This window comes from Micromonospora sp. CPCC 205539 (genome assembly GCF_036906815.1).
Lineage (GTDB): Bacteria > Actinomycetota > Actinomycetes > Mycobacteriales > Micromonosporaceae > Micromonospora.
This window is the reverse complement of sequence record NZ_JBAKHW010000004.1, coordinates 168038-283380: the sequence shown is the minus strand read 5'-3', so window position 1 is coordinate 283380 and position 115343 is coordinate 168038. Positions and strand designations below refer to the sequence as shown.

Sequence of the window (115343 nt, the reverse complement as noted above, 5' to 3'; positions counted from 1 at the left end):
GCAGCGCCCTGCCCCGCGACGAGGCCGCGCTCTTTCTCGCCCGCCCCGGTCCACTGATCTGGGCGCCCCTCCCGGACGGCGTCGTCCGGCTCGTCGCCGCGGTGGCGACGGCTCCGGCCGAGCCGGATTCGGCCTACCTCCAGGCGCTGCTCGACGAGCGCGGCCCGGAGCGCCGACCCGAACGGATCACGGAGGTGCTCTGGGGCTCCCGGTTCCGGGTGCACCACCGGATCGCCGACACGTTCCGGGCCGGGCCGGTGCTGCTCGCCGGGGACGCCGGGCACGTGCACAGCCCCGCCGGCGGGCAGGGCATGAACCTCGGCATCTGCGACGCCGTGGCCCTCGGCACCACGCTGGCCGACGTGCTCGCCGGCGGCCCGGAGACGCTGCTCGACGACTACACCGCCCGGCAGCGGCCGATGGCCGAGGATGTCCTGAGCTTCACCGCGGGGCTGACCCGACTGGCCACGCTCTCCTCGGCCCGTCGGCCGATCCGCGACGTGCTGCTCCGGCTGCTCGGTGCCGTACCGCCGGCCCGCCGGCAGATCGCACTGCGCCTGTCCGGGCTGTCCCATCGGGAACGAACGCCAGGTTAGGCCGCACCCACGGCAACGGGCAGCGGCTGCAGGGTCCACCATGCCGCGAGCGTGACCAGCGCGAACGTACCCGCCACCGCCACCGCTACCGGCCCCGTGCCGTGCGCCGCGCCGACCAGCCCGGCGAGCGCCGCGCCGACCGGTGCGGTGAGCAGCCCGACCATCCGCTGGGCGGCACTCACCCGGCCGAGCAGCCCGGCCGGCACGTGCTGCTGCCCGTACGACGCCCACAGGCTGTTCCACACCACGGTGCCGGCGGCGAAGACCGCCAGCGCGAGCCCTCCCACCACCGGATGCCGCGCCAGCGCGAAACCGGTCAGCGCGACGGTCTGCGCGGCGAGCACCACGCGCAGCGCCGCCACCGTGCCGAGCCAGGCGGCGAGTCGTCCCGCGCCGAGCGCCCCGGCCACGCCGCCGACGATGGCACCCGCGGCGAACAACCCGTACCCAGCCGGCGGCACCCGCAGCACGTCCAACGCGTAGAGCACCAGCACCGCCATGAGGCCGCTGATCGCCAGATTGCACGCGGCGGCGAGCAGGGTCACCCGCCACAGTGTCCGGTGGCCGCGCAGCCACCGCACCCCCTCGACGATCTCGGCCCACACCGACCCTCGGCGCGCTCCCGGTCCGGACGCCGGCGCAGTGGGGGTCAGGCTCAACACGAGCAGAGCCGCCACGGCGAAGGTCAGGGCGTCGAGGGTGAACGGAAGCGCTGGTGCGACAGCGAAGAGGACACCGGCGGCGGGCGCGCCGAGGAAGCCACCGGCCACCGCGGCACCGGCCTGGAGCCGTCCGTTCGCCCGGGGCAGCGCCGCCGGCGGCACCAGAGCGGGGAGCAGCGCGAACGAGGCGGCGTCGAAGAGGGTGCCCAACGTGGCGAGGAGGAACGCGGCCACCAGCAGCGCCGGGATGCTCGCCTGGTCGAGGGCGACCGCCACGGCCAGGGCCGCCACCACGGCCGCGCGTGACCCGTCCACCAGGGCCATCGTCCGTCGGCGGTCCCAGCGGTCCGCGTACACGCCGCCGAGCAGGCCGAAGAGTAGCGGCGGCAACTGTCCGGCCACGGTGACCGCCGCGATGACCCGAGGGTCGCGGGTCACGGTCGCGGCCAGCAACGCCAGCGCCGGGGTACGCAGCGCGTCGCCGAAGCGGGAGGAGACGGCCGCGGACCAGAGCAGCCGGAAATCCCGGCCAAGTGGGGAGGAGGTCATGCCGGCGACGGTGCGGGTTCGACCGGGTCGAGGGTCAAGCCGGCGGCGAAAGGGGGACGCGCGGATCGGTGATCATCGGTACGGTGAGCGCCGGAATCGGGACCGGGGAGCACTCAGGCGTGGACCACACCTTCCAGGTCGACCTCCGTGGCGTGGTCGACCTGCTCAGTCATCACCTCTACGGCAGTCCGCGGGTCTACGTCCGCGAGCTGTTGCAGAACGCGGTCGACGCGATCACGGCACGCCGGGCGGCGGAGCCGGACGCGCCAGCGCTGGTCCGCATCGACCCACCGGAGCTCACCGGCGACGGCACACTGCGCGTGCACGACACCGGCATCGGCCTGACCGAGGCACAGGTGCACGAGTTGCTGGCCACCATCGGCCGCAGCTCCAAGCGCGACGAGCTGGGCTTCTCCCGGCACGAGTTCCTCGGCCAGTTCGGCATCGGCCTGCTCTCCTGCTTCCTGGTGGCCGACGAGATCCAGGTGCTCACCCGGAACGGCGAGCACCCCACGGTCCGCTGGACCGGGTACGCCGACGGCCGCTACGCGGTGACGGTGGCACCGCCGGAGGCCGCCCGATCCGAGCCGGGCACCACCGTCACGCTGGTGCCCCGCCGCGACGCCGACCAGTGGTTCACCACCCCGACCGTCACCGACCTGGCCCGGATCTTCGGTTCCCTGCTGCCGGTCACCGTCCGGGTCGGCGACGTGACCACCACCACCGGCGAGCCGCCCTGGCCGACCACGGCGGAGGCTCCGGTCGACCGACCGGCACTGATCCGGTACGCCCGGGAGACCCTCGGCTTCGACCCGTTCGACGTGCTGCCGCTGGCCGTGCCCGAGGCCGGGGTGACCGGCGTCGCGTTCATCCTGCCCACCCCGGTGAATCCGGCGGCGCGGGCGGGGCACCGGGTCTACCTCAAGCGGATGCTGCTCACCGAGCACGCCGACGGGCTGCTGCCGGACTGGGCGTTCTTCGCCCACTGCGTGGTGGACGCCACCGAGCTGCGCCCGACCGCCAGCCGGGAGGCGCTCTACGAGGACACCCTGCTGACCGCGACCCGGGAGGCGCTCGGTGACCAGGTACGCGGGTGGCTGGTCCGGCTCGCGCGGCACGACCCACGCCGGCTGGCCGAGTTCCTCCAGGTGCACCACCTCGGCGTGAAGGCGTTGGCGCTGCACGACGACGAGATGCTGCGACTGGTCGACCGGTGGTGGCCGATGGACACCAACGTGGGCACGCTGACCCTCGCCGAGTTCCGCGAGCGCTACGGGGTGCTCCGGTACGCGGCGAGCCTCGACGAGTTCCGCCAGCTCGCGGCGGTGGCCGCCGCGCAGGACCTGGCGCTGGTCAACGCGGGCTACACGTACGACACCGAGCTGATCGAGCGGCTGCCGGCGGTGGACCGCTCGGTGCTGATCGAACGGCTGGAGCCGAGCGACCTCACCACCCGCTTCGAGGGCCTCGACCCGCAGGTGGAGATGGCGTTGCGGCCGTTCCTCACCGCGGCGCAGCGGGCCGTCGAGCGCTCCGGCTGTGAGGTGGTGATCCGGGCGTACGACCCGGTATCGCTGCCCGCGCTCTACCTGGTCAGCCGGTCGGCGGCGTTCAACGACCAGCTCGCGGCCAGCCGGGACCGGGCCGACGAGCTGTGGGGCGGCGTGCTCGACGCACTCGCCGCGACCGCTCCACCGGACCGCCCACAGCTGGTCCTCAACCACCGCAACCCGCTCGTCCGTCGGGTCACCACCCTGAGCGACCCGGAACTGGTCGGGCTCGCCGTCGAGGCGCTGTACGGGCAGGCGTTGCTGCTCGGTCACCATCCGATCCGCGCGGCCGACGCCGCGCTGCTGAACGATTCCTTCCTCGGCCTGCTCGGCCGGGCGGTACCGGGACGGGAGTGAGCATGGCCGACGAGGATCTGTGGCGGGTACTGCGCGGTATCGCCGACATGCCGTACGGGGCCGGTCAGATCGCCGCGCTGGAGCAGTTGCTGCGCCGGGTGGACGCGGCGGACGACCGGCACCTCGCCTTCGTCACCCGGATGCAGGCCACCACCGGTTACGTCTACGGCGGCGAACCGGCGAAGTCCTTTGTCACCTTCTCCTGGTGCCTGGCCGAGTTCGACCGTGACCCGCAGCCCTACCACCAGCGCCACCTGCATCAGCTGCTCTGGCACTTCAAGTACATGGTGTCCGGCCTGCTGAAGTTCCCCGAGGTGCCACTGGACCGCACCTACGCGGTGTTGGACGACATGGAGCGGCGGTACCGGTCCGGCGGGCACAGCCTGCAGACCGTCCACAAGCACCGGTTCCGGGTCGCCGACCACGTGGGCGACGCCGAGGCCGCCGCGCACTGGTACCGGCTCTGGCAGACCACCCCGCGCGACGACCTCTCCGACTGCGCTGGCTGCGACCCCACGAGCCAGGTCGGCTACCTCGCCGACACCGGCCGCGACGCCGAGGCGGTGGAGTTGGCCGAGCCGGTGCTCGCCGGCCGACTCACCTGCACCGAGCAGCCGCAGGCGATCCTCACCGCGCTGCTTCTGCCGTACCTGCGGACCGGGCGTGGCGAGGCGGCGCGGGACGCGCACCGGGAGGCGTACCGCCGGTTGCGGGGCAATCTCGCCGACCTGTGGGACATCGGCGACCACATCGAGTTCTGCACGCTGACCGGCAACGAGGCACGGGCCGTGGAGTTGGTCGAGCGGCACCTGGACTGGCTGGACCGGCCGCCGTCGCCGGCCGCCGCGATGCACTTCGCGGCGACCGCCGCCGCCGCGCTGCGCCAGGCCGGCCGGACCGGCCTGCCGACCGTCTACCGGCGGGCTGCCGAGGGCCGGCCTGCGGGCGAGGTGCCGATGCTGTCGCTCGCCGACGAGCTGGTCGACACCGCGACCGCGCTGGCTGCGCGCTTCGACGCGCGTAACGGCACCGCCCACCAGTCGGAGTGGATCGCCCGACGGCTCGCGGTGCGGCCGACCGGCGAGCACGTGCCGCTCTCCGCCAGCATCCGTCGTCGACCGGCCACCCCGACGGGGTACGAGCCGACCATCCCCCTCGACCAGGGCGCGTCGGCGACCGCCGCCGACCGGGGTGACCGGTCGCGCGCCGATGCCGGCGAGGCGCCCACGGTGACCCTGCCCGCGGACGCCGGCCCGGACGAGCTGCTGGACCTCGCCGAGGAGAGCTGGGGCCGGCACGACCGGGCCACGTTCCGCGCGGCGCTGGCCGCCTGCGACAGCCGGTTCGGAGCCGACGACCTGCCGGCGCGGACGGTCGCGCACCGGCTGGCGTTGCGGGCGGCCGAGCGCGGCGACGAGGACGACATCGAGGGCGCGATCGAGTTGAACCGTGCGGCGCTGGCCCTCTACCAGCAGGAGGCCGAGGAGCTCGCCGCCCAGGTGGTCGCCGGGCGACTCGGTGTGCTGCTGACCAGGACCGACGAGCAGGCCGAGGAGGGGCTGACGCTGGTCCGGGAGGCCGCCGCCGTCCTGGACCGGCGCGGCGACGCCCGGCAGCGGGCCGCCGGGCACGACCGGGTGGCGCTGACGCTGCTCCAGCGGGAACGCTGGGCGGACGCGCTCGCCGCCCTCGATCGGGTGCCGGCCGACGCGGGCGGTGACCCGTACCTGGCGGCCCGCGTCGCGCTGCACCGGGCGCACCTGTTGGAGCAGCTGGACCGGCTCGACGAGGCCCGGACCGCGGCCGACGAGGCGCGCCGGCTCGGCCGGGAGCTGCGCGTCGGCGAGCTGACCACGGCGGCCTGCCTGGCGTACGCCGGGATGGTGGACGATCCGGCCGAGGCGGTGGCCGCCTGCGACGAGGCGCTCCTGGCGGCACCGCCGGACGCCGAGCTGCCGGTCCGGGTCGCCCGGGCCCGGGCGCTGCTCGCCGCCGGCCGGGCCGCCGACGGGGTGGACGACTTCGTCGACGCCGTGACGCTCTGCGTGGAGCGGGGCGCCGAGGGGGACGCCTTCCTGCGCTGGGAGTTGGCGAACGCGTACCGGGTGGTGGGCCGGCTCGCGGAGGCGGCCGAGGTCGCCGAGGAGGCGGTGCTCGGCCTGGACCGGCTGGCCGCACAGGCGGAGGCGGACCGCTGTCGGCACCTGCTGGCCGGCATCTACGTCGGGCTCGGCGAGATCGACCCGGCGCTCGCGCTATTGGAACAGTTGGCCAGCAACCTGGACGGACCGGACAATCTCCCGCACCGCGCGCAGGTGCTGGAGGAGGCCGGCGGGATCCTCTACGACGCCGACCGGGACGCGGTGGCCGGCGAGCGGTTCGCCGCCGCAGCCGAGGCGTACCGGCTCGCCGACCTGCCGCTCGACGAGCTGCGGGCCCGGCGGCGGGAGGCGTACGCCTGGTTCTGGGCCGACGACCGGCCAGCGGCGGTACGTGCCGTCGAGCTGGTCGAGGAGTTGGCGGCGACGCTGACCGGGCATCCGGAGCAGCCGCCGCCGGTGACGTACGAGCTGGCGATGGCCGCCGAGGTGGCGGCGCGGGTGCTGACCGGGGAGGGACGGCCGACCGAGGCGTTGGATCGGCTCGCCGGGGTGCCGGACCGGTTGCGGTCGATCGAGGCGTTCGGTGAGGCCGCACAGGTGGAGATCCTCGCCGGTGAGCTGCTGTTGCGCCTGGACCGGCCGGCCGAGGCGGAACTGCTGCTGCGTCGGGTGCTCGGCGGGCTGCCCGCCGACTCCCGGCCGGTCCGCCAGACGGCCTGGCTGCTCGCCCGTGCGCTCGACCTGCTGGATCGTCCTGCGGACGCCGCCGCATTACGGACCGAACACGACCTCGACCCGGACGACTAAGCGCCCGGTCACCACTGCTCCACTGCGGCCAGTTCGCGGTCTACGCTTGCCCGGTGACGGTGGAGCAGCAGGCGCGGGGTGCGGCGGGAGCGGGTCGGCGCCGGTCCCGCAAGGACGAGATCCTGGAGATCGCGGTCGGTCTGTTCGCCGCCCGCGGCTACCACGGCGTGTCGATGGACGACATCGGCGCGGCTGCGGGCGTCACCGGTCCGGCGCTCTATCACCACTTCGCCGGCAAGGAGGCGATGCTGGCCGCCGCGCTGATCCCGGTCAGCGACGGGCTGCTGGCCGGCGGTCGGGAGCGGTCCGCCGGGCACCCGGACGATCCGCGCGGCGTACTGGAGTCGCTGATCGACTTCCACGTCGAGTTCGCGCTGGCCAACCCGGCGGTGATCGCGCTGCACCTGCACGAATTGGACCGCCTGCCGGACGAGCCGCGTCGCCAGATCCGCCGCCTGCAACGGCTCTACGTCGAGGAGTGGGTGACCGTGCTCACCGCACTGCACCCCGGCATGCCCGCCAGCGAGGCCCGGGTGCTCGCGCACGCCGCGTTCGGCCTGATGAACTCGACGCCGTTCCTCGGCGGCGAGGTGGACCGCCGCCGCCGCGCCGAGCTGCTGCGCGACGCGACCCTGGCCGCGCTGCTCGCCTGAGCCGACTCGTCAGAAGCACGTCGGTCATGATTCCCTGACACCGTCCCACCATCCGGACGCCGGGAGGAAACATGATCGAGTCACTGCTGGTCGCCAACCGAGGCGAGATCGCCCGTCGGATCATCCGCACCGCCAAGCGGCTCGGCATCCGCGCGATCGCGGTGTACTCGGAGGCCGATGCCGACCTGCCGTTCGTCGCGGAGGCGGACGAGGCCGTCCTCATCGGCCCACCGAACCCGGCGCAGAGCTACCGCAACACCGAGGCGATCCTCGCCGCCGCGAAGTCGACCGCCGCGCAGGCCATCCACCCCGGGTACGGCTTCCTGTCGGAGAATGCCGAGTTCGCCCGTACCGTCGAGGCGAGCGGCCTGATCTGGGTCGGACCCGACGCGGGCGCGATCACCGCGATGGGTGACAAGATCAACGCCCGGAACCTGATGGCGGCGGCCGGCGTCCCGGTCGCGCCCGGCACCACCGACCCGGCCGCCGACCTGGACGCGGCGGTGACGGCCGCCGCCGAGATCGGTTACCCGGTGATGGTCAAGGCCGCGGCCGGTGGTGGTGGCATGGGCATGGGCGTCGCCGTCGACGAGGCCGCGCTGCGCACCGAGTACGACAAGGTGCGCGCGTTCGCCGAGCGGATGTTCGGCGACGGCTCGGTGTTGATCGAGCGGTACTTCCCCCGGGTGCGGCACGTCGAGGTGCAGATCCTCGGCCTGGCCGACGGCCGGGTGGTGGCGCTCGGCGAGCGGGAGTGCTCGGTGCAGCGACGTAACCAGAAGCTGGTCGAGGAGTCCCCGTCCCCGGCGGTCTCGCCGGAGCTGCGGGAGCGTCTCCTGGCCGCGGCGGTGCGGGCCGGCGAGGCGGTCGGCTACCGCAACGCGGGCACGGTGGAATGCCTGCTCGACCCCGCCTCCGGTGACTTCTTCTTTCTCGAGATGAACACCCGGCTCCAGGTCGAGCACCCGGTGACCGAGTACGTCTACGGGATCGATCTGGTCGAGGAGCAGCTGCGGGTGGCGTCCGGGCTGGCGCCGACGTTCGACCCGGACGTGTTGGTCCCGCGTGGCCACGCCATCGAGATGCGGATCAACGCGGAGGACCCGAAGCGCTTCCTCCCCGGCCCCGGCGTGATCAGGACCTGGGTGGAGCCGACGGGCGAGGGCGTCCGGGTGGACTCCGGCTACACCGGGGGCAACACGGTCACCCCGTTCTACGACAGTCTGTTGGCCAAGCTGATCATCAGCGGCGCCACCCGCGACGAGGTGCTGGAGCGCGCGCGCATCGCGGTCGCGGCCTTCCAGATCGAGGGCCCGAAGAACAACGTCCCCTTCTTCACCGAGCTGCTGGAGAACGAGGAGTTCCTGAGCGGCGCGTACGACACAGGCATCGTCGGCCGCATGCGCTGACGCGGCCGGGCTACTTCCTCCCGCGATCTTGCATTTGCTGCCTCGACGAAGAGGGCAGTTCACGCATTTCGGCGACCGAAACTGCAAGATCGACGCAGCGCGGCGGCGTTGCGCCGGGGGGAGGGGGGAGGGGGCGGCGGCCCCCTCCTTACGCCAGCACCAGCCGCTACCGTTGTCTCAGCACCGCAGACCCCCAGCACAGCAAGACGTCACAGTGAGGTGACCCCTTATGGCGGACCTGCCAGATTTCGTCTCCATCCGCGAAGTTGGGCCGCGCGACGGGCTCCAGAACGAGGACCCGATCTCGACCGATTCGAAGGTGCGGCTGCTCGACGCGCTCTCCGGCACCGGAGTGCGGCGGATCGAGGCGGTGTCGTTCGTGCATCCGAAGGCGATCCCGCAGATGGCCGACGCGGACGAGGTGTGGCAGCGGGCCGCGAAGGCCGACGGCGTGCGCTACTCGGCCCTCGTGCCCAACACCCGGGGCGCCCAGCGGGCCCTCGCGGCCGGGTTCACCGAGATCGAGGTGGTGGTCTCCGCCAGTGACGCGCACAACCGGAACAACGTCAACCGGTCCATCGACGAGTCGCTGGACGACATCGCCGAGCTGATCGATCTGCTGCACGGTGCCGGCGCCCGAGCCGAGGTGATCGTGGCGACGAGCTTCGGCTGCCCGTACGAGGGGGACATCGACCCGAAGCGGGTGGCCGGCATCGTCGACCGGGTGGTCCGGGACGGCGCAGACCGGGTGGCGTTCGGCGACACCACCGGCATGGGCACCCCGCGTCGGGTCCGCGAGCTGGTGACCGCGGTACGCGACCGCAACGCGCACATCCCGGTGCTGCTGCACTTCCACAACACCCGGGGTACGGCGCTGGCCAATCTGCTGACCGCACTGGAGCTGGGGATCACCGAGTTCGACGCCAGCGTCGGCGGCCTGGGCGGCTGCCCGTACGCGCCGGGCGCCAGCGGCAACCTGGCCACCGAGGAAGCCGTGCACATGCTGCACGACATGGGCATCGACACTGGCATCGACCTCGACGCGCTGATCGAGGCCGCCGAACTGGCCGAGGGGCTGCTCGCCAAGAAGCTTCCGTCCGGCGTGCTGCGCGCCGGTCCCCGTACCCGCCTGACCCGTCGGTAGACGCGCGGGAGGGGCCGGCACCGGCCGGCCCCTCCGACGTACGCGGTCGGTCAGCTCACCGGGGCGAGCGTGGCCGGCCAGCTGTCGCGGAAGATCTGCGCACCGGTGCTGTCCGTGCTGACCCGGGTGCCGGCGAAGAGGTTGGTGACCCGGTTCGCCTCGGCGGTGCTCGGGTACGGGTTGGTGCAGCCGGTGCCGGCGCTACCGCCGGACATCAGGAGCGCGCAGTTCCCGTTGTAGTTGTCCGGAAGGCCGAGGATGTGCCCGATCTCGTGGGTCATGATCCGGAGCGGGCTGTACTGCGCGGCCTGCTGGGTGTCGATGTAGACCCGGCCGTTGCCGAGGCTGGTGCGGACGGCGTACGAACCGCCGCCGGTGATCTGGTAGATCCGGAGGTTGGAGCCGCAGTTCGCGCTGAGGGTCAGGTTCGAGGTGGCGTTGTTCCAGATGGAGGCGGCCTGGTTGGCGGTGCCGGCGTAGGCACCCGCCTGGCTGGTGTTGTAGCAGATGGTCATGGCGGCGGACGCGGGCGAGGGGTTGGCGACCGTGACGCCGAGGGTGGCACCTGCGGTCGCGACCATCGCGACCACGAGTCGACTGAGTCGTGAGGTCATCGCTGACTCCAATCTGAGGGGGGTGCCAGAAGCCTATCCATAGACATCGACCAAATTCAATGTTTAATCCGGGATCGGCTGGTCATCCACCCTCTCGCCTGCCGGACCGGGCCGGCGTCGCCGGACGGCAGCTACTGCGACCACCAGGTCGGCTGACGCGACCAGCGGTGTTGCCGCAGGGACGCCAGCAGGGCCGGGGCCAGTGGCTGCCCGTCGCTCACGGCGATGTTGCGCTCGACGTGCGCGATCCGCCGCATGCCGGGGATGGTGGTGGAGACCCGCGGGTCCGCCAGGATGAAACGCAGCGCCGCCTCCGGCATCGGCATCCCGGGGGGCAGATCCTTGCTCAGGGCCTGCGCCCGGGCGACGCTCGCGGCAAGATTTTCCGGCACGAAGTACGAGTTTCGCCAGTCGCCCTCCGGCCAGGTCGACTCGAGGCTCAACGTGCCGGTCAGGGTCCCCTCGTCGAACGGAACCCGGGCGATGACCGCCACGTCGTGCTCGGCCGCCACCGGAAACAACTCGTCCTCGGGATCCTGGTCGAAGATGTTGTAGATGACCTGGACGGCGTCGATCAGGCCGGTCTTGATCGCCCGTACGCCGTTCCACGCCTCCCAGCGGTTGACCGAGATGCCGATCCCGCCGATCAGGCCCTGGTCCTTCAACCCGGTGAGCGTCCGTTGCCAGCGCGCGTCGTCGGTCCAGGAGTCCTCCCAGACGTGCAACTGCAGCAGGTCGATCGACTCCAGGCCGAGATTGTCGAGGCTCTTGTGGACGTACTCCTCGATGTGGTCGGGCGGGAAGACGTCATCGAGGGTGGACTCACGGGTCGACGGCCAGCGCATGTCCTTCGGTGGCACCTTCGTGGCCACGTACAGCCGGGTGCCCGGGTTGGCCCGCACCAGGTCACCCAGCACCTGCTCGCTGTGCCCGCGCCCGTACACCCAGGCCGTGTCGAAGAGGTTGCAACCCAGGTCGACGGCCCGCTGGAGGGCGGCGAACTTCTCGTCGTCCTCGACACCGGTCCAACCGTGGAGGCCACCGCCGACCCCCCACATGCCGTACGAGATCTCACTGATCTGCCAGTCCAACCGGCCGAACCTGCGGTAGCGCATGGATCACCTTTCTGGTGGCGAGGGGGTGGCGACGACGTCGCCCCAGGTCTGCACCGCCTGTCCGTAATCGGAGCCGGCCACCGCGAACGCGTTCGCGAGTTCGTCGGAGACGCCCGCCGGCGGTCGGACCAGACCCGCCGTCCACCGCGGCTCGGCGCCCCGGGCGCGCTTGGCGCCGTAGGTGCCGGCCCCGAGGTGTACGGCGCTCAGCCCGCGCTCCGCCGCCAGGTCACGGGGGCGGTACATGGTCAGGTTGAAGTACGAGTACGGGGCTGCCAACGCGTCGAACCCGGCGGCGCGGACGTAGACCCCGTCGGGCCACAGGTAGGTGAGGCTGAACCCCACCACCGCATCGCCCGCGTACTCGAGGAGCACATGGCTGTACGCGTCCAGCGCCGGCACCTGGGACGCGAAGTAACGAACCATGTCGGCGTCCGTGTCCGGGCCGCCGTACTTGCGCTGGGTCGCGCCGAGCAGTGGCCCGATCACGTCCACACACTCGGACAACCGGACCGTCTCCACCCGGTCCACGGTGGCGTCGTACCGCCGTCGTTCGCGCCGCCACTCGCGCCGTTGCGCGGCCTCGGCCGCCGCGTCGGACGTCGCGCCTCCCGGCGCCGGCAACACCGCCTCCGCGGAGAGCGGCGCCGGCACCGGACCGCGACCGTTAGGGCGGCTCGCCCGGTCCCAGGCCGCCCGGTAACCGGCGACGTTCTCCGTGGGGGTGTAGAGCAGGGCGACGCTGGCCGCGCCGAGCCGTGCGGCGAGGGCCTCCACCTCGGTGAACAGCGCGGTCAGCACCGCGTCCCGCCCGTCACCGGTGAGGTCGGCGGAGATCGCGACCGCGCCGTGATAGCCGGCCCGTGAGCCCACCAGCAACGCGGGTAGGAATGCCTCGTGCTCCTCGGGCGACAGTGGCCGCCCGAGATTCTCCTCGGCGATGTGGCTCGGGCTGTACGCCAGGTTCATCGACGGCACGCTCGCGCCGCCCCAGAGGTAGGTCGCCACCGCCGCCAGGGCGGTGCCGGAGGAGTCCCGGGCGACCAGGTAGGTCGTGACGAACGACGGGTCGGTCTCGGCCCAGGCCATCCAGGGGTATCCGAGGTAGAAGCCGTCGCCCTCGGCGAGACCGTTCCACACCGCCTCGCCGATCTCGGTGACCGAGCGCAGGGCGGTGACCGACACGTCGCCGCCCATCAGCCGTCCTGGTCGTGGCCGCCGTCGAACAGCTCCAGAGCCACCAGGTCGGCGTATGTCTCCCGCCGCCGGATCAACGTGATCCGGTCGCCATGGATCAGCACCTCGGCGGGCCGCAGCTGGCTGTTGTAGTTGCTGGTCATCGTCATGCCGTAGGCACCGGCCGTGAAGATCGCGAAGTGATCGCCGGCCTTGAGCGCCGGCAACGACCGGGCCCGGGCGAGATAGTCGCTGGACTCGCAGATCGGGCCCACCACGTCGTACGCCGTCAGGCCCTCGAGGCCCGACACGTCTCGCGAGGCCGGTATCGCCTCCGCGGGGGGCTGCACCGGCCACATGAAGTGGTAGCTGTCGTACATGGCCGCGCGGGCGATGTGCGTCATGCCCGCGTCGATGACGACGAGCTGCTGGTCACCGGCCTGCTTGAGGTAGCGGACCGTGCTGAGCAGGATGCCGGCGTTGGCGGCGATGGTGCGGCCCGGCTCGAAGATCACCTGGCCGCCCTGCCGGGCGAACGCGGTGAGCCGGTGCACGATCACCTCGGCGAAGTCGTCCCAGCTCGGGGCGGTGCGGTCGATGTACTCGGCGGGGAAACCGCCGCCGAGGTTGAGGGTCGTGATGCGGTGCCCGGCGTCCTCGAGACGCGCCACGAGGGTGAGCAGGCGGTCCAGGGCGACGGCGTATACCTGCGGGTCGAAGATCGGGCTGCCGAGGTGGATGTGGAAGCCTTCGATGCGCAGCGCCTCGTCGGCCGCCGCGCGTTCGAAGAGTGCACCGGCGCGCTCGATGTCCACGCCGAACTTGCCGCCCCGGGTGCCGGTGGTCGTGCGGGCCGGGGTGCGCTGGTCCGGAGCGACGTCGGGGTTGACCCGGATCGCCAACCGTGGCCGGACGCCCTCCTCGCGGGCGATCCGGGACAGCAGCTCGACCTCGGCCTCGGACTCGACGTTGATGCAACGGATGTTGCGGCGGACGGCCTCCCGAAGCTCGTCGGCGGATTTGCCCACGCCGGCCAGCACCGTCCGCTCGGGGTCGATCCCCGCGACCATCGCGCGGTGCAGTTCACCGCCGCTCACCGCGTCGATGCCGGCGCCCTCGCCGCCGAGCAGCCGGAGCAGGTGCACGTTGCCCAGCGACTTCGCCGAGAAGCAGACCAGCGGGTTGATCGCGTCAAAGGCTTTCGCGAATCGGCGGTAGTGGTCGATCAGGGTGCTCGCCGAGTAGACGTACGTGGGTGTGCCGAACCGTTCTGCTACCGAGGTCAGCGGCACTCCTTCGCACCACAGAGCACCGTCGCGGTAGGTGAACTCATCCATCGAATCCTCATTCAGGAGATCAGCGATCAGGATATCGCTGACTCAACGAAGATCTACCCCTTACCTGTACTCGTACAGGCCGTCTCGTTCGAGGGCGCGGACCCGCTGATAGCCCTCCTCCAAAAGACCCGGATCGTCGGCGACGAGGTAGAGATGGCCGGGTGAGGTGAACAGGTCCACGGTCCGGTGCACCGGGGTGCCGGGCACCAGATCCAGTGCCGACCCGCAGAAGACCGAGGAAATCTCGGCCAGGCGTTCGGCCGCGCCCTCGGCGACCACACCGTCGTACGGCGCGACCAGGCAGACGACCATCATGGCCCGCTGCCGCCGGTAATCGGCGCCGATCCGCTGGGCGAAGCGGTCCGGGACGGTGTACCGCTCGACGGTCAAGGACAGCTGACTCTCCCCGGTCGCCCGCTCAGGACCGGCCGGGGTGACGCCGCCTTCGAGGCGCGCGCCGGACTCGATCAGCACCGGCCCCCGGGCGTCGACGAGCAACTCGGTGTGGGCCGGGCCGGTACGCACACCGAGCGCGTCCAGCACCCCCTCGACGAACGAGCGCAGCAGCTCCTGGACCTCACCCGTCCCGTCGAGCAGGACCTGCCGGTCGTACACCGGCCGGCCGTCGACGAAGAACCGGTCGTCCCGCCAGATCTCGTGGATGTGGTGCCGGCCGTCGAGGCTCACGCTGTTGACGAAGTACTGCTGGCCGACCAACTGCTCCTGCACCAGCAACGAGTCGTTGGGCTGGCCCATGGCGTTCGTCGCGCCGAGCAGCTTCGCTGTCGCGGCCCGGGCCTGCGCCTCGTCGGCGCAGAAGTACACCCCTTCGGAGCCGGCACTGGCCGCGGGCTTGACCACCACCGGCAGCACCCTGTGCGCCGCCAGCCAGTCGTCGAGCTCGTCGACGTCGCGGACCTGCGCGCCGACCGGCACCCGCAGGCCCGCGCGGGCGACCGCGCTCATCATCGCGGGCTTCTCCCGCCGGGGGCGATCCTCCAGGCTCGCGTTGCCCGACAGCCCCAGCTCGACGGCGAGATCATCGGCCAGGTTGACGCCCCACTCACTCCCGGCGATCACCTCGGTGGGCCGCATCGGTGCGAGCAGGTCGGCGACCGTGCGGACGGCCTCCGGGGTGTCGCCCTTCGCCGTCAACACGGTCAGGAAGTCGTCCCGGCGCAGGCCGGCAGCGTACCGATCGTTGATGGTGCCGGTGAGGACCGCGACGGAACGCCAGCCACGTTGGGCGAACGCGGGGGCCAGGCGCGCACCGGTCGAGAACGGGTCGACGATCACGACGACCCTGCCCGGGGCCACCCCCGGCGGGGCCACGACCGTCTCGGTCACGAAGGGTGCCCGGTACGGGCGCAGGTCGAGACCCTGGGCGGGACTGAGCACGTCCAGTCGCATCGGTAGCGGATCCGCCCAGGTGGCCAGCCGATCCGGCGGCCGGGCGTAGCAGAGGCTCAGCGCGGGCTCGCTGAGCCGTCGGGTGCTCAGCACGAGCTCTGCCTCGTCGCACCCGTCGTCGTCGGGATCGAGGTGGTGCAGCGGCACCGGAACGAACCCGAGCCGGCTCTTGAACGTGAGCAGACCCGCCTGGGCGATGTGGCCGTACAGGGTGGGATCGGTGCCGAGGGAGACCCAGGGGATGCCGCGCCGCCGGGTCTCGGCGAACGCCGCCAGGTACAGCGCCCGGCTGATCATCCCGGTGCGGGCCTGCGGCCGGGCGGCCGAGAAGGCCACCCGCATCGCCTCGTCGCGCGGTGCGACGCGGCAGACGACCCCGGCGACCAGACCGTCACCCGATCGGGCCGAGACGAGGAAGAAGTCGGCGAGCCCGGCCTCGGTGGCGGTCACCGCGTGCGCCGCCGGCAGACCGTGCGGCATCGCCGCGATCTGCTGGTCGTAGACGGCGAGGAACTCGGTGAACAACTCCGGACTCAGCCGGTCGTGCACCTGGATCGTCAGCCCGTCGGAGTCGACGTACCGCAGCGCGTCCCGGAAGTTGCGCCGCTCGGCCTTGGAGAGCTCGGCCAGGAAGTCCGCGTCACTGGCCGGGGTGCGGCGCCCCCAGGTCACCCACCGTGGCTTGATCCGGAAGCCCGCCGCCTCCAGGGCCGCCCAGTGCTCGCGCGCCGGGTCGGCCACGACGACGAGGTCCGTGTCGTCTGCTTCGTCCGCCCACCGTCGTGCCAGCGCCTCCTGCGCGGTCACCACCAGTCTGCGCACACCGTAGTAGTCGCTCGCGCCGTCTCCGGACACGCGTCCCCCCGCTGTCTCTGATCCCGCCCGGGCGCTGCCCCACCGGCGGAGTGTCCCCTCACCGTCCGCCGTCAGCACTCGCCAGGGAATCGACGTTGCTCAGCGTAGCCCGCATCGACAAGACGGCCACGAATGCGATCAAGGCGGCCGCCGGAGACAGTAGCCGCGCCTCGGTGTTGCCGAGCCAGCCCAGGACCGCGCCCGCCGCCAGCGTCCCGGCCGCGCTGCCCACGGCCATCATGGTCGCTGCCAGGGCGAACGACTCGTTGATCACCGTCTTCGGCACCAGGCTGCCGAGCAGCCCGAACTCTTCCGAACTGAGCGCCGCCAACGGCAGTCCTGCCAAAAACAGACACACCGCGAGCACCGCGACCGAGCTGGCGAAGACCAGCGGGACCATGCACACGAACCCCACCGCCAGCAGCCCGAGGTAGCGGTTGACCGGCTGTCGGGTGTGCGACCGGGCGCCCCAGACCAGGCCGCCGAGGACGCTGGCGGCCGGCGGCAGGGACAGCAGCGCCACGCCGGTCGCCGCCGCGTCACCATGCGCCGACACGGTCGCGGGCACTGTGACCTCGAGTACGGCGAACGCGGCGGCAGCTCCTCCGGCGGCCACCAGGATCGCCACGACCCCGGGAATCCGCCACGGCCGCCGGTTGTGGCTCGTGTCCTCGGTCGGGGCCGCCTCGGTGTGGTCGGGCTGCCGGCGCATCGTCGAGATCGCCGGTGCGCTGCCGTACAGGAGGGAGCCGACCACGAGCATGCCGCCGGCCAGCAGCGTGGTGGTGAGCGCGCTGAAGACACCGGTCAGCAGGCCGGTCAGGGCCGGCCCGATCACGAAGAAGACCTCGATCAGCACCGCTTCCAGGGCGTTGGCGGTGTTCAACGTCGGCCCCGGTGGGAGGATCAGTGCCCAGGCCGCGCGGACCGTCGAGCCGATCGGCGCCATGGTGAGCGCGACGGGTGCCACCGACGCCACCAGCAGCCACGCCGGGCCCCGGCCCGCGACCACGAACACGGCCAGAGCCACCGAGTGCAGTACCGCCAGCGTCATCAGCACGACCCGCAGCCCGCGCCGGTCGATGAGGCGGCCGTGCAGTGGCCAGGCGACGGCCAATGCCGCCGAGAACACGCCGAGGGCGGTCGCGCCGGCCGTGTAGGAACCGGTCTCGGCGCTGATGTGCAGGAAGATGGCGAGAGGCTCGATGGCCACCGGCAGCCGGGCGAGCATCGCGGGCAACATCACCCGGGGTACGCCGGGCGTACGCCAGAGATCGGCGTAACGCCCGACGGCCTCACCCAGCGACATCAGTCACCAGTTCAGACAACGGGTACGGACTCCTTCTGCGTGGATCCGGGCCGGTAGATGCCGTCGTACTGGTCGATCAGCGAGCCGTTCAACGCCTCGGTGAGACGTAGTCGTTGCTCGAACAGTTCGTAGTACGAGAGATGGTTGGACGGCATGGGTGAGAGGTAGACGCTGATCACTTCCGGCGTCTCCTCGATGTCGAACGATAGTCGATCTGCCTTCTTGCGGAAGTCCGCGGTTCCCGGGAGCAATGTCCGGTTGAAGACATTGAAGTAGTTCGTGGCTTCGGTGCTGGCCTCGTTGAGCCGGGCCTTCAGCTGCAGGCACCGGTCCAGATACATGTCGATCATCGGCAGGTCGTCGTCGTCATGCCCGATCAACATGTTGAACGTCAGGTACCGCACACCCAGGTCCAACATGGACGTGACGATCTGGAGCTGCTCCTGGAACGGTCGCAGCTTGTTGAACTTCTTGGTGGGCTCGTCACCCAGGTACTCCAGGGGGATCTGCACCCGGTAGCAGCCGATCCAGCGGTCACCGCTGGTGTCGTTCCAGAAGAGGGTCTCCATCAGCTCCCGGTCGACCTCGCCCAGGTCGAGGAACTTGCCGAACTCGAGGCCGTTGGCGAACTCCCAGGAGAAGCCCATCTCGCGGGCCATCCGGAAGATCTCCAGGGTGTCCTCCCGCCCGGTGTCGTGCAGCAGGCTCCCTCGTCCGGACCGCTGGATCCGGGACAGGGTGTTGTCCTCCTGGAAGAGGATGTTCGAGATCCCCATCGACTGCAGGTACTCGAAGTGTCGCCGGACCACGTCCGGCTTCATGTAGCGGTAGTGCCCGCGCATCGGGGTGGCGCAGAACGAGCAGGTCCGGTAGCAGCCCCGCGAGGTCTCGAAGCACGTGAACGGCGCCCGTACGGTCGGCGGCGGCTGCCCCTCGCCGGTGTCGTCGTACACCGACAGGTCGTCGATCAGGTCGAGGGCCATCGGCGGCAGATCGGCCAGGTTGAGCTGGGCACCGCCCATGATGACCAGGCCGTCGCCGACCCGCCGGGTCATCACCATCCCCTCGATGGGCTGACCGGTCGCCCGGGACTGGATCAGCTTGGCGAAGGTGAGCTCACCCTCGAGTTGGATCACCACGTCGAAGCCGTTGGCCAGATACCAGTCCGGCCGGGCGGTGACGTCCATCCCGCCACCCACGATCAGCGCATCCGGGTTGACCCGCTTGAGGAACTTGGCGAAGTCGGCCACCACCCGGGCGGAGTTGGTGAAGTTGTTGGAGATCCCGATGATGTCGGCCCCGCGCGCCTCGTCGGCGTACGCCTCGAACGGGCCGCCGTAGCGGTGGCAGTCGATCGTGCGTGGCCCGTACTGGAAGGAGGCGTACAGCTCAGGTTCGCCGACGTCGACCTGGGTGTCGACGATTTTGAACTCCGCGTCGACGCCCCATTCCCGCAGGTAGGCGCGAGCGCCGGCGGCCAGCGTGACGAGAGCGCTCTTGGGGTTGCGGACGCGTACCGGGCTGATCGTGGTGTCCTCGTCGCGGAACGACTGCCCGGGGTACGGGGCGTACAACAGGGTGACGCGCATGGCCGGAACCTCCTCGTCAGCCCGCGTAGATGCCGTCGTAGAGACGGTGCATCTCGCGATCGTTGAGCATGGTCGTCATCTCGAGACGCTTCTGGTAGATGTCCCAGTAGGTGAAGTGCTCGGTGTTGATGGCCGACAGGAAGATCCCGATGACCTCGGGGTTCTCGTCGATGTCGAACTGGAGCAGGGAGTGCAGCGTGGTCCAGTCCCGGGCGCCCGGCAGCAACGACAGGTTGAAGACGTTGAAGTACGGCTTGTACTTGCCCTGCCCGACCGCCGTCAGCTCCTCCTTGAGCCGCAGGCAGTAGTCGGTGAACATGTCGATGCCCTCGCGGTCGTGCTCGGGATAGCCGATGAACAGGTCGTACGTCTGGTGGCCGACACCGTGGTCGGTGAGCATCGTCGCCAGGACGTCCACCTGCTCGTCGAAGCCGAGCAGCTTGGGGAACCGGCGCTTCTTGACGTTCATGTTGTCCAGTGGGATCTGCACCCGGTAGCAGCCGGTCCACTGCCCGTCGACCATCTTGCTGCCGAGCAGGGCGTCCGCGAGTTCGTGGTCGAAGCTGCCGTTCTGCATGAACTTGCCGAACTCGATGCCGTTGGCGAACTCCCAGGCGAAGCCGTAGTCGCGGAACATGTGGAACATCGCGAGCACCTCCTCGCGCCCGGAGTCGTACAGGTAACGGCCGGCGCCGTTCTGCTGGATCCGGGACAGCGGGTTGTCCTCCTGCCAGACGATCGTCTTGATGCCGTACTCCTGGAAGGTCTTGAGGTGTTTCTCGATCGTCGGCAGGCTCATGTAGCGGTAACCACCCCGCGACGGGGCCGTGCAGAACGAGCACCGCCACGCGCAGCCCCGGGACGTCTCCCAGCAGATGAAGCTGCCCTGCACGCCCTCCGGGGGCGGGCCCTCGGCGGTGTCGGTGTAGACCGACAGGTCGGGGATCAGGTCCAGAGCCATTGGCTCGATCGAGTCCATCGGTACGGTCTCGGACGTGTCGACCTTGGTGGGGATCAGCCGGCCGCGCAGGGAGATGTTCGGGATCGTCCCCAGGTCCTGCTTGCGGTTGACGGCATCGATGACCCGCGCGAAGGTCAGCTCACCCTCGCCGCGCACCACCACGTCGGCGCCCCGGGAGAGGTAGTACTGCGGGCGGGCGGTGCAGTCGACCCCACCCACCACGACGAGGGCCTTCGGGTTGACCTGCTTGATGTGCTGCGCGAGGTCGGCGACGATCTGCGCGCTGTTGGTGAAGTTGCAGGTGATGCCGTGCACGTCGGCCGACCGGATCTTCTCGTCGGCCTCCTCGAACGGTGTGCCGTACCGGAAGCAGTCCATGATCCGGGGGCCATAGGGCAGCGACTTGTACTTCACCCGCTGCCCGCCGAGCTGGAGGTCGATGATCTCCACGTCGCAGGAGTAACCGAAGTGCGGTGCGTACGCCCGCAGCCCGGCGGCGATCGTGGTCAGCGCGCTCTTCGGGTTGAGTGGCCGCTCGGTGTTGATGGGCTCGCTCTCGCCCTGGAAGATCTGCGAGGGGAACGGGGCGTAGTAGAGGTTCACCTTCATGGCGTCTCCTGGACCGGTCGGTCGCGGTTCACTGGACTGTCGCGCTGGACAGATACGGACGATCCACCGACAGGGAGACCGCCCTCGTGAGACGGTCGATCATCGTGTCGATCTCCCTGTCCCGGCTCGTGCCCCATTCGAGGCCGAGTTCCCGGGCCATCCGGGCGGCCCGGATGGTGTCGGTGCCGACCAGGGCGTCGTGGAGCACCCCGGTCAGTGCGTCGGTCTCCGCGGCACTGCGGGGCCGAAGAACAGCGAGACAGCGAGCCGTCTCGTCATCGCCGACCACGTCGGCGGCCCGGTCGAGAAACCGGTCGTACGGGACCTCCGGCAGTGCGCCCGCACCGGCGCGCAGTCGGGACAGCAGGTCGATGATGGGCACCGAAGCGGGCGCCACCACGTTCAGCACGGTGCTCGGCGCGACCGGGTGGCGCGGTTCGGTGAGCGCGGCCACCATTCGGGCGACCAGGTCGACCGGTGTCCAGTCGACGTGCAGGCGCGTCGGCGGCCGGACACCGAGTCGTAGGCAGAGTCGCAGGATCATGGTCACCGACGACCGCGGGTTGGCGTGGCCGGTCGAGGAGTGGGCGGCGACCTCCCCGAGCCGGACGACGGCGGCCGGAACACCCTGCTCGGCGGCTGCCCGGATCAGCTGCTCGCCGACCCACTTGGACCGGCTGTAGCCGTCGGGGGGGAGCGTCGACCAGGGCGCCAGGAACGACTCGGCGAGTGGTGTGCCGGGGGCGTCGCGCACCGTGGTCGTCGACAGCGAGATGAGCCGCTTGCGCACGTGGGTGCCGGCGAGATGGATGAGGGTGCGCAGGCCGTGGACGTTCGTGGTCCGCAGCTCGGCGTAGTCGCGGAGGGTGTCGACCCGGCCACCGGCGTCGACGATCGTGCCGACCTGCCGACCGAGCCGTCGCCAGTCGGCAGCGGTCAACCCGAGGTGTGGTCGGTCCAGGTCACCGGCGAGGGCGGACCATCCGAACAGCTCCCCGTAGCCGGCGGCGGCCAGCGCCGACGTCACCCGGCGCCGGGCAGCCTCGTCGTCGGTGGCGCGGACCAGGCAGACGACCGGCCGGTCACTCTGCGCGGCGAGGGCCGCGAGGACGTGCGTGCCGATGAAGCCGGTCGCGCCGACCAGCAGGATCGCGCCCGGGTCGTCGACCCGGCGAACGCGGACCCGGCCCAGGTCACCGAGTCGCAGGTCCCGGGCCAACTCGTTCGGCGCGACGGCGGGCGGTGGCAGGGGTCGACCGCGGCGGACCAACTCCGCCTGCGCCGGTACGGTGGCGGCCCGGATCAGGTCGCGCACGTCGAGCCGTACGCCGAAGGTGCGTTCGAACTCCACCGCGAGGCGGGCCGCGCCGAGCGAGGTCCCCCCGAGGCCGTAGAAGTCGTCGTCGTGCGCGCTGAAGCCAAGGACCCGGCTCCAGATCTGGGTGATCCGCGCCTCGATGCTCTCCGGCGGGTAGACCGCCTCGCTGTCGGCGGCCTTCGGGGCGGCACCGGCCAGTCGGCGGCGGAGTCGTTCCTGGTCGACCTTGCCGTTGGAGAGCAGCGGCAGGGTGGCGAGACGGACGAACCTGCTGGGCACCAGCGCACCGGGCAGGGCCGCCCGCGCGTGGTCGCGCAGCTCGGCCTCGGTGACCCCCCGGTCCGCGGAGTAGAAGCAGACCAGCATCGCCGTGGCGCCGGCCTCGTCGACGACGGCCTTCACCTGTTGTACGCCGGGCAGCGTGGTGAGCGCGTACTCGATCTCGCCGAGGTCCACCCGTACGCCGGCGATCTGGACCTGGGCGTCCCGGCGGCCACTGAACATCAGTAGCCCGTCCTCGCGCACCCAGCCGAAGTCCCCGGTGCGGTAGAGCAGGTCACCGGCTACGTCGTCGTACGGGTTCGGCACGAAGACCTGCCGGGTGCGTTCGGCATCGCCGTGGTAGCCGGCGCCCAGACAGACACCGGCGAGATGGATCTCCCCGATCTCGCCGCGCGGGGTCGGGTCGCCGTGCTCGTCCAGGAGCAGTACGGACGTGTTGGGCAGGGGCAGACCGAGCGGGATGACCTGCCGGTCGTCGTCGCCGACGGCGTGGAACACCGACCCGATCGACGCCTCCGTCGGACCGTAGGTGTTGGTCAGCCGGACCTCGGCGAACATCCGCCGGAACGCCTGCACGGTGTGCGGCTGCGCGGCCTCGCCACCGATGAAGACCTGACGCAGCGAGGCCACCAGGTGCCGTTCCTGGGGTCGGGCCTGCAGACGCTCGACCAGCAGGTCGAAGATGCTCGGTACGAAGTCGGTCATGGTGACTCCGTGCCGGTGGATCTGCGCCAGGGTCGCGTCGAAGTCGAGGATGCCGGTGCGGTCCGGGATGACGACGGTGGCACCGCGGGTCAGCGGCCACAGCAGTTGCCAGATCGACGAGTCGAAGGTGTGCGCCGAGTTCTGCAGGACGACTCCGCCGTCGGCGGCGAACCGTTCCGTCATCGACAGGAAGCGGTTGACCAGACCGTGGTGCAGGTTGACCGCGCACTTCGGCATGCCGGTGGAGCCACTGGTGAAGAACGCGTAGATGGGGTCCGTCGGCCGAGGGCGGACGGCGGCGGGCGGGCGCGACCCCTCCGGGACCGGATCCGTCCGTACGCTGACCACGGGTGCGGCCGGTGCTCCGTCCGGTGGGTGCGATCCGACGACCGCCACCGGGCCGAGGCCGTCGAGCATCCGTACCTGCCGTTGAGCCGGCCAGGCGCGGTCGAACGGGACGAACGCCGCCCCCGTCCGCATGGTGCCGAGCATGGCGACGAGGAGCCCGACGCGGTCGTCGAGCAGGAGCGCGACGAAGTCGCCCCGCCCGGCGCCCACGGCGAGTAGATCGGCGGTGACCGCATCGGCCAGCCGGTCCACATCGGAGTAGGACAGGGTGCCGGTGGGATGGATGATCGCGGTGGCGTCCGGGTGTTGACGGATGGTGTTGTCGATGAGGTCGACGACGGTCTTGTCGACCGGTCGCGGCCGGACAGGCCCTGTGAGAAGAGCGCCGACTTCGGCGGGATCGCGGCCAGCGCGATCCGTCCCGGAGACGGTCAAGGTGTTTCTGAGGACACCACGGAGGCACCTCTCCCGAGCAGTTCTCAACATGCCGTTGCGGTAGTGCCGTCGGCAAGATCGGTAAGTCTCCGTTGACTGCATGGCATCGTAACGACGATCTTCCGCGCCTGTCCATCCATCGATTTCGGTGATTTGACATGACAGGAAAAGGGCATAGAGCTGATATCGGCCCACTTCGAACTATGCCCTGGTGGGAGCCGGTGCAGCCGACCCTTTGGCGGGGTATGGGCAGGTATTTCTGCGCGACCGTGAGCTGCGGTTATGCAGACTTCCACCCCCGCCCCGCGGCACCCGACCGGCGGATCGCACAGTCCTCGCACTCTGCTGATCCGGACAAATCCACTTAGGACTTTTGGATCTAGGTAAGGCGCTGAGAATCAGGTACCGTCCCCCTGTTGCCGCGCTGGTGGCCCGTCATGCGGCGGAAACGAGAGGGATACAACCGTGAATTTTGATAACCCGGTCCGAAAGGCCGGCCTCGTTGTTGCGATCGGTGCCCTCGTTCTGAGCGCGGGCTGCGCCAAGAAGGACGAGAGTCAGGTCCAGGCGAACGGGGTCAAGCTCATCAAGGCGGGCACTTTGACCGTCTGCACCCACCTGCCGTACCCGCCGTTCCAGTCGAAGGACTCCAGCGGCAAGGTGGTCGGCTTCGATGTCGACATCATCGATCTGGTGGCCAAGGACCTGGGCGTCGAGCAGGCGATCGTCGACACGCCGTTCGAGGGGATCAAGTCCGGCCAGGACCTGAACACGGGTAAGTGCGACGCGGCGGCCGCCGGCATGACGATCACCGAGGAGCGGCAGAAGGTGATGAACTTCTCCGACCCCTACTTCGATGCCACGCAGGCGATGTTGGTCAAGACCGGTAAGCCGTACAAGTCGCTCGACGACCTCAAGGGCAAGAAGGTCGCCGTCCAGGCGGCGACCACGGGCCGTGACTACGCCCGCAAGTTCGAGAAGGAAAAGAACCTGCAGCTCGTCGAGTTCGAGGATCTCGCCGCCGAGCAGCAGGCCCTCGCCAACGGCCAGGTGGAGGCCGCCATCAACGACCTGCCGGTCTGGGCCGAGTACATCAAGGAGAACCCGGGCGGGTTCGAGGTCGCGGCCGAGTTCAACACCGGCGAGCAGTACGGCATCTCGGTGAAGAAGGACGGCAACCCCGAACTGCTCAAGAAGATCAACGAAGCGCTGGCCAAGGCCCGGCAGGACGGCACGTACGACAAGCTCTACGAGAAGTGGATCGGCCGCCGGCCGAGCGCGTGAAGCTGCGACGTCGTCAGCGGGAGCGCCTGTCCCTCTGGCTCCAGTACCTGGCCTTCGTCGTCATCATCGTCGCGGTGATCTACGCCGCGGACTGGGACCGGCTTCGTGCCGCGTTCTTCCGCGTCGACATCATCAAGTCGATGTTCCCGACGATCATCACGGTCGCCCTGCGGAACACGATCCTCTACACGCTGGGTGCGTTCGCCTTCGGTCTCGTGCTCGGCACCATCCTCGCGTTGATGCGGCTGTCGCGGGTGGCGCCGTACCGTTGGCTGGCGACGGCGTACATCGAGCTGTTCCGGGGTCTACCCGCGCTGCTGGTGCTCTTCCTCGTGGGGTACGGCATCCCGATCGCCTTTCCGGAGCGGGAGATTCCGGGCGGCGTGTTCGGCTCGATCGCGATCGGTCTCGGGTTGACCGCATCGGCGTACATGGCGGAGACCATCCGGGCCGGCATCCAGGCCGTGCCGAAGGGGCAGTTGGAGGCGGCGCGCACTCTCGGCATGTCGCATTTCACCGCGATGCGCACCATCGTCATCCCGCAGGCGTTCCGGATCGTGATCCCGCCGCTGACGAACGAGCTCATCCTGCTCACCAAGGACTCGTCGCTGGCCTACGTGCTCGGCGTGACGGCGCAGACCATCGAGGTCACCAAGTTCGGTCGGGACATGCTGAACGACCGGGTGAACGCCACGCCGCTGCTCGTGGCCGGCCTCACCTACCTGGCCATCACCCTGCCCCTCTCCCAGGTGGTACGCCGCCTCGAACTCCGCTACGCCAAGGCTCGGTGACCCGTATGACGAGTACCCAACCCCGGCCGGCCGTCGAGATCCGCGACCTGCACAAGTCCTTCGGGCCCCTCGAAGTGCTCAAGGGCATCGACTTCGAGGTCGCGCACGGCGAGGTGGTCTGCGTCATCGGGCCGTCCGGTTCGGGCAAGTCAACGTTGCTGCGGTGCGTCAACCTGCTGGAGGAGCCGACCGCCGGCAAGATCTGGGTGAACGGGGTCGAGATGACCGACCCGGATGTCGAGATCGACGCCGTACGCCGCGGTATCGGCATGGTCTTCCAGTCGTTCAACCTCTTTCCGCACCTGACCGTGCTGGCCAACCTCACCATCGCCCAGCGCCGGGTGCTGGGGCGCGGTCGTGCCGACGCCGAACGCATCGCGCGGGACAATCTGGAGCGGGTCGGCCTGACCGACAAGGCCGGGGCGTTTCCCGCGCAGCTCTCCGGCGGTCAGCAGCAGCGGGCGGCGATCGCCCGATCGCTGTCGATGGAGCCTCGGCTGATGCTCTTCGACGAGCCGACCTCCGCGCTCGATCCGGAGCTGGTCGGTGACGTGCTCACCGTCATGCGCAAGCTGGCCGAGGACGGCATGACGATGATGGTGGTGACCCACGAGATGGCGTTCGCCCGGGACGTCGCCGACCGCGTCGTGTTCATGGACGGCGGCGTGGTGGTGGAGCAGGGGCCGCCGCAGGAGGTGCTCGGCGCACCGAGGCACGAACGGACCCGATCGTTCCTCGCCCGGGTTCTCGATCCCACCCATGTCGCGCAGCTCGGCCAGCCCGACCAGGCACCCTGACCGCCGTCGACCGCCACCCCCGCCGGCCTGCGTCGGTTGGGTCGCCGTAGCACACCCGGATGCGTTAGCCTAACGATCGTTCAGGCTGGTCGGCGTGCTCGCAGGGTGGCCGGCGTGGGGTGGCGGCAATAGGGAGTCGGCGTGACGCTCGACGGTGAGGCGCTGGAGCAGCTGCGCAAGCGGGCCCAGGCCGGCGGTGCGGACAAGTACCACGCGGCGAACGCCGCCAAGGGCAAGCTCTTCGCTCGTGAGCGGGTCGCGCTCCTGGTCGACGAGGGCTCGTTCGTCGAGGACGGGCTCTACGCCAACGCGCTGGCCGAAGGACTGCCCGCCGACGGCGTGGTCACCGGCACCGCCACCATCGACGGCCGGCCGGTCTGCCTGATGGCCAACGACTCGACGGTCAAGGCCGGCAGTTGGGGCGCGCGTACCGTCGAGAAGATCATCCGGATCATCGAGCGGGCGTACTCCACCAGCGTGCCGATGGTCTACCTGGTCGACTCGGCCGGTGCCCGGATCACCGACCAGGTCGACCTCTTCCCCGGCCGACGCGGCGCCGGCAAGATCTTCTGGAACCAGGTCCGCGCCTCGGGCTCGATCCCGCAGGTGTGCGCGCTGTTCGGCCCGAGCGCGGCCGGTGGGGCGTACATCCCGGCGTTCTGTGACGTGGTCGCCATGGTCGACGGCAACGCCAGCATGTATCTCGGTTCCGACCGGATGGTCGAGATGGTCACCGGCGAGAAGACCACCCTGGAGGCGATGGGCGGGGCCAAGGTGCACTGCGCCGAATCCGGCGTCGGGCACTTCCTCTGCCAGACCGAGGCCGACGCGCTCGACGTGGTGCGCCGCTACCTGTCGTACCTGCCGGCGAACTGGACGCAGGCGCCGCCCGCCGCCGAGGCGGTCGCCGCGCCGGCGAAGGTCGATCTGGCCGCGCTGGTGCCGGCGAGCGAGCGGCAGGCGTTCGACATGCGGCGGTACGTCAAGGGCCTGCTCGACGAGGGTTCCTTCTTCGAGATCCAGGCGCTCTGGGCCAAGGAGCTGACCATCGGCTTCGGCCGTCTCGACGGTCAGGTCGTCGGCGTGGTCGGCAACAACTCGATGTTCAAGGGCGGCGTGCTCTTCGTCGACTCGGCCGACAAGGCGACCCGCTTCGTCCAGCTCTGCGACGCGTTCAACGTGCCACTGCTCTTCCTCAGCGACGTACCCGGCTTCATGGTCGGCAGCGTGGTGGAGAAGCAGGGCATCATCCGGCACGGCGCCAAGATGATCACGGCGATCTCCGAGGCGACCGTACCGAAGATCTGTGTGGTCGTCCGCAAGGCGTACGGCGCTGGCCTCTACGCGATGGCCGGCCCCGGGTTCGAGCCGGACGCCACTATCGCGCTGCCCACCGCGAAGATCGCGGTGATGGGCGCCGAGGCGGCGGTGAACGCGGTCTACGCCAACAAGATCGCGGCCATTCCGGACGCGGACGAGCGGGCCGCCTTCGTCGCCGCGAAACGGGCCGAGTACGAGCGGGACATCGACATCGTCCGGCTCGCCAGCGAGCTGGTGATCGACGCCATCGTCGAGCCGCACGAGCTGCGCACCGAGCTGGTCCGCCGGTTCGCCGCCGCGCGTACCAAGGATCGGCAGTTCTCTCGCCGTCGGCACGGCGTCACCCCGGTCTGACCCGGTGGCCGGTCCGACCGGCCGGCCGCCGACCCGAACCGTCCCGGCGTCACGAGCGCCCGGCGGCCCGTCCACACAGGAGGATGAGATGGACTTCCGGCTCACCGACGAGCAAACGGCGCTGCGGGAGAGCGTGCGGGACTTCGCGCGCGAGGTGGTTGCTCCCGTCATCGCCGAGCACTACGAGAAGCACACCTTCCCCTACGAGGTGATCCGGCAGATGGGCAAGATGGGCCTGTTCGGCCTGCCCTTCGCCGAGGAGCACGGCGGGATGGGCGGCGACTACTTCGCGCTCTGCCTCGCGCTGGAGGAGCTGGCCCGCGTCGACTCCAGCGTGGCGATCACCCTGGAGGCGGCGGTCTCGCTCGGCGCGATGCCGATCTACCGCTTCGGCAGCGACGAGCAGAAGGCGACCTGGCTGCCGAAGCTGCTCAGCGGGGAGGCGTTGGCCGGCTTCGGGCTCACCGAGCCGGGCACCGGGTCGGACGCGGCCGGCACCCAGACGCGAGCCGTGCTGGAGGGCGACCAGTGGGTGATCAACGGGTCGAAGGCCTTCATCACCAACTCGGGAACCGACATCACCACCCTGGTCACCGTCACCGCGGTCACCGGCACCAATCCGGACGGCTCCAAGGAGCTGTCGACCATCATCGTGCCCACCGGCACGCCGGGGTTCACCGTGGCGCCGGGTTACTCGAAGGTCGGCTGGACCGCCTCGGACACCCACGAGCTGACCTTCGACAACTGCCGGGTGCCGGCGGCCAACCTGCTCGGCGAGCGAGGCCGAGGTTTCGCCCAGTTCCTGCGCATCCTCGACGAGGGTCGGATCGCCATCGCGGCGCTGGCCGTGGGCCTCGCCCAGGGCTGCGTCGACGAGTCGATCAAATACGCGAAGGAGCGGGAGGCCTTCGGCCGGCCGATCGGCGCCAACCAGGCGATCCAGTTCAAGATCGCCGACATGGAGTTGAAGGCGCACACCGCCCGGCTGGCGTACTACGACGCCGCGGCGCGGATGCTGGCCGGCGAGCCGTTCAAGCGGCAGGCGGCGATCGCCAAGTTGCACGCCAGCACGATCGCGGTGGACAACGCCCGGGAGGCCACCCAGATCCACGGCGGGTACGGCTTCATGAACGAGTACCCGGTGGCGCGGTTCTGGCGAGACTCCAAGATCCTGGAGATCGGCGAGGGCACCAGCGAGGTCCAGCGCATGATCATCGCCCGCGACCTGGGTCTCTGAGGGGGCCGGCGGCCCCACTGCGGCGGGCTCGTGCCGATTTGGCGGGCCGGGACTGTCCGGCTGTCGGAAATCGGCGAGCCGGCGTCGGCAGCCCGACGTTGGGCTGCCGACGGTCGGGGTAGATCCGTACTCTTCCGGGCCATGACTCCGGATCACGGCCGCTCGCGGAGCCCGGCCGGTCGGACCAATCTGCCGCAGTTGCTGCACGCGCACCGGCGTGCCGCCGGCCTGACCCAGACCGAGCTGGCGTCCCGGGCCGGCGTCGGCGTCCGGACGGTCCGCGACCTGGAGCGCGGTCGTTCGGTCCGCCCGCAGCGGACCACGGTCGAGCTGCTCGCCGGTGCGCTGGAGCTGACCGGCGGCGCCCGGGCGGCGTTCCTCGCCGCGGCACGCGGCCCGACCGGCGGTGAGGTAAACCCGGACGACATCCCGGCGGCACTCGCCTCCACCGGCTCCGCCGCACCGACGGCCGAGCGGGCCGATCCGCTGGTCGCCGTCCCGCCGCCGGTCGAGCTGATCGGCCGGGACCGCGATGTCGCCGAGCTGGCCGGGATGCTGACCGAGGAGCGCGGTCCTCGGGTGGTGAGCCTGGTCGGGCTGGCCGGGGTCGGTAAGACGGCGCTGGCGCTGTCCGTGGCGCACGCGGCTGCCGACCATCATCCGGCCGGCGTGGCCGGGGTGCTGGTCGGCGAGGGCTCGGACGGGCCGGATGTGCTGGCGGCTTCGGCGGCCGTGCTCGGCGCGGCCCGGGTGCCGGAACTCGTCGCCCGGTTCGCCGGCCGGCCGGCGCTGCTGGTGATGGACGCGGTGGAGCGCGCCCCCGGCCCGGTGGCCGAGGCGCTGCACCGGCTGACCGGCATGCTGCCCGCACTGCGGGTCCTGGTCACCGGGCGGCACCCGGTCGGGCTGCCCGGCGAGCGGGTCTGGCCGGTCGCGCCACTCGACGTACCGCCGGCGGGCGCCGAGCGGGGCGGGGCTGCGGCGCTCGACTCGTGGCCGGCGGTGGCGCTGTTCACCGCCCGGCTGGCCCAGGTCCGTCGGGAGCCCCCGACCGCGGACGAGCTGCCGGCGTTGGCCGCACTGGTCCGCCGGCTGGGTGGGCTGCCCCTGGCCATCGAGCTGATGGCCGCCCGGGGCCGGATCCTCGACCTCACCGAGCTGCTCGACCGGTACGGCGACCGGGTGCTCGACCTGGCCACCCCTGCCGAATCGGCGGTCCATGGCGGGTGGGACAAGCCGGAGGCCCGTCGCCCGGCTGGCGCGGAGGCCACCTCCCGTGCCACTGGCGCGGCCGCCACCCCGGCAGCGGAGGCGGTCACCCTGCGGGACGCGGTGGCGACCAGTTACCAGCTGCTCGCGTCGGACGAGCGGGCCGCGCTGCGCCGGCTGGCCGTGTTCGGCAACCGCTGGTCGGTGGAGTTGGCCGAGGACCTGCTCGGTGTTGAGGCCGACCGGGACGGCACGGTGGCGATCGACCCCGTTCCGCTGCTCGACCGGTTCGTCGAACTCGGCCTGTTGAGCGTGCGGGGCTCCGGGCCGTTCCGGTTCCGACTCCTCGACGCGGTCCGCGAGTTCGCCAGCGAGCAGGCGGCCGGGAGCGGCGAGCTGGCCCAGATCCGACGCCAGCACGCGGTGGTGATCGCCCGACTGGTGGCGCGGACCGCCAGCGATCTGCTCGGTCCCCGGTTTCCCGACGCGGTGCACCGGCTGGACGAGGTGAGCAGCGACATCAGTTCCGCGCTGGCCCACGCGACAACCGCGGACCCGCTGACCGCGCTCCGCCTGGCGGCCTGCCTGACCCGTTGGTGGCGCTTCCGTGGGCGCGACGTCAGCGGCCGGCAGTGGCTGCGTCGGTTGCTGGCCGATCCCCGGACCGCCGATGCCGAACCCCTGCTGCGCGGCTGGGCCGCTCTCGGGGTGGCCCGGCTGGCCGCCGAGCACGGTGCAGGCGCCGACGAGCTGCCGACCGCGTGGCTCGCGCTGGAGACGTTCCGGCAGGCCGACGACATCGCCGGGGAGCTCGAGGCGCGCATCGTTCTGAACGCGCTGCTGATCGGCGTCGGCCGGCGCGCCGAGGCCCGCGAGCACGCCGAGGCGGTGCTGCGACTGGCCGCCCGTAACGGCCGGATCCGGGACATGGCGGTGGCCCAGAACAGCCTCGCCTGGCACGAGATCCGGGCCGCCGACCTGGCCGCGGCGCACCGCCGGTTGGCTGCGGTGGACCGGCTCGCCGCCGAGTGCGGGGAACAGCGGCTGCGGGTGCTGGCCTGGGCGAACCGAGCCGAGGTCGCCCGTCTCGAGGGCCGGTACGCCGATGCGGTGGACCAGGGGCGACGGATGATGACGGCCCTGTCCGAGCTGGGCGACCCGCGCCATCGTCGGCGGGTGCTCGGGACGGTCGGGCTGGCGCTCGCCCGGGACGGTCGCGGTGACGAGGCGACCGAGGTGCTGACCGAGCTGCGCGCGAGTGCCGTCGAGCTGGCGGTGGCCTCCCCGGTGCGGCCACGGGCGGAGCTGGCTGAGCCGCCGCGACCGCGTTCGGACGGCACGGTGCTGGCCTGGGGCGGCCCGGGGGCGGGGATCTGTGCGTTGATCGAAGGGAACCTGGCGCTGCACCGGGGTGACCGGGAGTTGGCGGCCGAGTGGTTCGCCGCTGCCGCCGAGGCCGGTCAGAGCCGGCGGGACGTGGTGGAGGCACTGGTCGGGTTGGCCGCCAGCACCGGGGACCCGGCCGTTCTGGACCGGCTCGACCGGGCCTGCCAGGAGACCGGCGTCCGCCTGCTGCCGGAGGAGGATGCGCTGCTGTACGCGCTGACCGCAGCCAGGGACGGGCCGGCAGCGGGCTAGGCACGGCGGCCGGCAGCGGGCTAGGCACGGCGGGGCGGCAGCGGGCTAGGCACGGCGGGCCGGCAGCGCGGAGGGCGGGTTGGAAGTGGCGCGGGCGAAGAGCCCCCTTGGTGCTACCCCTCGCTGTCCGCCCGCGCCGTCACCCCCCGGTGAATCCCCGGTGGACGAAGCCTGCCACCGCAGTCGTAGTGGAAGGCCCGTTACAGGCGTTTTGCCCGGGTGGCATGGCCAGTTCTGCCGGTCTTTCTGCCGGTGGTCCCGACTGCTCGGGATCGGCCGTCGGTAACCGGTCGGATGCCGCCGGGGGTTGGGCAGTCAGTCAGGGTTAGGCCGCGTGGTCGTCGGTGGCCTCGTGGCACTCGTCGGTGCTGCCAGCGGTGGCACCGGGGTGCGCGGCGTCGCGTACCCGGCGCAGGCCGTCCAGCAGCGCCGCCAGTGCGGCGGGCTCGAGTTGGCCGGTGAACCACTGCTCGATAATCCGCAGATGCCCCGGTAGCGTCTCGTCCAACCGCTGCATGCCGGCGGTGGTGACGACCGCGTACGAGCTGCGCCGGTCGGTCGGGCAGGCACGACGGGTGAGTAGGCCGTCGCGCTCCATCCGGTCCACCACTCGGGTGACCCCACTGGTGGACAGGGAGGTCTGTGCGGCGAGATCCGTCATCCGCAGTTGGTTGCCCGGCGACCGGGCCAGTCGGGTGAGCACCTCGAACTCGACCGCGGTGAGGCCTTGCTCGTCGAGTTGAGCGGCGAACCGGGCCTGTAGCCCGGCGTGCGCCTCGACGAGCAGGCCCACGGCGGTGATCCGGGGGTCGTCGAACACGTTGGTCACTCGCTCATCCTAACAGTACTTGACACGGGGAATATTGCTATGGCTATAGTTGCCCGAGCAGTCATTGAGATAGTAAACAAATCCCCCTGGAGGACGGCACCATGACCAGCAGCACCGATGCGGCTACCCGCGACTGGGACGGCCTCACCATCCCGGCGCCCGGCACCTACGCGCTGGACGTGGCGCACAAGCGGGTGGGCTTCGTCGCTCGGCACATGATGGTGAGCAAGGTCCGCGGTGAGTTCAAGGAGGCCACGGCCACCATCACCGTCGCCGAGGACCCGCTGCAGTCCTCGGTTGCCGCGACCATCCAGGCCGCCAGCGTCGACACCAACCAGGCCGACCGGGACGGGCACCTGCGCAGCCCCGAGTTCCTGGACGCCGAGAAGTTCCCGACGCTGGAGTTCCGCAGCACCGGGGTCAAGTCCCGTAGCGGCAGCGAGTTCGTGCTCACCGGCGAGCTGACCATCAAGGACGTGACTCGCCCGGTCGAGCTGGAGGTCGAGTTCGAGGGTGTCGGCCGTAGCCCCTTCGGCCAGGACATCTTCGGCTTCTCCGCGAAGACCGAGATCGACCGCGAGGAGTTCGGGCTGACCTGGAACGTCGCCCTGGAGAGCGGCGGCGTGCTGGTCGGCAAGAAGATCAAGATCGAGATCGAGGGCGAAGGCGTTCGCCAGGCCTGATCCTTCCGGATCGTCGATCCGTCCGGGCCCGCGCCGCACGTCGGCGCGGGCCCGGCGTCGTTGCCGCCGCCGCCGACCGTGGGACTTGTCACGAATCGTTCGCGGCACCACGCGATCCAGCCCGGCCGGACGGGGTACAGATGGCGCCACGGACGCGTCCGCCTCGGTCGGTGTCGGATCACCGGCGTGGTTCTCTGGCCCTGGCCAGGTGGGCGCTCTTAACGTGGATGGTTCACAATGCGCACGCCAGGCCGGGTGGATCCGGCCCGCGCCAGCCGCCGGGAGGGCACATGGGCAGGGACGTCTCACAGGGCGCCTTCTCCCGCGAGGACCGCGTCCGCTACCGGCACAAGGTCCGGCGATGTCTGGACGTCTTCGCGCTGATGCTGGACGACTTCGGCTTCGACGCAGACCGGCCGATGACCGGCCTGGAGATCGAACTCAACCTGGTCGACTCGGCCGCTGAGCCGGCGATGCGTAACGAGGAGATCCTCGCCGACATCGCCGATCCGCTCTTCCAGACCGAGTTGGGCCAGTTCAACCTGGAGCTCAACGCCGAGCCCCGGCTGATCGAGGGCACCGGCTTCGCCAACTATGAGCACGATCTGCGCAGCAGTCTCTCCCGGGCCGACGAGCGCGCCGCCAAGTCCGACGCGAGGATCGTCCTGGTCGGTATTCTGCCGACCCTCACCGAGGGGCACCTGGTCGAGGACAACCTCTCCACCAACGAGCGCTACCGGGTGCTCAACGACCAGATCGTCGGCGCTCGGGGCGAGGACATCGAGCTGGACATCCGGGGCGTCGAGGGCTTGCGGACGCACACCGACTCGATCGCTCCCGAGGCCGCCTGCACCAGCCTCCAGTTCCACCTCCAGGTCGCGCCGGACAGCTTCGCCGACTACTGGAACGCGTCCCAGGCCATCGCCGGGGTCCAGGTGGCGATCGGCGCGAACTCTCCCTTCCTGTACGGCCGTCAGCTCTGGGCCGAGACTCGGATCGCCCTGTTCGAGCAGGCCACCGACACCCGCCCGGACGAGCTGAAGGCCCAGGGCGTACGCCCCCGCGTGTGGTTCGGCGAACGCTGGATCACCTCGATCTTCGACCTGTTCGAGGAGAACGTCCGGTACTTCCCGCCGCTGCTGCCGATCTGCGAGGACGAAGACCCGGTGGAGGTGCTGCACGCTGGCGGGGTGCCCCAGCTCGGCGAGCTGCGGCTGCACAACGGCACGGTCTACCGGTGGAACCGGCCGGTCTACGACATCATGAACGGCCGCCCGCATCTGCGGGTGGAGAACCGGGTGCTGCCGGCCGGCCCGACGGTGGTGGACATGCTGGCCAATGCGGCCTTCTACTTCGGACTGGCCCGTGGCCTGGCCGAGGCGGACCGGCCGATCTGGAGTCAGCTCACCTTCAGCTCCGCCGAGGAGAACTTCCACGCCGCCGCCCGACGTGGTCTGGACGCCGTGCTGCACTGGCCCGGCGTCGGTGACGTGCCGGTCACGAAGCTGGTGCTGGAACAGTTGCTGCCCATCGCGGCGTCCGGTCTGGACGGGTTCGGGGTCGCCCCGGCGGAGCGGGACCGGCTGCTCAGCATCATCGAGCAGCGCTGCCGCACCGGCCGCAACGGCGCCGTGTGGCAGACCGAGACGGTCTGGGCGGCCGAGCGGCATCGGGGCATGGACCGGGACGCCGCGCTGCACCACATGGTCCAGCGCTACGCGGAGCTCCAGCGCAGCAACGAGCCGGTGCACACCTGGCCAGTCGACTAACTCCCCACCCGGAGCCGGGGCCGAGTCAGTCGGTGGTCGGGCGACCAGCCTTCCGGGTGGAGCGGCCGCGCCGGTTGCTCGGTGCCGAGTCGTCCGCCGCCACGTCGGTGGCGGGTTGGGCCGGATCCGACAGGTCCGGGTCGGTACGCGGCAGTGGTACCCGGCGGCCGGTCGCCGTGTCACGCACGCGTGGTCCCGCACCGGTCGTCGACGGTGCGGCGTCGGCATCTGCCGTGCCGCGGTCAGGGGTGGACCGGGTTCGGGGGCCGGGAGTCAACGGCTCGACTTCGGCTTCGTCGGTCGGGATCGGCTCGGTGGCCGGGGTCGCGCCGACCCGAGCATCCGGGGCCGGGACGGTCGCGCCGGACCCGGCGGTCCGGTTCCGGTCGGCCCGCTCGGCGAGCAGGGCGACCAGCACCGAGCCACCGATGCCGGCGAGCACCGCGTACGGGGCGATCAGTTGCGTGGACAGCTGCGCGGGGCCCAGCGCCGACCAGCGCGGCACGGTGGTCAGATAGGCGAGTGCCACGAGCAGCGGGCCGGCCGCGCCGGATGCTGCCGCGCCGACCCGGTGCCCGGCCGACCGGGCGCCCCGCCGAGCGGCCAGTGCGCCGATCAGCAGCGCGGGGACGAGCGCCAGCAATGCACCAGGCCAGTAGAGCTGGTCCCCGATCCAGTACCGCGGGTGGTCCGGGTCGAGCTGCCAGGTGCCGAGCTGGGCGCCGGTCAGCCCGCGCCCGACGCGTACCCCATCGATCACCGAGACCACCGCGAGCAGCCAGAGCCACGCGGCCGTCGCGGTCACGTTCACCGCGGCGGTACGTGAACGCAGCGTCCAGACCGCGACGAGGACGCCGATCAGGATGCCCAGCGCCGCGTGCACGGCAGCCACCCGTTGCGGTGCCCCGGTGTCGGTGCCCTGCGCGACCCGCGCGGGCACCGCGACCAGCAGCACGGTGACCAACCCGCCTAGCCCGGCGGCGAGCGCCAGTGCCACCCGCCGCAGCAGGTCCCCACGGTGGTTGGGGGCAGCTTCGGTCACCTGCGCCGCCGACGCTGGCCCGTCCCCTGTCTCGGATTCGCTACCCGGTCCCGGTCCCGGTCCCGGTCCCGGTGCTGGGTCCAGGTCCGGCTGAACGGGAGACGTCACTGCCACTGACGGCGTCGCGGCTCGTTGGTGCAGTCGCTGCGCGCAGACCGCGCCGAGCACTGTCGAGCTGGCCGCCAGCCAGGTCGCCCAGGCGAGGCCGTCCGCCCAGGCGGTGTCCGTGGCGCCGGCATCGGTGGGCGTCCAGGTGATGACGCCGAGCCCGTACCCGAAGCCCAGCTGCGCGGCGCCAGCGCCGGCAGCGACCCCGATCGCCGTCGCGATCGATACTCCCCAGCCCCGTCTGGCCATGCCGGGCAGCGTAACGTCCCGTCGTCGGCGCGGCGAGTCGCGTCGACCCGCCGGGATGGATCGCCGGCGCCACGGGTTGGGCGGCGACCGGTACGGTCGCCGGTGAAGAGGTGGTGGGCGGAATGACGGACACGAACACGGGCGGGCAGGGCTCCGCTGGCGACCGGGCCGACGGCGGCACGAGTCGGGCCAGTGTGGTGCTGGGTGGTGGGCTGGTCGCCGTGCTCCTCGTCGCGATCGGAGCTACCGGTGGTTGGCTGCTGGCCGGCGGGAACGAGACGGACCCGGGGGATCCGCTGGCGGCGGTGACTGCGACCGGCACGCCGTCCGGCGACGCCGCCGCGACCCGACCGAGCACTCCCCGGACCACGGCCTCGGCCCCCCGACCCTCCGGCACTCCGACCAAGGGGACCGGGCTGCGGGTGCCACCGGTGGTTGGCAGCGACTTCGAGCAGGCCCGCGACGCGCTACGTGAGCTGCGGCTGGGCTGGCGCCTGGTCTTCGGCACCGGCGTCGGCCGTACCGTCGAGAACACCTCGCCGCCCGTGGGCGCCGAGGTGGCCCGGGGCACCACCGTGCAGCTTCAGGTGGCTGGTCCGCCGCCCCCCGCCACGGTGCCGGACGTGGTCGGCGACGACTGCGCGGAGGCCGCCGACGACCTGGTCGACGAGGGGTTGTACCCGCGCTACCGCAGTGGAAAGAGCGGAAAGGTCAACCGGCAGGAGCCGCCCAAGGACGGCGCGGCCCGCTGGAACGACGAGGTCAGCATCTGGTGTGGAGCCGCACCACCCAGCCAGCCGGGCACCAACCCCACTCCCTGATACCCGCCCGCCGCTTTCTGGCGACCCGGGTGCCCGGTCGCAAAGGGCACGACGGCGTCCCACGGCCGCCGGCGGATGGCTCGAGCCGGGCGGTTCGGGCCGCTGATCCCCGCCGATGACGGTTCGGGCGGTTAGGTTGGCGGTCGAGGGCCATGGCGCCCGCCCGGTTCGGGAAAGGACGTGCGATGAGCGACGACCGCCAGGAACCGCCCACCGGGGAGCACGACGACGACCGCACCCGTCCAATCCCGCCCGCCGACCGGCCAGAGCCGGCAACGCCACCCGGGCCCGTCACCCCGCCGCGACCGGCCGCGCCGTCCGACGAGACCGCGCCGATCGATCGCGCTGCGCCCGTCGGTCCGGCCGCTTCGCCGTCCGACGAGACCGCGCCGATCGATCGCGCTGCGCCCGTCGGACCGGCCGCATCGCCGTCCGACGAGACCGCGCCGATCGATCGGACCGCGCTGGGCAGACCGCCTGCGCCAGACGAGACCGCGCCGATCGATCGCGCTGCGCCGATCGATCGCGCTGCGCTGACCGGTCCGGCTGCGTCGCCTGACCAGACCATGCCGATCGATCGCACCGCGCTGACGCAGCCCGGCACGCCGGTCGACCGGGCCGCACCCGTGGCGGTGGAGCGGTCGAACCCGGCGCCGTGGTCCGGGCGGGCGGAGGTACGACCGCCACAACCGGCCGACGCCGCCGGGGAGTGGTACGCCGAGGACCAGGGCGGCCGGCGCTGGTGGTTGCCGATCCTCTGGGGCGTGCTCGCGCTGCTGCTCGCCGGCCTGCTCGGGGCTGCCTTCTGGGTGGTGCTCAACGCGCGGGACGACCCGGACGACCCGGAGATCACCCCGTCGCTTCCACCGGCCAGCGCCACCAGCGCCGCGCCGACCAGCGCGGCCCCCACCTCGGCTGCGCCGACCAGCGAGACGCCGAGCAGCCCAGCGGCCACCACGGCACCGCCTGAGGTGCCGGTGCCACCGCTCGCCGGCCTGCCTCAGGCCACCGCCGAGGCGCTGCTGGATCGGATCGGCCTGTCCTACCGGGTCTCGTACCGCCCGTCCGAGTTGCCGCCGGGCACGGTGGTCGGCACCGAGCCGGAGGCTGGCGCGACGGTGCCGGCCGACGGGGAGCTGGTGCTGATCGTCTCTCAGGCGCGGCCATCGACCGGGACCAGCCCGACCGCGCCGAGCCCGACGGTGACGAGCACGCCGTGATCGATGTTCACCACATCCGGCGGCGGGTGCCGACGAGGCCGAGGCCGGCCAGCGAGATGGTGAGGCCGAAGATCCCGGACCAGAACAGTGAGCGGCGGACGTCCGTCGGCGCGTTTGCCGCCGGGCCCGCCTCGACGAGTTCCTGCCGCCCGTCGGCGGACTGACCACCCGCGCCAGCGCCAGCCGCCGGGCTGGTCGGATCGGTCGCTCCGGCGCGGCTGTCCGGAGCGTCGGTGCTGATCCAGCCGGGTTCGTCCGTTGGCGGGTCGGCGTCGATCACGGTGATCTCCGGTGCTGGCACCGGGGCGGTCAGCCGGGTGGACGAGAGTGCCGGGTCGCGGACCAGGACCACGAGTGTGGTCACGGCCCCGAGCAGGGCAAGCATTCCGAATGCGTAGGCGATGCAGGAGCGGTGGCGCCGTGCGGCGGGCTGATTGACCATGACCATCCCAGGCTCAGGGTCCTGGGCGCGCGGATGGAACAGTGCCGGGGTGGGCGTACCAATCCTATGGCGACGGCACGCCCACCGACGGCGGTTCGGCCGGTCAGCCCACCCGTACGGAGGTGCGGGCGACCGGGCGTCGGGCTCGTACGGTGTGCGGGCGGGACTCCGGGGCGGCCTGCACCTGTTGCAGTCCTTCCCGCTGGACGAAGATCGACCTCCGGTTGACCGCGTCCCCCGCCGCGTTCAACTCGTAGCCTTCGAGCCAGAGCCAACCGTCGTAGGTTGGCCAGTCGAGCACCCGGATCACCCGGAACATGATCGGCCTGAGGAATTGGACACTCGCCGCGCGAGTCACGTTCAGTACGTCACCAGAGCGGGGAAGCACATGGGCTCCTGGGGAGGGTCGGCCGGCGCGTCTGCCGGCGGTGACTGATCGGGGGGACGTATCGGCCTGGTGACGGGGTCGTGCCTCGTGAACCGGCGGTGCGGGTGGTGGTGGTCGGGCCGTACCCCGCTGGTGGCGTGCCGCCACCCGACCATCACCCGGCTGCTTCCGGGAACCGCGCCCACCGCCGCAGCCAGGCTGGCTTGCAGCGGCGGGGTCATTACCCCGGAGCAGGTCTCGGTGTCGCTGGCCGGGCCCACGTCGCGTCCACCTTCTCCGGGACGGTGGGGTCACCACTCCGGGGGAGCGGACGGATGCGCTGAGTAACCCGTGCCATACGGACAGAGTGCATCAGCGACGTGCTTCATGCAAGTTGCATGTCGACTTTTGCCGATACGTGAGCGGCTCGCGCAAAGCAGCGCTTGAAGCCATCCGCGTCCGGACGGCACACTGAGGGCGGTTTCGCCCGTCGCGGCCGGCCGATGTCCGGCACCACCCCCTCGCCGCGAACGCTTCGCCGGTCGACGTTCGCGCCCGCGGTGAGCGGCAGCGAACGGCGCGTCGACCGGAGGTAGCCGGGGTGGGGTCGAGGAGTCAGCGGCGAAGACCAGCGAAGGGGTCGGACCGTGAGTGAGCGGCGCAGCCCGACCATTCGGCGGCGGCGGCTCGGGGCCGAGCTGCGTCGTCAGCGGGAGGCTGCCGGGATCACCATCGAGGTCGTCGCCGAGCAGTTGGAGTGTTCGGCCTCGAAGGTCTCCCGGATCGAGACCGGCCACACCACGGCCACCCCGCGCGATGTTCGGGACATGCTGCGGATCTACGGCGTGGTGGGGGCCGAGAGCGACGAGCTCGTGCAGATTGCCCGAGAGGCCCGGCAGAAGGGCTGGTGGCATCCGTACAGCACGGTGCTGGTCGGCGCCTACGTCGGGCTGGAGGCCGCCGCGAGCTCGATCCGGGCGTACGAGCAGCAGGTGGTGCCCGGCCTGCTGGAGACCGAGGAGTACGCCGGCGCGATGATCCGCGCCGCCCGACCGGACTTCACCGCCGATCAAGTACACCAACGGGTGCGTGTCCGTTTGGGCCGTCAGTCGTTGTTGACCCAGGAAGATCCGGTCGATCTGTGGGTGGTGCTCGATGAGGCGGTGGTAAGCCGGCCGGTGGGCGGGGACGAAGTGATGCGTGGCCAGCTCAAGCGGCTGGTCGAGGTGGCCGAATTGCCGAACGTGACGTTGCAGATCCTGCCTTTCGAGGTGGGGGCGCACGCCGGCATGGACGGGACCTTCACGATCCTCAGCTTCCCTGAGCCCGGTGATCCGGATGTTGTGTACGCGGAGAACGCCACGGGTGGGCTCTTCCTCGAGAAGAGCGACGAACTGCAGAAGTACAGCTTCATCTTCGATCACATCCGCGCTGCTGCCATTCGCCCGGAGGAGTCCGTCGCACACATCGCAAAACTGGCAGAGGAGCCGATGTGGAAATGGCGACCAAGGGGTTCCCCGTGGACCTGACACAGGCATCGTGGTTCAAGAGCTCGAAGAGCGGGCCGAACTGCGACAACTGCGTGGAGGTGGCGTACGTGACCGGGGCGGTCGGAGTGCGGGATTCGAAGGACAAGGCCGGTCCGGCCCTGGTCTTCGCCCCTGGCGGCTGGCACGCCTTCGTCGCCGGCACCAGAGGCGGTGTCTTCGGCCCGGCCTGATCGGATGCCCGAGAAGGTCCTCGTCCGGTCTCGACCGGACGGGGGCCTTCCGTGCCGTGCGCGGGGGCGCGAGCTGAGCGACGATGGTCGCCGAGGTTCCGCCGGGAATCCCGTCGCCAGAGCGGGCCCGTCTCGTTGAACCGGTCGGTACGGCTTTCGTCGATGGACAGCCGCACCGTTCCGCAACCGAGCGAGGTAGGCGAGACGGATGACAACGATCGGGTCAGAAAACCTCACGAACGGTCCGAGCAAGCCGGAGCGGTTCGGTGGCAAGTACCGCGGGGCACGTCGGGACACCGTGCTGACCGAGGTGGGCTCGGTCGACCAGGAGTTGAGCACGCGCGAGGGGTCGACGACCGAGTCGGTGGAGGCGCCGCTTTCGCTGCCGTCGCTGGACCCGAACCCGCTGGTCGAGCCGTCCTTCCCGCCGGCCGGCTGGCCGATGGAGCCGACCGAGGCGTCGGCGGATCACCCGTCGCTGGCGGATCATCCCTTGCTGCGCGGTCTGCTGATGGAGCTGCCGCCGAGGGGCAGCGTGCCGCCACCGGGCTGGCTGGACCGCTGGTTCGAGGCGACCCGGGCGATCCTGGAACTCCTATACGTGCAGGGGGCCGACCGCTCGCGCTGACCGTGGCGCGTCCGGCCGGGCCCGCTCGGCGAGCCGATTGTGCCGGAGCGCATGCCGAACGCCGATGGCGATGACCATGAGTGCGCCCACGGTGATCGCCGGGCCGGTGACACCGGGCTCGGCGCCGAGATCCGTGCCGTCCGCCGCGATCAACGCCGGCACCATGGCAAGGGCGGTCACCTGCAGGGGCAGCCCGACGAGCGGATGCGCCGCAGCGGCGCGCAGCCCGTGTGGGGCGGGCGTACCCGGAGCGCTGGCGAACGCGCCGGCGCCGGCCCGCAGCCGGCGGATCCGCCGTACCGAGCAGACCGCCGCCACGAACGCCGGACCGGCGGCAAGGATGAGTCCGGTGGCGGCCTCGTGGACCGGCGCGGTGCCGGAACTGAGCAGCCCACCGGCGAGCACGCCAGCGGTGAGCGTCACCCCGGTCAGGGTGAGGGCCAGCAACCATCCGGTACGCCGACGAAGCGTGCTGGCGTTGCGCAGCCGGGGCAACCGGTCGGCCACGGCGCCGGCGGCCAGCCAGGCGGCGGCGACCGGCAACAGGATGGTGAGCTGACTCTCCATGTCGGAAAGTCTTCCCCGAACCGTGACGCGGCGAATCGGGACCGTCCCCCCGTTCGCCCCGGAACCCGCGCCCGTAGGGGTCACCGTTCCCGCGTTTTGAAAGAATCGACAGGTTTATCTTCCTCACTGCGCTGATCTAGTCTCGGAAAGATCGGCTGTCATGGATCCGAGCGAGACCCGCGTCGGGCGGCTGCCGGTCGGAGGGAGGTAAGAGATGGGTATTGCCCACAGGTCCGTACTTGTCGGGGTGGCCACACTGACCCTGCTGGCCGGTGCCGCACCCGCAATGGCCGCCGAACCGACCGGAACTGTCCGAGCGGCTGGTGGTGACACGGCCGTCGCGGACAGCTACATCGTCGTCTTCAAGGACACCGCGGTCAGCCGGGGCGCGGTCGGCGACAACGCGGACCGACTGGTCGGCCGGCACGGCGGCACGGTGGCCCGCACCTACGGCGCCGCGCTGCGCGGCTTCGAGATCCGAGTCGGTGCCAAGGCCGCCGCACGCATCGCCGCCGACCCGGCGGTGGCGTACGTCGAACAGAACCACACCGTCTCGATCGCCGGCACCCAGACCAATCCGCCATCCTGGGGCCTGGACCGCATCGACCAGCGCAACCTGCCGCTGAACAGCTCCTACACCTACCCGAACACGGCGTCGAACGTCCATGCCTACATCATCGACACGGGCGTGCTGTTCGGGCACAACGACTTCGGTGGGCGGGCCGTCTCCGGCTTCGACGCGGTGGACGGCGGCTCCGCCGACGACTGCAACGGGCACGGCACGCACGTGGCGGGCACGGTCGGCGGCTCGGCGTACGGCGTGGCCAAGGGCGCCCAGATCGTCGGCGTCCGAGTGCTCAACTGCCAGGGCAGCGGCACCAACGCCCAGGTGGTCGCGGGCATCGACTGGGTGACCGCGAACGCGATCAAGCCAGCGGTGGCGAACATGAGCCTCGGCGGTGGCGCCAACAGTTCGATCGACACGGCCGTCGCCAACTCGATCAGTTCGGGTGTCACGTACGCGGTCGCGGCCGGCAACGGCAACGCCCTCGGCGTCCGGCAGAACGCCTGCAACTACTCGCCCGCCCGGGTCGCCTCGGCGATCACGGTGGGCGCGACGCAGAACACCGACGCCGCGGCGAGCTTCTCCAACTTCGGCACCTGCGTCGACATCCTGGCGCCGGGCGTCAACATCACTTCGGCCTGGTACACGAGCGCCAGTGCCACGAACACCATCAGCGGCACCTCGATGGCATCGCCGCACGTCGCCGGCGCCTCGGCGCTGGTGCTCTCCGCGAACCCGTCCTGGAGCCCGCAGCAGGTACGGGACTACCTCGTCACCAACTCCACCCCGAACGTGGTGACCAACGTCGGCACCGGCACCCCGAACCAGCTGCTCTACGTCGTGAACGGCACTCCGCCGGCCAACGACTTCTCGGTATCGGTGTCGCCGACCTCTGGCTCCACCGCCCCGGGTGGTTCGGTCACGGCGACCGTCGGAACGGCCACCACCGCGGGCTCCGCCCAGTCGGTCAGCCTCTCCGCCAGCGGCCTGCCGGCCGGTGCGACCGCATCGTTCAGCCCGTCGACGGTGACCTCGGGCGGCTCGTCCACCCTCACGATCGCCACCTCGGCGAGCACCCCGGCCGGCACGTACCCGGTCACCGTCACCGGCACCGGCACGGCGGGCACCCGCACCGCCACCTACACGCTGACCGTGACCGGGTCGGGCGGCGGCGGCTGCTCCGGTAGCAACGGCACCGACGTCGCGATCCCGGATGCCGGGGCGGCAGTGTCCAGCTCGATCACGATCGCTGGCTGCGGCCGCAACGCCTCGTCGGCCTCGACCGTCGCGGTGAACATCGTGCACACCTACCGCGGTGACCTGGTGATCGACCTGGTCGCTCCGGACGGTTCGTCGTACCGGTTGAAGAACAGCAGCTACTTCGACGGCACCGACAACGTGAACACGACCTACACCACCAACGTCTCCAGTGAGGCGGCGAACGGCACCTGGCGGCTGCAGGTGCGGGACGTCTACTCCGGCGACACCGGTTACATCAACACCTGGACCCTGACCCTCTGAGCTTTCTCGCACGGCCGAGGCCCCACCCGGAACGGCGGGTGGGGCCTCGGTCCGTTCGTCCGTCCACGCCGGACCCCGCTCCCGTGGGAGTCGCCGGTCCCACGTTGTGGAAAACTCTGCATGTTTACCTGCGTCACTGTGCTGATCTACTCTCAGCAAGATCAATGAACGTCGGTCTGAGCGAGCGGTACCCGCCTGGGGCGGCTGCCGGTCGGAGGAGGTAAGAGATGGGTCTTGCCCACAGGTCCGCACTCGTCGGGGTGGCCGCCCTGACCCTGCTGACCGCTGCCACGCCCGCCGTGGCCGCCCCGCCGAGCGGCCACATCCGGGCAGCGGGTGGTGACACGGCCGTCGCGGACAGCTACATCGTCGTCTTCAAGGACACCGCGGTCGGGCGAGCCGCGGTTGGCACCAACGCGAAGCGGCTGGTCGGCCGGCACGGCGGCACGGTGGCCCGCACCTACGGTGCGGCGCTGCGCGGCTTCGAGATCCGGGTCGGCGCCAAGGCCGCCGCGAGGATCGCCGCCGACCCGGCGGTGGCGTACGTCGAGCAGAACCACACCGTCTCGATCGCGGGCACGCAGCCCGGCCCGCCGTCCTGGGGCCTGGACCGGATCGACCAGCGGAATCTGCCGCTGAACAGCTCCTACACCTATCCGAACACGGCGTCGAGCGTTCGCGCGTACGTCATCGACACGGGTGTGCTGTTCGGGCACAACGACTTCGGTGGGCGGGCCGTGTCGGGCTTCGACGCGGTGGACGGCGGCTCCGCTGACGACTGCAACGGGCACGGCACGCACGTGGCGGGCACGGTCGGCGGCTCGTCGTACGGGGTGGCCAAGGCCGTCCGCATCGTCGGCGTCCGGGTGCTGAACTGCCAGGGCAGCGGCACCACCGCTCAGGTGGTGGCCGGCATCGACTGGGTGACCGCGAACGCGGTCAAGCCGGCGGTGGCGAACATGAGCCTCGGTGGAGGTGCGGACAGTTCGATCGACACGGCCGTCACCAACTCGGTCAACTCCGGCATCACGTACGCGGTCGCCGCTGGCAACGGTAACGCCTTCGGCATCCGACAGAACGCCTGCAACTACTCCCCGGCCCGGGTTGCCTCGGCGATCACCGTGGGAGCCACTCAGAACAACGACGCCGCGGCGAGCTTCTCCAACTTCGGCACCTGCGTCGACATCCTGGCGCCGGGCGTCGACATCACCTCGGCGTGGTACACGGGCAACAGTGCGACGAACACCATCAGCGGCACCTCGATGGCGTCGCCGCACGTTGCCGGTTCGGCGGCGCTGGTGCTTCAGGCGAACCCGTCCTGGAGGCCGCAGCAGGTACGGGACTACCTGGTCGGCAACTCCACCCCGAACGTGGCGACCAACGTCGGCACGGGCACCCCGAACCAGCTGCTGCACGTCGTGAGCGACCCTCGCCGGCCAACGGTCAACCGGTACCGGTGCTGCCAGTCCTCGGTGCCACCACCGCCCCGGGTCCGCTGACGGCCGCTGTGATCCTCTGAAAATTGTTCGTACGGCCGAGGCCCCACCCGGAACGTCGGGTGGGGCCTCGGCCGTACGGTTCGGGGTCAGACCGCGAAGGTGGCCGGTCGCTCGGTGGCGGGAGCCGGCGGGCGGGCCTTCCACAGGCCGGTCTTCTGCCCGGCGAGCCGGGTCAGGTAGGCCGGGTTGAGGATCACGTAGCGGCGCCAGAGCCGCTTCGGCTCCAGACCGAGCCGCCAGAACCACTCCAGGCCGGCGCGCTGCATCCACGGCGGGGGCTGGCGCAGCAGCCCGGCGTGGTAGTCGAAGGCCGCGCCGACCGCCATCAGCGGCATGTCGAGCAGCGGTCGCATGGCGTACGTGAAGACCTCCTGGCGCGGGCAGCCGAGCCCGACCAGGACCAGCCGGGCGCCGCTGGCCCGGATCCGGTCGGCGATCTCGGCGTCCTCGCCCGGCTGGACCGCCCGGAACTTGGACGCCTCCACCCCGGCGATCTTCAGCGCCGGGAACATCCGCTCCAGCGCCGGGATCAGCTTGGCCAGCGTCTCGTCGGTCGAGCCGTACAGGTAGACCGGCAGCCCCTCATCGGCGAAGCGGGCAAGCACGTGCAGGGTCAGCGTCGGCCCGTACACCCGGTCGGTCAGACCAGCCCGGTGCAGCAGGTTGAGCGCCCAGCGCACCGGCTGCCCATCCGGGGTGACCACGTCGAAGGAATTGAGCCGGGCGTTGTGCGCCGGGTCGAGCACCCCGGTCATTACGCCGTGCACGGCCAGCGCGGTCAGCGCGAGCGGGCGCCGCTCGTGTGCGGCGGTCACCACCGCGTCGGTCGCACTGGCGTAGTCGGTGGCGTCGACCAGGACGCCGAGCACGTTGCGCTTGGTCTGGGCGGTCATGCCTGCGGCACCCACTTGTCCACGTTGGCCTCGTAGATCTCCCGGAGGATCATCGGCACGTCATAGGTGATCTTCCAGTCCGGGTACTGCTGCTCGAACCGGGCCATGCTGCTGACGTACCACTGGTGGTCACCGGTGCGGTTCTGCTCGACGTAGTTGATCTGTGCCTCGCGGCCGGCGATCTCCTCGGCGATGCGGAACGCCTCGATGTGCGAGGTGTTGGAGTGCCGGCCGCCGCCGAGGTTGTAGACCTCTCCTGAGCGCGGTGCGCGGAAGAACGCCTCGAACGCGGTCAGCACGTCGCGCGAGTGGATCGCGTCGCGGACCATCTTGCCCTTGTAACCGAACAGGTTGTAGGTGCGGCCTTCCATTACACAGCGCATCAGGTACGCCAGGAAGCCGTGCAGTTCGGCGGCGGAGTGCGCCGGGCCCGTCAGAGTGCCACCCCGGAAGCAGGCGGTCTTCATGTCGAAGTAGCGCCCGTACTCCTGGACCATCACGTCCGCGGCGACCTTGGAGGCGCCGAAGACCGAGTGCAGCGAGCCGTCGATCGACATGTCCTCGGTGATGCCCTGGTACCAGCGGTGGTCCTCGGGCAGCTCGTACCGGGTCTCCAGCTCGATCAGCGGCAGGCTGTTGGGCCGGTCGCCATAGACCTTGTTGGTCGAGCAGTGGATGAACGGTGCGTCGATCGCGTACCGGCGGGTGTTCTCCAGGATGTTGAGCGTGCCGCCGGCGTTCACGTCGAAGTCCGTGAGCGGCTCCTTGGCCGCCCAGTCGTGACTCGGCTGCGCAGCGCTGTGGATCACCACGGCGATGTCCGAGCCGTACTTCTTGAACACCTGCTCGAGGCCGTCCCGGTCCCGGATGTCCACGGCGAAGTGGGTGTAGGAGTTACCCAGGTCACGGCCGAGCCGCTCCAGGCTCCACGAGGTGGAACCGTCCTCGCCGAAGAAATAGCGCCGCATGTCGTTATCGATGCCGACGACGTCCAGACCGAGGCCGGCGAAGTGCCGGACCGCCTCGGAGCCAATCAGACCGCCCGACCCGGTCACCAACGCGACACTCACACGCCACTCCTGGTCCATCGGAGGCAGAAACCACCGCAGCATAGCGTGACGCCCGGCCCGCCCCGATATGACGGAAGGGCCCCGCATTCTGCGGAGCCCTCGTCATGGGTGGGGATGGGGGGAGTTGAACCCCCACGCCCTTTCGGGCACACGGACCTGAACCGTGCGCGTCTGCCATTCCGCCACATCCCCGTGGCACAACCCGGAACATTCTAGTCGCCCCGAGCCCACCGTCTCCAGCAGGCCCCGGAGATACTACGCTGTCCCCGACGCTCGCCACGAGCGGTTACCGTTCGTGGCGGACGAAAGACTAGCACGGTAGTTCCGGCCCGACGGAACAGGCCGGTAGCAGGCGGCCGAGCGGCGTGTGAGCTGCGCGCGCGCCGGCCGGATACCATCATGTCCTCGGGACCCGAGGAGGAGCCGGTGAGCGTGCTGCAACGCTTCGAGAAGCGTCTGGAAGGCCTGGTCGAAGGGGCCTTCGCCAAGGTCTTCAAAGGGGTGGTCCACCCCGTGGAGATCCTCAACGCCATGCAGCGGGAGGCCGAGGCGCACAAGGCGATCCTGGCCGGTGGGCGCACGTTGGTGCCCAACCGCTACGTGATCGATCTCTCGCCGTATGACCACAGTCGGCTGGCGCCGTACGCCGCCGCGCTGGCCCAGGAACTGGCCCAGTCGCAGGCGGAGTTCATCGGCGAGCAGGCCTGGACGGTCTACGGCGACGTGATCGTCGAGATCGAGCGAGGCGAGGGCCTGGACACGGGGATGTTCCGGGTCACCGCCGAGGTCTACACCGGTGGCGAGGTCGCCCCGGTGTCGGCGCCCGGCTACGACGCCGGCGCGCCCGCCTACCCGGCGTACGACCAGGGTGGTGGCTACGGGCCGCCGCCGGGGCACGGCGGCAACCGCAATGTCCGGCTGGTGTCCGGCGACGGACGCACCTATCCCCTCCAGATGGGGTCGACGGTGATCGGTCGTGGGGACCAGGCCAACCTGCGCCTGCCCGACGTCGGTATCTCCCGGCGACACGCCCGACTGGACTTTGATGGCGGACAGGTCGTGCTGACCGATCTGGGGTCGACCAACGGCACCATGGTCAACGGCCAGCGGGTCTCCGCCGTCGCCCTCAACCCGGGCGACATGGTCCAGCTCGGCACCACGACCCTGACCTTCCGCGTGGACGGCTGACCCGCCTTGCCGGAACTGGTCATCACCGTCGCCCGGTTCGGGTTCCTGATCCTGCTGTGGATCTTCGTGTTCACGGTGGTCGGCGTGATTCGCCGGGACCTCTTCGCGGGAGCCCGGTCCGGTCGCCTGGTGGCTGCGCCCCGTGCGGTGGGCGCCTCCACGGGGCAACAAGCGGCCAAGCCGGCGAAGGTGAAGCGCGGCCGGGCGGCGCACCAGCTGGTGGTGACCGCCGGTCAGCTGGCCGGCACCCGGATCACTCTCGGTGAAGCGCAGATCACCATTGGTCGGGCCGAGGACTCCACCCTGGTCATCACTGACGACTACGCCTCCGCGCGGCACGCCCGGCTCGTGCCGCGTGACGGGCAGTGGTTCGTCGAGGACCTTGGCTCGACTAACGGCACGTACCTCGATCGCGCTAAGGTCACCGGACCAACCCCCGTCCCCCTCGGCGTGCCGATCCGGATCGGCCGCACTTCCCTCGAATTACGGCCATGACTCTGACCCTGCGCTATGCGGCCCACAGCGACCGCGGTCTGATCCGAGACGGCAATCAAGATTCCGTCTACGCCGGGCCGCGGCTACTCGCCGTCGCCGACGGCATGGGCGGCATGGCCGCCGGTGACGTCGCCAGCAACATCGTCATCGGTGCCATGGCGCCGCTCGACGAGGACGTCCCGGGGGACGCTCTCGTCGACGCGTTGCGTTCGGCCGTGGGCACCGCCAACCAACAACTCCGCGACACCGTGGACGCCAACCCGCAGTTGGAGGGGATGGGCACCACGCTGACGGCGACCCTCTTCACCGGCAGCAAGCTGGGCATGGTCCACATCGGCGACTCGCGGGCCTACCTGTTGCGCAACGGTGAGTTCGCGCAGATCACCAAGGACGACACGTACGTCCAGATGCTCGTCGACGAGGGGCGGATCAGCGCCGAGGAGGCGAGCAGCCACCCGCAACGGTCGCTGCTGACCCGGGCCTTGGACGGCCGGGACATCGACCCCGAGTACTCGGTACGCCAGGTGCTGCCCGGCGACCGGTACCTGATCTGCAGCGACGGCCTCTCGGGCGTGGTCAGCGCCGACACCATCGGCGAGACCCTGCGCGAGTACGTCGACCCGCAGCAGTGCGTCGAACGGCTCGTGCAGCTCGCGCTGCGCGGCGGTGGCCCGGACAACATCACGGTGATCATCGCGGACGCCACCGACCAGGACATCGTCGAGGCGACCCCGATCGTCGGCGGTGCAGCCGCCCGGGACCGGGGCATGGCCACCTCCGCCGACGACTCCACTCCAGCCGCTCGGGCTTCGGCGCTCTCCGCGCCGCGTCCGTCCGTGCCGGAGGAGCCGGCGGCCGCGGACGACGAGCCCGAGCGGCCGAAGCGCCGGCCGGTGCGGGCCGCGGCCATGACGTTGGCCCTGCTCGTGATCATCGGCGGCGGGACCTTCGGCGGGTGGACGTACACCCAGCGGCAGTTCTACGTGGGTGCCACCGAGGACGGGCAGGTCGCCGTCTTCCGCGGCGTCCAGGGTCAGATCGCCGGGATGGACCTCTCCACGGTGCACCGCACCAGCGGCACCCGGTTGGACGACCTCACCGTGGCCGCACAGGACACCGTCAAGGTGGGCATCCGGGCCAAGAGCGAGCCGGACGCCGAGCGGCAACTCGCCGAATTGACCAGCGACACGCCGGCCAACCCCAACCTGAAGCCGGTGTGCCCGACCGACTCCACCCCGGCGGGCGGCACGCCGACACCCACGCCGGTGCCGGGCAGCACGACCCCCGCTCCGAACGGCAGCCCGAGCGCTGGCACGTCGCCGACCCCCAACGGGGTCCTCGCGACCGGTGCGACGGCGACTGCCACCATCGCTGTCGGCCCGACCATCACACCCGACGCCACGCCCTCCGACTCGGCTCCGCCGACGCTCGACCCGGCCGGTTGCCGGTCTCCCGAGTGAGCGTCGGCTGAGATCCCAAGGACTCCACCCGTGACCGCAGCGGCCACATCGGCATCCTCGCCCGCCACCGCGGGCGAGCAGTCCGGCGTACGCCTGGCCCGGTCCCGGCGCAACGCCGAGCTGTCCCTGCTGCTGCTCGCCATGGTGCTGGTGGCCGCGTACGGGGCGACCGTCGAGGCCAACCTGCTGGACACGGTCACCCCGGACTTCTGGATGCCCGCCGCCGCGCTCGGTGCGGTCTTCCTGGGCCTGCACCTGGTCATCAGGTTCCTCGCCCCGTTCGCCGACCCGGCCCTGCTGCCGGCGGTGGCCCTGCTCAACGGCCTCGGGGTGGGCTTCCTGCGCCGGATCGACCTGGGCGACGCCCCTGCTGCCGACCGGGAGAGTCTGGCCATCTTCGCCGGCGACGGTGGTCGCCAGCTGGCCTGGACGCTCGCCGCGGTGATCCTCGCCGCCGCGCTGCTCGCCATCATGCGCGACCACCGTTCGGTGTCCCGGTACGCGTACACCCTGGGTCTGGCCGGCATCGTGCTGGTGATGATCCCGGCGGTGCTGCCAAGCAGCATCTCCGAGAGGAACGGCGCCAAGCTGTGGATCCAGGTCGGCACCTTCTTCTCCATCCAGCCGGGCGAGTTCGCCAAGCTGGCACTGCTGGTCTTCTTCGCCTATTACCTGGTCCGCAAGCGTGAGGTGCTGTCGCTGGCCAGCCGGCGCTTCCTCGGCATCGACTTCCCGCGTGGGCGCGACCTCGGCCCGGTGGTCGGGGTCTGGCTGATCAGCGTCCTGGTGCTCGTCTTCGAGAAGGACCTGGGCACCTCGCTGCTCTACTTCGGCATGTTCGTGGTGACGCTCTACATCGCCACCGAACGGGTCAGCTGGCTGTTGATCGGCCTGGTGCTGTTCTTCGGCGGCGCGTACCTGGCCTACGTCCTCGGCGAGACGGTCGGCGGCCCGTTCGCCAACTTCTACCTGCGCGCCGAGATCTGGCTCGACCCGTTCGCCGACCCGACCGACAAGGGCTACCAGTTGGTCCAGGGGCTGCTCGCGCTCGGCACCGGCGGCCTCTTCGGTGCCGGGCCCGGCGGCGGCCAGCCGGGCATTCTGCCCGAGGTGTCGAACGACTTCATCTTCGCCGGCATCGGTGAGGAGATCGGCCTCTTCGGGCTCTCCGCGCTGCTGGTCGTCTACCTGCTGATCGTCGAGCGAGGGCTGCGTGCGGCGCTCGCGGTGCGGGACTCGTTCGGCAAGCTGCTCGCCGGTGGTCTCGCGTTCACCCTCGGCCTGCAGGTCTTCGTGATCGTCGGCGGGATCAGCAAGCTCATCCCGCTGACCGGTCAGACCACCCCGTTCCTGTCCGCCGGTGGTTCGTCACTGATGGCGAACTGGCTGCTCATCGCGGTTCTGCTGCGGGTCTCCGACGGAGCCCGCCGGCCGGTCACCGGGGGCGGCGGCAGAGCCGCCCGGACCGCCGCCGGCCCGCCCGAGCAGCTGCACGGTGCTCCCACGGAGGTGATCAAGCCGTGAACGCACCCCTGCGCCGTGTCGGCGTCGTCGTCATGGTCCTGTTCGGCCTGCTCTTCGCGAACCTCAACTGGGTCCAGGCGTACAAGGCCGACGAGTACCGCACCAGCGACTACAACGGCCGCGTCCAGGTTGCCGACTACAAGCGCAAGCGCGGCAACATCGAGGCCGGCGGGACGGCGTTGGCCACCAGCAAGGAGACCACCGGCCAGCTGAAGTTCCAGCGCACCTACCCGGGCGGCGCCAAGTACGCCCATGTGCTCGGCTACAAGCCGGTCAACCTGTCCGACACCGGCGTCGAGCGGGTGGAGAACGACTTCCTGGCCGGCACCAGCGACCAGTTGATCGGCGACCGCTTCAAGGACATGTTCACCGGCGACCAGACCGCCGGCGGCAATGTGCTGCTCACCCTGTCGAAGCGCGCCCAGGACACGGCCTACGACCTGCTGCGCACCAACCAGGTGGACGCCAAGAGGGGTGCCGCGATCGCCATCGACCCGCGTACCGGGGCGGTGCAGGCACTGGTCTCCATGCCCAGTTTCGACCCGAACCCGCTGGTCAGCCACGCCACCCGCGAGGCTGCGGCGGCGTATGCCAAGCTCGAGCAGGACCCGGACGGGCCGTTGAAGAACCGCGCGCTCTCCGAGACCCTGCCGCCGGGCTCCACCTTCAAGATCGTGGTGGCCGCGGCGGCGCTGGAGAACGGCATCACCAAGACCACCCAGATCCCGGCCGGCTCCAGCTTCACCCCGCCCACCTCCGGCTCGCCGATCCGCAACGCCGCCCCGTCGATCTGCCCCGAGCCGCAGGTCAGCCTGCTGGAGGCGGTCACCGAGTCGTGCAACACGGGCTTCGCTCAGCTCGGCATACGACTCGGTGCCAACACCCTCAAGGAGAAGGCCCGGCAGTTCGGCTTCGAGCAGGACGACCTCACCGTCGGCCAGCTCGGCGAGGACGGGCTGCCCACGGCGGCCAGCCGCACCGGCAGCATGCAGAACGCCGACGGCACCGACGACCCGGCCGCGCTCGCCCAGTCGTCGATCGGCCAGCGGGACGTCCGGATGACCCCGCTCCAGGGCGCGATGATCGCGGGCTCGGTCGCCAACGGCGGCAGCCAGATGCGGCCGTACCTGGTCCGGCAGCTGCTCGCCCCCGATCGCACCACCAGTTACTACACCGCCAAGCCACGGGAGCTGCGCCAGCCGATCACCGGCCCGGTCGCCAGCGACCTGCGCGACATGATGGTCAGCGTGGTCCAGAAGGGGACCGGTAAGAACGCGGCGATCGGCGGCTACACGGTCGGCGGCAAGACCGGCACCGCGCAGTCCGCACCGGAGCGGCCCGACCACGGCTGGTTCATCGGCTTCGCGTTGGACAAGAACGGCACTCCGGTCTCCGCGGTGTGCGTGGAACTGGAGCAGGCCGGCCCCGGCGGCAGCGCCGAGGCGGCCCGGATCGGCGGTCAGATCATGCGGGCTGCCATCGCCGACCCCGGAGGTCGCTGACATGCTCAGCCCCGGCGTCCAGCTCGGCAACCGCTACCGTCTCGACGAGCGGATCGCGAGCGGTGGCATGGGCGACGTCTGGCGCGGCACCGACCAGGTGCTCGGCCGGACGGTCGCGGTGAAGAGCCTGCTCCCCGCGCTGCTCGACGACCCGGATTTCGGTGAGCGGTTCCGCGGCGAGGCCCGGACGATGGCCACCATCAATCACCCCGGCGTGGTCGACGTCTACGACTTCGGTAACGACCAGCAGATCGCCTTCCTGGTCATGGAGTACGTCGAGGGCGACGCCCTGTCGTCCACACTGAGCCGGGTCGGCCGACTCACCCCGGCCCGGACGATGGCGCTGGTCGCGCAGGCAGCCGACGCTCTGCACGCCGCCCACGAGAAGGGCATCGTGCACCGCGACGTCAAGCCGGGAAACCTGCTGGTCCGTCCCAACGGCACGCTGGTGCTGACCGACTTCGGCATCGCCCGCTCCGACCTGGTCGGTCAGCTCACCGCGGCCGGCTCGGTGCTCGGCACCGCCTCGTACATCTCGCCGGAGCAGGCCACAGGTGGCGTGGCCACACCGGCCTCCGACGTGTACGCGCTCGGCGTGGTCGCCTACCAGTGCCTCGCCGGCCGGCGGCCGTTCGAGGGTGACAACGCCCTCGACATCGCCATGCGGCACGTCCGGGAGACGCCCCGGCCGCTGCCCGCGGACATCCCGCCGCAGGTCCGGGCAGTGGTGGAGCGGGCGCTGGCCAAGGACCCGGCCGCCCGCTGGCCCAGCGCCGCCGCCCTTGCCGGGGTGGCCCGTCAGCTCAAGGCCGCGCTGTCCCAGCAGGCCCGGTCCGGCGGCGGCCAACCCGGTCCCGTCTCGGGGGTGCCCGCCTCGCCGGCCGCCCCAGGCCGGGCCCAGGTGCCGTCGGCCCAACACATGCGCCCGCCCGCTGCTCCGCACCGCCCGCCGGCCGCCGCCGGGCAGCGGCCGACCGCCGTCGCACCGGCACAGCCGATGCGGCCCACCACCGTCGCACCAGCCGTCCCGCAGGCCCGCCCGCCGGTCGCCCCGGCCGGCTACCCGCGCGGCGCCGCAGCGGTGCCGACGGCCCCGAACCGGCAAGAGCACTTTCCGGCGTACGCCCCTCCGGCCGGAGCCTCCGTCGGCCCCCGCCGGTCCCGGCCCGGAATGGTGCTCCTTGCTGTCCTCCTGGCCGTACTGGTCTTGGTCTGCTCCGGCGTGATTTCCTACAACCTGCGGAAGCAGTCAGAGTCCGGTGCAGCCGGCACACTGGCCCCGCGCACGGTGGCGTCCGACGCGCTGCGGCCCGACGGACGCGACGATCCGACCCGGACGTCGTACCGTCGGGAGGTACGGCTCCAGCCGGTTGACGGCGGGACGACGACGAGCGAAGGACGACAGACGCGATGACAGCGCAGGCCCGCCTGCTCGGTGGCAGGTACCAGGTCGGCGAGCTGCTCGGCTACGGCGGCATGGCCGAGGTGCATCGCGGTCGCGACCTTCGTCTGGGTCGGGACGTCGCGATCAAGATGCTCCGCACCGACCTGGCTCGGGACGCGACGTTCCAGATGCGCTTCCGTCGGGAGGCGCAGAACGCGGCCTCGCTCAACCACCCGGCGATCGTGGCGGTCTACGACACCGGCGAGGAGACCGCGCCGACCGGCGAGACCCTGCCGTTCATCGTGATGGAGTTCGTCAACGGGCGGACCCTCAAGGAGGTGCTCGGCGCCGAGGGGCGGTTGCAGCCCCGCCGGGCGCTGGAGATCTGCGCCGACATGTGCGCGGCGCTGGAGTTCAGCCACCGGCACGGCATCATCCACCGGGACATCAAGCCGGGCAACGTCATGCTCACCCAGACCGGCCAGGTCAAGGTGATGGACTTCGGCATCGCCCGGGCACTGGCCAGCGGCGCGACCACCATGACGCAGACCAGCGCGGTGATCGGCACGGCTCAGTACCTTTCGCCGGAGCAGGCCCGCGGTGAGGCGGTGGACGCCCGCTCCGATGTGTACGCCGCCGGCTGCGTGCTCTTCGAGTTGGTCTGTGGGCATCCGCCGTTCGTCGGGGACAGCCCGGTCAGTGTCGCGTACCAGCACGTGCGGGAGGCTCCGCCGACGCCGAGTGACATCAACCCGGACGTCACCCCGGCGGTCGACGCGATCGTGCTCAAGGCGCTGTCGAAGAACCCGCTCAACCGTTACCAGAGCGCCGGCGAGATGCGGGCCGACCTGCTCCGCGCCGCCGCCGGCCGGCCCGTGCTGGCCACTCCGGTGATGCGCGAGGCGGAGACGGTGGCGATGGCGCCGGCCGGTGGCGGGTCGGGTTACCCGGCCGGCTCCACCACGCAGCAGACCCGGCAGGTCCCGGCCCGGGTCGGCGACCCGCGCCGCCGTAAGGCGTCGTCCTTGCTGATCGCCACGTTCAGCGGGGTCGGCGTGCTGGCGGTCATCGCCCTGGTGGCCGCCCTGCTCTGGAGTCAGCAGCAGGACAAGGACCTGAAGTCGGTGCCGACGCTGACCGGCAAGACGCAGGTGGTCGCCTTCTCCGAGATCAGCAATGCCGGCTTCCGCCCGCAGGCTGGTGAACAGGTCTTTGACAGTTCCTGCACCAAGGGCATGGTGGCGAAGCAGGATCCGGCGCCGGGCACCCAGCTGGAGCCGAATCGCACCGTGACCGTCCAGATCTGTGGTGGCAAGCCGGAGAAGCCCATTCCCAGCGACCTCATCGGCTCGAAGTACGAGACGGTCAAGAGTCGGTTGTTGGCCGAGGGCTTCAAGGTCAAGCCCAAGCCGATCGACAGTCCCGAGAGTGCGAACATCGTTCTGGAGGTGTCTCCCTCACCGGGCACCCCGGTGACCGAGGGCACCGAGGTGACGGTCACCTACTCCAGGGGCAACGTCCGTGGTGTGCCGGATGTCCGTGGGTCGACGCAGAGGGCGGCCGAGGATGAGCTGAAGGCGGCCGGCTACAAGTTCGAGATCGTGGAAGGCGATCTTGTACCGGCGGCGGAGGCGGGCAAGGTCACCGACCAGAACCCCAAGCCGAACACCCCGTTGGCCCAGGGAAGGACGGTGAAGATCACCGTCTCCCAGCCAGAGGAGGCCGACCCGACGCCCACCGGGACGGCGTCCCCGACGGGCACACCAACCAGCCCCGGCACCGGTGGTGGGGCCGGTCAGCCATTCCCGCCGCCGCCGTTCCGGCTGCCCGAGGAGTAGGTACGGCGGGCAGGCAGGCCGGCGGCAGGTCAGGCGGTGGCGAAGGCGGCCCGGCGGCGGGCGTCCACCTCGGCGGCCAGCGACGGAGCCCGCTCCAGTGCCTCCGGGTGACCGCAGGCGGCCAGCCAGTTGGCGAGCATCAGGTGGCCGCCCTCGGTGAGCACCGACTCCGGGTGGAACTGCACGCCCTCGATCGGTAGCGTCCGGTGCCGCATCGCCATCACCACGCCGGAGCTCGTCCAGCCGGTGACCTCCAGCTCGTCGGGGAGCGTCTCGGGCAGGACGGCCAGCGAGTGGTAGCGGGTAGCCGTGAACGGGTCGGGCAGCCCGGCGAGCACGCCGACCGAGCCGTGCCGTACCTCGGAGGTCTTGCCGTGCAGCAGCTCGGGGGCGCGGGTCACGGTCGCCCCGAATGCCTCGCCGATCGCCTGGTGGCCGAGGCAGACGCCGAAGATCGGCAGCTCGCCCGCGTACTCCCGGATGACGTCCAGGCAGATGCCGGCGCGGTCGGGGCTGCCGGGACCGGGTGACAGCAGGATGCCGGTGGCACCCACCTTGCCCACGTCGGCGACGTCGATCTCGTCGTTGCGACGGACCTCGCAGTCCACGCCGAGCTGGCCCAGATACTGGACGAGGTTGAAGACGAACGAGTCGTAGTTGTCGATCACCAGAACGCGCATGGTCACCGGCTCGGTGTGGAGGAGGGGGCGGGGTTGTTCTGGTCGGTGTCGTAGGGCAGCTCGTGGTCGTCGCCGGCCGGCGTGTCGCCGGTCACCGAGTCGCCACCGGCCGGCTCGCCGGGAACGCCGGAGTCCTGGGTGACCTGCACGTCGTCGAAGGGCAGCAGCGGCTCGGCCCACGGGAAGGCCACGTACCAGAGCAGGGCCACCGCGGCGGCGGCGAGCAGCACCGATCCGGTCAGCTTGCCGGCCAGGCCGAACGGCAGCTTGCGCCAGATGAACGCGTACATCGGGTCAGCCTCCCAGCTCGGCCGGGCGGCCCGCCGACTTGGGTTGGGTCCGGTCCAGCTCGGCGTGGATGATCAGACGCTGGTAGTTGTCGAACTTCGGGTTGCAGGTGGTCAGGGTCAGCATCCGCTTGGTCGGCTTCTCGTTCGGTTCGCCGGGCACCGCCGCCACGACCTCGACCTGGGTCGGCTTGACGATCCGGGTCTGCGACACCCGGTAGACGTACCAGTCGTCCTTGCTCTCGACCACGATCGGGTCGCCGTCATCCAGCTCGTCCAGCCGCCAGAAGGTGGCCCGGTTGCGGTGGCCGGCGACGGAGAAGTTGCCGACCTGACCGGGCAGCGCGCTGGTCGGGTAGTGACCGGGGGCGTACCGGATGTCGGCCTGGGTGACGCCCTCGACCACGACCCAGTTCTTGTCGAGCTTGGGGATGTAGAGACCCGCGATCGGCTTGCCGTGCACCGGCGGCGACGGCTTGGCGCTCGGGGCGGCCGACGGAACGACCGTCGGATCGCCGGTCGGGCCCCACACCTCGGCCAGTTGACCGCTGAGGTCGTCCTGGTGGGCGTCGACGATGGCCGACTTACCCCAGACCTCGTAGCCGGCGAAGAGCAGCACCACCAGCCCGAACGTGATCAGAACCTCGCCGGTGACCCGGATGCCGCTGCGCACGCGGGAGGCGAGCGACGGCCGGGTGAGCTCCGAGTAGACGCTCTTGTAGCCCTCGCCGGTCTGGTGCGCCCGAAGCTGGACCACCCGCTCACCGCGTCGAGGCCGGGGCGGTTCGCCACTGCCTCCGGTGCTGGCCGGCTCGTCGGGAGTCGGCATGCGGGGGACGGCGCCCATCAACTGCGTGGAGTCGACGGCCGGTGGACGGGCCGCGGCCCCGGTCGGGATCGGCACGGTGGTGGCCGGGTCGGCGGCGCGATCCGGCGCTGCCGGAGGCGCCGAGGAGGTGGCCGGCGGGGCGGCCGGGGAGCCGGTCGCCCACGCTGGATCGGCGCTGATCTTCGGGATCAACGCCGTCGGGGAATCGCCCCCGGGTGCGGTCGAGGTGACGGGGGTCGCCGGCCCAGTCGAAGGGCCGAAAGCCGTCGGCCAGGTCGAGGTGGGGGGAGTCGCCGGCCGGGTCGGAGCGCCTGGAGTCGCAGGCCGCGTCGGGCCGCCGGGAGCTGCCGGCCGAGTCGGGGTGACCGGAGTCGCCGGGCGCGTCGGTGGCCCACCGGGCGAACCCGGTTGGGCCGGAGCGGCTCTCGGTAGGCCCGGGGTGCCGCCCGAACCGCCGGGTCGACCGGGCGCGGTCGCCGGCGGGCCGCTCGGCGTGCTGTTGGACGCTGGCGAGAGGCCGGGCGTGCTGCTCGGCGCCGACGGGCCGCTGGGGGCGCTGGGGGCGCTGGACGCCGACGGGCCGCTGGGCGCCGACGGGGCGCTGAGCGCCGGCGGGCCGTTGGGGGCGCTGGACACCGGCGGGCCGCTGGACATCGGCAGGCGGCTGGGAGCGATACCGGGCGAAGGGCTGGTGGGCGTGGCGCCGGACGTGGAGCTGGCGTCGGGTGCCGAAGGGCGGACGGCGGCGCTGCCGGGCGGAGTCGACCGGACCGAGCCCTGGGTGGGCGCGGTCCGCCCTTGGCCGGGCGCGGCCGGACGCCCGAGGTTGGCGGCAGGAGGACGACCGGGCCCACCATGTGGGGTGCTCCCGGCCGTGGCGGCACCGGGCCAGGGGGGTGGCGCATCGACACTCGGCTGAGCCAGGGTGTGCGGTGAGTCGGGCCGGCTGGCGCTCGGCGGGGCCGGGTGGTTCGTACGCGGGGCGGGGCCGGGCGGCGGAGGAGCCGAGCGCTCGGCCGGGGAGATCCCAGCGGTGGGTGACGGCTCGGGAGTGGCCGGAGGATCCGTCGGCCGGGGCCGGGCGGGTAGCACCGGGTCCGGCCAGTTACTGGTCGGGCCCGGCCGGTTCGATGGCTCGGGCCGATCGATCTTGGGCAGAAACGCCGTCGGTTCGTCGGCCTGGTCCCGGTGTCGGCCGTCGCGCCGGTCGTCCGGGCCGGTCATCGGGGCACCGTAGCCGAGCGCAGGGCGGTCGAGTCCTCGAATGCCGGGACCGTCACCGTGGAGACGGTCTCCTTGTAGCCGAGTTGGTAGTCGTCGACCGCGCCCTTGAACAACCGGACTCCCTCAGAGCTGGCGAGGGCCTGCTGAAGGGCAGCGGGGTCGCCAATTGCTACGATCTTGAACGGTGGGGAGTACACCCTGCCATGAAGCAGCAGGGTGTTACCGACGCAGCGTACCGCGCTGGTCGCGAGCACGCGGACGTTCATGATTGACATGCCCTCCGCCCCGCCGGCCCAGAGCGCATTGACCACCGCCTGCACGTCACCCTGGTGCACCACCAGATCGTCGTTCTTGGCATCGGTGGGGGTCTGGTCGCTGCGGCGCGGTGCGTCGTTGAGCTCCACCGTCACACCGGTGCCGGTCAGCGCGGTGAAACCGGCGGCCTGGAGGCTGCCCTGGGCGCGGTCCTGCTGGGCCTTGATCGGGCCGTCCGAGCCGGCCAACGACGAGGTCCGTTGCTCGACCTCACCGCGCAATGTCGCCGCGCGGCGCTCACTCGCCGCCACCTGCTCGCGGCGGTCCTCGATGAGCTGGTTGAGTTGGGGACGGCGGTCCTCGCGCAGCGCCGTGCCGTTGGCGGTGGTCGCGCTGGTGGTGAAGATCAGACCCGCGGCGACCGCGATCAGGGGCACCCCGATCGACCAGCCCGGCCGACGTTGACGCCCTCGCCGGGGCAGTAGCCCGGCGGCGGCTCGCCGGAGGACCTTCTGCCAGGAGGCGGCGCCGGATGTGTACTCCACCGAGCGTTCCTTCCGCGTGTCGGGGATCGGTCCGCCCGGACCGGCCGGGGCCGGTGATGCGAACAGTCCCGCCTTTTTCGGTCACTCCGTGCACCGGCCTGACCCCATTCGTGGTCTGGGCGGGTCTTCCGGACTACGCTAGCTGTCGAACATTATTGGCCATGGACCGTCGCACCCCGCGCCCGGTTGTCAGGCCGGACGAGGTCGTCACCCCCTCTGGAGAGCGTCGTGCCCAAGTCACAGGTCCGCAAGAAGAAGGTGTACACCCCGCCGACGGACGTCCGTCCGACGACAGGAGCGTCAACGAGCAAGCCTAGCCCGGTGTGGCTGCCGATCAGCGCGGTCGCTCTGATCGTCGCGGGCATCGGTTGGCTGGTCGTCTACTACCTGTCTGAGCAGGAGTATCCGGTCATGTCGTGGGGTTACTGGAACCTCGCGGTGGGCTTCGGTGCGATGGTCGCCTCGTTGGTCCTGCTCTCCCGCTGGCGCTGAGCCGGCCCGGCGCCGTTGCGCCGGTGGATCCACGTCACCCACGGAGCCCCTGCCCGGCAGGACCGGGCGGGGCACCCTATGGTGTCCGCAGGGCGGCGTGGCCTAGTGCGAGAAGACTCACGTTACTGCTGGGTAACCTTGCGCGTAGGCTGCACTGCATGACCGAGCGGAGCGAGGTCATCGACCGACCCGGTCGCAGGTGCGGCAGCGGCGCGATGCTGACTCCGCCCTGACCCGGCCCCCGGTCGCCGAGCCGCTCGACAGGCAGCAGACCGGGAGGCCAACTCGATGGGCAGCGTCCAGATCGTCACCACGATCCTCGCGGCCGCCATCACCGCCGTGGCGGTGTGGCTTGCGGTACGTGCGGTCCTGAAGCTGGTGGCAGTCATCCGGCTCGGCCAGCCCGCGCCCGAGCGGTTCGACGACAAGGCCACCCGGGCGAGAACGATGCTCGTGGAGACCGTCGGCCACACCCGGATGCTCAAGTGGGGTGTGGTTGGCGCGGCGCACTGGTTCGTGATGGTCGGCTTCATCGTGCTGTCGCTGCTGGTGCTCGAAGCGTACTTCGAGGTGGCCACGCCGCGCGGTGGGTTGCCGATCATCGGGCACTGGACGGTCTTCGGCCTGGCCACCGAGATCATCGGCGTGCTGGGCCTCGTGGGCATCCTGGTGCTGATGGCGATCCGGCTGCGAAACCGGCCGAGTCGGCCGGGTGGCCGGTCCCGGTTCACCGGCTCGACGATGTGGCAGGGCTACTTCGTCGAGTGGGTCGTACTGCTGGTCCTGATCTTCGGGTTCGTGATCCGGGGTTTCAAGGTCGCCACCGATCACTTCGAGTACCCGCTCTGGGCCACCCCGGTCAGCCACGCGGTGGGTGCGGTCCTGCCCGACTGGCAGGACGGGGTCAGCGTCGCCGCGGCCATCAAAATCATCATCTCGATGACCTGGCTGATCGTCATCTCGCTGAACGTCACCATGGGCGTCGCGTGGCACCGCTTCCTGGCCTTCTTCAACATCTTCTTCAAGCGTGAGCCGGCCCGGCCGGCGGGCTCCGGCCTCGGCGCGCTCCGCCCGATGACGAGCCAGGGCAAGCCGCTCGACTTCGAGGAGGCCGACCCGGAGAAGGACCAGTTCGGCGTCGCCCAGGTCGAGCAGTTCAGCTGGAAGGGCTTGCTGGATTTCAGCACCTGCACCGAGTGTGGGCGCTGCCAGTCGCAGTGCCCCGCCTGGAACACCGGCAAGCCGCTGTCACCCAAGCTGCTGGTGCTGAGCCTGCGCGATCACGCGTACGCCAAGGCGCCCTACCTGTTGGCCGGCGGTGGCAAGGACCTGACCGGCGAGGAGAAGGCTACCGCCGCGCAGCTCGCCCACCTCGACGTGCTGGCGCTGGCCGAGGCCGACCGACCGCTGATCGGTACGGCGGAAGAGGGCGGCATCATCGACCCGGACGTGCTCTGGTCGTGCACCACCTGCGGTGCCTGCGTCGAGCAGTGCCCGGTGGACATCGAGCACGTGGACCACATCGTCGACATGCGCCGTTACCAGGTGCTGATCGAGTCGAGCTTCCCCTCCGAGGCCGGCGTGATGCTGCGCAACCTGGAGAACAAGGGCAACCCGTGGGGCGCCCCGCCGAACACCCGCGAGGACTGGACCAAGGGGCTCGACTTCGCGGTGCCCCGGGTGGGTGAGGTGGACGACTTCGAGTACCTGTTCTGGGTCGGCTGTGCCGGGGCTTTCGAGGATCGGGCCAAGAAGACCACCCGCGCGGTGGCCACCCTGCTCAACGAGGCCGGCGTCTCCTTCGCCATCCTCGGCGAGGGCGAGACCTGCTCCGGTGACCCGGCGCGACGGATCGGCAACGAGTTCGTCTTCCAGATGCTCGCCCAGCAGAACGTGGAGACGCTGAACGAGGCGTTCGAGGGCCGCGAGAAGGCCAAGCGCAAGATCGTCGCCACCTGCCCGCACTGCTTCAACACCCTGGGCAACGAGTACGGCCAGCTCGGCGGTGAGTTCGAGGTGGTCCACCACACCCAGCTCCTGGCCCACCTGGTGTCCACCGGCAAGCTGACCCCGGTGCAGCCGGTCGACGGCGGCGTCACCTACCACGACCCCTGCTACCTGGGCCGGCACAACCGGGTCTTCGCCCCGCCGCGCGAGGTGCTCGGCGAGGCCATCCAGGGCGAGCTCACCGAGATGCCGCGCAACAGCGAGCGCTCCTTCTGCTGCGGCGCCGGCGGCGCCCGGATGTGGATGGAGGAGAAGATCGGCAAGCGGATCAACGTGGACCGGGTCGAGGAGGCCATGGCCACCGGTGCGCGGACGGTCGCCGTCGGCTGCCCGTTCTGCTCGACGATGCTCAACGACGGGGTGAACGGCAAGGGCGCCGGCGAGCAGGTCGAGGTGATCGACGTGGCCAGCGTGCTGCTCCGCTCGGTCAAGCCCGAGCAGGCGCAGGGCGACAAGGAGGCCGCGCCGGTCGCCGGCTGACCCGCGTACCCCGGGATCGAAGCGGCCGACGGCGGCGGCACCGAGGGGTGCCCCCGCCGTCGTGCAAGAATCCTCGCCGAGGTGAGCGAACATCGACGGCCTGCTCCTGACGACGCTGCTGCCCCTGGTTGGCTTCGTTGCGCTGACCGCCGGCAACGCGTTCTTCGTGGCGGCCGAGTTCGCTCTGGTCACCGTCGACCGCGCCGAGATCGACCGGCGCGCGGCCGCCGGCGACGAGGCCGCCCTGAAGGTCCGCGCCGCCCTGCGTGAGTTGTCCTTCCAGCTCTCCGGGGCGCAGCTCGGGATCACCATCACCGCGCTGCTCACCGGTTACCTGGCTGAGCCGGCCCTGGCTCGGCTCTTCACACCGCTGCTGCGGCCGATGGCCGGGGACGCCACCGAGCGGTTCACCCCGTTCCTGGCGCTGGCCCTGGCCACCCTGCTCTCCATGCTCTTCGGTGAGCTGGTGCCCAAGAACGCGGCGCTGGCCCGGCCGATGCCGGCCGCGCTGGCCACCGCGGGCCCGATGCACCGCTTCTCGCGGACGTTCGGCTGGCTGATCCGAGGGTTGAACGGCTCGGCGAACCGCCTGGTCCGGGCGCTCGGGGTGGAGCCGCAGGAAGAGCTCGCCAGTGCCCGCTCGCCTGAGGAACTGGGTCTGCTGGCGGCCATCTCCGCGCGGGCCGGTGCGCTGCCCACGGAGACGGCGATGCTGCTGCGCCGCACCATCCGGTTCGGTGACAAGCGGGCGGCCGAGGCGATGACGCCGCGGGTGGACGTGGTGGCGCTGCGTGCCACGGCCACCGTGGCCGAGCTGCTCGACCTGTCCCGGCAGACCGGGCGGACCCGCTTCCCGGTGTACGAGGAGACGCTCGATCTGGTCACCGGCGTCGCAGGGGTCCCGGACGCGCTGGGCGTGCCGCTGGCCGCGCGGGCGTCGACAGTGGTCGGCTCGGTAGCCCGTGAGCCCGTCTACGTGCCGGAGAGCCTGGACCTGGACGGCGTACTGGCCGCGCTGAAGGCGGCCGGGGCGGACCTGGCCATCGTGGTCGACGAGTACGGCGGCACGGACGGCGTGGTGACCATCGAGGACCTGGTCGAGGAGCTGGTCGGGGAGATCGCCGACGAGTTCGACCCGGCCACCGTTCCCGACGCCGATCCGGTCGAGCTGACCGTTCCGGGCGGCGAGCGCACGGTGCTGGTCGACGGGGTGCTCCGCTCGGACGAGTTGGCCGAGCAGACCGGTTTCCGGCTGCCCGAGGGGCCGTACGAGACGCTGGCCGGCTTTCTGATGGCCCGGCTCGGGCACATCCCGCTGGCCGGCGAAACCGTCGAGGACGGGGGCTGGGAGTTCACCGTGGTGGAGGTGGAGCGGCACCGGATCGAGCAGGTCCGGGTGCTGCGCCCGGCGGAACCGGACGCTGATGACTGAGCTGTTGGTGACCGTGCTGCTGCTGCTCGGCAACGGCTTCTTCGTGGGTAGCGAGTTCGCGCTCATCGCGTCCCGCCGGACGATGATCGAGCCCCTGGCCGCCGGCTCGAAGCGGGCCCGCTGGGCCTTGTCGGCGATGAACCAGATCCCGTTGATGATCGCCGGCGCCCAGCTCGGTATCACGGTGTGTTCGCTGGGCCTGGGTGCGATCGCCGAACCCGCGTTGGCCCACCTGCTGGAGTCGCCGTTCCACGCGGCCGGTCTGCCCGAGCGGGCGGTGCATCCGGTGGCGTTCGTGCTGGCCCTGGGCGTGGTGGTCTTCCTGCACACGGTGGTCGGCGAAATGGTGCCGAAGAACATCACGTTGGCCGGTCCGGAGGTCTCCGCTCTCTGGCTCGGCCCGGCCATGCTGGGCTTCTGTGTAGCGACCAAGCCGCTGTTGCTGGCGATGAAGTGGGCGGCCCGCCGGGTGCTCGGTCTCTGGCGGATCGAGGCGACCGAGGCGGTCAAGACGGTGTTCACCGCCGAGGAGTTGGCCGGACTGGTCTCCCAGGCGCGTACGGAGGGTCTGCTCGACGCGGAGGAGCACGCCCGGATCACCGGCGCCCTGGCGCTGCACACCCGCACGGCGGCGGACGCGTTGCAGCCGTGGTCGACGGTGGTGACGGTGGCCGAGGACGTCTCACCGGCGTCGCTGGAGGTGCTGGCGACCCGGACCGGTCGTTCGCGGTTCCCGGTGGTCCAGCGGTCGACCCGGCGGGTGCTCGGCTTCGTGCACGTGAAGGACGTGCTCGGGTACTCGGGACAGGGTCGCCGGGCTCCGGTGCCGGCGCAGGTGTACCGGCCGCTGGCGGTCGTGCCACCGGAACGCACGCTGGCCGATCTGCTGCTCGCCATGCGTCGCGAGCGGCGGCACATGGTGCTGGTCAGCGACGGTCGAATTCCGCTCGGCGTCGTGACGCTGGATGACGTATTGACTGCGATCGTTGGTTAACTAATCAATACCCTTTGTGTGCAGGTGGTTGCAGCACAGTAATGGTGACGGTGCTCGCCTTGATTCCTCTCCGACGCTTCCCTAATGTGAGGCACCGACCGTTGTAGGTTCTCTGCCTCGGCCCTTCCCTCACGCGAGGCGCCCGGCGGTCGGTTGCAAAGGAGTCGGTGCCGGTGGCAACCATGCCCCCTCATCGTCACGCCCTGGGACTACCCGCTCGACAAGGCGGTCTGCGCCGGGTTGCTCGTCGTCTGCTCGTCCTGGTCGCCGCCGCGGCCGTCGGTGCCGGCGTGCTCTCCGCGCCGGTGCAGGCTGCGCCCTCGGTCGACGAGATCGAGGCGCAGATCGACAAGCAGTGGGAGCAGTTGGAGCCCACCATCGAGCAGTACAACAAGGTGCGGGCGCAGCTGAAGGTCAACCGGAAGAAATCCGGCGACCTGCAGAAGAAGATCGAGCCCCTGGCGCTGCAGAGCGAGCTGGCGCTGAACCGGGTCGGTGACCTCGCCTCCCGTTACTACATGTCCGGGCCCTCGCAGGACATCGGCGCGCTGCTGGTCAGCGCCAAGCCGGACACGCTCACCGAGCAGCTCACCGTCCTCGATCGGCTGGCCTCTCTGGAGCGCAAGGAGATCGAGGGCGTGCTGGCCGCGCGTGCCAAGTACGACGGCGAGAAGCAGAAGCTGGACACGCTGATCGTCACCCAGACCAGGCAGCAGAACGACCTGGCGGCCAAGAAGAAGCAGATCGACGTCGAGATCAAGCGGCTCGAGGCTTCCCTGCCGAAGACGACGATCAAGACCGAGGGCTGCCCGACCATCAACGGTGTGACCAGCACCGCCGCCCAGAAGGCGATCAAGACCGCCTGCCAGCAGGTCGGCGATCCGTACGTCTGGGGCGCCACCGGTCCGAACTCGTTCGACTGCTCGGGTCTGACCCAGTACGCCTACAAGTCGGCCGGGATCAGCCTCACCCACCACACGGGTGACCAGTGGCACGAGGGCAAGGCCATTGCGCGGGCCGATGCCCGCCCCGGTGACCTGGTCTTCTTCTTCAGCGACCTGCACCATGTCGGCCTGTACCTGGGCAATGGCAAGATGGTGCACGCGCCCCGCGCCGGCAAACCGGTGCAGGTGGCGAGCATCGACAACATGCCGGTCGCCGGGTTCCGCAGACCCGGCTGATCCACCCCCACGCACGACGACGGCCCCCGGTCAGCGACCGGGGGCCGTCGTGGTTCTCAGCGAGGTGCGCCCACCGGGGACGGCAGGAGCTGCACGTCGGCGAGGTCGACGTACATGATCCGGTGGCCGAACTGGATCTGCACATAACGGTTCTGCCCGCGGATCACCGTCCAGTCGCCCGGCGAGGAGCCGTCGAACGTGCTGGCCCGGTAGTACTCGCCGGCGAGCACCGCGCCGACGGCGTACCGCTGCCCGGCGGCCAGGGTGTACTGGAGTGGCGAGATCGTCTGGTAGGGCACGCCTGCCGGGTACGCCGCCTGCTCCGGGTAGGCCCGCCCGTACACGGGGATGGTGGCGCGCCCGGGCTTCGGGGTGGCCACCACGCCCAGGGTCCAGCTCGCCGTCGGCGCGGACGACGGGTTGTGGAACCAGGCCTTCTGCCCGAGGTACCAGATCGCCGTCCAGTCACCCTGCCTCCCGGCGAGGGCGTACGTCTGGCCGGCGGAGGCACGGGCACCGTGATCCGACACGGCCATCGTGTTCGGGGTGCCGTCCGGGCGCAGCGCGATGTCGTTGACCAGAGGAGCATCCGCCGACGGCGCACTACGCAGGATCACCGCGGACGAGCCGCGCGGCGGGCACGGCACTCCAGCGGTGACGCAGCCGGTGAACGCCGGCTGGTTGGTGGCGAAGTCCGGGTCGATCCGGACCAGCCCGGTGGCCGGGGTGCCGGTGTCCAGCCGGGGCGCGTGCAGCAGCTCGAAGTAGTGCGTCCAGTCCCAGTACGGGCCGGTGTCCCAGTGCATCCCGCGGACGTTCGCGGCGATGGTGCCGGGCACGTTGTCGTGACCGATGATGTGCTGACGGTCCAGCGGGACGCCCAACCGCAGCGCCAGGTGTCGCACCAGCTTCGCCGAGGTCCGGTACATCGCCTCCGTGTACCAGGTGCCCTGCGCGGCGAAGCCCTCGTGCTCCAGCCCGACCGCTTTGGAGTTGACGAACCAGTTGCCGGCGTGCCAGGCGACGTCCTTCGTCTTCACGTGCTGGGCAATGTGCCCGTCCACCGAGCGCAGCGTGTAGTGCCAGCTCACGTAGGTGGGGTCCTGGACGAGTTTCAAGGTCGTCGCGTAGCTGCCCTCGGTGTCGTGGATGACGATGTACTCGATCTTCTGCCGGGAGGGCCGGTCGGAGAGGTCGTGGTTGCCGTAGTCCCCGTCGCCGAACGCCGCGTAGGGCGCCGGGATCCACTCGCAGGAGATGGTGGTGGGGCATTCCAGCCCGTCCGGTCGGGCGAGCCGGCGCAGCCCCAGCCGATCCAGCCAGGAACGCTCCGGCTGGACGGCCCGGGGCGGCAGCGTGATCCGCTGACCGTCGTCGGTCACCCGCGACTCGCCGGCCCCGATGGTGGTGAAGACCTCGTCGGCGAAGGCCGCCGCGGCGTCGGCGCTGTCCGCGCCGGCGTAGCGGGCCACCGCGCCGTACCAGGTGGCTGGGTCGGTGCCGGCGCCGACCGGTGCGCCCAACTCCCTCTGGTACGAGGCCAGCAGCGCCGCCCCGCCCCGGATGTTGACGTCGGCGTCGGTGCGTAGCGACTCGGGGGCGGCGCCGGTCAGGGCGGCGGCCGCGTCCACGGTCTGCAACGCGGCGGCAGGCGGTGCGGGATCCTCGGCCGGCCGGGGTGCGAGCGCCACCGCCGAGCGGGAGTCGTCGCCCCGCGGGTCTTCGGTGCCGGCGTCGTGGTGTCCGGTCCCGGGCAGGGCGGTCACGTGCCGGGCGTCGGTCAGGTGCATCGGGCCGTAGCCGGCACCGGTGCTCGGTGTGCCGTCGTTGCTGTCCCAGCGCGACTCCAGGTAGGAGACGCCGAGCAGCACGTCCGTCGGCACGCCGTACTCCGCTGCCGCCGCGACGTACTGCTGCTGACGGTCGGCGGTGGGTGCGGCGGCGGCCGGGCCGGCGGAGAGCGGTACCGCGGTCGCGGCGGCGACCACGGCGGCGGCGAGCAGTGCGCGCCGGCCGGCCGTCAGGTCTGGACCTTGCATCGAACCCCCTATATTCGGCGAGTGCAGGTGAGGTCACCATCGCGCCGTCCGGGAGTCCGCGTCAATACCTTTCCATTTATCGAAGTCTTGAGAAGAAAACCTTCGCGTACGGACGGTGACCCCGCGCAATCGGTACGGAGTGTCACGGCGGCACGGGTTGCGAAGCGGTAACGGGCGTCTCTACTCTGGTCATTTGTCGGCCCGGTAGCAGGTCCGCCCACCCCGGGCGGTAACGGACCGACACCGCCGAGTCGCTTTCGAGCGAACCGGGGACCCAGGTCCCTCGGGGTGAATCCGCATCCACTGCGGTAGGGCGCCCACTTCCCGCCCGAACCCGTCAGCTAACCCGGTAGGCGGTCAGGAAGAAGGAGTACGGAACCCGGTGGCCCACCATGCCCCGCAGCCGTCGTCCGAGTGGTCGGCATCAGCCGGCCCGACGACGACTGTGCCGCGCCCACGCTGGTCCCGATTCACCACCGCCCTCGCCGCACTGGTCGGCGTCGCCGTCGTTCTGACCGGCAGCGCCACGGCGGCCCACGCAGACCCGTCCGTCGCCGAGATCGAGCGCCAGATCGACGCCGACTGGAACAAGCTCGAGCCGATCATCGAACGGCACAACGCCACCCGGACCGACCTGGCCGTCAAGCGCAAGCAGGCCGACGCCCTGGCCGCCCGGATCGCCCCGCTGGAGCGCCAGGTCGACGCTGCGATGGACAAGGTCAGCGCCCTGGCCGTCCGCGCCTACAAGGGTGAGAACGTCTCCACCGTCAACGCCGTGCTCGGCAGCCGCTCGCCCAGCGAGGTGGTCGGGCAGCTCGAGATGCTCGACCGGTTCGCCCACAATCAGCAGCAGGACGTACGCGAGGTCGCCGACCTGCGCGACCAGCTCGCCCAGCAGAAGGCCCCGCTGGACGAGATGGTGGTCCAGCTGACCCGGACCGAGGCCCAGCTCGCGGCGAAGAAAAAGCAGATCAACGAGGAGATCGACCGGCTGCAGAAGCTGCGGCTCAAGGTCTACGGCAATGGCGGCGGCGGCCCGCTGCGCCCCGCGCCGTGCCCGGCCAGCTACCCCGGCGGCGCCGCCGGAGTGGCGGTCAAGTTCGCGTGCGCGCAGATCGGCAAGCCCTACGTGTGGGGCGCCGAAGGCCCCAACTCGTACGACTGCTCGGGGCTCATGCTGGCCGCCTGGAAGAAGGCCGGCGTGTCCCTGCCGCACAACGCCGCCCAGCAGAGCCGGGTGACCAAGAACGTCAGCAAGGGCGACCTTCGGCCCGGTGACCTGGTCTTCTACTACAGCGACATCCACCACGTCGGCATGTACGTCGGCGACGGCTGGGTGGTGCACGCCTCGCAGGCCGGTCAACCGGTCAAGATGAAGAGGGTCGACGACGGCCCGATCCACAGCTACGGCCGTCCAGGCTGATCCACGACAAGCAGAGGGCCCGTCGCGATTCGTCGCGGCGGGCCCTCGTCGTCAGTTCGTCGGGATCAGCGGGTCGGCCAGGTGCGCCAGTGTTGCCAGGCGCGGCTCGGCGTCGGCCCGCGCTGCCCCTGGTAGCGCGACCCGTAGACCACCGAGCCGTACGGGTGCTCGGCCGGCGAGGAGAGCCGGAAGATGCAGAGCTGCCCGATCTTCATACCCGGCCAGAGGGTGATCGGCAGGTTCGCCACGTTGGAGAGCTCCAGCGTCACGTGCCCGGAGAAGCCCGGGTCGATGAAGCCGGCGGTGGAGTGGGTGAGCAGGCCGAGCCGACCCAGGCTCGACTTGCCCTCCAGGCGGCCGGCGAGCTGGTCACCGAGCGAGATCACCTCCAGCGTCGAGGCGAGCACGAACTCCCCCGGGTGCAGCACGAACGGCTCGCCGTCGGGCACCTCGACCGCCGAGGTCAGGTCGTCCTGCTGCATCGCCGGGTCGATGTGGGTGTAGAGATGGTTGTTGAAGACCCGGAAGAGCCGATCCAGCCGTACGTCGATGCTGGAAGGTTGGACCAGGGTGGGCTCGAACGGCTCCAGGCCCAGCGTGCCGGCCTTGATTTCGGAGACCAGGTCACGGTCGGAGAGCAGCATCGGACCACCATAGCCGCGTTGGCCGAAATGGCCGGATCGGGTGGCGGGTGACCAGCGCGTCGAGGTCGCTGCTCGTACATTTGTTCGATAGAATACCGGCATGGCTTCCTGGTCCGATTTCGCCGCCGACGAGCCCCGCCTCGCCGACGGGATCCGCGTTCTCCTCCAGCAGTACGGGCCGGGCTTCGGCTACCTGGCCACGGTCCGCGCCGACGGCGGGCCCCGGGTGCATCCGGTCTCCCCGGTCATCACCGACGAGGGGCTCTTTTGCTTCATCATCGACTCACCGAAGCGCCGTGACCTCGAACGCGACGGCCGTTACGCTCTGCACTCCTTCCTCCCGGAGGACAGCGACGACGAGGCGTACGTGGCCGGGCGCGCCCGGCCGGTGACCGACCCGGCCCGAGTGGCCCGGCTCGCGCAGAGCGTCCGGGCGGCGCCGCAGGTCGATTGGAGGCTGTTCGAGTTCACCGTCGACGTGGCGATGCTGGCCCGCCGCGAGCAGCACGCCACCGGTGTCCCCGGCGGTGCGGCGGGCGGGCCTGCCGTGCAGGTCTGGCTCGACCCGCAGGCTCCGCCCGCGGCGGCCGAGCCGGCAGCCGTCCCCAGGAGCCGCCCAACCCGCCGCAGCCGTGACATCCAGCGCTCGGCTGCCTGACCGCGGCCCTTCGACCCGACGAGCGGGGTGCCTGGGTGCATGGGTTCGGTGACTCAGGTACAGTGGTGCCGCTTGCGGGTGTAGTTCAATGGCAGAACATCAGCTTCCCAAGCTGACAGTGCGGGTTCGATTCCCGTCACCCGCTCCAGGTTGAAGCCCAGGTCAGGACACGTTCCCGAGCTGGGCTTCACTCATTCTTCATCCAGGGCGTTCGGGCACAACGGACGCTCAGGATGACCCCTCCAGCGATGATTCCCAGCCCGAGCACGATATAGATCATCACCAGCATTCGACCCGTCGTCGTTGCTGCCCGATCGTGGAGCCGGTCCGCTCGGAATTGCGCGCGACCGCAGAGGCCAGCTGCTCGAACCCGGCGACCTCGCCGGCCGGCGTCAACCAACTCGCCTCGTTCACCTCGGACAAGGGTGGCGGAGGAATGACGTCGTGTGTCTCGTACAGCGGTTTGATCCTCGGCGGTAGCCGGCGAAATCTGTTGTCCATGCCGGCACAGTCGCAGACGCCGCCAAGGCACCCGCAGGTCAAGCACGGAGGACAAGGTGCCACGGAGACTTGCGGGCAGTCACCACACCGGTTTCTCGGTGACCCAGTGACCGCTCCACGCTGGGACCGCAGCGTCGCGGAGGTCGTTCCGCTTGTCGATGGTGCCTACTGTCGCGGCCATGGGAGCAATCAAGCCATGGCATCTGTTCGTCCTGACGCTCTGCTGCCTCCTGCCAACGGTGGTGGCGATCGTTGGTGGGGTGTGGGCAGTGCGTCGAGGCCGTACCCGTCGGTAATAGATAGTTGATTCGTCCTCCGGGGTTGACGGTCCCATGACGGACAACGTAGGCCACCTATTCGACAGAGCTTGTTTCTGGAGGTGGTGCCGTGTTCACCGAAGCCTTTCCCATCGTGACTACGCCCGACCTGCCACGGCTGATCGCGTTCTATCAGGACGTCCTCGGCTTCGAGCTGATCTACCGATTCCCGGCTGAGGGCGCTCCGGAGTTCGTGGCACTCCGGCTGGGCAACAGCGAATTGGGCCTGGCCGCCGACCCGGAAGCCGGTAGCCAGCCCCTGGCACACCGCTGGGAGCTGTGCGTCTACGCCAATGACTGCGATGCGGCCGTGGAGACCCTGCGGGCGAGTGGCGCATCAGTCACCGAGGAGCCGGCTGACCAGCCCTGGGGTGAGCGGTCCGCCCGGCTCAGGGACCCGGACGGCAACCGGCTGCTGGTGCTCTCCCGTCTGTAGGCGCGGCAGGTGCCCGTGACGGCGGCGAGGGTCGCGACCTGGGCGATAGGGATGGTTCTCTTCACGGATCTCCTTCGGTGGATGGCCGGGTTGGACGCGGCAGCCTCGCCGTCGCCGCCCCGGGCGGCCCTGTGAATGCGGACCGCCCGAGACGTGCCGGAGCGCGCGCCTGCCATCCCCATCGCGGCGCTCCGCCCCAGACCACCGTCTCGCCCCGGGCCTGCAATGCGCTTGCAACGCCCCTGCACGCGACCGCCCATGGTCAGCGGACCTGGCGTACCAGGCTGCCGCCTCCGGCCACGGCGACGTCCTTGCCCCCGGCGGCGGCGCGTGCCTGCTCGACGGCGCTCTCCACGCCGTCGGTGACGTAGGTGAAGCTGGTGCCACCCCCGCGCAGCAGAGGCTCAGGGGCGCGATGGGTGACGACGAAGACCGGCGCGCGGAACGGCGGCTCCTCACCCCAGGGCACCTCGCCGCCGTCGGCCATCCGCCGACCCATCACGTACGCGCCAGCGGCCCCGAACGACTCGGCGACCACCTCCGAGTTGGCGTCCTGCTCCCCGCCGGCGAAGCCCTGCCGCTCGCGCCACGCGAACGCGTCGGTCGCCCAGCGGGTGACCCGGAGGAATCCGGCGCTCTCGGCCGAATCCATCCAGTCGCCGTCGCCGCTGAACCGAGGACCGGCGTCGAACCCGTCCGCCGATACCGACACCTGTGCGGGTGGGCTCGCCCGCTCAGGACTAGAACTTGCGGTCCGTGATCGCCGCCTCGATCCGCAGACCGAGGCCGGTCAGAATGAGGAAGGCGGCGAGGATGTGCGGTTTCAGCCCCTCGTAGCCGGACGTGAGGCTGAGCAGCGTGATGATGAAGCCCGCCACCAGCGAGAGGGTGCCGAACGTTCTCACCATGTCGGTCCGTCGCGCTTGGAGATCCACGGCCGAACGGTAGCGAAGAATCGGCTCTGCTGGTGCCCCCGCGAAGCCTGTCCGTTCCGCTGCGCGAGCTAGCCCACGACCGACCTCTTGAGCAACGTGCCGGCGGGGGCGTAGCCGTGGCGGCGATAGAAGCGCACGGCACCGTCGTTGCGGTGGTGGATGCCCGCCGAGATGCTCGTGACTCCCTGCTCAGCCGCCCACCGATGGGCCGCGTCGAGCAGCGCCGTGCCGACGCCCAGCCCTCGAGCGGTGTCCAGCACCACCGTGTGGATCTGTGCTGACGGCACCGGGCGCACGATCTGGTGTGCCGGCGGGTCGGGTAGTCGCAACACCTCGACCATGCCGACGACCTGGCCAGCATGCTCCGCGACGAGCACCACGTCCCCGCCGAGCTGGCCAGCGTGATCGGCCTGGTCGGTCAACACGGTCGTGAAGTGGTGGACGACCGCGTCGTGTCGCGGCACACGGTAGACGCCGGGATCGAGGGCGATGTGCGCCTGGGCGTTGGCCAGGCGCAATTCCACCAGTGCCGGCAGATCCGCCACGCTCGCCGGTCGCACCATCACATTGATCCGCTGCATCACCGCGATGCTAGGGCCCTCGTCCGGCCCGGTCGATGGCGAGACCGTGCTTCATCCTGGACGCAGTGGCCTGCCTCCCATGCCCCGAACCGCCCCACATCCAGGATCGGGCAGGGCTCCCACTCGCCATGTCGTGACCGAACCTCAGGCACGCCGTCAGCGACCCGTCGAGTGGCGGGCGCGGCGCCGCTAGGCTGGCGATCATGCGGATTGGCATCGTGATCCTGCCGGACCAGCGCTGGGCGGAGTCGCAGCGTCGTTGGCGGCAGGCCGACGAGTGGGGCTTCGACCACGCCTGGACGTACGACCACCTGGGCTGGCGGGACCTGGTGGACGGCCCGTGGTTCGACTCGATGAGCACGCTGACCGCCGCCGCCACGGTGACCTCCCGCATCCGGTTGGGCACGCTGGTGGCGTCGCCGAACTTCCGGCACCCGGCCGCGTTCGCCCGGCAGGTCACCACGGTGGACGACGTCTCCGGTGGCCGACTGCTGCTCGGCCTGGGCGCGGGTGGCATCGGTTTCGACTCGGCGGTGCTGGGTGGCGAGACGCTGCCGCCGCGTCAGCGGGTCGACCGGTTCGCCGAGTTCACCGAGCTGCTGGATCTGATCCTGCGGGAGGACGGCACCACCTGGCGCGGTGACTGGTTCGCCGCGGTGGACGCCCGCAACAATCCCGGCTCCGTGCAGCAGCCCCGGGTGCCGTTCGTGGTGGCGGCCAACGGGCCGCGGTCGATGCGGCTGGTGGCCCGGTTCGGCCAGGGCTGGGTGACCACCGGCACCGGCGACGATGACGACCTGGAGAACTGGTGGGACAGCGTCACCGCGCTGTCCGCGCGGCTGGACCGGACGCTGGATGAGGCCGGCCGTGACCCGGCCACCCTGGACCGCTACCTGTCTCTGGACTCGGCGCCGGTCTTCTCGCTCAGCAGCGCGCAGTTCTTCGCCGACCAGGTCGGCCGGGCCGCGGGCCTCGGCTTCACCGATGTCGTGACGCACTGGCCTCGCGCCAGCAGCTGGTACGCCGGCGACGAGGCCGTCCTGGAAGACGTCGCGACCCGGCTGCTGCCCGAGCTGCGCGGCTGAAACCGCACGGCGAAGGCTGAGGCCGCACGGCGAAGGCTGAGGCCGTACGGCAAGGGCTGAGGCCGCACCGCAGGGGGTCAGGTGCCGAGGTCCCCGCTGGCCACGCCGCCCTCGCCGCCGGAGACCAGCCGCAGGCGTAGGCAGACGATCGGAGTGTCGCCGTCGACCGGGGTGCCGAGCCGCGCCCAGTAGGCCGAGTGGCCGGCGCGCCACTCCTCGATCGAGCGGTCACCCTCGCCCTCGGCGCGGGCGAAGTCCCATGGCACGTCGGCGAAGCGCACCACCTCGACGCCCGTGATCTCCACGACGCCGGCCAACGCGTTGTCGTCGTCGACCAGGACCAGCCGTTCGCCGACCCGCTCCAACTCCTCGCCCTCTTCCGCGTACTCGGCGAGCCGCCCGGCCGTCGCGGTCTTCACTCCGGCCAGCACCAGGGTGTTCAGGGTTGCCCGCAGCTCGCCGGGAGTGCCGAGGGCGAGCGTGCGCAGTTCACCGATCCGAGGCCACATCCTGCCGAGGCTAGGCCAGTGCGGCCCGCGCCGCCGCCGAAAAATATCGGCCCGCCGGAAACGCCCGAGGAGTTCGTTCAGATCAGTTGACCGGCGTAGCCGGCGGCGGCGAGCAGCCGGTCATCGCCGGTGGCCCTGTGGGCGTCGAGCACCGCGTCGGCCAGCTTGACCACGTGCGCGTCGCCGTGGCGGGCAGCCCGGGCGAAGACCTCCGCCGGGGTCGCGGCCGGCACGGTCGGCGGTGCGACCTCGTGCGTCGGGGCGTACACCGAGGTCACGGCCGCCGTCGCGGCCCAGGCCGCGGTGAGGCTCGGCGCCCAGAGCGCCCGATCAAGGGCCGGCAGGGTACGCAGCACCGCGGTCGGTGCGGTGACCGCGTGCACCAGCATGACCGGCTCGGCGTGCCCGAAGCGTAGGTAGTCCAGGCCGGCCCGGTGGACCAGCGAGCCGAGTCCTCGCTCCGCCTCGGCCGGGGTCCGCGCGGGGCGTAGCGCCGCCAGCGCCTGCTCCCATCGGGGTACGCCCGGCAGCCGCCCGAACCGATCCCGGATGCCACCGGACTGGTCGTCGATCCGGGGCACCCCGGCCAGTGCCGTGACCACGTCCACCCCGGCCGGCAGGTCCGCTCCCGTCGGTACGTGCGTGAGGTCGAGGAGCCGTTCGGTGCCGGGGACGGGCTGCCATCGAGCGGCCCAGTAGCCGAGGGCCTGACCCAGTTCGGTGAGCCGCTGCGGGCTCCCGTCGGCCGGTTCGAGTGCCCGTACGGCGTGCCCGACGCGGATCACACCGTGGGTCGCGCCAGCGGCGATGCCCGGCAGCAGCCGGGGCCACCAGACGTTCAGCACGTCCCGCCACGCGTGCTCGCGCAGTTGTCGATCGAAGTACGCCAGCCAGTCACCGGCCCGCTTCGCGTCGCCCAGCGCGGCCCGCCAGTCGTCGATCGGGCGCAGCCCCCGAGGCAGCTCGTCGAGCCGACCGAGGTAGTCGTCGAGCCAGCGGTGCACCCGCTGCTGGTGCCCGTGCCGGGCCAGCGCCTCGACGGCCATGGGGCCGTGGTTGGACAGCCAACCGTGGTATTCGGGCCCGGTGTGGTGCAGTCGTTCGTACGCTTCGTCCAGGATTCCGTCGCTCATCCGTCGATCGTCGGAGGTGAACCGAGGTTGAGGTCAACCCGTCAGGTCCGCTCCGGTCACCAGGCCGGTGATCCGCAGCTCGGTCGCCACCTCGGGCGGGCAGTCGACGGCTATCACCGCGGTACCCAGAACCTCGGCGCCCCGCGCCGCGCAGATGTCGTAGAGGGCGTGGATCTGCGCCCCGGTGCGTACCCAGTCGTCGACGACCAGGACCCGGTCGCCGGGGCCGAGGTGCCGGTCGCGCACGGCCAGGTCGACCTGCCGGCCGCGGTAGTCGAGCGGGCTCCGCGCCCAGGTGAGCGGTCCGGCGGGCAGTCGCCCGTCGCCCGGCTTGTGTGCGGCCACGAAACCGACCCCGAGGGCGGCGGCGGCCAGTGGTCCGAGCAGCAGCCCGGTGACCGCCGGGGCGAGCACCACGGTCGGCCGGGCGGCCCGGTACGGCGCCACCAGGGCCGGCCCGAGCTCGGCCAGCACGGCCGGGTCCCGCCACCAGCCGGAGATGTCGCTGACCAGGTGGCTGGCGCCTGGCCCGGGGTCGATCCACCGGAACAGGGTGGCGAGGCGTTCGCTCAGCTCAGCGGGCATCCGTCCATCCTGCGGCACGCCCGTCCGCCGCAGCGGCGCCTGGGCCGGCCGGCTGACCCGGCCTCGGATGATCGGCTACACGTACCAGTGCAAATACGGGCATACCACAATGATCACGTTGACTTCGGAAGTGCTTCTCTCGTTACGGTCCGATCCGGTTTGTTCAGTCGACGAAAGGACCGGGCCCGTGGTTGGTAGGCATACCCGTACCCGCATCTTCTCCTCTCCGGCGGGCATCGCGGCCGCTGCGGCGGTCGGCGTGGCCATCGCCGTCGGGGGCACCGTGGGCGCCGTGCAGCTGACCTCGGGCTCCGCGCCGTCGCGGCAGGCCGCCATCGAGTTCGTCCCGACGACCGCCCCCACCGACCTCGCCGCCAGCTCTCCGGCCGCCGTTCCGAGCAGCGCCAGCCCTTCGCCGAGCGTGACGGCCAGCCCGTTGCTGAGCCGGTCGCCGCAGGCCGCTTCGCGTAGCAAGGCCCGCACCGCCGCGCCGAAGCCCAAGCCGACCGCGAAGAAGACCACCTCGGGGCCGAAGGTCCTGGACAGCGGGTCGTGCGGCGCCTCCTTCTACTCGGACGGGCAGCAGACCGCCAACGGTGAGGCGTTCAACCCGAACGACCTGACGGCGGCGCACAAGACGCTGCCGTTCAACACCAAGGTCCGGGTGACCAACCCGGCCACCGGTAAGTCGGTCGTGGTGCGGATCAACGACCGCGGCCCGTTCATCGACGGTCGGTGCCTGGACCTGTCCCGCGCCGCGTTCGCCACCATCGCCTCGGTCGACGTGGGCGCGCTCACAGTCAAGTACGAGGTACTCGGCTGAGCGGGGCCAGCCCCGACGAATCGGCCAGATACCCGGACCGGCCGGACAGAACCTCCTCAGACGACGGGCCAGGTTCATTCACCGGTTCACGTGGATCAGGCATGCTGTCCCTCGTACCCACGCGACTCCTCCAGTCGGGCTACCGCCCGCTGAGCCCCGGATCCCGCGCCGGCCTCGGCGCGGCCCTCGTCCTGCTCGCGATCATCTCGGCGGTGGAGCTGGCGGACGGGCGGGTGGCGCACTACGTCGCGCTGATGGTGGCCGCCCCGTTCCTGGCCGCCGCCCTGGCGTCCTGGCGGATGGTGCTGGGAGTGGGTGCCGCGGCGACCCTGCTCGGGGCCGGGTTCGCGCTGGCCGAGCCGGAGATGTCGCTGGTCACCTCGGTCAACGTGGCCGGGATCGCGCTCGCCACCGGGCTGGCGGCGGCCGTGGCGTTCGTGCGGCAGCGGCAGGCCGAGCAGATCGCCGAGCTGTCCAAGCTCGCCGCGGTGGCTCAGCAGGCGGTGCTGCGTCCGCTCGGCCCGCAGGTCGGCACGCTCTCGGTGGCCGGCCGCTACATCTCCTCCACCGCGACGGCCGAGATCGGCGGTGATCTGTACGAGGCGATCGACACGCCCTACGGGGTGCGCATGATCATCGGAGACGTACGTGGCAAGGGCCTGGACGCGGTGCGCCTGGCCAGCATCGTCCTCGGTTCCTACCGCCATGTCGCGTACGAGCGGGCTGACCTGCGCGCCATCGTCGCCGACCTGGACCGCGCGGTGGCCCGCAACGTCGGTGACGAGGACTTCGTGACCGCAGCGCTCGTGGAGGAGCGCGGCGGCACGCTCACCATCGTCAACTGCGGGCATCCGCCACCGCTGCTGCTGCGGCGGGGTGCGGTGATCCCGCTGGAGCCGCCGGCGCCGGCGCCCCCGCTGGGGTTCATGCCGGTGGTCCGCCCCCGGGTCGAGCGCCTGGAGCCTGGCGATCGGCTCCTGTTGTTCACCGACGGCCTCGGCGAGGCCCGACGGGACGGCGAGTTCTTCCCGACCGCCGACCGGGCCTGGCGGCTGCTCGGCCACGGCACGGTAGCGGACGGGCTGGCCTCGCTGGAGACGGCCCTGGTCGAGTGGGTGCACGGCCGGCTCGACGACGACATCGCGCTGGTCCTGATGGAGTACGTGGGCGCGCGGACCGGTGTGACGACGGCCGTGCCGAGCTGGGAGGTCGGCGCGACCGAGAGCTGACCGATCGGGCCCGGCTTTGTTACGGGCGTGTGTGTAATCGCCGTCACTTGCTCGATCGGCTTGTCGGTGCCTACCCGCGAGTAATACAGTCGGGGTTACTGATCGGTAACACCTGTCCGGAAGCGGGGCCAGCGAGCATGACCCACTACAAGAGCAACCTCCGGGACCTCGAGTTCAACCTGTTCGAGGTCTTCGGGGCGGACCGGGCGTTCGGCCAGGAGCCGTACTCGGATCTCGACACCGACACCGCCCGCAGCTTCCTCGCGGAGGTCGACCGCCTCGCCCGTGAGGACCTGGCCGCCAGCTACACGGACAGCGACCGTAACCCGCCGGTCTTCGACCCGGCCACGCACACCGCGCCGCTGCCGGAGTCCTTCAAGAAGTCGTACCAGGCCTTCATGGACTCCGAGTTCTGGCGGCTCGACCTGCCGCCCGCGCTGGGCGGCACCAACGCTCCGCGCGCTCTCTGGTGGGCCCTCGCCGAGTTGGTGCTCGGCTCGAACGCCCCGGTCTGGATGTACGCCTCCGGCCCGTCCTTCGCGCACGTGCTGCACGTCGAGGGCAACGAGCAGCAGCGCAAGTGGGCCAAGCTCTTCATCGACAAGCAGTGGGGCTCCACGATGGTGCTCACCGAGCCGGACGCCGGCTCGGACGTGGGCGCCGGCCGCACCCGGGCCATCCAGCAGCCCGACGGCACGTGGCACATCGAGGGCGTCAAGCGCTTCATCACCTCGGGTGAGCACGACCTGAGCGACAACATCGTGCACTACGTGCTGGCTCGCCCGGTGGGTGTCGAGGGTGTCGGCGGTGCCGGCACCAAGGGTCTGTCTCTCTTCGTGGTGCCGAAGTACCACTTCGACGAGAACACCGGCGAGCTGGGCGAGCGCAACGGCGTCTACGCCACCAACGTCGAGCACAAGATGGGTCTGAAGGTCTCCAACACCTGCGAGGTGACCTTCGGCGAGCACGGCGTACCGGCCAAGGGTTGGCTGCTGGGCGACAAGCACGACGGCATCCGCCAGATGTTCATGATCATCGAGTACGCCCGGATGATGGTCGGCACCAAGGCGATCGCCACGCTCTCCACCGGCTACCTCAACGCCCTGGAGTACGCGAAGAACCGGGTGCAGGGTGCCGACCTGATCCAGCAGGCGGACAAGACCGCGCCGCGGGTCACCATCACCCACCACCCGGATGTGCGCCGCTCGCTGCTGCTGCAGAAGTCGTACGCCGAGGGTCTGCGTGCCCTGGTGCTCTACACCGCCACCTGGCAGGACAAGGTCGCCATCGCCGAGGCCGCCGGTGACGAGCAGGCGACCAAGCTGGCCAAGCGGGTCAACGACCTGCTGCTGCCGCTGGTCAAGGGCGTCGGGTCGGAGCGGGCGTACGAACTGCTCGGGCACGAGGCGCTGCAGACCTTCGGTGGCTCTGGTTTCCTCCAGGACTACCCGCTGGAGCAGTACGTCCGGGACGCCAAGATCGACACCCTCTACGAGGGCACCACTGCCATCCAGAGCCTGGACCTGATCTTCCGCAAGATCGTCCGGGACAACGGCAAGGCCCTGATGGCGGTCGCTGGCGAGATCCAGGAATTCATCTCCTCCGAGGCGGGCAACGGCCAGCTCAAGGAGGAGCGGCAGGCGCTCGGCAAGGCGCTTGGCGAGATCCAGAACATCCTCGGGGTGCTGACCGGCTGGCTGGGTGAGGCGCAGGGCGGCGACACCCGCGCGCTCTACAAGGTCGGGCTGAGCAGCCGACGGTTCCTGCTGGCCATCGGCGACCTCGTGGTCGGCTGGCTGCTGCAGAAGCAGGCCGACGTGGCGTTGAAGGCGCTGGCCGGCGAGGTTTCCACCACGGACAAGGCCTTCTACACCGGCAAGGTGGCCGCTGCCCGGTTCTTCGCCCGTGAGGTGCTGCCGCGCATCGGCGCGGACCGGCGAATCATCGAGGGTGCCGACCTCGACATCATGGACCTCCCGGAGGAGGCCTTCTGATCGTTCCACAGCGGCCTTGAAGGTTCCGGGTCCGCACCACCCGGCACCGACACGACGGCCGGCGGGGGCAATTGCCCTCGCCGGCCGCCGCCGTATTCGGGGTTCGGTGCCTCCTGCCACGGCTCGGGGGTGGGCGTGCCAAGCCGGGCCACGCGTCGTCCCGGTCCGCAGCCCTCATGGGACCTTTGCTCTGCTTCAACGGACGCAACAGTTACGGCCGGAAAGTGTTGCGTGGGTTGAAGCAGAGCAAAGGTGGCGCGAGGACAGGGTCAGTCTCGTGAAGCGGGTACGGTCGCCGGCACCGCATTGAGCGAGCCCGTTCGGGTAGGCGGACGGCGTGGCGGGTAACCGTCGCGTGTCCACGACAGAGAACGCCCAGAGCCACCGCACGGGGGAGTGCAGCGCACATGGGTGTAGGAAGCGGCATCTTTCTCATCGCGATCGGTGCAATCCTGACCTTCGCGCTACGAGCCAATATCTGGTGGATAGACGTGCGGGCGGTCGGCTGGGTGTTCATCCTGGCCGGGCTGGCCGTACTGCTGACCACGCTCTGGTTCTGGCAGGACCGGCGTAAGCGGGCACGGACCCTCATCGTGGAGGAGAACCGGCTTTCCCACCCGACCGCGATGATGCCGCCGCCACCCGATCCGCCGCCACCGACCGCGCCACCCTCCTGAGCCACGTACCACCGAGCCAGGTACGACCGAGCCACGTACGACCGAGCCACCCGTCGACCACGACGGGTGGCTCAGTCGCGTGCGGTGTGCCGTGCGGTGATCAGCGCCCGGCCCCGGTCGAACTCCGCCCAGCCGAGCGCGCCGCGGTGCACCGCCAGCTCGGTGGTGCGTAGTCCCTTTTCGTCTGTCCCCTCCGGGTCGAGCAGCGCGGAAAGCAGCGAGATGCCGGGGTTGTGGGCGATCAGTAGCACCGTTCGGGCCGTGGGATCGACCGTGCGGACCAGCGCCAGCAACTCCTCGGGGTGGGCGTCGTACGCGCTGGGCTCGTAGCGCACGCTCGGGCGGGGACCGGCCGGCCCGCCCTCCGGCGGCGCGCCGGTCATCCCCATCGCCACCCCGTGCCAGGTCTGCCGGGTGCGTCGCGCCGTCGAGCAGATGACCACGTCGGGCAGCAGATCGTGGTGGGCCAGCCAGGCACCGGCCGCCGCAGCGTCGGCGTGCCCGCGGATGCTGAGCGTCCGGTCGGCGTCGTCCGTCCCCTCGCCGCCCTGCTCGGCCTTCGCGTGCCGGAGCAGCACCAGGGTCCGTGTCTCGGCAGTGGCGTCCGTCATGCCCCCAGCTTGCCCGATTGGCGATCTCTGTGCCGGGGTATGTCGATGGATGCCGCACCCCCTTATCGACGACCGCGGCGGGACATCCACCAGGTTTGAGCCGAGGAGCGAGACATGGGCATCGGAGGAAGCATTTTCCTGATCGCGCTTGGCGCGATCTTCGCATTCGCCGTGGAGGCCGACCTGGGCTGGCTGAACCTTGCCGTGGTCGGCTGGGTGCTGATGCTGGCCGGTGTCGCCGGTCTGCTCACCACCCTCTACTTCTGGAGCAGCCGCCGTCGCACGGTGGTCACCGCCGCGCCGGTCCGCGAGGACCGTGTGGTGACCGACCGCGTGGTGCCGGTCCAGGACGACCAGGTGATGCGGGAGTACCGCGAGGTGCGCCGGCCCGGCCGGCCGGTCTGATCCTCGCTCGCGCACTCCGGGGTCCCGCAGCGTCGCGGGGCCCCGGCTCGCGTGTGCCCTGAGGTCAGGCGAACAGGGCGAAGTAGATCGCGATGTGGTGGCAGAGCGCGGCCAGCAGGGTGCAGGCGTGGAAGAACTCGTGGTGACCGAAGACGGTCGGCCACGGATTGGGCCGGCGGAGTGCGTAGAAGACCGCGCCGACGCTGTAGATGGCGCCGCCGACGATCAGCAGCACCAGCGCCGCGACACCGCCGCCGTGCAGGATCTCCGGCAGCATGGCCACCGACACCCAGCCGAGCGCCAGGTAGAGCGGCGCGGAGACCCAGCGCGGCGCGTGCGGCCACACCACCTTGAGTGCCACACCGGCCAGCGCACCACCCCAGACCAGGGCGAGCATGATGGTGGCCGGCTTGGGTGCGAGCAGCAGCGCGCAGAATGGCGTGTACGTGCCGGCGATGAACACGAAGATCATCGAATGGTCCATCCGGCGCATCACCTGGTAGCCGCGCTCCGACCACACACGACGGTGGTACAGGGCGCTGGTGCCGAAGAGCCCGCAGACGGTCAGGCTGTAGACGACGCAGCTCACCAGGGGTGCCCACCCCGGCCGGGTGGCGGCGATCGAGCAGAGCACGATGCCGCAGACCACGGCGACGAAGAAGGCGTACGTGTGCAGCCAGCCGCGCATCCGGGGCTTACCGATGTCGACCGGCTTCAGGCGAAGCGGGGCGGAGGTGGTCACGCCATCAGGTTACGGCACCGTAGGTTACTTGCAAGTAGTCACGCCGGTGACGCCCGGCACCCGCCACCGTGAACACTCGTCGGCACGACATCGGCGAGGATGAACGGATGCGGATCCGACCCGTCGGGGCGCACGCCCTGCTGCTCGACGTCGACGCCCCAGCCGACCTGCCCGTGAGCGCCCTGGTCGAAGCGTGGCGGGCCGAGCTGTGGCGGCGTCGCGAGCACGGCGACCTGACCGCCGTCGAGATCGTGCCGGCGGCCAGCACCGTCCTGCTCGACGGCCTGCCCGACCCGTCCGCCACGGCCGCCCTGCTGTCCGACTGGGCCACCACCGTCACCGAAGCTGGCGACGCCGGCCGCAGCGACGCCGGCCGCAGCGACGCCGGCCCCGGCGGCGACGACAGTGTCGACCGCGATGCCGAGGTGGTCGTGTCGGTCGACTTCGACGGGCCGGACCTGCCGGCGGTCGCCGAGCACTGGGGGGTCGACGTGCCGGCCGTGCTGCGCCGGCTGACCGGCACCCGGTTCCGGGTCGCCTTCTGCGGCTTCGCCCCCGGCTTCCCGTACCTGACCGGGTTGCCCGCCGAGCTGGCCCTACCCCGGTTGACCACCCCCCGCCCCCGGGTGCCGGCCGGCTCGGTAGCTCTGGCCGGCCCGTACGCCGGGATCTACCCCGGCGCGTCCCCCGGCGGCTGGCTCCTGGTCGGCCGGACCGACCTGGTCCTCTTCGACGTGCACATCGACCCGCCGGCTCGGCTCACCCCGGGCACCCGGGTCCGGTTGGCGGCGGCGTGACCCGCCCCGGCGAGATCGAGGTGCTCCGCGCCGGCGCGCTCACCACCGTGCAGGATCTGGGCCGGCCTGGCTGGGCCCATCTCGGCGTACCCCGGTCCGGAGCCCTCGACCCGGCTGCCCTGCGGCTGGCCAACCGGCTGGTCGGCAACCCGGAGGACGCCGCCGGCCTGGAGATCACCCTGACCGGCTGCGCGGTGCGGCTGACGAAGGCCGCCACGGTGGCGGTCGTCGGCGCCGAGGTGGCGGTCCGAGCCGGCGAGCGCCCCGGCGACACCGGGCGGCCCCTCAGCATGCCGGCCGGAACGGTGCTGCGGGTCGGCCCGGCCCGCCATGGCGTACGGAGCTGGCTGGCAGTGACGGGCGGGATCGACGTACCGCTGGTGCTCGGCAGCCGGGCCACCGACACCCTCTCCGGGCTCGGCCCACGACCTCTGCGCGACGGCGACCGGTTGCCACTCGGCGTACCGGTCGGCGAGCCACCGTCGGTGGATTCGACCGTCGGCCCACCACCCCGGTCCGCGCTGCACCTGACGCTGCGGCTCGGCCCCCGCGACGACTGGTTCACGCCCACCGCGCTCGACCGGCTGCTCGGCACCGCGTACACCGTCAGCCCGTTGAGCAACCGGGTCGGCGCGCGGCTCGCCGGCGCGACGCTGCCCCGCACGGTCGCCGGCGAACTGCCCAGCGAGGGCATCGTGCTCGGCGCCGTGCAGGTGCCGGCGGACGGCCAACCCCTGATCTTCCTCGCCGACCATCCGACCACCGGCGGATATCCGGTCATCGGAGTGGTCAGCGACGTGACCCCGCTCGCGCAGGCCCGGCCAGGGACTACCGTCAGATTCCATGGACCTCAACGCTGACCTCGGCGAGGGATTCGGCATCTGGCGGCTCGGCGACGACGAGGCGCTGCTGGACCTGGTGACCTCCGCCAACGTCGCCTGCGGTTTCCACGGCGGCGACCCGTCCACGATGCGGCGGGTCTGCGAGGGCGCGGCACGACGCGGGGTCGCGGTGGGCGCGCAGGTCGGCTACCGGGACCTGGCCGGCTTCGGCCGGCGGCGCATCGCGTACGAGTTCGCCGAGCTGCGCGACGAGGTGACCTACCAGCTGGGCGCGCTCACCGCGTTCTGCCGGTTGTTCCGCACCCGGGTGCGCTACCTCAAGCCGCACGGTGCGCTCTACCACGCGGCCAGCACCGACGAGGCGCAGGCGGCGGCCGTGGTCGCCGCGGTCACCGGCCACGACCCCGAGCTGCCCGTGCTCTGCCTGCCCGGCTCGATGCTCGCCCAGCTCGCCGTCGGCGCGGGCCTGCCGGTCGTCGCCGAGGCCTTCGCCGACCGCGGCTACCTGCCCAACGGGGCTTTGGTGCCCCGTGGCACGACCGGCGCGTTGGTCACCGACCCGGACGAGGTGGCCACCCGCGCGCTACGGATGGCCACCGAACGCACCGTGGTGGCGGTGGACGGCACCGTCATACCCTGCTCGGTGGACTCGATCTGCGTGCACGGGGACACCCCCGGCGCGGTCTCCGCCACCGAGCTTGTCCGCGCGACCCTGATCGACGCCGGCGTTCCCCTCAGCCCGTTCGCCTGAGAGCTAGGCGTCGAGGCCGCGCAGCACCAGCGGAAGCCGGGACGCGGCACCGTCGACCACCCGGACCGGGACGCCCCAGTCCTGGCGGGTGAGGTGGCAGGCGGCGTGCTCGACGTCGGCGTCGCAGGTCGCCGCCTGGGCGGTCACCTGGAGCACCCCGTCGGTGACGTCATCGTTGACCACCAGCCGGCGGGACAGCTCGGTGCCCGTGCCGGCGCCCTCCACCAGCAGCTCAGGCGGGGACGCGGTGACCACCAGCCGGGTCGACGGCCCGAACGAGTCGTCCAGTTTCTGCCCCGGCGCGGGGGTGAAGACGATGTCCAGGATGACCTCGCCCGCCGGCACGTCGGTCGGCTTCCGCTCGGTGCGGTGCCGCGGGCCGTCCACCGTGCTGGCACCGGCCGCCGACAACGCACCCGGGGCCAGCCGGGTCAGCCGGTGTCCGGCGGACTCCACCACCAGGACCTCGCCGGCCGGGGTGAGCACCAGGTCGCTCGGCTCGGCCAGGCCGTCTGCGACCGTGGACACCTGACCGGTGGCCGGGTCGAAGCGGCGTACCGCGCCGTTGTAGGTGTCGGCGATCAACACTGAGCCGTCCGGCAGCGCGCACACCCCCAGTGGGTGCTGGAGCAGGGCCGACTCCGCCGGCCCGTCCACGTGACCGAAGTCGAACAGGCCCTGCCCGACCGCAGTGCCCATGATGCCGTTCTCGACGTACCGGACGGCGCTGGACTCGCTGTCGGCGATCCAGAGCCGGGTGCCGTCGGCGGAGACGGAGAGGCCGGACGGCTGGGCCATCCACGCCTCGGCCAGCGGGCCGTCGCGCAGCGCCTCGACCGTGGTGCCGGCGTACATGCCGGCGGTCCGCTTGATCGGGTCAAACCACCAGAGCTGGTGGATGCCAGCCATCGCGATGATCAGCTTGTCGTCGTACCAGGCCAGGTCCCACGGCGAGGAGAGGTCCACGGCGAGCGCGTCGTGCGCGTGGTCGTCGACCTCGGCACGCCACTGCCGGCCACTGCCGGCCACGGTGACCACCTCGCCGGAGGAGAGACGTACGCCGCGCAGCAGATGATTGACCGTGTCGGCGACCACCAGGTCGTAGCCGGCCACCTGGGCGACGTGCGTGGGGAGCAGGCAGAGTCCTTGCGGCTCGGAGAAGGTCGCCGAACCGGCCGGCCCGTCGGCACGACCACGCTCGCCCGAACCGATCCGGCGCACCGGCGTCTCGCCGTCCGGGCCCAGCTCGACCAGGGACTGCCGGGCCGAGTCGGAGACCAGCAGGTTGCCGTCCGACAGGAGTACGGCCTTGCCCGGGAAGCGCAGCGCGGTCTCCGGCGCGGGTGGCGGGACGTACGGGCCGTCACCCCGGTGCAGGGTGCCCTTGGCCTCATGGGTGGCGATCAGCTCGTCGATCAACCGGGCCAACCCTTCGGCGTGGCCCTCGCCAGCCATCGTGGCCACCACGTAACCCTCGGGGTCGATCACCGAGAGCGTCGGCCAGGCCCGGGCCGCGTACTGCTGCCACATGTCGAGCTCGGGATCGTCGAGCACCGGGTGGTGCACCCCGTACCGCTCCACGGCCGCAGCCAGCGCGTCGGCGTCCTTCTCGTGCTCGAACTTCGGCGAGTGCACGCCGATCACGACGAGCACGTCGCCGTACTTCTCCTCCAGCGGGCGCAGCTCGTCGAGCACGTGCAGGCAGTTGATGCAGCAGAAGGTCCAGAAATCCGCCAGGACGATCTTGCCGCGCAGGTCGGCGAGCTTGAGATCGCGTCCACCGGTGTTCAGCCAGCCCCGACCGCGCAGCTCGGGGGCCCGTACTCGTGCGCTCATGACCCCATCGTGCCTGACCACCGGCCCGCCGCCCGTCGGAGGGGTGCAATGACGTCGGCGGGGCCACGGTTATCCGTGGCCCCGCCGACGGCGGGTCTACTTGGTGGCTGGCTTGAGGCAGAGCACCCGGTTGGTGCCGTCACCGGGCAGCACCACGTGCGGCTGGGTGACGTCGGCGCACTTGTCCTTCGCGTCCACCTTGGAGACCACGGTGAACGCGTCCGCCTCGCCGCAGTCCGCCGCCGAGGCGCCCTGACCGGACTGCTTCACGCAGGTGCCGACCGCCGGGTCGAAGGACGGTGCCTCGTCCTTGTCGCCCACCTTGCCGAGCAGTATCAGCAGGCCGAGCGGCACCGCCAGGATGAGCACCGCGGCGACCAGCACCGCGGCCAGCACCCGGCCGTTGCGCACCTTCGGCGTCGGCGGCTCCACCTTCGGCTCGGCGTCCGGCTTGAACGCGGCGAACCGGTCCTCGTCCGAATCGCCGGGCTCCTGGCCCCAGGACGGCGCGGGCTGCTGAGGCGCCGGCGGGAAGGCTGGCGGGAAACCGCCACCCGAGGCCGGCTCGCCGCCGAAACCCGGGCCGCCGAAGCTCGGCGCGCCGTGCACGGTGCCAGCACCGGCGGACGGTGAACCGGGGCCGCCGAAGGGGTCGGCCGGGCGCTCGGCGCCGGCCTGCGGCCGGACCCCGTTCACCGGCCGGTTGTTGCCCGGCGCGTCGACGAACGACGGCACACCGGGCGGGAACGCCGGCGGCGCGGACGCGGCCAGCGACGCCTCACCGAACCCGTTCGGGGCCGACTGCCGGTCGTCGAAGCGCGGCTCGCCCGCGGACTCGCCCCAACCGGAGCCACTCTGCCGTTCCGGGCCGCTCTGCCAGTCCGGCTGGGCCTGGCGATCGGGGCCGGTCTGCCAGTCCGGCTGGGCCTGGCGTTCCAGGCTGGTCTGCCAGTCCGGGGCGGCCGGCCCAGGGTCGGCCTGAAACGCCTCTGGTGCCGCCTGCTCGGGCTCGTTGTCCGACTCGGACCGGGCCGGCCGGCCGTACACCCGGGGCTGGGCCGTGGACCCGCCGGAGGGACGGATGGCCTGATCGGTCGGTGGCATCACGCGGCTGGCCAGCGGCACCGACGCGCTCGCCGAGGCCCGGCCCACCGCGCCGGCCGCCGACTCGGCCTCCGGCATCGGTACGACAACGCGGCCCGCGCCGGACTCCGGGGAGGTACGCGGGGCGGGCACCGACGGGGCACCGGCCGCAGGCTCCTCGGCCCGACCCCAACCGGCCGGCTCCGCCTCGTACTGCGTGGCGGAGTCCGGGCTCTCCCGCTCGGCGTACGCGGGCTGCTCGGGGATCGGAGAATACTGAGCCGGCGGCGCGTAGTCGGCCGGCGGGGCGGCGGCAAGGCTGGCACCCGGCACGCGCTGCTCCTGCGGTGGCAGCGGAACGGCGTTGGCCGGCGAGATGCCCGGTGCGGGACCGGGCTGGTAGACCGGCGACTCCTCGCCCCGGTCGGCTTCCCAGCCGCCGCGGGGCTGCGCGGAGGATTCCGCCTCGGCACGACCCCACGCCTCGCTGGCGGCCCACGGCTGCACTTCTGCCGGCACGCCGCCGCTGCCCTGCGCCGCATTGTCCGGTGCGGCGGCCCATGCGGGCGTGCCGTCGCTGCCGGGCACGCTGGCGCTGGCCCGCGCCGGGCTGCCGGTCGACTCCTGCGGCGTCCAACCCGCCGGCTCGGCCGGCTGGTCCTGCGCCGGGAGCACCCAGTCCGGCTGCTGCGGGCGGCCGCCCTCAGCGCCACCCCAGGAGGTGGGCTGTGCGGCCTCGTCCTGCTTCGCCTCGGCACCGTCGCCCCAGCCACCGGGCTGTGCCTGCTGCTGTGCGGCCCACCCGCCGGAGCTGGCCGGGTCCTCCTGGCCGGTCCAGCTCGCCGCCGGCACCTGGGCCGCGCCACGGGCGGCGGCCGGCTCGGCCTGCCCCCACCCGGGTGCCGGCTGCTCGGCCTGCTCAGCGGCCTGGCCCCAGGACTGGGACTGCTCCGCCGGCGTCCACACCGGCTGGTCGTTCTGCTGAGCTGCGCCACCGGTCGCCCAGCCACCGGACGAGGCCGGGTCGTTCTGCTGAGGTGCGCCACCGGTCGCCCAGCCGCCGGACGAGGCCGGGTCGTTCTGCTGAGCTGCGCCAGCGGCCCAGCCGGCGGCCTGCGCCGACTCGGGCTGCTGCGACTCCGCGCCGGGCCAGTCACCGGAAGGTGAGTTGGCCTGCGCCGTCGCGCCCCAGCCGCCGGAGCGGGCCGGGTCGTCCTGTGGGGAGTCGGTGGTCCAGCCGCCGGAGCGGGCCGGGTCGTCCTGGGCCGGCCAGGCGGCGGTGGCCGACGGCACCTGCGCGGCACCCCGGGCGGCCGGCTGAGTCTGCGCCCAGTCGGGTTGCTCCCCGGCGGGGGTCCAGGAGGGGGTGCCCTGCTCGGGTGGCGTCCAGCCCTGCTGCTGAGCGGCCCACGGGGCAGGCTGCGCCTGATCCGGGGTGCCACCGTTGCCGGGCCAGGTGCCGGGTTGCTGCGGCTCGCTCGCGCCACCGCCGGTAGCCCACGAGGGCTGCGCCGGCTCGGCGGGCTGCGGCGCGGCACCCCAGGCGGTGGTCGACGGCTGCTCCGGCTGGGTGGCCCAGGCCGGTGCTGTCGGATTTGGCCGCGCTGGCGGCGGGGGTGCCCAGCCCAGGTCGGGACCGTCGGCGTTGTAGCCGTTGTCCGGCTGCGCCGGGCGGTCGCCGTACGGCGCCGGTCCGCCGGCGCCCGGTGACACCTCGTCCGGCTCTTGGCCGGGGCGGTGCGGGCCCTCGGACGTCATGGGTGCGCCTCCTCCATCACATGTCGGCCGCCGGTGCCGATCGGTCTCCTCGGCATGGCTGCCGGCGTCGCCGGCGTACCGGCCGTGCCGGCTCCCCGCACCGTATCCGGTGGCCGCGCGGGGCGTCCAAGGAGCACCGGCCGTCACTCCGCGTTGTCGGTCGGTGTCGAGCAGCTTCTATCGGCTCGGCCCGTACGCCGGCCGCGGGCGACGACCGAAGCCCACCGTACCGGGCGCTGCGGCGGGGCGGAATCCCGGTGTCAAGAGGTGGCGAAACGCCGATGGCCCAGCCGGCGAACCGGATGGGCCATCGATCTGGAGGAGGTGAGAGAAGTTGTGGAGCGTCAGCTCATGTGACGCTGGGCGATGACGAGGAGTTCCTCGCGGACCGCCGGCGAGTTCGCGGAGCGCAGCGCGTGCTCGATGGCACGGGCGCGGCGGGTGGCGTCGCGGTGGTTGCGGATTCGCTCGATCATGCTCATTGGTGGGTCCCCCTGGCTATTCGGTTGTCAGCCCCTGATGTGTCTATTCAACCGCAGAACCCGGGCAACTTCCATCGATTATTAGGTGAGCTGAGACACCTGCCTAACAATCAAAGGTCAACAGGCATCTCCGGCGATGGTTTCGTCGCCCAACGGACACGGCCGGTGTGCCGGGCGTTTACCCGTGGCACACCGGCCGTGGCTGGCGTCAGGACGATCAGGTCCAGGCGAGCAGCGCCGCCTCCGGATCGGCGAGGAAGTCGCCGATGTCGCGGAGGAACTTCGAGCCCAGCTCACCGTCGACGATCCGGTGGTCGAAGCTCAGACCCAACGTGGTGACCTGGCGTGCCTTGACCTTGCCCTTGTGCACCCAGGGCATCTCCCGGACCGCGCCGAAGGCCAGGATCGCCGACTCGCCCGGCGGCAGGATCGGCGTACCGGTGTCCACCCCGAAGACCCCGACGTTCGTGATGGTCAGGGTGCCGCCGGACATGTCCGCCGGCGAGGTGCGCCCCGACTTCGCCGTCTGCACGAGGCCGGTCATCGCGTCCGCCAACTCCCGCAGGGAGAGCCGCCCGGCGTCCTTGATGTTCGGCACGATCAGGCCACGTTCGGTCGCGGCCGCGATGCCGAGGTTGACGTACTCCTTGACCACGATCTCGTCGCCCGCCCAGGTCGAGTTGACCATCGGGTGACGCTCGACCGCCAGCAGCACGGCCTTCGCCACCAGCAGCAGCGGCGAGACCCGGACGTCGCGCCACTCCCGCCGGCCGCGCAGCCGGTCCAGAGCCTTCATCGCCCGGGTCACGTCCACGGTCAGGAACTCCGTCACGTGCGGGGCGCTGAACGCCGAGCGGGACATGTTCTCGGCGGTGAGCTTGCGTACCCCCTTGACCGGGATGCGCTGCTCGCGGTCCGCGCCGAAGCTCGCGGCGCTCGTGGCGCTCGTGGCCACCGACGTCACCGTCGGTGGTTCGGCCACCGCGGCCCCGCTCGCCACCCGCTGCACGTCCTCCCGGGTGATCGAGCCCAGCGGGCCCGACCCGGTCAGCGTGCCCAGGTCGACGCCGAGGTCCTTGGCGAGCTTGCGCACCGGCGGCTTGGCCAGCACCAGTCCGCCGGTCGCCCCGTTGCTGCGACCCGGGCCCTGCGGTGCCGGAATCGTGGGAGTGGCGGCGGGCTTGTCAGCCACCACAACCGCCGCCGGCGCCGGGGCCGCACCCTTGCGGGGGCGGCGCTTCGCGGCCGTCGTACGCGGGCCGTAGCCGACCAGCACCGCCGTCCGTCCACCCGGAGCCGGGCCGCCGATCAGGCCCGGCTCGACCATGCCCTCGGCCGGCGCCACCTGCACGGCGGCCAGCGAGGCAGCCGACGGGGTGGGCAGGTCGCCAGAGGGCGTGGCCGTGGTCGACGGCGCCTCCAGCGGGCCGGCGCCCGGGTCGGTGTCGATCGCGATGATCGGCGCACCGACCTCGACCGTGGTGCCCTCCGGGTGGTGGATCGCCTGCACCTGGCCGGCCCACTTCGCCGGGATCTCCACGGCCGCCTTCGCCGTCTCCACCTCGACGATCGGCTGGTTCAGCTCGATCGTGTCGCCGACCTTCACCAGCCAGGCCAGGATCTCGCCCTCGGTCAGCCCTTCGCCCAGGTCGGGCAGGTTGAACGTCTTGATCCGGGACATGTCGCTCACCAGCCGAAGGTGCGGTCGACGGCGTCGAGCACCCGGTCGAGATCGGGCAGGTACTCCTCCTCCACCCGGGAGGCCGGGTAGGGGGTGTCGTAGCCGGTCACCCGCAGCACCGGGGACTCCAGGGAGTAGAAGCACTCCTCGGTGATCCGCGCGGCCAGTTCGGCGCCGAGGCCGATGTTGGACGGCGCCTCGTGCACCACCACCGCGCGGCCGGTGCGCTTCACCGACTCGTACGCCGCGGACAGGTCCAGCGGCGAGAGCGAGCGCAGGTCGATGACCTCCAGCTCCCGGCCGTCCTCGGCAGCGGCCGTCGCCGCGTCCAGGCAGGTGCGCACCATCGGGCCGTACGCGAGCACGGTGGCGTCGGTGCCGGGCCGGACCACCCGGGCCGAGTGCAGCGGGTACGCGTCGGACAGCGGCGCGTCCAGGTCGACCTGCCCCTTCTCCCAGTAGCGCCGCTTGGGCTCCAGGAAGACGATCGGGTCGTCCGAGGCGATGGCCTGCTGGATCATCACGTACGCGTCCTGCGGGTTGGAGCAGGACACCACCTTCAGGCCGGCGGTGTGCGCGAAGTACGCCTCCGGCGACTCGGAGTGGTGCTCGACCGCGCCGATGCCACCACCGAACGGGATCCGGATCACCATCGGGATGCTGAGCTTGCCGCCCGAGCGGTAGTGCATCTTCGCCACCTGCGACACGATCTGGTCGTACGCGGGGTAGACGAAACCGTCGAACTGGATCTCGCAGATCGGCCGGTAGCCGCGGATGGCCAGACCCACGGCGGTGCCGATGATGCCGGACTCGGCCAGCGGGGTGTCGATCACCCGCTGGTCGCCGAAGTCCTTCTGCAGCCCGTCGGTGATCCGGAAGACGCCGCCGAGCTTGCCGACGTCCTCGCCCATGATGATGACCTTGGGGTCGTTCTCCAGGGCGCGGCGCAGGCCGGTGTTGAGAGCCTTGCCGAGAGTGAGCGTCTCCGTGGCCATCAGTGGGCGCTCCCTTCGAACGACTCCATGTAGCGGCTGAACTTCGCGCGCTGCTCGTCGAGCAGCGGAGACCCGTTCGGGTAGACGTGGTCGAACATCGACACCGGCTCCGGGTTGGGCATGTCGAGCACCCGCTCGCGCAGGTGCACCGACTCGCGGCGGGCCTGCTCGTCGACCTCGGCGAAGAAGGCCGCGTCGGCGATCTGCTGCTTCTCCAGGAAGGCCTTGACCCGGATGATCGGGTCCTTGGCCTTCCACGCCTCGACCTCGCTGGCGATCCGGTAGCGGGTCGGGTCGTCCGAGGTGGTGTGTGCGCCCATCCGGTAGGTGTACGCCTCGATCAGGCTCGGGCCCTGCCCGTGCCGGGCGTTGTCCAGCGCCGTGCGGGTGACCGCGTACGAGGCCAGCACGTCGTTGCCGTCCACCCGTACGCCGGGGAAGCCGAAGCCGGCGGCCCGCTGGTAGAGCGGGACGCGGGTCTGCCGCTCCAGCGGCTCGGAGATCGCGTACTGGTTGTTCTGGCAGAAGAAGACCAGCGGCGCGTTGAACACGCTCGCCCAGACGAACGCCTCGTTCACGTCGCCCTGGCTGGTGGCGCCGTCGCCGAAGTAGGCGATCGCGGCCTCACCGTCGTCGGTGCCGGTCTTGCCGTCCATGGTGATGCCCATGGCGTAGCCGGTCGCGTGCAGGGTCTGCGCGCCGATGACGATCGTGTACATGTTGAACTTGAACTCGTTCGGGTCCCAGCCGCCCTGGTCGACGCCGCGGAACAGGCCGAGCGGCATGATCGGGTCGATGCCCCGGCAGTAGAGGACGCCGTGCTCCCGGTAGGTCGGGAAGGCCATGTCCTGCGTCCGCAGCGCCCGCCCCGAGCCGACCTGCGCGGCTTCCTGGCCGAGCAGGCTGGCCCAGAGGCCAAGCTCGCCCTGGCGCTGGAGTGCGGTCGCCTCGGCGTCCAGCTTGCGGACCAGCACCAGATCGCGGTAGAGCCCGCGGTACTCCTCGTCGGTGAAGTCGACGCGGTACTCGGTGCCGTCCGGCCCGGTGGCGCTCTCGATCCGTTCGCCTTCGGGGGTGAGCAGCTGCACCAGCCCGGGGTCGCCGGCCGCGCCCTTCCTGGAGCGGGGAGCCGCCCGCTTGCTGCGGGTGGTGCCCCCGGGGTCGCCCTTTGCCATCCGTCTCTCCCTGTCGTGTCTGCGTCGGCACCGGGGGGTCACCCGGCCGCGCGCAACTCGTGCGCCTGTCCGGCTGCTGCCGGACCGGTTCCTGGCGGCCGCGCCTAGCCCCGGTGGGGGTTGCCGCGCGGCGTGAGCCGGATTCTGGCCGAACCCGGTTCGGGAGCGCCGGCGCTCAACCGCGCCTGCCGCGAGGGTGCGCGGAGGTCGCGGCTGCGTTGCCGTCGTGCTCCATATTCGCAGAGCAGGTGAGGCGGCCCACAGTACGCCCGCCCCACGTTCCGACCGCCCACCATTTGACGATGTTTGTCGTCATCGTGTCGGCTCGCCATCACCGGGCGTTCGGCGATGGTTCGTCACCGTTCGGTCTTGATCGCGTGTCGACACGCGGTGGAGGTTGGCTGACGGACGGTAACTGGGCGAGGCTGATTACCGCAGGATCGCGCCGATCAGGTGATTTGCCGGCATTCACCCGCCGGCGGCGCTCTGTGGCGCTCAGACGACCGACGACAAGGGGTGTGCGGTGGACGAGCCAGGTGACGGTCCCGGCACACCGGCGCTCGGTCGACACCGGTCCGCAGGCGGCTACCGCCGCGTGGTCGGCGTGCACCGCGCCCCCGGGGTCGGCGGCCCCTCCCGCGGCTACCTGCTCACCGTCGCCCTGTTGGCCGGCACCGCCTCGATGCCCATCCTCGCGGCGATCAGCGCGGGCTCGGCCACGCCGGGCAGCACCGCGCTGCCGGACACCAGCACCCCGTTTCTCCCGACCCCGTCGGTCGGCCCGGTGGTGATCCCGCTGCCGATGACCAGCCAGCCGGCGCTTTCTCCACCCGGTACGCCCGGCGTCGGCCCGACCGCGACGGCCGAGTGGCTGCCCGCCGCTCCCCGACGCGCTTCGGAGCCGCTCGGGCCCGAGCCGACCGCGGTGGACCCGTGGCCGGCCCGCTGGGAGGTGCCCCCGCCACCAGCGCCTCGACCCACCCGGAGCACCCCGCCGGCAGCGCCCTCGCCGCGCCCGTCGCCGGTGCCGTCCCCGACCGGCTCGCCAGACCCGACCCCAACCCCGACCCCGACCCAGACCGATCCGGCGACGCCGACCGCAACCGATTCCGCAACCGCGACCGCCGAGCCGACCGCCACCCGGTCCGTGCCGCCCACCGCACCTCCACCGTCCACCACCCCGGACGCGCCGACCAGCCGGCCCCGCACGCTCGCCCCGACGCCGCCGCCCGCTCCGACTACCCCCGCCGACCCGCCGACGCCCACGACCACCCCCTCGCCGCTGCCCGGACCCGAGCACCCCACGGCGACTCCGGCGGTACGGTGACGATCAGGCACGGCCGACGCGGTGATCGGCGGTAGGCGCGTACCGGAGGGGGTGGCGTGGGCGGCGGTGCGGAACTCCGCCCGGTCACCACCCGGCCCGGCCCGGGGCAGCGAATCGCCCGGCTGGTCACCGAGCTGACGGCGCCGGCCGTACTGGTGTCGCTGCTGATGGTCACGGTGGGTTGGCACAGTTCACGGGGTCGCGGCCTGGCCTGGGGGCTGCTGGCCGCGTTCTTCGTCACCGGCATCCCGTTCGCCTACATCGTCGGTGGGGTGCGCCGCGGTCGGCTCACCGACCACCACGTCGGCCGGCGGGAGCAGCGCCGCGCGCCGCTGCTGGTCGGCCTCGGCTCGGTCGCCGCCGGGTTGGCCCTGCTGGCGGTGCTCGACGCGCCCCGGCCGGTGCTGGCGCTGGCGGTGGCCGGGTTGGTCGGCCTGGTGGTCGCCGTGTCGGTGAGTCACTGGTGGAAGATGTCGATCCACTCGGCGGTGGCCGGCGGCGCGCTCGTCATCCTGGTGCTGACCTTCGGGAGCCTGCTGCTCGTCGCCGCGCCGCTGCTGGCCGTGGTCGGCTGGTCCCGGGTCCGGCTGCGGGATCACACCGTGGCGCAGGTGCTGACCGGCGGCGTGCTCGGGGCACTGATCGCCGGGGTGGTCTTCGGCCTGCTGCGCTGACAGCCTGAGCCCGGCCGGACGGCGAGGTGCCGCCCGGCCGGCACGTCGTCAGGCGCCGTCGTCGGCGAGGCGGTGCCGGTTCGCCTCGATCCAGGCGTCCAGCGCGGCCGGGTCGTCCGGATCCACCCCGTCGGCCATGAGTTGGGCCACCGCGGCCGTGGCCGGGCTGCGCCGCTCACCGGTCGAATAGAGCCGGGCGAACTCCGGCACCATCTCCTCGATTGCCTCGTCGGTCCGCGCCGCGGCCGCCTCGGGCAGCCCGCGCTGGCGCGACGCGTACCGGGCCCAGGCGCGCAGCACCCGGGGCAGCATCGCCGCGTCGTCCATGTCCAGGACGGCACGGCGGTGCACCCAGTCGAGCAGGAAGAGCCCGGAGACCGCCGGGCTCCACCGCATCGGGTCAGCGTCCGGGAACGTCGCCGAGTGGTCCAGCAGCAGGCTCAGGCAGAAGTGCAGTGACGCCAACTCCGCGCCGTCGACGGCGTCCAGCCCGAAGCGGGCGGCCTCCGGCGCGGCCAGGAACCGCCTGACCAGATCGGTGCGTTCGGCGGCGGAGAGCGGCTCGACCTCCGCCGGACCGGTGGGGCCGGCGGCGGTGGGCAGGACCGCCAGCCGGGCGCCGACCAGCGCGCGGTCGGTGGCGAGTGAGCCCTCGCCGGGCAACTCGCCCAGGTCGTCGGTGACGGCGAGGTGGCGGGCGACCTCACCGCGCAACTGGGCCGGGTCCTCGGTGCGGAACCAGGTCAGCTCGTCGTCGGCGCACATCTGCCGGACCTGGTCCAGGATCCGTTCCGCCGGGCCGCCGATGAAGACGTCCTTGGTGATCCCGATGTTGTGGTCGACCAGGGCCACCAGCGCGTGCTCGGGGCCGCCGTCCGCGTCGTCGTAGGCGAAGGTGGCGAGGTAGGAGGTCTGGTCGCCGTAGACGTCGCCGTACGCCCAACTGCCGGTGAGGTGCACCCGGCCGAGCTGACCCGCCCAGGCCGGAGCCTGGCTGCCCGGGCGCACCCGCTCGGTGCCCTCGGCGGTCGGGACGAGCGCGGCGAAGACCTGCCGGATGGTGGTCGCCGCCGCGATCCGACGGCGGGCGGTGGCGACGAGGAACCCGCTGACGAACTGCCGGACGGCGGTGTCGCGGTCGGTCTCCGCGATCGCGTAGACGCTGCCCAGCAGTGCGCTGCCCAGCATCTCGGCGTCCAGCGCGGAGTCCAGCTTGGTCACGTCGCGTGCGGCGTGCAGCACCGCGTCGTAGGGGGTCTGAGGCGTGGCCATGCTCCGACCCTACGCCGCTCGGGGGGCACCGAGAGCGGTAGCGAGCCGTGCGGGCGTCAGCGGCGGGCGGCGTCCCGGAGCGCGTCGCGGGCCTGCGCGTACGAGCCCAGCACGATCCGCACCGGGGCGAGCACGTACTCGTCGCCCACCTGGGCGACCTCGGCCGTCAGCCGCTGGTCGGCGCGGCTCCGGGCCATGCGGGCCGCCCAGCGGACCACCGGTCGGGTCAGCGTTGCGGTCAACAGCCCGGCCAGCAGGCCGCCGAGCAGCAGCAGGGTGGGCAGCGGCACCTGCCCGACCATCGGGTTGTCCAGTGCCGGCAGGCCGAGGGCCCGCAGCGCGTAGCCGAGCACCAGCCAGCCCAGCCCGACCAGAGCGGCCAGGGTGAGCAACCACTGCACGCCGCCCACCAGCCGCCACCAGAGCGGTCGAGCGCCCAGGCCGAGGTCGGTGCCGGCGACCGCGCGGTCCAGCGCGTCCGGCAGGTCGCCGAGGCGGGACCGGGCGGCGGAGGTCACCGCGGCCGGCCAGGCGGCCGGCAGGTCGGCGGCGGCCCGGTCGGCCACCGCGCGGATCGCGAGCCCGAGCGCCGAACGCTGGGCAGCGGTCGGGTCCGGCACCGACGTCGCCGCCACCAGGCTCTCCGCCGGGTCGGCCCGGTCGCTGGTCGGACCGGGCAGGTGCAGCCGACGCAGCGGGTCGGGCCGCAGCCGTCGCCAGCCCCGGACGACCGGCCAACCGGTCACCGCACCGGCCCGGTGCCGGTACGCCTGCTCCACCGCCGCGGTCACCGCCGGCACGCCGGCCACACCGGCCAACGCCCGGTTCAGCACGCCGACGGCCGCGTCGTCCGGCCCGCCCGCCGGCCGGGCCGAACCGACCAGTTCGTCCAGTCCGGCGACCACCGTGTCGACGTCACCGGCGAGCCGGCGCAGCGCCGCCTGCCGCTCGGCGACCGTCCGCTCCAACGCGGTGCGCAGCCCGACCATCCCGGCCGGGTCGATGGCGGTGGTGGCCAGCAGCGGTACGCCGGTCAGCCCGTCCGTGTCGAGCAGCCGGCGCAGGTCGTCGAGGACGCGGGGCAGCTCGGCCGTGGGCAGCCGGTCGGCCTGGTTGAGCACGACCAGGGTGACGTCCCGGTGCCGGTGGAACTCACGCAGGTAGCTCTCGTGGATCACGCGGTCGGCGTACTTCTGCGGGTCGACCACCCAGACCACCTGGTCGACCAGGCCGAGCAGCCGGTCCACTTCCAGCCGGTGGGACCGCTGCACCGAGTCGAAGTCGGGCAGGTCGAGCAGGATCAGCCCGTGCAGGGCGCTCTCGTCGTCCGCGTCGAGCGCGCTCTCCCGGATGAAGCGGTGCCGGGGCAGTACGCCGATCCAGTCGAGCAGCCGGCTGGCGCCCTCCAGCGCCCCCCACACGCACGCGTGCGTGACACCGGTGGTGGGCCGGCGCACCCCGACCGGCGAGAGCTCCAGTCGGGCCAGCGCGTTGAACAGGCTGGACTTGCCGCTGCCGGTGGCGCCGGCCAGGGCGACCACGGTGTGGTCCCGGGACAGCGCGAGTCGGGTGCCGGCCCGCTCGACCAGCGTGTGCGCGGGCACCAGATCGGCGTCCGGCAGCAGGCCGTCCGCAGCGGTCAGGAACCGGCGTACCGCCTCCAACCGGGCGATCAGCGCGTCGGGATCGATCCGCTGGTCACCGCGGAACGCCTCGCGAACCCGACCGGTGATGTTGGTCACCGGACCTCCTCGTCGCCGGTGGCGAGGCCACTGCGGTGCCGGGCCACCTCGACCCGGCCGGCGGCCCACCGCAGCCCCGTGGCGGCGTCCGCGGCGGGCCGGGCGTCAGCGGTGCGGTCCAGGTAGCGGGCGGCCTCCGCGTCGAGCAGCGTCCGCACCCGGTCCAGCAGGTCGACACGGGCCTTGATGGCGAGGGTACGCACCGCCTGGTCACCGAAGATCGCCTGGAGCACCGCCTGGGCGGCGACCGTGGTGCCCGCTCCCGCAGCCACCTCGAGCCCGGTCGGGATGAACGCGGTGGACGCGAACACGGCCACCATCACGGCCAGCCCGGTGGCGTTCACCGCGTACGCGGCGGTGCGGGCCACGAACCGCTTGTCGCCGCCCTCGACCCGGACCAGCTCCAGCACGCCGCGCTGCCAGTCCCGGACCAGCCGTTCGGCGCGGTCGGGCAGGTCGTCGCTCGGGTGGGCGAGCGCAGGCTCGAGCAGCCCGGCACCCGCCGGATGTGCCTTCCACGCCGTGTACGCGCCCTCGGCGGCCTCGGAAGCCACCCCGCGCAGCAGCGTGACCAACTGCGACTCGATGGCGTTGCGCAGCTCGGTGGCCGGTGCCGGCCGGCCCGTGACGGCGGCCACGACCCGGTCCCGCAGTCGCCCGATCCGTGCCTCCAGGGTGCGGAAGAACTCGCCGGTGCCGACGAACTCCTGCCAGCGGGCGAGCACCTCGCCGCGGAGCAGCCGGCCGTCCTGGAGGCCCTGCTCGATGATCCGTTCCGCGCCCCGGTAGGAGGCCCGGACCCGCTCGTCCAGCCCGTCGGCGGCGGCGACCTGCTCGTCCGCGGCGTCGGCCAACTCCTCGATGGCCGGGTGCAACGCGGCGAGCGCGCCGTCCAGGGTCTGCCGGACGACGGCGGCCCGGGCGTCGACGTCGGCGGCGAGCCGGGCGAACCAGTCGGCCAGCGGTGCCGTGACCCGCTCGGGCAGCAGCCCCTGACCGTCGACCCAGGTCTCCGGCAGCACGAACAACGGCGCCCGGCCCAGGTCCTGCTCGGCGAGCATCTCGGCCAGGTGCGCGGCGATCTCGTCACTGGCCTCCGGGGGCACCCGGTCCAGCACCATGGCGATCACCGCGCCCCGGGCCCGGGCGCTGCGCAGCAGCCCCCAGGGCACCGCGTCGGCGTACCGGGCGGCGGTGGTGACGAAGAGCCAGAGGTCGGCGGCGGCCAGCAACTGGCCGGCGAGCGCCCGGTTGGCGTCGACCACCGAGTCGATGTCCGGAGCGTCGAGGAAGGCCAGCCCGGGGGGCAGGGCCGGGGCGGTGACCAGGTGCAGGGCGTGCGGGTCGTCGCTCGGCTCGGTGGTGCGGGTCAAGCCGGGCAGCAGATCGCCCTGGCGGAACCAGGTGGAGTCGGCCGGGTTGCAGACCAGCACCGGCGAGCGGGTGGTCGGCCGGAGCACGCCGGCCGCGCTCACCCGGGCCTTGACCAGGCTGTTGACCAGGGTCGACTTGCCCGCGCCGGTCGAGCCGCCGACCACCACGAGCAGCGGGGCGTCGAGCCGGGCGAGGCGGGGCAGCAGATAGTCGTCGAGCTGGTCGGTGATAGTCGTGGCCGCGTGCCGAGCCTGCTGGGCGGAGGGCAGCGCGAGCGGATACCGGGTCGCACCGATCGCCGCCCGGAGGCCCGCCAGCGCACCCGGAAGGGTGTCGTCCCCGGTGGTGGCGGGCGGCTCCTCCGCGGCGTCCGGCGGGCCGGTGCGGGCTGCGACGGCGGGCGCGCCGGAACGGGTGGCGGGATCGCCGGACGTCGTCACCGCTAAAGCGTGCCCGACCGATGCAAGGGAAGACAACCGGACGGTAATAACGGGTGGGTTGCGTCGGGTTGGCTCAACTCAACTTGACGATTCGCCGGAGCGTGGCACTATTGAGTCCGGTTCACTCAACTTGTGGTGTGGCCCGCTGCGGGCGGCGCCCGCCAGCAGCACGCGGGCGGTGCCCGCCACCTGCTCAACCTTACGAAGCGAGGAAGCGAAGATGGCACGTGCGGTCGGTATCGACCTCGGCACGACGAACTCCTGCGTCAGCGTTCTCGAGGGCGGTGAGCCCACCGTCATCGCCAACGCTGAGGGCTCGCGGACGACCCCGTCGATCGTCGCGTTCGCCCGTAACGGCGAGGTGCTCGTCGGTGAGGTCGCCAAGCGCCAGGCAGTGACCAACCCGGATCGGACCATCCGGTCGGTCAAGCGCGAGGTCGGCACGAACTGGTCCGTCGACATCGACGGCAAGAAGTACACCCCGCAGGAGATCTCGGCCAGGACCCTGATGAAGCTCAAGCGGGACGCCGAGGCGTACCTGGGCGAGCAGATCACCGACGCGGTGATCACCGTTCCGGCCTACTTCAACGACAGCCAGCGCCAGGCCACCAAGGAGGCCGGTGAGATCGCCGGCTTCAACGTGCTGCGGATCGTCAACGAGCCGACCGCCGCCGCCCTGGCGTACGGGCTGGACAAGGGCTCCAAGGAGCAGACCGTCCTGGTCTTCGACCTCGGCGGTGGCACCTTCGACGTGTCGCTGCTCGAGCTCGCCGAGGGCGTCATCGAGGTCAAGTCGACCAGCGGTGACAACCACCTCGGCGGCGACGACTGGGACCAGCGGATCATCGACCACCTGGTGAAGACGTTCCGTGGTGAGCACGGCATCGACCTGGGTCAGGACAAGATGGCCCTGCAGCGGCTCCGTGAGGCCGCCGAGAAGGCCAAGATCGAGCTGTCCGCCGCCACCACCACCAACATCAACCTGCCGTACATCACGGCCGGCTCGGCCGGCCCGCTGCACCTGGACGTGACGCTCAGCCGCGCCGAGTTCCAGCGGATGACGCAGGACCTGCTGGACCGCTGCAAGGGCCCGTTCGAGCAGGCCGTGAAGGACGCCGGGATCAAGATCTCCGACGTCGAGCACGTCATCCTGGTCGGCGGCTCGACCCGGATGCCCGCCGTCACCGATCTGGTCAAGCAGCTCACCGGCCGGGACCCGAACAAGGGCGTCAACCCGGACGAGGTCGTCGCCGTCGGCGCCGCCCTGCAGGCCGGTGTGCTCAAGGGTGAGGTCAAGGACGTCCTGCTGCTCGACGTGACCCCGCTGAGCCTGGGCATCGAGACCAAGGGCGGCATCTTCACCAAGCTGATCGAGCGCAACACCACGATCCCGACCAAGCGCTCCGAGGTCTTCACCACGGCGGACGACAACCAGCCGTCGGTGCTGATCCAGGTCTTCCAGGGTGAGCGGGAGATCGCGGCCTACAACAAGAAGCTCGGCACCTTCGAGCTGACCGGCCTCCCGCCGGCGCCGCGCGGCGTGCCGCAGATCGAGGTCGCCTTCGACATCGACGCCAACGGCATCGTCAACGTGCACGCCAAGGACCTGGGCACCGGCAAGGAACAGAAGATGACGATCACCGGCGGCTCGTCGCTGCCGAAGGACGACATCGAGCGCATGCGCCGGGACGCCGAGGAGCACGCGGAGGAGGACAAGCGTCGCCGCGACGACGCCGAGACCCGCAACGTGGCCGAGGCGCTCCAGTGGCAGACCGAGAAGTTCCTCGCCGAGAGCGGCGACAAGCTGCCCAGCGAGAACCGGGAGAAGCTCAACGAGGCGCTCGGCGAGCTGCGCGGCGCCCTCGGTGGCCAGGACATCGAGAAGATCAAGTCGGCGCACGAGCGGCTGGCGCAGGTCTCCCAGGAGGCCGGTTCGCTGCTCTACTCGCAGCAGGCCGAGCAGGGCCAGGAGCCGGGTGACCAGGCCGGCCCGGGTGCGACCGGATCGACCGGTCCGCAGGCCGGCGCCGCCGGTGGCGCCGACGACGTGGTCGACGCGGAGATCGTGGACGAGGACGGCAAGAAGTGACCGTCGGCCTCCGGCACGTGTCCACGGCGAAGGGGATGAGGTAGCCGCATGACGCAGAAGCCACGAGTCGCCGACCCGGGCGACACCGGGTCGGCGCCGGGTGGCTCCGCGCCCACCGAGCCGGCCACCGGCGACAGGGAGCGGGTCGTCATCCGCAACAAGCGCAAGATCAGTGACACCTCGGAGCCCGAGGGCGTTGCCGCCGACGCCGAGATCGACGTCCCGGCCGAGGGTCTGGTCGAGGACGCCGAGATCGTGGTCGACGAGATCGAGGCCGAGGTCAACTCGACCGACGGGCCGGAGCCGTCCGGTCCGGCGGTGGTCGACGCCCCGGCGCAGCCGGTGGACGGCGGCGGCAACGGCACGTCGCTCGGCGCGGAGCTGCAGGCGCTCCGGGCCGAGCTGGACGAGCGGACCAGGGACCTGCAGCGGGTGTCGGCGGAGTACGCCAACTACCGCAAGCGGGTGGACCGGGACCGCAGCCTGGTGCAGGAGCAGGCGACCGGCTCGGTGCTGGCCGCGCTGCTGCCGATCCTCGACGACCTGGACCGGGCCCGGGAACACGGCGACCTGGTCGGGCCGTTCGGCACGGTGGCGGAACAGCTCACCACCGCGCTGGGCAAGTTCGGCCTGAACCCGTTCGGCGAGCAGGGCGACCCGTTCGACCCGACCCGGCACGAGGCGGTCGCGCACCAGACCTCGGCCGAGGTCAGCGAGCCGACCTGCGTGCAGGTCATGCGGCGCGGCTACCAGCTCGGTGAGCGGCTGCTGCGGCCCGCGCTGGTCGCGGTCGCGGATCCGGAATAGTGCCAGACGGTGACCGGGCCGTCCCGTCCGCCGTGTCGCGGTGGGCGGGACGGCCGGCCCGCGAAGGTCGGAAGGGGGTGGACCGGTGAGTTCGAAGGACTGGCTCGAGAAGGACTTCTACGCCGTGCTCGGCGTGGACAAGGCCGCCTCCGCGGACGACATCAAGAAGGCGTACCGCAAGCTGGCCCGGGAGTCGCACCCGGACCACAACCCGGGCGACCCGAAGGCCGAGGAGCGGTTCAAGGCCGCGTCCGAGGCGTACAACGTGTTGTCGGACACCGGCCGCCGCCGGGAGTACGACGAGATGCGCTCGCTGTTCGGCTCGGGTGCGTTCCGGCGCAACGCCCGGGGCGGGGGTCAGGGCGGCGTGCCCTTCGACGTCTCCGACATGTTCGGCGGTGGCGCCGGGGGCGGTGACCGCCGCTTCGGCGGGGCGGGCTTCCAGGACCTGTTCAGCTCGATCTTCTCCGGCGGATCGGCCGGCGGCCAGGCCGCTCCACGCGGTCCGGCCCGGGGCCGGGACGTGGAGACCGAAGTCGCGTTGGACTTCGGCGACGCGGTACGCGGCGTGACCCTGCCGCTGACGCTGCGCGCTCCGGGTGTCTGCGACACGTGTCACGGCAACGGTGCCAAGCCCGGCACCCAGCCGCGTACCTGCCCGGTCTGCCACGGTGCCGGTGTGACCACCCGCAATCAGGGCTCGTTCAGCTTCTCCGAGCCGTGCCGCGCCTGCCAGGGCGTCGGCACTGTGGTCGAGGAGAAGTGCCCCGAGTGCCACGGCAGTGGCGGGGTCACCAAGACCCGCACGATGAATGTGCGCTTCCCGGCCGGCGTGGCCGACGGTCAGCGGATCCGGCTGGCGGGGCGGGGCGAGCCGGGTGAGCGTGGCGGTCCGACCGGTGACCTGTTCGTGCACGTCAAGGTCCGGCCGGACGAGCTGTTCGGGCGTACCGGCGACGACCTGACGCTGACCGTGCCGGTGACCTTCGCGGAGGCCGTGCTCGGCACGGACCTGCGGGTGCCCACGCTCGACGGCGCGGTGACCCTGCGGGTCCCGCCGGGTACGCCGAGCGGTCGGGTGCTGCGGGCCCGGGGCAAGGGCGTGGTCCGCCGCGACGGGCAGGCCGGTGATCTGCTGGTCACGCTCGACGTGGTGGTGCCGGCCCAGGTCTCCGACGAGGCGCGGGCTGCGCTGGAGTCGTTCGCGGAGCAGAGTTCGCCGGCGGCACGGGAACATCTCGACGCACGGGTACGTCGGTTTAGTTAGTCCGGTGGGATGGACGCGGAGGTGAGCGGGATGTCGGGCGAGTTCCTCGGTTCGGGTGACCCTGCCTACGAGGCCAAGGTGCTGATGATCTCGGTCGCGGCACGCATGGCGGGGATGCATCCACAGACCCTGCGCCAGTACGACCGGCTGGGGCTCGTGCAGCCCGGTCGGGCGACCGGCGGTGGGCGCCGGTACAGCGTCCGCGACGTGGTGCTGCTGCGCGAGGTGCAGCGACTCAGCCAGGATGACGGGATCAACCTGGCCGGAGTCAAGCGGATCATCGGGCTGGAGCGGCTACTGGAACAGGCGCAGCAGCGGGTGGCCCGGCTGGAGGCGGAGCTGGACGCCGCGTACCGCCGGGTGGCCGAACTGGAGTCGTTGGCCCGCTTCCCGGGCCGTGATCTGGTGCCGACCAACCGCACCTCCACGGCGCTGGTGGTCTGGCGGCCCCGCCGGATGCCCGACCGCTGACCCGTCGCTCACCCGGTTCCGATCCTTCGGCCCGGCCCTGCACCGGATTTTCCGGCGCGGGCCGGGCCGCTTCCGTTAGCCTGTCGATACGGGTCCTATTAGCTCAATCCGGACTTACGGCATGGGCGAGGGGGAGCGATGACGGAGCCGGCGAAGAAGGTCGCCCAGCAGACCGAGGAGCGGCTGGAAAACCTGGCGAACACCGTCCGCGCGAAGTTCGAGAAGGTGACCGAGGGAAGCTTCCGGGATCGGATCATCGAAGGGCGGTTCGCCGACCAGGTCGACCACGGCGTCGACCAGGGCCGAGCCGAAGCCCAGCGGAAGCAGGACTGACCGGTAACCGACGTGCGGGCCGGGACCCACGGGGGGTCCCGGCCCGTTCGCATACAACGCCGCCCGCCCCGCCGCCTGTCCCCCCGCCCCCCGCTCCGCCCCCGCCCCGCCTCCGCCCCGCCCCCGCGCCCCCGCCCCGTCGATCTAGGGCATATCGCCGTGCGCCGAGATCCATCGACGAGGATTTCCCCTAGATCGACGGGGAGGGGCGGCGGGCGGCGAGGGCGGGGCGGCGGCGGCGAGGAGGGGCGGCGGCGGCGAGGAGGGGCGGCGGCGGCGAGGAGGGGCGGCGGCGGCGAGGAGGGGCGGCGGCGGCGAGGAGGGGCGGCGACGAGGAGGGGCGGCGGGTCAGCCCAGGCGGCGGTTTTCGCGGACCAGGCCGCCTTCGCACCAGTCCCGGTAGACGAAGAGATCCGGTCGGGCCAGCAGCACCCGGCCGTTGTGCGCCCAGACCTTCATCAGTTCGTCGCCGTCGCGCTCGGCCTGCTCGACCAGCTTGCGGAAGCGGCGCTTCGGGTGTGCGCGGAAGTTGGTCCGGATGCCGTCGGCCGCGTAGATGTAGAGGCAGTGCAGGGCGAAGCGACGGGCCGGACAGGTGGTGTCCATCGCCAACTCGAAGAGCGTCAGCACCAGCCGGTCACCGGAGACCAGTAGGTCCCAGTCGGGTGGCATGGAAGCCAACGGCACAGAATTGGGCTGGTACGCCCAAGCTCGCAACTCCGCCGGAGTCGGATCGACGGGGTTGGCGAAGCCGTGGAACGTCGACTCTTGCACGCTCACCGGCCAACCTTCCGCTTTCGCCCGCGATGGCACTGACCACCTGCGGACCGTGGCTGCTGGGGCGAAACGGTAACCCGCCGCCGGGTGCTGCGGAAGTACCTGCGGGCGGCAATTCGGCAACCCGTTGGCCTGGCCGGGTCGACCGGACGGTTGGGCGCACCCCGACGCCGTCGCTGCCGCGCGGTTCGGGCCACGGCAGCGACGGCAGAAGGTCAGTCGCCGACCGGTATCTGGTCCCGCCGCTGGGCCGCGGCGCGGTTGCGCAGCCACCGCTTGAACCACGGGAAGTCCGGCAACCGGGCCAGCATCGGCCCGGTCACCACGGTGATCAGGACGTACGTCGCGGCCAGCGCAGCCAACCGCGGCTCGACGCTCCCGGCGGCCACCGCGAGCCCGGCGATGACGATGGAGAACTCACCCCGGGGTACGAGTGCGAGGCCGGTCCGCCAACGACCAGGTTCGGCGATGCCGACCCGGCGGGCCGCGAGGTAGCCGGTCAGCGTCTTGGTCGCCATGGTGACCACGGCCAACGCGAGCGCCGGCAACAGCACCGGGGGGATGTCCCGTGGGTCGGTGACCAGGCCGAAGAAGACGAAGAACACCGCGGCGAACAGGTCGCGCAGCGGCGAGAGCAGCTCGGTCGCGTGGTGCGCCACCGGACCGGAGAGCGCGATACCGACCAGGAACGCGCCGACCGCCGCCGACACCTGCAGCTTCGCTGCGACGCCGGCGATCAGCAGGGTCAGACCGAGTACGCCGAGGAGCAGCGCCTCCGGATCCTTTGCGGACAGAGCGGACGAGATCAGGTGGCCGTACCGGATGGCGACCACCAGCACGACCAGCACGGTGCCCACCGCGATGGTGAGCGCGATGCTGCCGCCGAGCAGACCGGCGCCCTGCAGCACGGCGGTGACCAGCGGCAGGTAGAGCGCCATCGCCAGGTCCTCGATGACCAGGACCGAGAGGATCACCGGGGTCTCCCGGTTACCGAGTCGGCCCAGGTCGGCGAGGACCTTGGCGATCACCCCGGAGGAGGAGACCCAGGTGATGCCGCCGAGTACCAGGGCGGCGACCCAGTCCCAGCCGAGCAGGAGGGCGAATGCCGCGCCGGGCAACGCGTTCAGCAGCCCGTCGATCAGGCCGGCCGGGGCCGCCGAGCGGAGATTGCCGACGAGCTCGTTGGCTGAGTACTCCAGGCCGAGCATCACCAGCAGCAGGATGACGCCGATCTCGGCGCCGACCGCGAAGAACTCCTCGCTGGCGGCGAGCGGAAGCAACCCACCATGCCCGAACGCCAGCCCGGCGAACAGGTAGAGGGGGATCGGGGAGAGCCCGACCCGGCGGCTGAGCCGGCCGAGGACACCCAGCAACAGCAGCAGCGCGCCTACTTCGACGAGCAGTGTGGTGGAGTCGTGCATCCGCCTCAGCCGTCCGGGTCACTGTCGGCGAGGATGGCGGACACGCCGTCGAGACCCTTGCGGTTCCCAACCACGACCACCACGTCACCGGCCGCGAAACGGAAGGTGGGAAGCGGCGAGACGATCACCTCGCCGTCACGCAGCACCGCCACGATGGAGGCGCTGGTGCGGGTACGCGCCTTGGTGTCGCCGAGCTTCCGGTTGACGTACCGCGACCCCGCCGTGATGGCGATCTGCTCGGTGAGCAGCCCGGCAGCCTGCTCACGCAGCCCGGAGAGCTGACCGAGCATCAGCGATGCGCCGAGGATGTCGGCCAGCGCCTCCGCCTCGTCGTCCGTCAGGGGGATGTCCGCCTGGCAGGAGTCGGGGTCGTCAGGGTCGTACAGGACGAGATCACGGCGGCCATTGCGGTGGGAGACCACGCCCAAGCGGCGTCCGGACTCCGTCACCAGATCGTGGCGTACCCCGATCCCCGGTAAGGCGGTCTGCTCAACACGTACTCGCACGAACCAAGGCTACCGCTTCGTGAACCAAGGGTAGATCTTGGTCGAACTCGGACGCGTTGGTGCCCACCCCCATCGCGCGGGGGCGGGCACCAACCGCCGGCACCAGGGTCAGCGCAGGCTGGCGAAGAATTCGCGGACATCGCCGACCAGCACGTCGGTGGCTTGGTGGGCGGCGTAGTGGCCGCCGACCTCGCCCCGCCCGTCGACGTCCGTCTCGTACGCCGTCCACCGGACGATGTTCGCGTGGTCGCGATCGGCGAAGCGGCGGATGGACTGGAAGTCGCCGGGGAACATGGCCAGCGCGGTCGGCGCGGTGGTCGGCTCGGTGGGCGCCGGGCCGGCGTGCGCGTCCTCCCAGTAGAAGCGGATCGCCGAGGCGGCCGTGCCGGTGAACCAGTAGAGCGCCACGTTGGCCAGGACGAAGTCGACGTCCAGGCTCTCGTCGAAGAGCTGCGCGTTCCAGGCGAGCAGCCCGACAGGGCTGTCGGTCAGCGCGTACGCCAGGGTCTGCGGCTGCTGGCTGTGCACCTGGTTGAAGGAGAACTTGTTCTCGTAGAACCACTGAAGGTGCTCGAGCGCGGCCTGGTCCGCCTCGGAGAGCCCAGCGAACTCGGCCGGGTCGCCCGAGGGGAACGAGAAGAGCTGGGTGACGTGCACGCCGAGCACGTGCGCCCGGTCGATGCGCCCCAGCTCCGGCGCGACCATCGAGCCGGCGTCGTTGCCGACCGCCCCGTAGCTCTCGTACCCCAGTCGGCTCATCAGCTCGGCCCAGGCGCGGGCCGTGCGGAAGCGGTTCCAGCCGGCGCTGCGGGTCGGCCCGGAGAACCCGAAGCCGGGGAGCGACGGGATGACCACGTGGAAGGCCGGCGCGTCGGGGTCGGTCGGCTCGGTGAGCGGGGCGATCACGTCCAGGTATTCGAGAACCGAGCCGGGCCAGCCGTGGGTGAGCACCAGCGGGGTGGCGTTCGGCCGGGACGACCGGACGTGCAGAAAGTGGATCTGCTCGCCATCGATTTCGGTGACGAACTGGGGGTGGGCGTTCAGTCGGGCCTCGACGGTCCGCCAGTCGAACCCGTTGCGCCACCGGTCGGTGAGGGCGCGAACCCGGTCCGTGCTCATCCCGTACGCGTCGCCGGCACCGGGCAACTCGGCGGCCCAGATCGTGCGGTCCAACCGAGCGGCCAGGTCGTCGAGGGCGGTCTGCGGGATCTCAACGCGGAACGGGCGGATCGCGGTGCCGGTCATCGTGTAACTCCTTCGGAACGGAATGTTTCGTTCTGCAATCAGAGTAGCAGACCGGAACGATCCGTTCCACTGCTAGTGTGAGGTCATGTCGACGACTACCGGGAAGACGATGGGCGGGCGCCGTGCCCAGGCCGCCCGCAACAACGAAGTGATCCTGGAAGCCGCCCGCGCGGTCTTCCTCGACGACCCGAAGGCGCCGATCGCCGCCGTCGCCGAACGCGCCGGCGTCGGCATCAGCGCCCTCTACCGGCGGTACGCGGGAAAGGAGGACCTGCTGCGCCAGCTCTGCCACGACGGGCTGCGCCGGTACGTCGCCGAGGCCGAGTCGGCCCTCGCCGAGCCGGACGACTGGGCCGCGTTCACCGGGTTCCTGGCCCGGGTGGTCGACGCCGACGTGCACTCGCTCACCGTCCACCTGGCCGGCACCTTCACCCCGACCGAGGAGATGGGCCGCGACGCGATGCGCGCCAACGAGCTCGCCATCGCGCTGGTCGAACGTGCCCATGCCAGCGGGCGGCTGCGCCCCGACGCGGTCGTGCAGGATTTGGGGCTGCTGCTGGAGGGTTGCGCCGCGGTGCGCGTACCCGATCCGGAGCGGACCGGGCAGCTGCGCCGCCGCCAGCTCGCGGTGCTGCTGGCTGGCCTGTCGACGGCGCCGGACGCGGACCCGCTGCCCGGCCCACCCCCGGCGGCCGGAGAGCTCGGTTGGCGGTGGCGGCAGCGCGAGTGACCGGCGTCACAGGGCTAAGGTTGAGCGGAATACGCTCAACTCTGGTTTTGTCCAATCCAATGGACATCGCCGATCCGGGGGAGCCCATGAACAGCGAACGCCTCACCACCAAGAGCCGCGAAACCATCACCGGTGCCGTCGCGCGGGCAAACCAGCGTGGCCACGCCACCGTGGAGCCCTGGCACCTGCTGCTGTCACTGCTGGACACCGACGGCTCGACCGCCGCCGGCCTGCTGCGCGCCGTGGGGGCCGACCCCGCCGAGCTGCGCCGGGCCGCCCAACGCGCGGTCGACGCCCTGCCGGCGGCCCGCGGTTCCAGCATCGCCGAGCCCACGCTGGCCCGGGAGTTCGTCAACGCCATCGGCGCCGCCGAGCAGATCGCGCGGCCGCTGGGCGACGAGTACACGTCCACCGAACACCTGCTCGCCGGCCTGGCGCGGGTGGGCGGTGCGGTGTCCGGCGTGCTCAAGTCGGCCGGGGCCACCGAAGAGACGCTGATCGCCGCCTTCCCGACCGTCCGGGGTGGGGACCGGCGGGTCACCACCGCCGACCCCGAGCAGACCTACCAGGCCCTGACCAAGTACGGCATCGACCTGACCGTGAGCGCCCGGGACGGCAAGATCGACCCGGTGATCGGCCGGGATTCGGAGATCCGCCGGGTCATCCAGGTGCTCTCCCGGCGTACCAAGAACAACCCCGTGCTGATCGGCGAGCCCGGCGTCGGCAAGACCGCGATCGTCGAGGGCCTGGCCCAGCGGATCGTGGCCGGTGACGTGCCCGAGTCGCTGCGCGACAAGAAGCTGGTCTCGCTGGACCTCGGCGCGATGGTCGCCGGTGCACAGTACCGGGGCCAGTTCGAGGAACGGCTGAAGTCCGTACTGGAGGAGATCAAGAACTCCGACGGCCAGGTCATCACGTTCCTCGACGAACTGCACACCGTGGTCGGCGCCGGCAAGGGCGAGGGCTCGATGGACGCCGGCAACATGCTCAAGCCGATGCTCGCCCGCGGCGAGCTGCGAATGGTCGGCGCCACGACGTTGGACGAGTACCGCGAGCACATCGAGAAGGACCCGGCGTTGGAGCGCCGCTTCCAGCCGGTGCTGGTCGGCGAGCCGACGATCGAGGACACCATCGGCATCCTGCGCGGGCTCAAGGAGCGCTACGAGGTGCACCACGGCGTCCGGATCACCGACGCCGCGCTGGTCGCCGCCGCCACCCTGTCCGACCGCTACATCACCGACCGGTTCCTGCCGGACAAGGCGATCGACCTCGTCGACGAGTCCGCGTCCCGCCTCCGGATGGAGATCGACTCGCGGCCGGTCGAGGTGGACGAGATCGAGCGGGCCGTCCGCCGGCTGGAAATCGAGGAGATGGCGCTGGCCAAGGAGCCGGACGCCGCCTCCGCCGAGCGCCTGGTCCGGCTGCGCAAGGAGCTGGCCGACAAGCGCGAGCAGCTCACCGCGCTCTCCGAGCGTTGGCACACGGAGAAGAGCCACATCACCAAGCTCTCCACCGCCAAGGAGGAGTTGGAGCGTCTGGGGGGTGAGGCGGAGCGGGCCGAGCGCGACGGGGAGCTGGAGCGCGCCGCCGAGCTGCGCTACGGCCGCATCCCCGCGCTCGAGGTCGAGCTGAAGCAGGCCGCCGAGGAGCTGGCCGGGCTCCAGGCCGACGGCGCGATGCTCAAGGAGGAGGTCGGCGCGGACGACATCGCCGCGGTGGTCGCCTCCTGGACCGGCATTCCGGCCGGTCGGCTGCTCGAGGGCGAGACGGCCAAGCTGCTCCGAATGGAGGAGTCGCTGGGCGGCCGGGTCGTTGGCCAGGCCGAGGCG

Annotated in this window: 98 protein-coding genes, 2 tRNA genes, 1 pseudogene and 1 riboswitch (2 of these 102 running past the window's edge); of the genes and pseudogenes, 55 read left to right on the top strand and 46 right to left on the bottom strand. The window is 71.4% G+C overall.

The window, feature by feature from the left end; genetic code table 11:
• Positions 1 to 596 carry the 3' portion of an FAD-dependent oxidoreductase gene (locus tag V6V47_RS05635; RefSeq protein WP_334626887.1) on the top strand. Its footprint begins 562 nt before the window's first position, so 596 of the gene's 1158 nt are visible here — the last part of the coding sequence; the start codon falls outside the window, past its left edge; the stop codon is at positions 594 to 596.
• On the opposite strand, the gene V6V47_RS05630 is transcribed toward V6V47_RS05635, so the two are convergent.
• Positions 593 to 1807: an MFS transporter gene (locus V6V47_RS05630; RefSeq protein WP_334626886.1), complete on the bottom strand. Its 1215-nt coding sequence runs from the start codon at positions 1805 to 1807 to the stop codon at positions 593 to 595. The genes V6V47_RS05635 and V6V47_RS05630 overlap by 4 nt on opposite strands.
• Positions 1808 to 1926: 119 nt before the next feature.
• Between V6V47_RS05630 and V6V47_RS05625 the strand changes: the two genes are divergently transcribed.
• The 5 genes from V6V47_RS05625 (at position 1927) to V6V47_RS05605 (ending at position 9829) form a co-directional block, all read left to right on the top strand.
• Positions 1927 to 3714, top strand: coding sequence for an HSP90 family protein (locus V6V47_RS05625; protein WP_334627074.1), 1788 nt, complete (start codon positions 1927 to 1929; stop codon positions 3712 to 3714).
• A gap of 2 nt (positions 3715 to 3716) precedes the next feature.
• Positions 3717 to 6623 carry a hypothetical protein gene (locus tag V6V47_RS05620; protein WP_334626885.1) on the top strand — a complete coding sequence of 969 codons (2907 nt, stop codon included), beginning with the start codon at positions 3717 to 3719 and terminating at the stop codon, positions 6621 to 6623.
• A 53-nt stretch (positions 6624 to 6676) separates the two neighbouring features.
• Positions 6677 to 7276 carry a TetR/AcrR family transcriptional regulator gene (locus V6V47_RS05615; protein WP_334626884.1) on the top strand — a complete coding sequence of 200 codons (600 nt, stop codon included), beginning with the start codon at positions 6677 to 6679 and terminating at the stop codon, positions 7274 to 7276.
• Between the two features lie 71 nt (positions 7277 to 7347).
• On the top strand, positions 7348 to 8685 hold the full coding sequence (locus V6V47_RS05610; protein WP_334626883.1) for an acetyl-CoA carboxylase biotin carboxylase subunit: 1338 nt from the start codon (positions 7348 to 7350) through the stop codon (positions 8683 to 8685).
• Between the two features lie 229 nt (positions 8686 to 8914).
• A complete protein-coding gene (locus tag V6V47_RS05605; protein WP_334626882.1) occupies positions 8915 to 9829 on the top strand; it encodes a hydroxymethylglutaryl-CoA lyase in 915 nt (304 codons plus the stop codon).
• Between the two features lie 50 nt (positions 9830 to 9879).
• Here the strand turns inward: V6V47_RS05605 and V6V47_RS05600 are convergent, their stop codons facing one another.
• From V6V47_RS05600 to V6V47_RS05560, 9 genes are all read right to left on the bottom strand, one after another.
• Positions 9880 to 10443: a snapalysin family zinc-dependent metalloprotease gene (locus tag V6V47_RS05600; protein WP_334626881.1), complete on the bottom strand. Its 564-nt coding sequence runs from the start codon at positions 10441 to 10443 to the stop codon at positions 9880 to 9882.
• Between the two features lie 131 nt (positions 10444 to 10574).
• Positions 10575 to 11558 (bottom strand): aldo/keto reductase, encoded by a 984-nt coding sequence (locus tag V6V47_RS05595; protein ID WP_334626880.1) that lies wholly within the window; start codon positions 11556 to 11558, stop codon positions 10575 to 10577.
• A gap of 3 nt (positions 11559 to 11561) precedes the next feature.
• A complete protein-coding gene (locus V6V47_RS05590; RefSeq protein ID WP_334626879.1) occupies positions 11562 to 12755 on the bottom strand; it encodes a GNAT family N-acetyltransferase in 1194 nt (397 codons plus the stop codon).
• Positions 12755 to 14071 carry a diaminopimelate decarboxylase gene (gene lysA / locus V6V47_RS05585; protein ID WP_334626878.1) on the bottom strand — a complete coding sequence of 439 codons (1317 nt, stop codon included), beginning with the start codon at positions 14069 to 14071 and terminating at the stop codon, positions 12755 to 12757. Before lysA ends, V6V47_RS05590 begins: the two co-directional genes overlap by 1 nt.
• A 60-nt stretch (positions 14072 to 14131) precedes the next feature.
• Positions 14132 to 16336, bottom strand: coding sequence for an ATP-grasp domain-containing protein (locus tag V6V47_RS05580; RefSeq protein WP_334626877.1), 2205 nt, complete (start codon positions 16334 to 16336; stop codon positions 14132 to 14134).
• A gap of 58 nt (positions 16337 to 16394) precedes the next feature.
• Positions 16395 to 17645 carry an MFS transporter gene (locus tag V6V47_RS05575; protein ID WP_334626876.1) on the bottom strand — a complete coding sequence of 417 codons (1251 nt, stop codon included), beginning with the start codon at positions 17643 to 17645 and terminating at the stop codon, positions 16395 to 16397.
• Between the two features lie 11 nt (positions 17646 to 17656).
• Complete coding sequence (locus V6V47_RS05570) at positions 17657 to 19234, bottom strand: B12-binding domain-containing radical SAM protein (protein WP_334626875.1); 1578 nt, start codon at positions 19232 to 19234, stop codon at positions 17657 to 17659.
• A 16-nt stretch (positions 19235 to 19250) separates the two neighbouring features.
• Positions 19251 to 20804, bottom strand: coding sequence for a B12-binding domain-containing radical SAM protein (locus V6V47_RS05565; RefSeq protein WP_334626874.1), 1554 nt, complete (start codon positions 20802 to 20804; stop codon positions 19251 to 19253).
• Positions 20805 to 20832: 28 nt separating this feature from the next.
• Positions 20833 to 23892: a non-ribosomal peptide synthetase gene (locus V6V47_RS05560; protein WP_334626873.1), complete on the bottom strand. Its 3060-nt coding sequence runs from the start codon at positions 23890 to 23892 to the stop codon at positions 20833 to 20835.
• Between the two features lie 465 nt (positions 23893 to 24357).
• Here V6V47_RS05560 and V6V47_RS05555 point away from each other — a divergent pair, with 465 nt between their 5' ends.
• The 6 genes from V6V47_RS05555 (at position 24358) to V6V47_RS05530 (ending at position 32522) form a co-directional block, all read left to right on the top strand.
• On the top strand, positions 24358 to 25176 hold the full coding sequence (locus V6V47_RS05555) for a basic amino acid ABC transporter substrate-binding protein (RefSeq protein ID WP_334626872.1): 819 nt from the start codon (positions 24358 to 24360) through the stop codon (positions 25174 to 25176).
• Positions 25173 to 25967: an amino acid ABC transporter permease gene (locus V6V47_RS05550; RefSeq protein WP_334626871.1), complete on the top strand. Its 795-nt coding sequence runs from the start codon at positions 25173 to 25175 to the stop codon at positions 25965 to 25967. Before V6V47_RS05555 ends, V6V47_RS05550 begins: the two co-directional genes overlap by 4 nt.
• A 5-nt stretch (positions 25968 to 25972) precedes the next feature.
• Positions 25973 to 26764: an amino acid ABC transporter ATP-binding protein gene (locus V6V47_RS05545; protein ID WP_334626870.1), complete on the top strand. Its 792-nt coding sequence runs from the start codon at positions 25973 to 25975 to the stop codon at positions 26762 to 26764.
• Positions 26765 to 26905: 141 nt separating this feature from the next.
• On the top strand, positions 26906 to 28438 hold the full coding sequence (locus V6V47_RS05540; protein WP_334626869.1) for an acyl-CoA carboxylase subunit beta: 1533 nt from the start codon (positions 26906 to 26908) through the stop codon (positions 28436 to 28438).
• A gap of 88 nt (positions 28439 to 28526) precedes the next feature.
• Positions 28527 to 29675 (top strand): acyl-CoA dehydrogenase family protein, encoded by a 1149-nt coding sequence (locus V6V47_RS05535; RefSeq protein ID WP_334626868.1) that lies wholly within the window; start codon positions 28527 to 28529, stop codon positions 29673 to 29675.
• A gap of 141 nt (positions 29676 to 29816) precedes the next feature.
• Complete coding sequence (locus tag V6V47_RS05530; RefSeq protein ID WP_334626867.1) at positions 29817 to 32522, top strand: ATP-binding protein; 2706 nt, start codon at positions 29817 to 29819, stop codon at positions 32520 to 32522.
• A gap of 325 nt (positions 32523 to 32847) precedes the next feature.
• Here V6V47_RS05530 and V6V47_RS05525 read toward each other — a convergent pair whose 3' ends face one another.
• Complete coding sequence (locus V6V47_RS05525) at positions 32848 to 33351, bottom strand: MarR family winged helix-turn-helix transcriptional regulator (protein WP_334626866.1); 504 nt, start codon at positions 33349 to 33351, stop codon at positions 32848 to 32850.
• Between the two features lie 101 nt (positions 33352 to 33452).
• Here V6V47_RS05525 and V6V47_RS05520 point away from each other — a divergent pair, with 101 nt between their 5' ends.
• Together V6V47_RS05520 and V6V47_RS05515 are read left to right on the top strand one after the other, a co-directional pair.
• A complete protein-coding gene (locus V6V47_RS05520; RefSeq protein WP_334626865.1) occupies positions 33453 to 34034 on the top strand; it encodes a YceI family protein in 582 nt (193 codons plus the stop codon).
• Positions 34035 to 34324: 290 nt separating this feature from the next.
• On the top strand, positions 34325 to 35803 hold the full coding sequence (locus V6V47_RS05515; protein ID WP_334626864.1) for a glutamate--cysteine ligase: 1479 nt from the start codon (positions 34325 to 34327) through the stop codon (positions 35801 to 35803).
• A 25-nt stretch (positions 35804 to 35828) separates the two neighbouring features.
• Here the strand turns inward: V6V47_RS05515 and V6V47_RS05510 are convergent, their stop codons facing one another.
• On the bottom strand, positions 35829 to 37202 hold the full coding sequence (locus V6V47_RS05510) for a hypothetical protein (protein ID WP_334626863.1): 1374 nt from the start codon (positions 37200 to 37202) through the stop codon (positions 35829 to 35831).
• A 122-nt stretch (positions 37203 to 37324) separates the two neighbouring features.
• Here V6V47_RS05510 and V6V47_RS05505 point away from each other — a divergent pair, with 122 nt between their 5' ends.
• Together V6V47_RS05505 and V6V47_RS05500 are read left to right on the top strand one after the other, a co-directional pair.
• Positions 37325 to 38023 (top strand): PASTA domain-containing protein, encoded by a 699-nt coding sequence (locus V6V47_RS05505; protein WP_334626862.1) that lies wholly within the window; start codon positions 37325 to 37327, stop codon positions 38021 to 38023.
• A gap of 566 nt (positions 38024 to 38589) precedes the next feature.
• Positions 38590 to 39243 (top strand): PASTA domain-containing protein, encoded by a 654-nt coding sequence (locus tag V6V47_RS05500; RefSeq protein WP_334626861.1) that lies wholly within the window; start codon positions 38590 to 38592, stop codon positions 39241 to 39243.
• Between the two features lie 7 nt (positions 39244 to 39250).
• On the opposite strand, the gene V6V47_RS05495 is transcribed toward V6V47_RS05500, so the two are convergent.
• Positions 39251 to 39691, bottom strand: a complete 441-nt coding sequence (locus V6V47_RS05495) for a hypothetical protein (RefSeq protein WP_334626860.1) — start codon at positions 39689 to 39691, stop codon at positions 39251 to 39253.
• A gap of 97 nt (positions 39692 to 39788) precedes the next feature.
• Positions 39789 to 40073 carry a hypothetical protein gene (locus V6V47_RS05490; RefSeq protein WP_334626859.1) on the bottom strand — a complete coding sequence of 95 codons (285 nt, stop codon included), beginning with the start codon at positions 40071 to 40073 and terminating at the stop codon, positions 39789 to 39791.
• 626 nt (positions 40074 to 40699) lie between these two features.
• On the opposite strand from V6V47_RS05490, the gene V6V47_RS05485 reads away from it, so the two are divergent.
• The 3 genes from V6V47_RS05485 (at position 40700) to V6V47_RS05475 (ending at position 42400) form a co-directional block, all read left to right on the top strand.
• The gene (locus tag V6V47_RS05485) at positions 40700 to 41581 is read left to right on the top strand and encodes a helix-turn-helix domain-containing protein (protein ID WP_334626858.1); all 882 of its coding nucleotides are present in this window, start codon (positions 40700 to 40702) and stop codon (positions 41579 to 41581) included.
• A complete protein-coding gene (locus V6V47_RS05480; RefSeq protein ID WP_334626857.1) occupies positions 41551 to 41772 on the top strand; it encodes a DUF397 domain-containing protein in 222 nt (73 codons plus the stop codon). Before V6V47_RS05485 ends, V6V47_RS05480 begins: the two co-directional genes overlap by 31 nt.
• A gap of 208 nt (positions 41773 to 41980) precedes the next feature.
• Entirely contained in the window at positions 41981 to 42400 is a 420-nt protein-coding gene (locus V6V47_RS05475; protein WP_334626856.1) for a hypothetical protein, read from the top strand.
• Here V6V47_RS05475 and V6V47_RS05470 read toward each other — a convergent pair.
• Positions 42368 to 42967, bottom strand: a complete 600-nt coding sequence (locus V6V47_RS05470) for a hypothetical protein (protein ID WP_334626855.1) — start codon at positions 42965 to 42967, stop codon at positions 42368 to 42370. The two genes, V6V47_RS05475 and V6V47_RS05470, sit on opposite strands and share 33 nt — an antisense overlap.
• 214 nt (positions 42968 to 43181) lie before the next feature.
• Here V6V47_RS05470 and V6V47_RS05465 point away from each other — a divergent pair, with 214 nt between their 5' ends.
• Both V6V47_RS05465 and V6V47_RS05460 read left to right on the top strand, forming a co-directional pair.
• Positions 43182 to 45053 (top strand): S8 family peptidase, encoded by a 1872-nt coding sequence (locus V6V47_RS05465; protein ID WP_334626854.1) that lies wholly within the window; start codon positions 43182 to 43184, stop codon positions 45051 to 45053.
• A gap of 227 nt (positions 45054 to 45280) precedes the next feature.
• A pseudogene (locus V6V47_RS05460) lies at positions 45281 to 46540 on the top strand (S8 family peptidase); the annotation flags it as partial.
• A gap of 98 nt (positions 46541 to 46638) precedes the next feature.
• On the opposite strand, the gene V6V47_RS05455 reads toward V6V47_RS05460, so the two are convergent.
• From V6V47_RS05455 to V6V47_RS05445, 3 genes are all read right to left on the bottom strand, one after another.
• Positions 46639 to 47445 (bottom strand): WecB/TagA/CpsF family glycosyltransferase, encoded by an 807-nt coding sequence (locus V6V47_RS05455; RefSeq protein ID WP_334626853.1) that lies wholly within the window; start codon positions 47443 to 47445, stop codon positions 46639 to 46641.
• Positions 47442 to 48557, bottom strand: coding sequence for an NAD-dependent epimerase/dehydratase family protein (locus V6V47_RS05450; protein ID WP_334626852.1), 1116 nt, complete (start codon positions 48555 to 48557; stop codon positions 47442 to 47444). Before V6V47_RS05450 ends, V6V47_RS05455 begins: the two co-directional genes overlap by 4 nt.
• Positions 48558 to 48624: 67 nt before the next feature.
• Positions 48625 to 48707, bottom strand: a tRNA-Leu gene (locus V6V47_RS05445).
• A 207-nt stretch (positions 48708 to 48914) separates the two neighbouring features.
• Between V6V47_RS05445 and V6V47_RS05440 the strand changes: the two genes are divergently transcribed.
• Genes V6V47_RS05440 through pknB form a run of 7 tightly spaced genes read left to right on the top strand, consistent with a single transcriptional unit; the run spans position 48915 to position 57906 of the window.
• Positions 48915 to 49703, top strand: a complete 789-nt coding sequence (locus V6V47_RS05440; protein WP_334626851.1) for a DUF3662 and FHA domain-containing protein — start codon at positions 48915 to 48917, stop codon at positions 49701 to 49703.
• 6 nt (positions 49704 to 49709) lie between these two features.
• The gene (locus V6V47_RS05435) at positions 49710 to 50198 is read left to right on the top strand and encodes an FHA domain-containing protein FhaB/FipA (RefSeq protein ID WP_334626850.1); all 489 of its coding nucleotides are present in this window, start codon (positions 49710 to 49712) and stop codon (positions 50196 to 50198) included.
• Positions 50195 to 51658, top strand: a complete 1464-nt coding sequence (locus V6V47_RS05430; RefSeq protein WP_334626849.1) for a PP2C family protein-serine/threonine phosphatase — start codon at positions 50195 to 50197, stop codon at positions 51656 to 51658. Before V6V47_RS05435 ends, V6V47_RS05430 begins: the two co-directional genes overlap by 4 nt.
• Positions 51659 to 51688: 30 nt before the next feature.
• Complete coding sequence (locus tag V6V47_RS05425; protein WP_334626848.1) at positions 51689 to 53182, top strand: FtsW/RodA/SpoVE family cell cycle protein; 1494 nt, start codon at positions 51689 to 51691, stop codon at positions 53180 to 53182.
• On the top strand, positions 53179 to 54684 hold the full coding sequence (locus V6V47_RS05420) for a peptidoglycan D,D-transpeptidase FtsI family protein (protein ID WP_334626847.1): 1506 nt from the start codon (positions 53179 to 53181) through the stop codon (positions 54682 to 54684). Before V6V47_RS05425 ends, V6V47_RS05420 begins: the two co-directional genes overlap by 4 nt.
• Position 54685: 1 nt before the next feature.
• Positions 54686 to 56098, top strand: a complete 1413-nt coding sequence (locus V6V47_RS05415; protein ID WP_334626846.1) for a protein kinase domain-containing protein — start codon at positions 54686 to 54688, stop codon at positions 56096 to 56098.
• A complete protein-coding gene (gene pknB, locus V6V47_RS05410; protein ID WP_334626845.1) occupies positions 56095 to 57906 on the top strand; it encodes a Stk1 family PASTA domain-containing Ser/Thr kinase in 1812 nt (603 codons plus the stop codon). The genes V6V47_RS05415 and pknB overlap by 4 nt, the downstream gene beginning before the upstream one ends.
• Positions 57907 to 57935: 29 nt before the next feature.
• On the opposite strand, the gene V6V47_RS05405 is transcribed toward pknB, so the two are convergent.
• From V6V47_RS05405 to V6V47_RS05385, 4 genes are all read right to left on the bottom strand, one after another.
• The gene (locus V6V47_RS05405; protein ID WP_334627073.1) at positions 57936 to 58586 is read right to left on the bottom strand and encodes an aminodeoxychorismate/anthranilate synthase component II; all 651 of its coding nucleotides are present in this window, start codon (positions 58584 to 58586) and stop codon (positions 57936 to 57938) included.
• 2 nt (positions 58587 to 58588) lie between these two features.
• The gene (locus V6V47_RS05400) at positions 58589 to 58876 is read right to left on the bottom strand and encodes a hypothetical protein (protein ID WP_334626844.1); all 288 of its coding nucleotides are present in this window, start codon (positions 58874 to 58876) and stop codon (positions 58589 to 58591) included.
• A gap of 4 nt (positions 58877 to 58880) precedes the next feature.
• Entirely contained in the window at positions 58881 to 60356 is a 1476-nt protein-coding gene (locus tag V6V47_RS32670) for a class E sortase (RefSeq protein ID WP_442934186.1), read from the bottom strand.
• Between the two features lie 566 nt (positions 60357 to 60922).
• Positions 60923 to 61726 (bottom strand): DUF881 domain-containing protein, encoded by an 804-nt coding sequence (locus tag V6V47_RS05385; protein WP_334626841.1) that lies wholly within the window; start codon positions 61724 to 61726, stop codon positions 60923 to 60925.
• Positions 61727 to 61954: 228 nt separating this feature from the next.
• Here V6V47_RS05385 and V6V47_RS05380 point away from each other — a divergent pair, with 228 nt between their 5' ends.
• The 5 genes from V6V47_RS05380 to V6V47_RS05360 all read left to right on the top strand — a co-directional run bounded on the left by V6V47_RS05380 (position 61955) and on the right by V6V47_RS05360 (position 68312).
• Complete coding sequence (locus tag V6V47_RS05380) at positions 61955 to 62218, top strand: cell division protein CrgA (RefSeq protein WP_334626840.1); 264 nt, start codon at positions 61955 to 61957, stop codon at positions 62216 to 62218.
• Positions 62219 to 62506: 288 nt separating this feature from the next.
• Positions 62507 to 64705, top strand: a complete 2199-nt coding sequence (locus V6V47_RS05375) for a (Fe-S)-binding protein (RefSeq protein ID WP_334626839.1) — start codon at positions 62507 to 62509, stop codon at positions 64703 to 64705.
• A 118-nt stretch (positions 64706 to 64823) separates the two neighbouring features.
• A complete protein-coding gene (locus tag V6V47_RS05370) occupies positions 64824 to 66137 on the top strand; it encodes a hemolysin family protein (protein ID WP_334627072.1) in 1314 nt (437 codons plus the stop codon).
• Positions 66130 to 67131, top strand: coding sequence for a hemolysin family protein (locus V6V47_RS05365; protein ID WP_334626838.1), 1002 nt, complete (start codon positions 66130 to 66132; stop codon positions 67129 to 67131). Before V6V47_RS05370 ends, V6V47_RS05365 begins: the two co-directional genes overlap by 8 nt.
• 182 nt (positions 67132 to 67313) lie before the next feature.
• Positions 67314 to 68312 carry a C40 family peptidase gene (locus V6V47_RS05360; protein ID WP_334626837.1) on the top strand — a complete coding sequence of 333 codons (999 nt, stop codon included), beginning with the start codon at positions 67314 to 67316 and terminating at the stop codon, positions 68310 to 68312.
• 56 nt (positions 68313 to 68368) lie between these two features.
• Here the strand turns inward: V6V47_RS05360 and V6V47_RS05355 are convergent, their stop codons facing one another.
• Entirely contained in the window at positions 68369 to 70351 is a 1983-nt protein-coding gene (locus tag V6V47_RS05355; RefSeq protein WP_334626836.1) for an N-acetylmuramoyl-L-alanine amidase, read from the bottom strand.
• 234 nt (positions 70352 to 70585) lie between these two features.
• Positions 70586 to 70721: riboswitch (cyclic di-AMP (ydaO/yuaA leader) on the top strand.
• A 12-nt stretch (positions 70722 to 70733) separates the two neighbouring features.
• Here V6V47_RS05355 and V6V47_RS05350 point away from each other — a divergent pair.
• The gene (locus V6V47_RS05350; RefSeq protein WP_334626835.1) at positions 70734 to 71774 is read left to right on the top strand and encodes a C40 family peptidase; all 1041 of its coding nucleotides are present in this window, start codon (positions 70734 to 70736) and stop codon (positions 71772 to 71774) included.
• Between the two features lie 65 nt (positions 71775 to 71839).
• Here the strand turns inward: V6V47_RS05350 and dcd are convergent, their stop codons facing one another.
• Positions 71840 to 72418 (bottom strand): dCTP deaminase, encoded by a 579-nt coding sequence (gene dcd / locus V6V47_RS05345; RefSeq protein WP_030332009.1) that lies wholly within the window; start codon positions 72416 to 72418, stop codon positions 71840 to 71842.
• A gap of 100 nt (positions 72419 to 72518) precedes the next feature.
• Between dcd and V6V47_RS05340 the strand changes: the two genes are divergently transcribed.
• Both V6V47_RS05340 and V6V47_RS05335 read left to right on the top strand, forming a co-directional pair.
• Positions 72519 to 73076 carry a pyridoxamine 5'-phosphate oxidase family protein gene (locus V6V47_RS05340; protein WP_334626834.1) on the top strand — a complete coding sequence of 186 codons (558 nt, stop codon included), beginning with the start codon at positions 72519 to 72521 and terminating at the stop codon, positions 73074 to 73076.
• Between the two features lie 74 nt (positions 73077 to 73150).
• Positions 73151 to 73224, top strand: a tRNA-Gly gene (locus tag V6V47_RS05335).
• 131 nt (positions 73225 to 73355) lie between these two features.
• On the opposite strand, the gene V6V47_RS05330 is transcribed toward V6V47_RS05335, so the two are convergent.
• On the bottom strand, positions 73356 to 73577 hold the full coding sequence (locus tag V6V47_RS05330; protein ID WP_334626833.1) for a hypothetical protein: 222 nt from the start codon (positions 73575 to 73577) through the stop codon (positions 73356 to 73358).
• A gap of 411 nt (positions 73578 to 73988) precedes the next feature.
• Here V6V47_RS05330 and V6V47_RS05325 point away from each other — a divergent pair, with 411 nt between their 5' ends.
• Positions 73989 to 74330, top strand: coding sequence for a VOC family protein (locus tag V6V47_RS05325; RefSeq protein ID WP_334626832.1), 342 nt, complete (start codon positions 73989 to 73991; stop codon positions 74328 to 74330).
• Positions 74331 to 74592: 262 nt separating this feature from the next.
• Here V6V47_RS05325 and V6V47_RS05320 read toward each other — a convergent pair whose 3' ends face one another.
• From V6V47_RS05320 to V6V47_RS05310, 3 genes are all read right to left on the bottom strand, one after another.
• A complete protein-coding gene (locus V6V47_RS05320) occupies positions 74593 to 75042 on the bottom strand; it encodes a dihydrofolate reductase family protein (RefSeq protein ID WP_334626831.1) in 450 nt (149 codons plus the stop codon).
• A 28-nt stretch (positions 75043 to 75070) separates the two neighbouring features.
• On the bottom strand, positions 75071 to 75265 hold the full coding sequence (locus V6V47_RS05315) for a hypothetical protein (RefSeq protein ID WP_334626829.1): 195 nt from the start codon (positions 75263 to 75265) through the stop codon (positions 75071 to 75073).
• Between the two features lie 68 nt (positions 75266 to 75333).
• A complete protein-coding gene (locus tag V6V47_RS05310) occupies positions 75334 to 75846 on the bottom strand; it encodes a GNAT family N-acetyltransferase (protein ID WP_334626827.1) in 513 nt (170 codons plus the stop codon).
• Between the two features lie 203 nt (positions 75847 to 76049).
• Between V6V47_RS05310 and V6V47_RS05305 the strand changes: the two genes are divergently transcribed.
• Positions 76050 to 76931, top strand: coding sequence for an LLM class flavin-dependent oxidoreductase (locus V6V47_RS05305; RefSeq protein WP_334626826.1), 882 nt, complete (start codon positions 76050 to 76052; stop codon positions 76929 to 76931).
• A gap of 77 nt (positions 76932 to 77008) precedes the next feature.
• Here V6V47_RS05305 and V6V47_RS05300 read toward each other — a convergent pair whose 3' ends face one another.
• From V6V47_RS05300 to V6V47_RS05290, 3 genes are all read right to left on the bottom strand, one after another.
• On the bottom strand, positions 77009 to 77440 hold the full coding sequence (locus tag V6V47_RS05300) for an ASCH domain-containing protein (protein ID WP_334626825.1): 432 nt from the start codon (positions 77438 to 77440) through the stop codon (positions 77009 to 77011).
• A 77-nt stretch (positions 77441 to 77517) separates the two neighbouring features.
• Positions 77518 to 78573 (bottom strand): questin oxidase family protein, encoded by a 1056-nt coding sequence (locus V6V47_RS05295; protein WP_334626824.1) that lies wholly within the window; start codon positions 78571 to 78573, stop codon positions 77518 to 77520.
• Positions 78574 to 78606: 33 nt separating this feature from the next.
• A complete protein-coding gene (locus tag V6V47_RS05290; protein ID WP_334626823.1) occupies positions 78607 to 79158 on the bottom strand; it encodes a phosphoribosyltransferase family protein in 552 nt (183 codons plus the stop codon).
• Between the two features lie 187 nt (positions 79159 to 79345).
• On the opposite strand from V6V47_RS05290, the gene V6V47_RS05285 reads away from it, so the two are divergent.
• The 4 genes from V6V47_RS05285 to V6V47_RS05270 all read left to right on the top strand — a co-directional run bounded on the left by V6V47_RS05285 (position 79346) and on the right by V6V47_RS05270 (position 83881).
• A complete protein-coding gene (locus V6V47_RS05285) occupies positions 79346 to 79981 on the top strand; it encodes a septal ring lytic transglycosylase RlpA family protein (RefSeq protein WP_334626822.1) in 636 nt (211 codons plus the stop codon).
• A gap of 101 nt (positions 79982 to 80082) precedes the next feature.
• On the top strand, positions 80083 to 81210 hold the full coding sequence (locus tag V6V47_RS05280) for a PP2C family protein-serine/threonine phosphatase (protein WP_334626821.1): 1128 nt from the start codon (positions 80083 to 80085) through the stop codon (positions 81208 to 81210).
• A 137-nt stretch (positions 81211 to 81347) separates the two neighbouring features.
• Positions 81348 to 83204: an acyl-CoA dehydrogenase gene (locus tag V6V47_RS05275; protein ID WP_334626820.1), complete on the top strand. Its 1857-nt coding sequence runs from the start codon at positions 81348 to 81350 to the stop codon at positions 83202 to 83204.
• A gap of 407 nt (positions 83205 to 83611) precedes the next feature.
• The gene (locus tag V6V47_RS05270) at positions 83612 to 83881 is read left to right on the top strand and encodes a DUF6458 family protein (protein WP_334626819.1); all 270 of its coding nucleotides are present in this window, start codon (positions 83612 to 83614) and stop codon (positions 83879 to 83881) included.
• Positions 83882 to 83952: 71 nt separating this feature from the next.
• Here V6V47_RS05270 and V6V47_RS05265 read toward each other — a convergent pair whose 3' ends face one another.
• Positions 83953 to 84492: a SixA phosphatase family protein gene (locus V6V47_RS05265; RefSeq protein WP_334626818.1), complete on the bottom strand. Its 540-nt coding sequence runs from the start codon at positions 84490 to 84492 to the stop codon at positions 83953 to 83955.
• 114 nt (positions 84493 to 84606) lie between these two features.
• Here V6V47_RS05265 and V6V47_RS05260 point away from each other — a divergent pair, with 114 nt between their 5' ends.
• Positions 84607 to 84897 carry a DUF6458 family protein gene (locus V6V47_RS05260; protein WP_334626817.1) on the top strand — a complete coding sequence of 97 codons (291 nt, stop codon included), beginning with the start codon at positions 84607 to 84609 and terminating at the stop codon, positions 84895 to 84897.
• Positions 84898 to 84961: 64 nt separating this feature from the next.
• On the opposite strand, the gene trhA is transcribed toward V6V47_RS05260, so the two are convergent.
• On the bottom strand, positions 84962 to 85639 hold the full coding sequence (gene trhA / locus V6V47_RS05255) for a PAQR family membrane homeostasis protein TrhA (protein ID WP_334626816.1): 678 nt from the start codon (positions 85637 to 85639) through the stop codon (positions 84962 to 84964).
• A gap of 107 nt (positions 85640 to 85746) precedes the next feature.
• Here trhA and V6V47_RS05250 point away from each other — a divergent pair, with 107 nt between their 5' ends.
• The 3 genes from V6V47_RS05250 to V6V47_RS05240 are packed head-to-tail and all read left to right on the top strand — an operon-like array spanning position 85747 to position 88029.
• Complete coding sequence (locus V6V47_RS05250) at positions 85747 to 86436, top strand: 5-oxoprolinase subunit B family protein (RefSeq protein ID WP_334626815.1); 690 nt, start codon at positions 85747 to 85749, stop codon at positions 86434 to 86436.
• Complete coding sequence (locus V6V47_RS05245; protein ID WP_442934191.1) at positions 86334 to 87296, top strand: biotin-dependent carboxyltransferase family protein; 963 nt, start codon at positions 86334 to 86336, stop codon at positions 87294 to 87296. The genes V6V47_RS05250 and V6V47_RS05245 overlap by 103 nt, the downstream gene beginning before the upstream one ends.
• Positions 87280 to 88029 carry a LamB/YcsF family protein gene (locus tag V6V47_RS05240; protein WP_334626813.1) on the top strand — a complete coding sequence of 250 codons (750 nt, stop codon included), beginning with the start codon at positions 87280 to 87282 and terminating at the stop codon, positions 88027 to 88029. The genes V6V47_RS05245 and V6V47_RS05240 overlap by 17 nt, the downstream gene beginning before the upstream one ends.
• Before the next feature lie 3 nt (positions 88030 to 88032).
• Here the strand turns inward: V6V47_RS05240 and V6V47_RS05235 are convergent, their stop codons facing one another.
• From V6V47_RS05235 to pdhA, 6 genes are all read right to left on the bottom strand, one after another.
• On the bottom strand, positions 88033 to 89865 hold the full coding sequence (locus V6V47_RS05235) for an NHL domain-containing thioredoxin family protein (RefSeq protein WP_334626812.1): 1833 nt from the start codon (positions 89863 to 89865) through the stop codon (positions 88033 to 88035).
• A 96-nt stretch (positions 89866 to 89961) separates the two neighbouring features.
• Complete coding sequence (locus V6V47_RS05230) at positions 89962 to 92706, bottom strand: LppU/SCO3897 family protein (RefSeq protein WP_334626811.1); 2745 nt, start codon at positions 92704 to 92706, stop codon at positions 89962 to 89964.
• Between the two features lie 344 nt (positions 92707 to 93050).
• Positions 93051 to 93188, bottom strand: coding sequence for a hypothetical protein (locus V6V47_RS05225; protein WP_167454674.1), 138 nt, complete (start codon positions 93186 to 93188; stop codon positions 93051 to 93053).
• 217 nt (positions 93189 to 93405) lie between these two features.
• Positions 93406 to 94869, bottom strand: coding sequence for a dihydrolipoamide acetyltransferase family protein (locus tag V6V47_RS05220; RefSeq protein WP_334627071.1), 1464 nt, complete (start codon positions 94867 to 94869; stop codon positions 93406 to 93408).
• Positions 94870 to 94874: 5 nt separating this feature from the next.
• The gene (locus V6V47_RS05215) at positions 94875 to 95864 is read right to left on the bottom strand and encodes an alpha-ketoacid dehydrogenase subunit beta (RefSeq protein ID WP_334626810.1); all 990 of its coding nucleotides are present in this window, start codon (positions 95862 to 95864) and stop codon (positions 94875 to 94877) included.
• Entirely contained in the window at positions 95864 to 97039 is a 1176-nt protein-coding gene (gene pdhA / locus V6V47_RS05210; RefSeq protein ID WP_334626809.1) for a pyruvate dehydrogenase (acetyl-transferring) E1 component subunit alpha, read from the bottom strand. Before pdhA ends, V6V47_RS05215 begins: the two co-directional genes overlap by 1 nt.
• 523 nt (positions 97040 to 97562) lie before the next feature.
• Here pdhA and V6V47_RS05205 point away from each other — a divergent pair.
• Together V6V47_RS05205 and V6V47_RS05200 are read left to right on the top strand one after the other, a co-directional pair.
• Positions 97563 to 98366, top strand: a complete 804-nt coding sequence (locus tag V6V47_RS05205) for a hypothetical protein (RefSeq protein WP_334626808.1) — start codon at positions 97563 to 97565, stop codon at positions 98364 to 98366.
• A 56-nt stretch (positions 98367 to 98422) separates the two neighbouring features.
• Entirely contained in the window at positions 98423 to 99040 is a 618-nt protein-coding gene (locus V6V47_RS05200; protein ID WP_334626807.1) for a phosphatase PAP2 family protein, read from the top strand.
• A gap of 48 nt (positions 99041 to 99088) precedes the next feature.
• Here the strand turns inward: V6V47_RS05200 and V6V47_RS05195 are convergent, their stop codons facing one another.
• Genes V6V47_RS05195 through V6V47_RS05185 form a run of 3 tightly spaced genes read right to left on the bottom strand, consistent with a single transcriptional unit; the run spans position 99089 to position 103868 of the window.
• Complete coding sequence (locus V6V47_RS05195) at positions 99089 to 100312, bottom strand: hypothetical protein (RefSeq protein ID WP_334626806.1); 1224 nt, start codon at positions 100310 to 100312, stop codon at positions 99089 to 99091.
• A gap of 56 nt (positions 100313 to 100368) precedes the next feature.
• A complete protein-coding gene (locus V6V47_RS05190) occupies positions 100369 to 102054 on the bottom strand; it encodes a GTPase (protein ID WP_334626805.1) in 1686 nt (561 codons plus the stop codon).
• On the bottom strand, positions 102051 to 103868 hold the full coding sequence (locus V6V47_RS05185) for an ABC transporter (protein ID WP_334626804.1): 1818 nt from the start codon (positions 103866 to 103868) through the stop codon (positions 102051 to 102053). Before V6V47_RS05185 ends, V6V47_RS05190 begins: the two co-directional genes overlap by 4 nt.
• A gap of 220 nt (positions 103869 to 104088) precedes the next feature.
• On the opposite strand from V6V47_RS05185, the gene dnaK reads away from it, so the two are divergent.
• The 5 genes from dnaK to V6V47_RS05160 all read left to right on the top strand — a co-directional run bounded on the left by dnaK (position 104089) and on the right by V6V47_RS05160 (position 108835).
• Positions 104089 to 105957, top strand: coding sequence for a molecular chaperone DnaK (gene dnaK, locus V6V47_RS05180; protein WP_334626803.1), 1869 nt, complete (start codon positions 104089 to 104091; stop codon positions 105955 to 105957).
• Positions 105958 to 106005: 48 nt separating this feature from the next.
• Positions 106006 to 106764: a nucleotide exchange factor GrpE gene (grpE, locus tag V6V47_RS05175; RefSeq protein WP_334626802.1), complete on the top strand. Its 759-nt coding sequence runs from the start codon at positions 106006 to 106008 to the stop codon at positions 106762 to 106764.
• Positions 106765 to 106849: 85 nt separating this feature from the next.
• Positions 106850 to 108031 (top strand): molecular chaperone DnaJ, encoded by a 1182-nt coding sequence (gene dnaJ / locus V6V47_RS05170; protein WP_334626801.1) that lies wholly within the window; start codon positions 106850 to 106852, stop codon positions 108029 to 108031.
• A gap of 30 nt (positions 108032 to 108061) precedes the next feature.
• On the top strand, positions 108062 to 108502 hold the full coding sequence (locus V6V47_RS05165) for a heat shock protein transcriptional repressor HspR (protein ID WP_334627070.1): 441 nt from the start codon (positions 108062 to 108064) through the stop codon (positions 108500 to 108502).
• A 138-nt stretch (positions 108503 to 108640) separates the two neighbouring features.
• Entirely contained in the window at positions 108641 to 108835 is a 195-nt protein-coding gene (locus V6V47_RS05160) for a hypothetical protein (RefSeq protein WP_334626800.1), read from the top strand.
• A gap of 348 nt (positions 108836 to 109183) precedes the next feature.
• On the opposite strand, the gene V6V47_RS05155 is transcribed toward V6V47_RS05160, so the two are convergent.
• The 4 genes from V6V47_RS05155 to V6V47_RS05140 all read right to left on the bottom strand — a co-directional run bounded on the left by V6V47_RS05155 (position 109184) and on the right by V6V47_RS05140 (position 112784).
• The gene (locus V6V47_RS05155; RefSeq protein ID WP_334626799.1) at positions 109184 to 109615 is read right to left on the bottom strand and encodes a hypothetical protein; all 432 of its coding nucleotides are present in this window, start codon (positions 109613 to 109615) and stop codon (positions 109184 to 109186) included.
• A gap of 212 nt (positions 109616 to 109827) precedes the next feature.
• Complete coding sequence (locus V6V47_RS05150; protein ID WP_334626798.1) at positions 109828 to 111033, bottom strand: cation:proton antiporter; 1206 nt, start codon at positions 111031 to 111033, stop codon at positions 109828 to 109830.
• Between the two features lie 5 nt (positions 111034 to 111038).
• Positions 111039 to 111539 carry a cation:proton antiporter regulatory subunit gene (locus V6V47_RS05145; protein WP_334626797.1) on the bottom strand — a complete coding sequence of 167 codons (501 nt, stop codon included), beginning with the start codon at positions 111537 to 111539 and terminating at the stop codon, positions 111039 to 111041.
• Positions 111540 to 111647: 108 nt separating this feature from the next.
• Positions 111648 to 112784: an epoxide hydrolase family protein gene (locus V6V47_RS05140; RefSeq protein WP_334626796.1), complete on the bottom strand. Its 1137-nt coding sequence runs from the start codon at positions 112782 to 112784 to the stop codon at positions 111648 to 111650.
• A gap of 85 nt (positions 112785 to 112869) precedes the next feature.
• On the opposite strand from V6V47_RS05140, the gene V6V47_RS05135 reads away from it, so the two are divergent.
• On the top strand, positions 112870 to 113514 hold the full coding sequence (locus tag V6V47_RS05135; RefSeq protein ID WP_334626795.1) for a TetR/AcrR family transcriptional regulator: 645 nt from the start codon (positions 112870 to 112872) through the stop codon (positions 113512 to 113514).
• Between the two features lie 86 nt (positions 113515 to 113600).
• Positions 113601 to 115343, top strand: partial view of an ATP-dependent chaperone ClpB gene (clpB, locus tag V6V47_RS05130; RefSeq protein WP_334626794.1) — the 5' portion only. It continues 849 nt past the right edge of the window; 1743 of the gene's 2592 nt are visible here — the first part of the coding sequence; its start codon is at positions 113601 to 113603; the stop codon falls past the right edge of the window.

Bases quoted from the DNA above. Each gene is read 5' to 3' on its own strand.
- V6V47_RS05500 (WP_334626861.1), top strand. From the start codon at position 38,590: ATGCCGATCGATCGCACCGCGCTGACGCAGCCCGGCACGCCGGTCGAC.
- V6V47_RS05135 (WP_334626795.1), top strand. From the start codon at position 112,870: ATGTCGACGACTACCGGGAAGACGATGGGCGGGCGCCGTGCCCAGGCC.
- V6V47_RS05565 (WP_334626874.1), bottom strand. From the start codon at position 20,804: ATGAAGGTGAACCTCTACTACGCCCCGTTCCCCTCGCAGATCTTCCAG.
- V6V47_RS05415 (WP_334626846.1), top strand. From the start codon at position 54,686: ATGCTCAGCCCCGGCGTCCAGCTCGGCAACCGCTACCGTCTCGACGAG.
- V6V47_RS05230 (WP_334626811.1), bottom strand. From the start codon at position 92,706: ATGACGTCCGAGGGCCCGCACCGCCCCGGCCAAGAGCCGGACGAGGTG.
- V6V47_RS05260 (WP_334626817.1), top strand. From the start codon at position 84,607: ATGGGCATCGGAGGAAGCATTTTCCTGATCGCGCTTGGCGCGATCTTC.
- V6V47_RS05275 (WP_334626820.1), top strand. From the start codon at position 81,348: ATGACCCACTACAAGAGCAACCTCCGGGACCTCGAGTTCAACCTGTTC.
- V6V47_RS05195 (WP_334626806.1), bottom strand. From the start codon at position 100,312: ATGGCCACGCCTCAGACCCCCTACGACGCGGTGCTGCACGCCGCACGC.
- V6V47_RS05265 (WP_334626818.1), bottom strand. From the start codon at position 84,492: ATGACGGACGCCACTGCCGAGACACGGACCCTGGTGCTGCTCCGGCAC.
- V6V47_RS05465 (WP_334626854.1), top strand. From the start codon at position 43,182: ATGGGTATTGCCCACAGGTCCGTACTTGTCGGGGTGGCCACACTGACC.
- V6V47_RS05630 (WP_334626886.1), bottom strand. From the start codon at position 1,807: ATGACCTCCTCCCCACTTGGCCGGGATTTCCGGCTGCTCTGGTCCGCG.
- pknB (WP_334626845.1), top strand. From the start codon at position 56,095: ATGACAGCGCAGGCCCGCCTGCTCGGTGGCAGGTACCAGGTCGGCGAG.
- V6V47_RS32670 (WP_442934186.1), bottom strand. From the start codon at position 60,356: ATGTCCAGCGGCCCGCCGGTGTCCAGCGCCCCCAACGGCCCGCCGGCG.
- V6V47_RS05455 (WP_334626853.1), bottom strand. From the start codon at position 47,445: ATGACCGCCCAGACCAAGCGCAACGTGCTCGGCGTCCTGGTCGACGCC.
- V6V47_RS05515 (WP_334626864.1), top strand. From the start codon at position 34,325: ATGGGCAGGGACGTCTCACAGGGCGCCTTCTCCCGCGAGGACCGCGTC.
- V6V47_RS05575 (WP_334626876.1), bottom strand. From the start codon at position 17,645: ATGTCGCTGGGTGAGGCCGTCGGGCGTTACGCCGATCTCTGGCGTACG.
- V6V47_RS05250 (WP_334626815.1), top strand. From the start codon at position 85,747: ATGCGGATCCGACCCGTCGGGGCGCACGCCCTGCTGCTCGACGTCGAC.
- grpE (WP_334626802.1), top strand. From the start codon at position 106,006: ATGACGCAGAAGCCACGAGTCGCCGACCCGGGCGACACCGGGTCGGCG.
- V6V47_RS05375 (WP_334626839.1), top strand. From the start codon at position 62,507: ATGGGCAGCGTCCAGATCGTCACCACGATCCTCGCGGCCGCCATCACC.
- V6V47_RS05520 (WP_334626865.1), top strand. From the start codon at position 33,453: ATGACCAGCAGCACCGATGCGGCTACCCGCGACTGGGACGGCCTCACC.
- V6V47_RS05140 (WP_334626796.1), bottom strand. From the start codon at position 112,784: ATGACCGGCACCGCGATCCGCCCGTTCCGCGTTGAGATCCCGCAGACC.
- V6V47_RS05450 (WP_334626852.1), bottom strand. From the start codon at position 48,557: ATGCTGCGGTGGTTTCTGCCTCCGATGGACCAGGAGTGGCGTGTGAGT.
- V6V47_RS05160 (WP_334626800.1), top strand. From the start codon at position 108,641: ATGACGGAGCCGGCGAAGAAGGTCGCCCAGCAGACCGAGGAGCGGCTG.
- V6V47_RS05240 (WP_334626813.1), top strand. From the start codon at position 87,280: ATGGACCTCAACGCTGACCTCGGCGAGGGATTCGGCATCTGGCGGCTC.
- V6V47_RS05590 (WP_334626879.1), bottom strand. From the start codon at position 12,755: ATGGGCGGCGACGTGTCGGTCACCGCCCTGCGCTCGGTCACCGAGATC.
- V6V47_RS05340 (WP_334626834.1), top strand. From the start codon at position 72,519: ATGGCTTCCTGGTCCGATTTCGCCGCCGACGAGCCCCGCCTCGCCGAC.
- V6V47_RS05530 (WP_334626867.1), top strand. From the start codon at position 29,817: ATGACTCCGGATCACGGCCGCTCGCGGAGCCCGGCCGGTCGGACCAAT.
- V6V47_RS05610 (WP_334626883.1), top strand. From the start codon at position 7,348: ATGATCGAGTCACTGCTGGTCGCCAACCGAGGCGAGATCGCCCGTCGG.
- V6V47_RS05595 (WP_334626880.1), bottom strand. From the start codon at position 11,558: ATGCGCTACCGCAGGTTCGGCCGGTTGGACTGGCAGATCAGTGAGATC.
- V6V47_RS05620 (WP_334626885.1), top strand. From the start codon at position 3,717: ATGGCCGACGAGGATCTGTGGCGGGTACTGCGCGGTATCGCCGACATG.
- V6V47_RS05495 (WP_334626860.1), bottom strand. From the start codon at position 39,691: ATGGTCATGGTCAATCAGCCCGCCGCACGGCGCCACCGCTCCTGCATC.
- V6V47_RS05150 (WP_334626798.1), bottom strand. From the start codon at position 111,033: ATGCACGACTCCACCACACTGCTCGTCGAAGTAGGCGCGCTGCTGCTG.
- V6V47_RS05545 (WP_334626870.1), top strand. From the start codon at position 25,973: ATGACGAGTACCCAACCCCGGCCGGCCGTCGAGATCCGCGACCTGCAC.
- V6V47_RS05440 (WP_334626851.1), top strand. From the start codon at position 48,915: ATGTCCTCGGGACCCGAGGAGGAGCCGGTGAGCGTGCTGCAACGCTTC.
- V6V47_RS05355 (WP_334626836.1), bottom strand. From the start codon at position 70,351: ATGCAAGGTCCAGACCTGACGGCCGGCCGGCGCGCACTGCTCGCCGCC.
- V6V47_RS05365 (WP_334626838.1), top strand. From the start codon at position 66,130: ATGACTGAGCTGTTGGTGACCGTGCTGCTGCTGCTCGGCAACGGCTTC.
- V6V47_RS05405 (WP_334627073.1), bottom strand. From the start codon at position 58,586: ATGCGCGTTCTGGTGATCGACAACTACGACTCGTTCGTCTTCAACCTC.
- V6V47_RS05535 (WP_334626868.1), top strand. From the start codon at position 28,527: ATGGACTTCCGGCTCACCGACGAGCAAACGGCGCTGCGGGAGAGCGTG.
- dnaK (WP_334626803.1), top strand. From the start codon at position 104,089: ATGGCACGTGCGGTCGGTATCGACCTCGGCACGACGAACTCCTGCGTC.
- V6V47_RS05235 (WP_334626812.1), bottom strand. From the start codon at position 89,865: ATGAGCGCACGAGTACGGGCCCCCGAGCTGCGCGGTCGGGGCTGGCTG.
- V6V47_RS05600 (WP_334626881.1), bottom strand. From the start codon at position 10,443: ATGACCTCACGACTCAGTCGACTCGTGGTCGCGATGGTCGCGACCGCA.
- V6V47_RS05475 (WP_334626856.1), top strand. From the start codon at position 41,981: ATGACAACGATCGGGTCAGAAAACCTCACGAACGGTCCGAGCAAGCCG.
- V6V47_RS05330 (WP_334626833.1), bottom strand. From the start codon at position 73,577: ATGGACAACAGATTTCGCCGGCTACCGCCGAGGATCAAACCGCTGTAC.
- V6V47_RS05290 (WP_334626823.1), bottom strand. From the start codon at position 79,158: ATGCCCGCTGAGCTGAGCGAACGCCTCGCCACCCTGTTCCGGTGGATC.
- V6V47_RS05360 (WP_334626837.1), top strand. From the start codon at position 67,314: ATGCCCCCTCATCGTCACGCCCTGGGACTACCCGCTCGACAAGGCGGT.
- V6V47_RS05430 (WP_334626849.1), top strand. From the start codon at position 50,195: ATGACTCTGACCCTGCGCTATGCGGCCCACAGCGACCGCGGTCTGATC.
- V6V47_RS05570 (WP_334626875.1), bottom strand. From the start codon at position 19,234: ATGCGCGTCACCCTGTTGTACGCCCCGTACCCCGGGCAGTCGTTCCGC.
- V6V47_RS05605 (WP_334626882.1), top strand. From the start codon at position 8,915: ATGGCGGACCTGCCAGATTTCGTCTCCATCCGCGAAGTTGGGCCGCGC.
- V6V47_RS05400 (WP_334626844.1), bottom strand. From the start codon at position 58,876: ATGTACGCGTTCATCTGGCGCAAGCTGCCGTTCGGCCTGGCCGGCAAG.
- V6V47_RS05305 (WP_334626826.1), top strand. From the start codon at position 76,050: ATGCGGATTGGCATCGTGATCCTGCCGGACCAGCGCTGGGCGGAGTCG.
- dcd (WP_030332009.1), bottom strand. From the start codon at position 72,418: ATGCTGCTCTCCGACCGTGACCTGGTCTCCGAAATCAAGGCCGGCACG.
- V6V47_RS05510 (WP_334626863.1), bottom strand. From the start codon at position 37,202: ATGGCCAGACGGGGCTGGGGAGTATCGATCGCGACGGCGATCGGGGTC.
- V6V47_RS05300 (WP_334626825.1), bottom strand. From the start codon at position 77,440: ATGTGGCCTCGGATCGGTGAACTGCGCACGCTCGCCCTCGGCACTCCC.
- V6V47_RS05215 (WP_334626810.1), bottom strand. From the start codon at position 95,864: ATGGCCACGGAGACGCTCACTCTCGGCAAGGCTCTCAACACCGGCCTG.
- V6V47_RS05220 (WP_334627071.1), bottom strand. From the start codon at position 94,869: ATGTCCCGGATCAAGACGTTCAACCTGCCCGACCTGGGCGAAGGGCTG.
- V6V47_RS05280 (WP_334626821.1), top strand. From the start codon at position 80,083: ATGCTGTCCCTCGTACCCACGCGACTCCTCCAGTCGGGCTACCGCCCG.
- V6V47_RS05480 (WP_334626857.1), top strand. From the start codon at position 41,551: ATGGCGACCAAGGGGTTCCCCGTGGACCTGACACAGGCATCGTGGTTC.
- pdhA (WP_334626809.1), bottom strand. From the start codon at position 97,039: ATGGCAAAGGGCGACCCCGGGGGCACCACCCGCAGCAAGCGGGCGGCT.
- lysA (WP_334626878.1), bottom strand. From the start codon at position 14,071: ATGGATGAGTTCACCTACCGCGACGGTGCTCTGTGGTGCGAAGGAGTG.
- V6V47_RS05470 (WP_334626855.1), bottom strand. From the start codon at position 42,967: ATGGAGAGTCAGCTCACCATCCTGTTGCCGGTCGCCGCCGCCTGGCTG.
- V6V47_RS05225 (WP_167454674.1), bottom strand. From the start codon at position 93,188: ATGAGCATGATCGAGCGAATCCGCAACCACCGCGACGCCACCCGCCGC.
- V6V47_RS05505 (WP_334626862.1), top strand. From the start codon at position 37,325: ATGACGGACACGAACACGGGCGGGCAGGGCTCCGCTGGCGACCGGGCC.
- V6V47_RS05165 (WP_334627070.1), top strand. From the start codon at position 108,062: ATGTCGGGCGAGTTCCTCGGTTCGGGTGACCCTGCCTACGAGGCCAAG.
- V6V47_RS05295 (WP_334626824.1), bottom strand. From the start codon at position 78,573: ATGAGCGACGGAATCCTGGACGAAGCGTACGAACGACTGCACCACACC.
- V6V47_RS05270 (WP_334626819.1), top strand. From the start codon at position 83,612: ATGGGTGTAGGAAGCGGCATCTTTCTCATCGCGATCGGTGCAATCCTG.
- V6V47_RS05310 (WP_334626827.1), bottom strand. From the start codon at position 75,846: ATGCAGCGGATCAATGTGATGGTGCGACCGGCGAGCGTGGCGGATCTG.